At 74.3% G+C, this 115,343-nt stretch carries 85 protein-coding genes and 2 pseudogenes (2 of these 87 only partly in view); 48 read left to right on the top strand and 39 right to left on the bottom strand.

Annotation, left to right across the window (positions count from 1 at the left end):
* Positions 1–441, top strand: partial view of a GntR family transcriptional regulator gene (locus Q5530_RS24250; protein WP_415365048.1) — the 3' portion only. 378 nt of this gene lie to the left of the window's left edge; only the last 441 of its 819 coding nucleotides appear in the window; its start codon lies off the left edge, out of view; it ends in the stop codon at positions 439–441.
* A 59-nt stretch (positions 442–500) separates the two neighbouring features.
* Here the strand turns inward: Q5530_RS24250 and Q5530_RS24245 are convergent, their stop codons facing one another.
* The 3 genes from Q5530_RS24245 to Q5530_RS24235 form a co-directional block, all read right to left on the bottom strand.
* Positions 501–1,070 (bottom strand): hypothetical protein, encoded by a 570-nt coding sequence (locus Q5530_RS24245; protein WP_415365047.1) that lies wholly within the window; start codon positions 1,068–1,070, stop codon positions 501–503.
* A 145-nt stretch (positions 1,071–1,215) separates the two neighbouring features.
* A complete protein-coding gene (locus Q5530_RS24240) occupies positions 1,216–1,530 on the bottom strand; it encodes a helix-turn-helix domain-containing protein (RefSeq protein WP_415365046.1) in 315 nt (104 codons plus the stop codon).
* Positions 1,531–1,698: 168 nt separating this feature from the next.
* Positions 1,699–2,901, bottom strand: coding sequence for a helix-turn-helix domain-containing protein (locus tag Q5530_RS24235; protein ID WP_415365045.1), 1,203 nt, complete (start codon positions 2,899–2,901; stop codon positions 1,699–1,701).
* A gap of 387 nt (positions 2,902–3,288) precedes the next feature.
* Here Q5530_RS24235 and Q5530_RS24230 point away from each other — a divergent pair, with 387 nt between their 5' ends.
* Both Q5530_RS24230 and Q5530_RS24225 read left to right on the top strand, forming a co-directional pair.
* Positions 3,289–3,864, top strand: a complete 576-nt coding sequence (locus tag Q5530_RS24230; protein WP_415365136.1) for an RNA polymerase sigma factor — start codon at positions 3,289–3,291, stop codon at positions 3,862–3,864.
* Complete coding sequence (locus Q5530_RS24225; protein ID WP_415365044.1) at positions 3,861–5,006, top strand: hypothetical protein; 1,146 nt, start codon at positions 3,861–3,863, stop codon at positions 5,004–5,006. The genes Q5530_RS24230 and Q5530_RS24225 overlap by 4 nt, the downstream gene beginning before the upstream one ends.
* 15 nt (positions 5,007–5,021) lie before the next feature.
* Here Q5530_RS24225 and Q5530_RS24220 read toward each other — a convergent pair whose 3' ends face one another.
* Complete coding sequence (locus Q5530_RS24220; RefSeq protein WP_415365043.1) at positions 5,022–6,581, bottom strand: cytochrome P450; 1,560 nt, start codon at positions 6,579–6,581, stop codon at positions 5,022–5,024.
* Positions 6,582–6,815: 234 nt separating this feature from the next.
* Between Q5530_RS24220 and Q5530_RS24215 the strand changes: the two genes are divergently transcribed.
* Positions 6,816–8,834 carry a neutral/alkaline ceramidase gene (locus Q5530_RS24215; RefSeq protein ID WP_415365042.1) on the top strand — a complete coding sequence of 673 codons (2,019 nt, stop codon included), beginning with the start codon at positions 6,816–6,818 and terminating at the stop codon, positions 8,832–8,834.
* Here the strand turns inward: Q5530_RS24215 and Q5530_RS24210 are convergent.
* From Q5530_RS24210 to Q5530_RS24195, 4 genes are all read right to left on the bottom strand, one after another.
* Complete coding sequence (locus tag Q5530_RS24210) at positions 8,821–11,007, bottom strand: hypothetical protein (RefSeq protein WP_415365041.1); 2,187 nt, start codon at positions 11,005–11,007, stop codon at positions 8,821–8,823. The genes Q5530_RS24215 and Q5530_RS24210 overlap by 14 nt on opposite strands.
* A gap of 1 nt (position 11,008) precedes the next feature.
* Positions 11,009–11,995, bottom strand: a complete 987-nt coding sequence (locus Q5530_RS24205; RefSeq protein ID WP_415365040.1) for a DUF6801 domain-containing protein — start codon at positions 11,993–11,995, stop codon at positions 11,009–11,011.
* Positions 11,996–12,180: 185 nt separating this feature from the next.
* A complete protein-coding gene (locus Q5530_RS24200; protein ID WP_415365039.1) occupies positions 12,181–14,415 on the bottom strand; it encodes an alpha-N-acetylglucosaminidase in 2,235 nt (744 codons plus the stop codon).
* Between the two features lie 410 nt (positions 14,416–14,825).
* Complete coding sequence (locus Q5530_RS24195) at positions 14,826–15,263, bottom strand: DUF6098 family protein (protein WP_415365038.1); 438 nt, start codon at positions 15,261–15,263, stop codon at positions 14,826–14,828.
* 59 nt (positions 15,264–15,322) lie between these two features.
* Between Q5530_RS24195 and Q5530_RS24190 the strand changes: the two genes are divergently transcribed.
* The 3 genes from Q5530_RS24190 to Q5530_RS24180 are packed head-to-tail and all read left to right on the top strand — an operon-like array spanning position 15,323 to position 18,909.
* Positions 15,323–16,831 carry an FAD-dependent oxidoreductase gene (locus Q5530_RS24190; RefSeq protein ID WP_415365037.1) on the top strand — a complete coding sequence of 503 codons (1,509 nt, stop codon included), beginning with the start codon at positions 15,323–15,325 and terminating at the stop codon, positions 16,829–16,831.
* Complete coding sequence (locus tag Q5530_RS24185) at positions 16,828–17,901, top strand: carboxylate-amine ligase (RefSeq protein ID WP_415365036.1); 1,074 nt, start codon at positions 16,828–16,830, stop codon at positions 17,899–17,901. Before Q5530_RS24190 ends, Q5530_RS24185 begins: the two co-directional genes overlap by 4 nt.
* Positions 17,902–17,910: 9 nt before the next feature.
* Positions 17,911–18,909, top strand: a complete 999-nt coding sequence (locus Q5530_RS24180) for an iron-containing redox enzyme family protein (protein ID WP_415365035.1) — start codon at positions 17,911–17,913, stop codon at positions 18,907–18,909.
* 15 nt (positions 18,910–18,924) lie between these two features.
* Here the strand turns inward: Q5530_RS24180 and Q5530_RS24175 are convergent, their stop codons facing one another.
* Both Q5530_RS24175 and Q5530_RS24170 read right to left on the bottom strand, forming a co-directional pair.
* Positions 18,925–19,116, bottom strand: coding sequence for a CDGSH iron-sulfur domain-containing protein (locus Q5530_RS24175; RefSeq protein ID WP_380635010.1), 192 nt, complete (start codon positions 19,114–19,116; stop codon positions 18,925–18,927).
* Positions 19,100–19,747, bottom strand: a complete 648-nt coding sequence (locus Q5530_RS24170; protein ID WP_415365034.1) for a HemK2/MTQ2 family protein methyltransferase — start codon at positions 19,745–19,747, stop codon at positions 19,100–19,102. The genes Q5530_RS24175 and Q5530_RS24170 overlap by 17 nt, the downstream gene beginning before the upstream one ends.
* A 105-nt stretch (positions 19,748–19,852) precedes the next feature.
* On the opposite strand from Q5530_RS24170, the gene Q5530_RS24165 reads away from it, so the two are divergent.
* From Q5530_RS24165 to Q5530_RS24155, 3 genes are all read left to right on the top strand, one after another.
* Positions 19,853–20,650: an alpha/beta hydrolase gene (locus Q5530_RS24165; protein WP_415365033.1), complete on the top strand. Its 798-nt coding sequence runs from the start codon at positions 19,853–19,855 to the stop codon at positions 20,648–20,650.
* A gap of 30 nt (positions 20,651–20,680) precedes the next feature.
* On the top strand, positions 20,681–21,889 hold the full coding sequence (locus Q5530_RS24160; protein ID WP_415365032.1) for a hypothetical protein: 1,209 nt from the start codon (positions 20,681–20,683) through the stop codon (positions 21,887–21,889).
* Between the two features lie 69 nt (positions 21,890–21,958).
* The gene (locus tag Q5530_RS24155) at positions 21,959–22,498 is read left to right on the top strand and encodes a hemerythrin domain-containing protein (protein WP_415365031.1); all 540 of its coding nucleotides are present in this window, start codon (positions 21,959–21,961) and stop codon (positions 22,496–22,498) included.
* A 21-nt stretch (positions 22,499–22,519) separates the two neighbouring features.
* On the opposite strand, the gene Q5530_RS24150 is transcribed toward Q5530_RS24155, so the two are convergent.
* The gene (locus Q5530_RS24150; RefSeq protein ID WP_415365030.1) at positions 22,520–22,951 is read right to left on the bottom strand and encodes a PPOX class F420-dependent oxidoreductase; all 432 of its coding nucleotides are present in this window, start codon (positions 22,949–22,951) and stop codon (positions 22,520–22,522) included.
* Entirely contained in the window at positions 22,948–23,817 is an 870-nt protein-coding gene (locus Q5530_RS24145; RefSeq protein ID WP_415365029.1) for an NAD(P)-dependent oxidoreductase, read from the bottom strand. Before Q5530_RS24145 ends, Q5530_RS24150 begins: the two co-directional genes overlap by 4 nt.
* Before the next feature lie 102 nt (positions 23,818–23,919).
* On the opposite strand from Q5530_RS24145, the gene Q5530_RS24140 reads away from it, so the two are divergent.
* The 4 genes and pseudogenes from Q5530_RS24140 to Q5530_RS24125 all read left to right on the top strand — a co-directional run bounded on the left by Q5530_RS24140 (position 23,920) and on the right by Q5530_RS24125 (position 27,138).
* Positions 23,920–24,297, top strand: a complete 378-nt coding sequence (locus Q5530_RS24140) for a MerR family transcriptional regulator (RefSeq protein WP_415365028.1) — start codon at positions 23,920–23,922, stop codon at positions 24,295–24,297.
* Between the two features lie 86 nt (positions 24,298–24,383).
* Positions 24,384–24,830: pseudogene (locus Q5530_RS24135) on the top strand (DUF6359 domain-containing protein); the annotation flags it as partial.
* A gap of 24 nt (positions 24,831–24,854) precedes the next feature.
* Positions 24,855–25,613, top strand: coding sequence for an endonuclease I family protein (locus tag Q5530_RS24130; protein ID WP_415365135.1), 759 nt, complete (start codon positions 24,855–24,857; stop codon positions 25,611–25,613).
* Between the two features lie 271 nt (positions 25,614–25,884).
* Positions 25,885–27,138 carry a serine hydrolase domain-containing protein gene (locus Q5530_RS24125; RefSeq protein WP_415365027.1) on the top strand — a complete coding sequence of 418 codons (1,254 nt, stop codon included), beginning with the start codon at positions 25,885–25,887 and terminating at the stop codon, positions 27,136–27,138.
* Positions 27,139–27,472: 334 nt separating this feature from the next.
* Here the strand turns inward: Q5530_RS24125 and Q5530_RS24120 are convergent, their stop codons facing one another.
* The gene (locus Q5530_RS24120; RefSeq protein ID WP_380635020.1) at positions 27,473–28,510 is read right to left on the bottom strand and encodes a Gfo/Idh/MocA family protein; all 1,038 of its coding nucleotides are present in this window, start codon (positions 28,508–28,510) and stop codon (positions 27,473–27,475) included.
* Positions 28,511–28,877: 367 nt separating this feature from the next.
* Between Q5530_RS24120 and Q5530_RS24115 the strand changes: the two genes are divergently transcribed.
* Both Q5530_RS24115 and Q5530_RS24110 read left to right on the top strand, forming a co-directional pair.
* Positions 28,878–30,431, top strand: a complete 1,554-nt coding sequence (locus Q5530_RS24115; RefSeq protein WP_415365026.1) for a class I adenylate-forming enzyme family protein — start codon at positions 28,878–28,880, stop codon at positions 30,429–30,431.
* Between the two features lie 124 nt (positions 30,432–30,555).
* Positions 30,556–31,971 (top strand): CoA transferase, encoded by a 1,416-nt coding sequence (locus Q5530_RS24110; protein ID WP_415365025.1) that lies wholly within the window; start codon positions 30,556–30,558, stop codon positions 31,969–31,971.
* Positions 31,972–32,053: 82 nt separating this feature from the next.
* Here Q5530_RS24110 and Q5530_RS24105 read toward each other — a convergent pair whose 3' ends face one another.
* Entirely contained in the window at positions 32,054–33,595 is a 1,542-nt protein-coding gene (locus Q5530_RS24105) for a PQQ-binding-like beta-propeller repeat protein (RefSeq protein ID WP_415365024.1), read from the bottom strand.
* 170 nt (positions 33,596–33,765) lie between these two features.
* Between Q5530_RS24105 and Q5530_RS24100 the strand changes: the two genes are divergently transcribed.
* Complete coding sequence (locus Q5530_RS24100; RefSeq protein ID WP_415365023.1) at positions 33,766–34,992, top strand: D-arabinono-1,4-lactone oxidase; 1,227 nt, start codon at positions 33,766–33,768, stop codon at positions 34,990–34,992.
* Between the two features lie 37 nt (positions 34,993–35,029).
* Here Q5530_RS24100 and Q5530_RS24095 read toward each other — a convergent pair whose 3' ends face one another.
* Positions 35,030–36,835, bottom strand: coding sequence for a cyclic nucleotide-binding domain-containing protein (locus Q5530_RS24095; protein ID WP_415365022.1), 1,806 nt, complete (start codon positions 36,833–36,835; stop codon positions 35,030–35,032).
* A 773-nt stretch (positions 36,836–37,608) separates the two neighbouring features.
* Between Q5530_RS24095 and Q5530_RS24090 the strand changes: the two genes are divergently transcribed.
* The 9 genes from Q5530_RS24090 (at position 37,609) to Q5530_RS24050 (ending at position 47,790) form a co-directional block, all read left to right on the top strand.
* The gene (locus Q5530_RS24090) at positions 37,609–38,676 is read left to right on the top strand and encodes an acyl-CoA reductase (protein WP_415365021.1); all 1,068 of its coding nucleotides are present in this window, start codon (positions 37,609–37,611) and stop codon (positions 38,674–38,676) included.
* Entirely contained in the window at positions 38,673–40,049 is a 1,377-nt protein-coding gene (locus Q5530_RS24085; protein WP_415365020.1) for an acyl-CoA reductase, read from the top strand. Before Q5530_RS24090 ends, Q5530_RS24085 begins: the two co-directional genes overlap by 4 nt.
* A 77-nt stretch (positions 40,050–40,126) precedes the next feature.
* Positions 40,127–41,749, top strand: coding sequence for a methyltransferase (locus Q5530_RS24080; protein ID WP_415365019.1), 1,623 nt, complete (start codon positions 40,127–40,129; stop codon positions 41,747–41,749).
* 69 nt (positions 41,750–41,818) lie between these two features.
* A complete protein-coding gene (locus Q5530_RS24075) occupies positions 41,819–42,997 on the top strand; it encodes a sugar efflux transporter (protein WP_380635034.1) in 1,179 nt (392 codons plus the stop codon).
* Between the two features lie 58 nt (positions 42,998–43,055).
* Positions 43,056–43,622, top strand: a complete 567-nt coding sequence (locus Q5530_RS24070) for a hypothetical protein (protein ID WP_415365018.1) — start codon at positions 43,056–43,058, stop codon at positions 43,620–43,622.
* 95 nt (positions 43,623–43,717) lie between these two features.
* Positions 43,718–44,383 (top strand): hypothetical protein, encoded by a 666-nt coding sequence (locus tag Q5530_RS24065; protein ID WP_415365017.1) that lies wholly within the window; start codon positions 43,718–43,720, stop codon positions 44,381–44,383.
* 214 nt (positions 44,384–44,597) lie between these two features.
* Complete coding sequence (locus Q5530_RS24060) at positions 44,598–45,857, top strand: cytochrome P450 (RefSeq protein ID WP_415365016.1); 1,260 nt, start codon at positions 44,598–44,600, stop codon at positions 45,855–45,857.
* A 444-nt stretch (positions 45,858–46,301) separates the two neighbouring features.
* Positions 46,302–47,483 (top strand): S8 family peptidase, encoded by a 1,182-nt coding sequence (locus tag Q5530_RS24055; RefSeq protein WP_415365015.1) that lies wholly within the window; start codon positions 46,302–46,304, stop codon positions 47,481–47,483.
* A 100-nt stretch (positions 47,484–47,583) separates the two neighbouring features.
* A complete protein-coding gene (locus Q5530_RS24050) occupies positions 47,584–47,790 on the top strand; it encodes a hypothetical protein (protein WP_415365014.1) in 207 nt (68 codons plus the stop codon).
* A gap of 33 nt (positions 47,791–47,823) precedes the next feature.
* Here Q5530_RS24050 and Q5530_RS24045 read toward each other — a convergent pair whose 3' ends face one another.
* Positions 47,824–48,627: an exonuclease domain-containing protein gene (locus Q5530_RS24045; protein ID WP_415365013.1), complete on the bottom strand. Its 804-nt coding sequence runs from the start codon at positions 48,625–48,627 to the stop codon at positions 47,824–47,826.
* A 104-nt stretch (positions 48,628–48,731) separates the two neighbouring features.
* On the opposite strand from Q5530_RS24045, the gene Q5530_RS24040 reads away from it, so the two are divergent.
* The gene (locus tag Q5530_RS24040) at positions 48,732–51,083 is read left to right on the top strand and encodes a PEP/pyruvate-binding domain-containing protein (RefSeq protein ID WP_415365012.1); all 2,352 of its coding nucleotides are present in this window, start codon (positions 48,732–48,734) and stop codon (positions 51,081–51,083) included.
* Positions 51,084–51,089: 6 nt separating this feature from the next.
* On the opposite strand, the gene Q5530_RS24035 is transcribed toward Q5530_RS24040, so the two are convergent.
* From Q5530_RS24035 to Q5530_RS24005, 7 genes and pseudogenes are all read right to left on the bottom strand, one after another.
* Complete coding sequence (locus Q5530_RS24035; protein ID WP_415365011.1) at positions 51,090–51,728, bottom strand: hypothetical protein; 639 nt, start codon at positions 51,726–51,728, stop codon at positions 51,090–51,092.
* Positions 51,725–51,970: a transcriptional regulator gene (locus Q5530_RS24030; RefSeq protein WP_415365010.1), complete on the bottom strand. Its 246-nt coding sequence runs from the start codon at positions 51,968–51,970 to the stop codon at positions 51,725–51,727. The genes Q5530_RS24035 and Q5530_RS24030 overlap by 4 nt, the downstream gene beginning before the upstream one ends.
* A gap of 33 nt (positions 51,971–52,003) precedes the next feature.
* The gene (locus tag Q5530_RS24025; protein WP_415365009.1) at positions 52,004–52,855 is read right to left on the bottom strand and encodes a helix-turn-helix domain-containing protein; all 852 of its coding nucleotides are present in this window, start codon (positions 52,853–52,855) and stop codon (positions 52,004–52,006) included.
* A 151-nt stretch (positions 52,856–53,006) separates the two neighbouring features.
* Positions 53,007–53,852, bottom strand: coding sequence for a phosphotransferase (locus tag Q5530_RS24020; RefSeq protein ID WP_415365008.1), 846 nt, complete (start codon positions 53,850–53,852; stop codon positions 53,007–53,009).
* Positions 53,853–54,017: 165 nt separating this feature from the next.
* The gene (locus Q5530_RS24015; RefSeq protein WP_415365140.1) at positions 54,018–55,103 is read right to left on the bottom strand and encodes a hypothetical protein; all 1,086 of its coding nucleotides are present in this window, start codon (positions 55,101–55,103) and stop codon (positions 54,018–54,020) included.
* Positions 55,104–55,289, bottom strand: a pseudogene (locus Q5530_RS24010) (helix-turn-helix domain-containing protein); the annotation flags it as partial.
* A 253-nt stretch (positions 55,290–55,542) separates the two neighbouring features.
* A complete protein-coding gene (locus tag Q5530_RS24005) occupies positions 55,543–56,457 on the bottom strand; it encodes a hypothetical protein (protein ID WP_415365007.1) in 915 nt (304 codons plus the stop codon).
* 515 nt (positions 56,458–56,972) lie between these two features.
* Between Q5530_RS24005 and Q5530_RS24000 the strand changes: the two genes are divergently transcribed.
* Both Q5530_RS24000 and Q5530_RS23995 read left to right on the top strand, forming a co-directional pair.
* Positions 56,973–58,307 carry an NAD(P)/FAD-dependent oxidoreductase gene (locus Q5530_RS24000; protein ID WP_415365006.1) on the top strand — a complete coding sequence of 445 codons (1,335 nt, stop codon included), beginning with the start codon at positions 56,973–56,975 and terminating at the stop codon, positions 58,305–58,307.
* The gene (locus Q5530_RS23995) at positions 58,304–59,905 is read left to right on the top strand and encodes an aminotransferase class I/II-fold pyridoxal phosphate-dependent enzyme (protein WP_415365005.1); all 1,602 of its coding nucleotides are present in this window, start codon (positions 58,304–58,306) and stop codon (positions 59,903–59,905) included. The genes Q5530_RS24000 and Q5530_RS23995 overlap by 4 nt, the downstream gene beginning before the upstream one ends.
* 53 nt (positions 59,906–59,958) lie before the next feature.
* Here Q5530_RS23995 and Q5530_RS23990 read toward each other — a convergent pair whose 3' ends face one another.
* From Q5530_RS23990 to Q5530_RS23980, 3 genes are all read right to left on the bottom strand, one after another.
* Entirely contained in the window at positions 59,959–61,269 is a 1,311-nt protein-coding gene (locus Q5530_RS23990; RefSeq protein ID WP_415365004.1) for a serine hydrolase domain-containing protein, read from the bottom strand.
* Positions 61,270–61,334: 65 nt separating this feature from the next.
* Positions 61,335–62,408, bottom strand: coding sequence for an acyl-CoA dehydrogenase family protein (locus tag Q5530_RS23985; RefSeq protein WP_415365003.1), 1,074 nt, complete (start codon positions 62,406–62,408; stop codon positions 61,335–61,337).
* Between the two features lie 3 nt (positions 62,409–62,411).
* A complete protein-coding gene (locus Q5530_RS23980; protein ID WP_415365002.1) occupies positions 62,412–62,687 on the bottom strand; it encodes an acyl carrier protein in 276 nt (91 codons plus the stop codon).
* A gap of 222 nt (positions 62,688–62,909) precedes the next feature.
* Here Q5530_RS23980 and Q5530_RS23975 point away from each other — a divergent pair, with 222 nt between their 5' ends.
* From Q5530_RS23975 to Q5530_RS23965, 3 genes are read left to right on the top strand one after another with little or no spacing between them, the layout of a single operon-like run.
* On the top strand, positions 62,910–70,610 hold the full coding sequence (locus Q5530_RS23975; RefSeq protein ID WP_415365001.1) for an amino acid adenylation domain-containing protein: 7,701 nt from the start codon (positions 62,910–62,912) through the stop codon (positions 70,608–70,610).
* Positions 70,607–76,027, top strand: coding sequence for a condensation domain-containing protein (locus Q5530_RS23970; protein ID WP_415365000.1), 5,421 nt, complete (start codon positions 70,607–70,609; stop codon positions 76,025–76,027). Before Q5530_RS23975 ends, Q5530_RS23970 begins: the two co-directional genes overlap by 4 nt.
* On the top strand, positions 76,024–77,001 hold the full coding sequence (locus Q5530_RS23965; protein ID WP_415364999.1) for a 3-oxoacyl-ACP synthase: 978 nt from the start codon (positions 76,024–76,026) through the stop codon (positions 76,999–77,001). The genes Q5530_RS23970 and Q5530_RS23965 overlap by 4 nt, the downstream gene beginning before the upstream one ends.
* A 98-nt stretch (positions 77,002–77,099) precedes the next feature.
* On the opposite strand, the gene Q5530_RS23960 is transcribed toward Q5530_RS23965, so the two are convergent.
* From Q5530_RS23960 to Q5530_RS23940, 5 genes are all read right to left on the bottom strand, one after another.
* On the bottom strand, positions 77,100–77,513 hold the full coding sequence (locus tag Q5530_RS23960; RefSeq protein ID WP_415364998.1) for a hypothetical protein: 414 nt from the start codon (positions 77,511–77,513) through the stop codon (positions 77,100–77,102).
* A gap of 195 nt (positions 77,514–77,708) precedes the next feature.
* A complete protein-coding gene (speG, locus tag Q5530_RS23955) occupies positions 77,709–78,224 on the bottom strand; it encodes a spermidine N1-acetyltransferase (protein ID WP_380635071.1) in 516 nt (171 codons plus the stop codon).
* Positions 78,225–78,250: 26 nt separating this feature from the next.
* Entirely contained in the window at positions 78,251–78,376 is a 126-nt protein-coding gene (locus tag Q5530_RS23950) for a hypothetical protein (RefSeq protein ID WP_415364997.1), read from the bottom strand.
* A gap of 26 nt (positions 78,377–78,402) precedes the next feature.
* A complete protein-coding gene (locus Q5530_RS23945) occupies positions 78,403–80,685 on the bottom strand; it encodes an AAA family ATPase (RefSeq protein WP_415364996.1) in 2,283 nt (760 codons plus the stop codon).
* Between the two features lie 49 nt (positions 80,686–80,734).
* Positions 80,735–81,436 carry a hypothetical protein gene (locus Q5530_RS23940; protein WP_415364995.1) on the bottom strand — a complete coding sequence of 234 codons (702 nt, stop codon included), beginning with the start codon at positions 81,434–81,436 and terminating at the stop codon, positions 80,735–80,737.
* 329 nt (positions 81,437–81,765) lie between these two features.
* On the opposite strand from Q5530_RS23940, the gene Q5530_RS23935 reads away from it, so the two are divergent.
* The 3 genes from Q5530_RS23935 (at position 81,766) to Q5530_RS23925 (ending at position 86,586) form a co-directional block, all read left to right on the top strand.
* Positions 81,766–82,920: a cellulose-binding domain-containing protein gene (locus Q5530_RS23935; RefSeq protein ID WP_415364994.1), complete on the top strand. Its 1,155-nt coding sequence runs from the start codon at positions 81,766–81,768 to the stop codon at positions 82,918–82,920.
* A 274-nt stretch (positions 82,921–83,194) separates the two neighbouring features.
* Positions 83,195–85,912: a BTAD domain-containing putative transcriptional regulator gene (locus tag Q5530_RS23930; RefSeq protein WP_415364993.1), complete on the top strand. Its 2,718-nt coding sequence runs from the start codon at positions 83,195–83,197 to the stop codon at positions 85,910–85,912.
* 62 nt (positions 85,913–85,974) lie between these two features.
* The gene (locus Q5530_RS23925; RefSeq protein WP_415364992.1) at positions 85,975–86,586 is read left to right on the top strand and encodes a sigma-70 family RNA polymerase sigma factor; all 612 of its coding nucleotides are present in this window, start codon (positions 85,975–85,977) and stop codon (positions 86,584–86,586) included.
* Here Q5530_RS23925 and Q5530_RS23920 read toward each other — a convergent pair.
* Together Q5530_RS23920 and Q5530_RS23915 are read right to left on the bottom strand one after the other, a co-directional pair.
* Positions 86,538–88,475, bottom strand: a complete 1,938-nt coding sequence (locus tag Q5530_RS23920) for a S8 family peptidase (protein WP_415364991.1) — start codon at positions 88,473–88,475, stop codon at positions 86,538–86,540. The two genes, Q5530_RS23925 and Q5530_RS23920, sit on opposite strands and share 49 nt — an antisense overlap.
* Before the next feature lie 530 nt (positions 88,476–89,005).
* Entirely contained in the window at positions 89,006–91,267 is a 2,262-nt protein-coding gene (locus tag Q5530_RS23915) for an ATP-binding cassette domain-containing protein (protein WP_415364990.1), read from the bottom strand.
* A gap of 89 nt (positions 91,268–91,356) precedes the next feature.
* Here Q5530_RS23915 and Q5530_RS23910 point away from each other — a divergent pair, with 89 nt between their 5' ends.
* From Q5530_RS23910 to Q5530_RS23900, 3 genes are read left to right on the top strand one after another with little or no spacing between them, the layout of a single operon-like run.
* Positions 91,357–92,163 (top strand): TetR/AcrR family transcriptional regulator, encoded by an 807-nt coding sequence (locus Q5530_RS23910; RefSeq protein WP_415364989.1) that lies wholly within the window; start codon positions 91,357–91,359, stop codon positions 92,161–92,163.
* Positions 92,163–93,020, top strand: coding sequence for a putative protein N(5)-glutamine methyltransferase (locus Q5530_RS23905; RefSeq protein WP_415364988.1), 858 nt, complete (start codon positions 92,163–92,165; stop codon positions 93,018–93,020). Before Q5530_RS23910 ends, Q5530_RS23905 begins: the two co-directional genes overlap by 1 nt.
* Positions 93,017–95,251 (top strand): ATP-binding protein, encoded by a 2,235-nt coding sequence (locus Q5530_RS23900; protein WP_415364987.1) that lies wholly within the window; start codon positions 93,017–93,019, stop codon positions 95,249–95,251. The genes Q5530_RS23905 and Q5530_RS23900 overlap by 4 nt, the downstream gene beginning before the upstream one ends.
* Positions 95,252–95,271: 20 nt before the next feature.
* Here Q5530_RS23900 and Q5530_RS23895 read toward each other — a convergent pair whose 3' ends face one another.
* A complete protein-coding gene (locus tag Q5530_RS23895; protein WP_415364986.1) occupies positions 95,272–95,811 on the bottom strand; it encodes a GNAT family N-acetyltransferase in 540 nt (179 codons plus the stop codon).
* 62 nt (positions 95,812–95,873) lie between these two features.
* Between Q5530_RS23895 and Q5530_RS23890 the strand changes: the two genes are divergently transcribed.
* Genes Q5530_RS23890 through Q5530_RS23880 form a run of 3 tightly spaced genes read left to right on the top strand, consistent with a single transcriptional unit; the run spans position 95,874 to position 100,341 of the window.
* Entirely contained in the window at positions 95,874–96,482 is a 609-nt protein-coding gene (locus Q5530_RS23890) for a PadR family transcriptional regulator (protein WP_380635091.1), read from the top strand.
* 8 nt (positions 96,483–96,490) lie between these two features.
* Positions 96,491–99,232: a DEAD/DEAH box helicase gene (locus Q5530_RS23885; RefSeq protein WP_415364985.1), complete on the top strand. Its 2,742-nt coding sequence runs from the start codon at positions 96,491–96,493 to the stop codon at positions 99,230–99,232.
* On the top strand, positions 99,229–100,341 hold the full coding sequence (locus Q5530_RS23880; RefSeq protein ID WP_415364984.1) for an SWIM zinc finger family protein: 1,113 nt from the start codon (positions 99,229–99,231) through the stop codon (positions 100,339–100,341). The genes Q5530_RS23885 and Q5530_RS23880 overlap by 4 nt, the downstream gene beginning before the upstream one ends.
* A 162-nt stretch (positions 100,342–100,503) precedes the next feature.
* On the opposite strand, the gene Q5530_RS23875 is transcribed toward Q5530_RS23880, so the two are convergent.
* Positions 100,504–102,720, bottom strand: a complete 2,217-nt coding sequence (locus Q5530_RS23875; protein ID WP_415364983.1) for an ATP-binding protein — start codon at positions 102,718–102,720, stop codon at positions 100,504–100,506.
* A gap of 609 nt (positions 102,721–103,329) precedes the next feature.
* On the opposite strand from Q5530_RS23875, the gene Q5530_RS23870 reads away from it, so the two are divergent.
* Positions 103,330–104,730, top strand: coding sequence for a TetR/AcrR family transcriptional regulator (locus tag Q5530_RS23870; RefSeq protein ID WP_415364982.1), 1,401 nt, complete (start codon positions 103,330–103,332; stop codon positions 104,728–104,730).
* On the opposite strand, the gene Q5530_RS23865 is transcribed toward Q5530_RS23870, so the two are convergent.
* The 3 genes from Q5530_RS23865 to Q5530_RS23855 all read right to left on the bottom strand — a co-directional run bounded on the left by Q5530_RS23865 (position 104,723) and on the right by Q5530_RS23855 (position 107,066).
* Positions 104,723–104,938 (bottom strand): DUF5703 family protein, encoded by a 216-nt coding sequence (locus Q5530_RS23865; protein ID WP_415365134.1) that lies wholly within the window; start codon positions 104,936–104,938, stop codon positions 104,723–104,725. The genes Q5530_RS23870 and Q5530_RS23865 overlap by 8 nt on opposite strands.
* A complete protein-coding gene (locus Q5530_RS23860) occupies positions 104,938–105,915 on the bottom strand; it encodes a YncE family protein (RefSeq protein ID WP_415364981.1) in 978 nt (325 codons plus the stop codon). The genes Q5530_RS23865 and Q5530_RS23860 overlap by 1 nt, the downstream gene beginning before the upstream one ends.
* Before the next feature lie 185 nt (positions 105,916–106,100).
* Positions 106,101–107,066 (bottom strand): aldo/keto reductase, encoded by a 966-nt coding sequence (locus Q5530_RS23855; protein WP_415364980.1) that lies wholly within the window; start codon positions 107,064–107,066, stop codon positions 106,101–106,103.
* Positions 107,067–107,183: 117 nt separating this feature from the next.
* Between Q5530_RS23855 and Q5530_RS23850 the strand changes: the two genes are divergently transcribed.
* The 4 genes from Q5530_RS23850 to Q5530_RS23835 all read left to right on the top strand — a co-directional run bounded on the left by Q5530_RS23850 (position 107,184) and on the right by Q5530_RS23835 (position 110,608).
* Positions 107,184–108,233: an LLM class F420-dependent oxidoreductase gene (locus Q5530_RS23850; RefSeq protein WP_415364979.1), complete on the top strand. Its 1,050-nt coding sequence runs from the start codon at positions 107,184–107,186 to the stop codon at positions 108,231–108,233.
* Complete coding sequence (locus Q5530_RS23845; protein ID WP_380635107.1) at positions 108,230–109,054, top strand: undecaprenyl-diphosphate phosphatase; 825 nt, start codon at positions 108,230–108,232, stop codon at positions 109,052–109,054. The genes Q5530_RS23850 and Q5530_RS23845 overlap by 4 nt, the downstream gene beginning before the upstream one ends.
* Before the next feature lie 9 nt (positions 109,055–109,063).
* Positions 109,064–109,759, top strand: coding sequence for a histidine phosphatase family protein (locus Q5530_RS23840; RefSeq protein ID WP_415364978.1), 696 nt, complete (start codon positions 109,064–109,066; stop codon positions 109,757–109,759).
* Positions 109,760–110,263: 504 nt separating this feature from the next.
* Positions 110,264–110,608 carry an ArsR/SmtB family transcription factor gene (locus tag Q5530_RS23835; protein WP_415364977.1) on the top strand — a complete coding sequence of 115 codons (345 nt, stop codon included), beginning with the start codon at positions 110,264–110,266 and terminating at the stop codon, positions 110,606–110,608.
* A 33-nt stretch (positions 110,609–110,641) separates the two neighbouring features.
* Here the strand turns inward: Q5530_RS23835 and Q5530_RS23830 are convergent, their stop codons facing one another.
* Positions 110,642–111,616, bottom strand: a complete 975-nt coding sequence (locus Q5530_RS23830) for a hypothetical protein (protein WP_415364976.1) — start codon at positions 111,614–111,616, stop codon at positions 110,642–110,644.
* A gap of 181 nt (positions 111,617–111,797) precedes the next feature.
* Here Q5530_RS23830 and Q5530_RS23825 point away from each other — a divergent pair, with 181 nt between their 5' ends.
* Positions 111,798–112,571 carry an isocitrate lyase/PEP mutase family protein gene (locus Q5530_RS23825; protein ID WP_415365133.1) on the top strand — a complete coding sequence of 258 codons (774 nt, stop codon included), beginning with the start codon at positions 111,798–111,800 and terminating at the stop codon, positions 112,569–112,571.
* A 65-nt stretch (positions 112,572–112,636) separates the two neighbouring features.
* Positions 112,637–115,343, top strand: partial view of an ATP-dependent RNA helicase HrpA gene (gene hrpA, locus Q5530_RS23820; RefSeq protein ID WP_415364975.1) — the 5' portion only. The gene runs 1,196 nt beyond the window's last position; only the first 2,707 of its 3,903 coding nucleotides appear in the window; its start codon is at positions 112,637–112,639; the stop codon falls past the right edge of the window.

Genomic DNA, 115,343 nt, shown 5'->3' with positions numbered 1-115,343 from the left:
CTGCGCCTGGTGGACGGACAGCCGATGGCGATCGAGTACCTGCACGTCCCGGTGGCCGTCGCACCCGACCTCACCCCGGAGGACATGGAGTCGGGCAACTTCTACGACCGCCTGGCCGAGCACGGCGTGCAGGTCCGCGACGCGGTGCAGTCCATCGAGCCCACCGTCACCAACGACGCGGAGTCCGAACTGCTGGGCGTCCCGGTCTTCGCCCCGGCGCTGTTGTTCGAGCGCCTGACCAACGACGTGGCGGGCCGCCCGGTGGAGTACGTGCACTCCCTGTACCGGGGCGACCGGTACCGCATCGTCTCCCGCCTGTCCCTGGCCCCCACCGGCGCCGCCGCGCCCGGCGCGAGGGCGGAGCACCACCCCGGCATCCCGCCGGGTGACCTGTCCTCCACCGGACGGGTCCGCTCGACGACGACCGGGGACGTGCAGTGACGGTCGGGGCGGGTGTCGGGCCGTCCTCGCCACTGGGGTGACTTCGTTGCCGGTCCTCGTCAGAGGTCCGTGATGACCGTGCAGTCGTGGAGCGTCCGCACCAGTTTCGACGCCAGGACCCAGCGGACGGCGGGGTCGTCGAAGGCGACCGGTCCGCTGGTGACGGGGACGGGCGTATGCGGTCCTTCGCGGTAGTGGGTCCCGTCGACGCCGTGGATGGGGTGTTCGCGTGCGCGGATGACGAGGTGTCCTTCCGCGCGCAGGGCGGGGCAGACGCGGGTCGCCAGGTACGCGCAGGGCAGGCAGACCGGGGGCTCGGCGACGGCCATCCCCTCGGGCCAGCCGGACCACTCCCGGGTGCGGTCGGGGATGAGCCACAGGGTGCCGTCGTCGTTGCGGTCGGCCGGTCCGGCGCAGACCTGGCACAGGAGTTTGCGCATGGCGCGGCGTTGCCGGTGGACGTGGATCTTCGCGAACCGGGGCGCGCCCTGACCGGGGTTGACCGTGGCGCGGTCCCACAGGACGCCCCGGCTGTCGCGGTCCCCGAGGATCTCGTCCGCGTAGGCGATGCCCGCGCCGTTGGGGAGCACCACCAGTCGCGGGTCCTCCGCCGTTTCCCCGCTCCACATGGCGATGTAGGGGACGACGAGGGGTGACCTGATCGGTCCTGCGCTCCCGGGATGTCCTGAGGTGTGTGCTGTTCGTGCTGGTGACATCAGTGTTGTCGTCTCAGTCGAGATGAACTTCTTCAGGTAGCGGACAAGGAGGAAGAGATCAGGCGATTCGCCGAGCGCGGCCGACTTCCTCAACGTCCCCTTGCGGCGGCCTGCCGCTGCCGATGCCGGGCACCACCACTTCGGTTTCGCCCCTCACGACCTCGAAGTAGCGGTCGAACCGGGCGAACACAGCGACCACGCCTGCGATGAACGCCGCGCCCGGCTGGAGGTCACCCGCGAGAATCCGCGTGACGGTGGAGCGGTTCACCCCGATCGCTCTGGCCAGGGCGTAGTCGGATCGCAAACCGGCCGCTTTACGGGCCCGGTACAGCTCTTCCTTGCAAAGTCGAATCCTGTACAACGAAGGTTCCACAGCGCTCCTCTTCACCGTTGGGTCAGTAGATCGTGGTGCCCTGTCGGCTCGGCGCATGAGCGCAACCGAAGTTGCCAAAACGCTCATAGCGTCACCTCCGTGCCGGAAGTGACGCTATGAGTGATCGACTTGCGGCCGGTAGGGCAGAGCGTCCTACTTTTCCCCCTGTCAGATGGTGGAGTCCACTCCCAGCCGACGCGCCAGTCCGAAAAGCGACGATGCCTTCACGCGGCGTCGCCGGTTCTCGACCAGCTCGCTGACCACGAGCCGCGGCAACGTCTGGTAACGGATCCAGTCGGGTGCCATCCGCTCCACCGTCAACAGGGTGTCGAGCGCATTCTGGTCGTGGCCGAGCCGCGCGAGTGCGTAGGCGCGGTCGACCAGGTGTCGGGCACTGGGCGCCAGTGGCAGCCGTGCGTCTCGGGGCATCCTCTTGGCGGCGTTCAGGGCGCCGGCGTAGTTCTCCGTCACCAGGTGCACGTCGACGGTCTGCATGATGACCTGGCTTGGGCCGAACGCCGTCTCGTAGTCGTCGCGGTCGTACCCGATCCGGTCGGCCGCATCCCCCGCTGACCGCAGGAAATCCCGTGCTTCGTCCACCCTCTGGGCACGCCCGGCCGCTGTGGCGGCGGTGATCAGCAGGCTGCCGAACGCGGACAGGTGCTCAGGCGGAACGTCGCCGTTCGGCTCGATGCCGGCCGCCGTGGAGGTTGAAACCCGGATCGACTCGTCGTAGCGACCCTGCACGAGGAGCTGCCAGGCAACCGAACCGCGCAGTGTCGCGTCCAACAGCGGGTCATCACCGCCCTGCGAGGCGGTCAGCGCCATCCGGATGGCGAGATACGCCGAATCCGGTTGTCCCATGTGCACCAGCGCGCAGCCCGCGACCCAGTACAACCGGGCCAACAGGTCGTTGGCCTTGATCGACTCCGCTGGACTCACGGCGTGCACCGTGGCGCGCACCCGGGTGAGAGCCGACGGCAGGAGCGATGCCAACAGCTCGTACCTGCCGGCCCAGTAGGCGCCCCAGGCGTAATCCACCGTGCGCTTCGCCTCGTCGAGCGGCAATGCCTCACCCTCGGCGTGTCCGAGAAGATCATCAATCGAGGTGAGTGCATGGCGGATCGCCACAACGCCGGCATTCGGCTCGTCGGAGGGGACCGATGCCCCCTTGGCGAGCAACAACGACGTGTCGATGTCGAGCGCACGCGCGATCTTGTGCAGGGTGCCGATCGACGTGCCCCGGCGGTTCTGCTCGAGTTTGCGGATCACATCGACGCTCACCCCGGCCCTGGTGGCCAGGTCCTGTTGGGTCATCTGCCTGCCACGGAAGCGGCGAATGCGATCTCCGATAGTGGTTTCCGGGCTCATCGGCGGAACCTCCCGTTCACGGACGACACCCACGGTACGCATTACATGGTTCGGCGTGGCCCATGCACCCGGTCCACTAGGAGTAGTGCAGGCTGCGCGACGCCGTTTCCTCTGCGCGGCGTCAGGTGGGGCTTGCCGCAAGCCACCAGTACGGCAGGCCACCGAACCAGCGGGGACGGCCGCGTGCATCGAGACCTTCCATCCCCGAGCACCGCGCACGGGAAGCGCGAAGGTGATGGCGAGGGAGGTGATGCAGGCGATGAAGGGCATCATCCGGCTTCGCGGCCGGCCACCTGGTGGCTGTCCCACCGGCCGCTGCAACACTCCGGCCGCTGCCGGCACCTCATCCACGTGGACGACGATGGCCGGCGGGGATCGGCGGGTGCGGTGGCGGTCGACGGGGTCGACCCACCGGGGGACGCGGAGCTGTGGCGGCGCGGTGATCGGGAGTCCTTCGGCCTGCTGTTCGAACGGCACGTCGAGGCGGTGTGGAACTACTCCTACCGCCTGACCGGGTCCTGGGAGCAGGCCCAGGACATCACCTCGGCGACCTTCCTCACCGCCTGGCGCACCCGCGCGGACACCGCCCTCGTCCGCGAGAGCGCGCTGCCCATCCTCTACACGATGGCGGGCAACCTGGCGCGCACCAGGCACCGCGGCCGGGCCCGCCGCACCCGCCTGCTGCGCAAGCTCGCCGCACCCACCGACGTCCCCGACCACGCCGACGCGGTCGTGCACCGCCTCGACGACCGGGAACGCCTGCGGCGGGTCGTCGAGGAGATCCGGCGGCTGCCCCGGGGGCAGCGCCAGGCCGCCGAGCTGTGCCTGCTGGGCGAGCTGCCCGTCCCGGAGGCCGCCCGCCACCTCGGCGTGTCCGAGGTGACCGTGCGGTCGAACCTGTCACGTGCCCGCGCCCGGTTGCGCGGCTCAGCGGAGGACACCCCAGTGGAGGACGCCCAGTGAAGGACGACGACATCCCGGGGCTGCCCGAGCGGCGCCCGATCCCCCCCGCGGTGCGGGCCCGGCTGCGCGCCGACTTCGACCGGGACACCGCCCGGTCCCGGTGGTCCCGCCCCGCGCCGTCCGCCGCCGTGGTCGCGGCCGCCGCGGCGACCGTGCTCGTGGTGGGGGCGGTGGTCGTGCTCCGGCAGACGACCGACCAGCCGGTTCCGCCCGCCGCCGCGGCCCGTCCGGTGGACGCGGAGGCCGACCGGGTGGCGTTGGACCGCTGCTGGACCGCCGTCCAGCGGCACGGGGCGACCGACCGCTACCCGCACCGCTCCGGCTGGACGCCGCACTTCAGCGCCGGGGGCGGCGCGCTCCGGGTGGTCGCGGCCACGGCCGGTGGGGTGCCGCTGTTCTGCCAGACCACGCCCACCACCGCCACCGTCTCCGACCCGGCCGCCGGCGCCCTGGTCAGCCGGGAGGGCGTGGTCGCCGGGACCACCACCGCACCGGACGGCGCGCTGCCCGTGCGCGGCTCGGGGCCCCACGGCGACTTCACCGTCACCGGCAGGGCCGCCGGTCGGCTGTTCGTCGCGCTGACCGGCACGAACCCGACCGGCACCAGCACCACCGCCGGCGACGCGCCGGTGTCCGGACCGCCCGGCCTGACCACCCGGGACCGCCCCGACGGCCCCGAGCCCGACCGCGCCTCGCCGGCCGGGCGCCTGCTGGGGGAGTGCCTGCGCGACGCCTCGCAGCCCGTGCTCGACCCGGACTCCTACCAGCCCGGCGCGCACGCGGACGGGGTCGTGCTGGGCCGCAGCGCCATCCGGATGGTGTTCTGCCGCCCCGGACCCGAGCCCGGGACGGCGCGGGTCGGGACGCGGGGGCTGACCCACGGGTTCCCGGTCCGCGCCACCTTCGCCGAGCCCGTGCCCGGCGGCCTGGCGCTCGGCGGCCCGGCCCCCGACGCGGCCACCGGGGTGTCGGTCTCGGTGGCCGGCGCCGCCCCGGTCGGGGGCCCGGCCGCGAACGGCACGTTCGTCGTCGTGCTGCCGCCCGGCACCGAGCTCGTGCCGAACCGGACGTGGGTGCGCTTCACCGCCCGCGACGCCGGGGGCGTGGTCCTGTTCGACGAGGAGCTGCCGCACCTGCCCTGACCGCCCCGGCCCACCTCACCCGCGGTGGGTGTCGAAGCGCAGCACGGCCCGGCGCGGGCAGGGGACCGGACCCCTCATGGTGGTGCGCAGGTCGGCACCCGGCGCGAGGGACACCCGCCACCGCCGGGTGATCGCGGCCAGGGTCAGGACGGCCTCGGTGATGGCGTAGGTGTCGCCGATGCAGCGCCGCGCGCCGCCGCCGAACGGCAGGAACGCCCCGGGCGGCGGCGTGGCGCCCCGTGCGGGGTCCCACCGGTCGGGGTCGAACCGCATCGGCCGCGGGTAGTGGTCCTCGTTCAGGTGGACCGCGGTGGGCGAGGTCATGACCGTCGCGCCGCGCGGCAGCCAGGTCCCGGCCAGCTCGACCGGCTCGGTGACGGTGCGGGTGATCAGCACGGTCGGGTGGTGCAGCCGCAGCGTCTCGGTCAGCACCCGCCGCGTGTAGGTCAGGTCGGCGGGGGCGGACGTCCCGACCGCCTCGGCCCGCACCGCGTCCTGGACCTCGGGGTGCCGGGCCAGGCGGGTCAGGCACCAGGTCATGGTGGCGGCGGTCGTCTCGACGGCCGCCACCAGCATGGTCATGACCTGGCTGTGCACCTGGTCGGTGGTCAGCGGCGCGAGCTCGTCCACCAGCCCGCCGGGCGGGCGGGCCGAGGCCAGGCGCTCCACCGCGTGCCGCAGCGACCGCGCGGCCGACCGGTGCGGCTGGTGGACCGCGGTGAGCACCCGCCGCAGGCCGGACGGGACGAGCATCAGCGGCAGGAAGCCCCGCAGGAGCGTTTCCACGCCCTGCTGGACGTCGTGCACGGTCGCGGGCGCGTCGTCGGCGAACAGGGTCCGCACCACGATCCGCCGCGACAGCCGCTGGAGCGCGGGGTGCACGTCGGCGACCTCGCCGGGGTGCCACACCTCGACCGCCGCGCCCACTTCCTCGGCCATGACCCGCGCGTAGCGCCGGAGCCGGTCGGGGTGGAACGCCGGTTGGATCATCCGGCGCTGCGCGCGGTGCTCGGCGTGCCCGCAGGTCGCCAGCCCGTCGCCGATGACGTCGCGGACGCGCTCCACGGCGGGCCCGCCCCGGTCGAAGACGCGGTCGTGCACCAGGACGTGGCGCAGGAGTTCGGGGTGGCAGCACACGTGGGCCGGGCGCGGGCCGAGCCTGATCTCCACCAGGTCGCCCAGGCGGTGCAGCGAGCGCAGGAACTCGACGGGCCTGGTGGCCAGGTGCCAGGCGTGGCCGAGGACGGGCAGCGCGCCGGGGGCGGTGGCGGAGCGGAACCCGGTCGGGCTGGGGCGGGCCGAAGGGGACCGGGTCGAGGCGGATCCGGCCGGGCCCGACCCGGCCGGGGTGGACCGGGTCGCGCCGGCGCCGGGGTGGGCGTGTTCGGCGGTCCGGGGCGCGGTGGGCTGCGGCGCGGCGGGACAGGGGGCGGTGGGGTGGTGCGCGGTGGGGTGGTGCGCGGTGGGGTGGTGCGCGGTGGGGTGGTGCGTCGCCGGGTGGAGTCCGGCCGGGTGAGGTGTGGCCGGGTGGTGCGTTGCCGAGTGGGGTGGGGTCGGACGGGACGCGGTGCTCAAGCGGGACAGCCTCCTGGTTCAGCCGTGGTGTTCGGCGGGAGTCCACCCCGGATCCGCGCACCCGGCACGCCGGCAGACCCGTTCGGCGCAATTACCACCCGTACCGGTGGCCTCGTCACGGTGAGGCGACGGGACCACCCGCCACGCCGACTTCGGGGTGGACTTGCCGGGGGTGGCCCGCGCCACTACCGTCCGAACGAAAGTGAAGAGGTTTCGCGTATTTCGGGAGTGCGCATGAGGGGTTCTCGTCGCTCGCTGCTGCCCACCGCGCTGGTCGCCGCGCTGGTGGTGGTCGGCCTGCCCGCCACCCAGGCCCGATCACAGGACCAGCCCTACCTGATCGGGCGCGGCATCTCCGACGTGACCGGGCCCGCCGCCGAGAACGGCATGATGGGCTACTCCTCGTTCGACCAGAAGACCACCGGCATCCACCAGCGCCAGCGCTCGCGGGCCTACGTCGTGGTCGACCGGGCCACCGGCAAGCGGGTCGCCTACGTCAACGCCGACCTGGCGATGATCTTCCGCGCCGTGCAGGAGGCCGTGCTGGACCGGCTGCGGCCCCGCTACGGCGACCTCTACACGCGCGAGAACGTGCTGCTGTCCGCCACCCACACCCACGCGGGCCCCGGCGGCTACTCGCACAACCTCGCCTACAACCTGTCGGTCCTCGGCCTGCAACCGCAGACCCTGAACGCCATCGCGGACGGCATCGCCGAATCGGTCGTCGAGGCGCACGAGGACCTCGCGCCCGGCGAGCTGTCCCTCGGGCGCGGGCAGCTCGCCAACGCCAGCGTCAACCGCTCGCGCACCGCGTTCGAGCGCAACCCCGCCGCCGACAAGGCCCACTTCCCGAACGCCATCGACCCGACCATGACCGTGCTGCGGTTCCGGCGCGGCGGCGAGGACGTCGGCGCGATCAGCTGGTTCGCCACCCACAACACGTCCATGACCAACCGGAACACGCTGATCAGCCCGGACAACAAGGGGTACGCGTCCTACCAGTGGGAGCACGACGACGAGGGCGTGCGCTACCTGGACGACCGCCCCGGCTTCGTCGCCGCGTTCCCCAACACCAACGCGGGCGACATGTCGCCGAACCTCAACCTGCGTCCCGGTTCCGGCCCGACCGAGGACGAGGTGGAGAACACCCGGATCATCGGTGAGCGCCAGAACCGCAAGGCGCAGGAGGTGTTCGCGGGCCCGCAGCGGGCCGTCACCGGCGGGGTGGACTCCCGGATGCGGTTCGTGGACATGTCCCGGGTCGCGGTCGCGGGCCGCCACACCACCGACGGCCGCCCCGGCACCACCTGCTCGGGCGTGGTCGGGGCGTCCACCATGGCGGGCAGCGTGGAGGACGGGCCGGCGCTGCCCGGCTTCAGCGAGGGGATGCAGAGCCCGCTCAAGGCGCTGTTCGAGCCGCTGAACGTCGAGGTGCCGCAGTGGCTGCGCGACTGCCAGTACCCGAAGGCGTCCCTGGTGCCCACCGGCCTGGTCGGCGCGACGCCGGACGTGCTGCCGCTCCAGGTCGTCCGGATCGGACCGCTGCACCTGGTCGCGGTGCCCGCCGAGGTCACGGTGGTGGCGGGCCTGCGCATCCGGCGCGCGGTCGCCGAGGGCGCGGGCGTGCCGCTGGAGGACGTGCTGGTCCAGGGCTACGCCAACGACTACAGCCAGTACGTGACCACCCCGGAGGAGTACGACCTCCAGCAGTACGAGGGCGGCTCGACGCTGTTCGGGCGCAACACCCTGCCCGCCTACCAGCAGGAGTTCGGCGCGCTCGCCGAGTCCCTGCGCACGGGCGCGCCGCTCGGCCCCGGCCCGACGCCGGGCAGGCCGCCGTTCACCGGGATCAACCTCCAGACCGGCGTGGTGTTCGACGACAAGCCGCTGGGCAGGTCCTTCGGCGACGTGCTGACCGAACCGGCCGCCGCCCACACCCCGGGGCAGACCGCCACGGCCGTGTTCGTCACCGGCCACCCCAAGAACAACCTGCGCCGCAACGGCACCTTCCTGGAGGTCCAGCGCCTGGTGGACGGCCGGTGGACCCGCCACGCCGACGACGGCGACTGGTCCACCCGCTACCACTGGCAGCGCGAGGGCGTGGCCAACTCCACCGCGGTGATCACCTGGACCATCCCGGCCGACACCCCGGCGGGCACGTACCGCATCGTCCACCACGGCGACTGGAAGAGCGGCTGGACCGGCGCGATCACCGGGTTCACCGGGACCAGCAGGTCGTTCACGGTGGGCTGACCGCACCCCCGGTCCCGACGTCCCCGGTCCCGACGTCCCCGGACGGGCCGGCGCGCGTGGTCGGCGCGCCGGTCAGGTGGTCCTGGAGCCGGGCGTGGCGGAACTGGTACACCGCGCCCGCCCGGCGCAGCGCGCCCAACCGGCAGGCGTCGTCCAGGAACGCCACCAGCCGCCAGGGCAACCGGCCGGTCAGGGGCAGCCAGATGCGGGCCAGGGCGGCCCACTGCCCCCAGGCGGTCAGGCAGAGCCCGTAGCCGATCCCGGCCCCGAAGGCGCCCTCCACGCCGAACACCAGCCCGACCTCCAGGCTGCTGGCGATACCGCCGGTGACGCCGTGCACCACCGCGGCCACGGAGCCGAGCACCAGCGCCCACACCAGGAAGTGGGAGACCACGTTGGCGCGGTTGGACCTCAGCAGGTCGGCCGGGCTGACCGCGGCCCGCACGTCGATCGGCGTTTCGAGCCAGGTCATCAACCCCAGCACGAGGCCCGCCGAGAACCCCACCTGGAGCGGGAACAGGACCGCGGCAGCCCGCCCGCCCCCCAGCCCGTCGTCGAGCCCGAGCCGGGGCACCAGGAGCCGGTCGACGAGCAGCAGCGCGAGCGCCACCAGGAGCCCGACCACGGCACCCGACGTGATCCTGGCGGTGAACGGCGCGCCCCGGCGCTGGAGACCGCCGAACACGCGCACCCGGACCGGTGACGGCTTCAGCGCCTCGCTCCCGTCCGCGAACCGGTAGACCAGGCCGAACGCCACCGCGGCCACCGCACCGTGCAGGAGGCCGACCACGATCCCGCGCCGGACCGCGAAGTCGAGCCCGCGGGAGGTGGCGACCAGGTCCACCGGGATGTTCCCGATCCCGGTCACGAGCCCGAAGGACAGACCCGCCAGGAACGCGATCACCAGGGTGCGCGTCGAGCGGCGCACCGAGGCGCCGAGCTCCCACCAGGCCAGGTCGCGCGTGCCGAGCCGGTGCAGGTGCCCGGCGAGGTGGCCCAGCCAGCGCTGGGCGCGGTCCGGGTCCCACCGGTGGGCGGGCCCGGTGCGCGGGTCGCCGGGCCGCAGCCGGTAGACCGACGGGAGGAAGCTGCCCAGCAGGTGCTCCTCCAGGCTCTCCGGGCTGTCGAACAGGGCGGGGTCCAGCAGCGCCGCCGGCCCGTCGTCGCGCCCGTCCCGGTCGCCCTCGCCGTAGACGGTGCGGGCCAGGGAGACCATCAGGGGAGTGGTCAGCACCGCGGCGAGGTTGGCGTTGGCCGGGGCGGCGGGGGCACGGCGCAGCTCGGCCAGCACGTGCCGCCACTCGGGCGTGACGGTCTTGGGGCTGCCGCGCAGCAGGTGGTCTGCCAAATCGTCCAGGGTGAGGTCGGTCAGCTCGACGGCGGCGGCGTGGGTCAGCCCCCTGGTCCGCCCCACCGCGGTGGTGTACTCGTCGGACCGGCTGGTCAGCACCAGCGGCAGGGAGATCGCGGAGAGCTCCCGCAGCGCGACCCGGTGGAGGCCGTCGGCGATCTCGTCGAACCCGTCCAGCACGGGCAGCACCAGCCCCTTGGCGACCAGGGTGGCGGCCAGGGTCTCCCCGGTGGGGCCGACCGTGGCCAGACCGGGCTGGTCACGGCTCAGCCGGCCGCTCAGCCACTCCTTCAGCGGTTCGGCGGTGGGGTCCCACGACCCGATGCCGAACATCTCCGGGACGGGTCCGCCGGGGGCGCGGGCCGCCAGCAGGTCCAGCACGAACCGCAGGCCCAGGACGGTCTTCCCCGACCCGGCCCGGCCCAGCACCACGAGCCGGCCGGAGGGGATCCGCCGGTAGACCTCGGTGATCAGGCCCAGGTGCCCGGCCAGCTCCAGGGGCTCGACCGCCTCCCCGGCCGGTGCCAGGCGGATGTTGGCCCAGTGGTCCATCAGCCCGTCGTCCGCCGTGCCCCACCGCACGGGCAGCGGCACCGGGTCGCGGATCCGCCGCCGTTCCTCCTCCTCCAGCCAGCGGTCCCGGACGGCCTCGGCCAGCTCGTCGGCGGTCCGGGCCAGCTCGTCCCGCTCCACGCGCACCGACGAGCCGGTGATGTGCACGTCGCCGTGGATCACCCCGGCCTGGACGACCGCCCCGTCCACGGTCCCCGCCACCTCGTTGTGCACCGGGGGCCGGCTCCGGGCCGGGGGGACACCGGTCATCTCAGCCGACCTCCGGCCCGTCGCCGCGGCGGCGGCGCGACCACCAGGCGCAACCGCCCGCGACGGCGCCCACGGCCGGGACGACGACCGCCACGAGGAGCAGGCGCGAGAGGTTCGGGTCACCGGTCGGGCGGGTGCCGCCGGCCGAGGCGGTGGAGGGTGCGGTGGCGGACGCGCCGGTGGGCGCGGTGGCGGCCGGGGTGCCCGGGTCGTCGATCCCGGCCGGCACCGCGCCGGGCGTGCCGGGGTCCGGGCCGTCCGGCGCGTCGGGTCCGGTCACCCGCGCGGGAGCCGACCCGCCCGGGGCCGTGGGCGCACCGCCCGGCGCGGTCGGTCCGGGTGCCGCCGTCGGCCGTGGCGGCGCGGTGGTCGGCCGGGTCGCGCTCCCCTCGGCCGGCAGGACCCGGAACGACGCCAGGACGCCGTCCTGCCCGGCATCCAACCGGCACGGCGCGTGGACCTCGCCCATCGCGGTCAGGTCGCCGTCCGCGTTCCTCGGGACCATGCGCAGGGCCAGCCCGCCGAGGGTGATCCGCGCGTTCCCCGGCTGCCGGAAGACCAGGGACCGCGCGGTCCCGTGCGCGGTGAACGTCATCGGCCCGGACGCCGGGACCGGGGTCACGGGCACGGTGAGCGGTGTGGTGACGCCGATGTCGCCCTCCGGCGCGGTCACGACGGCGTCGGCGGCCGCCGAGCCCTCGACGGTCGTCGCGCCGGCGAAGGTGAGCGCCTGCGTGACGAAGGGTGCGATCGTCGCCGAGGCGGTGACGGGGACCGGCGGGGTGGCCTCGCCGACCACGTGCGAGTCGGAGGCGTTCCAGGTGATCGTCGCCGTCATCGGCTGGTCGCGGATCACGGGGAACGAGCAGGTGTACCGCAGCGTGAGGGCGGCCGAGGCCGGGGGTGCGCCCGCGCCTCCGATGAGGAGGACCGCCGCGGCCACCCCGAGGGCGCGGAGCGCGGGCAGTCCTTTCCGAACACCGCTCACCTGCGCACACCCCGTCCCGGATGGGAATTCCCCGAATTCCCCTCGGATTTCTTTTTCCGCACCCCGCGTCGGACCATACGCGGATCTGTGCCGTTCGCTCAACGACCACCGCGTATTCCGCAATTTTGCTCACACGATCGAGTTATTTCAAAATCCCTCCGGGATGTCGGCAAATTGCCAATTGCTCAGAGGGGGTCTTCGACCAGGGCGGCGGCGATCCGGGCGGCCGTGTCGAAGGTGTCGCCGGCCGGTCGCGTCCGGTACCGCTCGCGGCCCCGCGCCCAGGCGTGCCCGCGCTCGGCCCAGTCCTGGAACACGGGCGGCTCACCCGTGTTCGTCAGCACCTCGAAGAACCGCTCCCACCGCGGTCGGTAGTAGCCGCTCAGCAGCCCGTGCCAGTCGCGGTTGGCGTACTCGCGCAGCGCCGGCGCCGCGGGCGCGCTCCACGTGGTGATCAGGGTGCGGGCCTCCCTCTCCAGCGCGTTCGCCTCGGCCCCCGTCGACCCCCAGGACCGCGCCTGCGCCAGCCGGCGCCCCAGCAGCCAGTCCTCGTGCGTGCCCAGGATTTCCTCGCTCAGGTCCAGCGCCCGCAGGAACCGGGCGCTGTGCCGGGCCACGCCCTCGCGGTCCCCGCTCTCGTGCGCGGCCCGCAACCGGTCGAGCAGCAGCCGGGCCCGGTTGGCCAGCACCTGGCGGGTGACGTCGACCAGGTCGTAGCGGTACGGGGCGGAGTCGCGCAGCGGCGGCGCGACGGCCAGCAGGTGGTCCAGGCACGGCGCGAACTCCGACGGGTCGTACCGCCACTGGTCCGGCCCCCACATCGACGCCGAGCCCACGACGAGGGCCGGCTCGGCCGCGAACGGCGTCTCGTGCGGCCCCTCGCCGCTGGTGTGGCCGGTGGCGGAGTGGGCGTACGCGGTGCGCAGCAGGATGTCCCAGGCAGCGGCGGCGCGCGGGTCGTCGGCACCGTACCGGCGGCGCGCGTAGTCCCGGACCCACGCGGCGAGGTCGACCGGCTCCCGGTGCCACGGCATCTCCGCCAGCAGATCGGCCACCACCGGGTTGTGGTGCGTGCCCTCCGGCACCACGGCCATGCCGACGAGGCGTCGGCGGGCCGGGTCGACCCGCACCGCCGGCAGCGTGCGGCCGGGCTCGACCAGGTTGCCGAACATGCCGAGCCGGCCGCCGAAGTTGTTGATGGTGCCCCAGCACCACGGCGTGCCCCAGTACGCCTCGGTGTGCTGCCACTTGCGCGAGTCGTCGGAGTCCATGTCCAGCACCACGACCCGCTCCCGGTCCACCGCGTCCAGCAGCGCCCGGCGCGGGTTGGAGTGCCAGCCCTGGAGCAGCCACCGCGCGCCCGGCACGGCCCGTTCCAGCGAGGTCTGCACGGCCACCCCCGCGCGGGCCAGGTCGGCGCCGTCGAGCAGCGCCGGCAGCTCGTCGTCGCCGACCTCGTGGAACAGGTCGGTGGAGTAGTGCGTGGTGGTGCCGAAGTGCTCGGCCTGCGCTCGGTAGAACCGCTCCGCGACCGCGGGGTAGAGCGGGTCGGTGCAGTCCAGCCAGTACGGCCGCGGGTGGCCCGCGTAGTTCCCCTGCGCGACCACGTGCGCGTCGGGGTTGCGCTCGGCGAACACCCGGTCGGGCACGTGCCCGGCGAAGGCGGGGAACACCGGCGTGATGCCCAGCTCCCGCATCCGGTCGGCGATCCGCCCGCCCAGCTGCGCGCGGCGGCCCAGCAGGGTCCGGCTCACCGGGCCGCAGTGCGCGTTGTCGGCCTCGTCGTAGCCCGTGATCTCGCCGAACCACTGCCACGGCTGGTGCGCGGGCTGCGCGATCCACCGCCGGACCTCCGCCCCGGACAGGCCGAAGTGCTGGAACGCCTCGTACCAGACGATCTCCTGGCCGACCAGGGTGAGCGCCCGGTTGACGCCGCTCATGGCCAGCCGGTCCAGCTCGCGCTCCCACTCCGACCACCCCCAGAACGGGCTGGTGTAGCCGAATGAGGTGAAGTTGTTGGAGTACCGCTCGACCAGTTCGGTGGACCGCCGGACCGACTGCGCCGGCGCGGGCAGGTCGTCGGGCAGCGCGGTGCGGTCGCCGTTGGTGGACAGGTGGCCACCCGCCACGTGCTCCAGCCACCAGCGCAGCCCGGACATCAGGGCGACGCCACCGCTGCCCGCCAGCCGCACCTCGCCCCTCGACCCGCCGATCTCGAACACGTCGGCCTCGCCGGCGGCGGGGGCCAGCTCGTCGAGCACGAACTGCTCGGCGGCGTCGGAGCCGAGCAGCCGCTCGATCGCCTTCCGCACCGCGGCGGAGTCGGCCCCCGACGGCGACGACGGCGTGCGGCCGGCCGCGGCGAGCGAGCCGGCCGCGAGCGAGACGAGCAGGAACGTCCTCCTGGTCACAGCGGTCATGTGTGCTCCTCCTGTGGTGCTGCGGTGCCGGGGACGTCCGCCTGGCTGTCGTCGGCGGTGCGGGTAGACCGTTTGGATCAGCCACATGGTACGGATGCGCTATACATCTGGTTACCGGTCGATTACGTGCAGTAACAGGAAGATCGTTGCTCACCGGAATGGCGCACGGCACGAGGAGGACGGAGCGCACGAGGTGGGACGGGGGACCGCCGCGGCACCGGTGGCGCCGCGTCCGGAAGGCGGTCCGCGGTGCTCTCGGCCGACCGTCACCGGCCCCGTGCATGACTCGACAGGGGGACGACTGCGACCTGTTCGATGACCGATTTCCCGCTTTCAGGTGGCGCCCGGTCTGCTGTGGTCGGACGCCCGGTGGCGCGGTCGGCCCGCGGCGGCCCCGCCGTTAGCCGCGCTCAGCCCTCCCGGTCCAGCGGACCCCACGGCGAGGCGGCGTGCGCGACGACGAGGTCCTCGCACTCCGCGAGCACCTCGTCGGAGATCCAGCCGACCGGTCGACGGCAGCGCACCAGCGGCTCGTTGTCCGGTCCCCGGCCGACCTCGACGCCCTCCAGCACCCACGGCCGGGTGCCCTCCGCGCGCCGCTCGCGCAGGTGCCGGTAGTCGTGCAGCCGGCGGGCCACCCACAGCCGCAGGGGCCGGTTCCCCCACCACGGCTCCACGCCGAGCGAGTTGGCCGACAGACCGGGCAGCGCGCCACCGGTCAACCCGTCGCGGCTGCGCTGCCCGCCGTCCGCCTCCGGGCCCCGCGACCAGCGCACGAACAGCTCGGTCGTGCTCATCCGCGTCTCCACCAGGTCGGTCAGCTCCATCAGGTCGGTGAAGGTGCGCATGGGCCTGGATTACCCGTTGGCACAGGTTCGAACATCCGCCTCGCGGGTATGGGTCAGGCATGACGGAAGCCACCACCACGGCCCGGCACTCGCTGTGGTCCGAGACCATCCCCCACGGGCGCTACCCCGCCCTCTCCGGCGAGACCTCGGTCGACGTCGCGGTCGTGGGCGGCGGTATCACCGGCGTGACCACGGCCCTGCTGCTCAAGCGCGCGGGCCTGAGCGTGGCGCTGGTCGAGGCCGACCGGGTCGGCGGTGGCGTCAGCGGCAACAACACCGCCAAGGTCACCGCCCTCCAGTCCACGGTGTACACCCAACTGGTGAAGAAGCAGGGCGTGGAGGCGGCCTCCGACTACGCCGCCGCGAGCCTGGCCGCGGTCGGGTTCGTCGCCGCGCTGGCCGAGGGGGAGGGCGTCGACTGCGACCTGCGCCGCCGCCCCGCCTACACCTACGCCCTCACCGAGGACGAGCTGCCCGCCGTCGAGGCGGAGGCGGAGGCCGCCCTGCGCGCGGGGCTGCCCGTGGTCCTCGACCGGGGCGAGCTGATGGGCGTGCCGTTCGAGGTCGCGGGCGCGGTGCGGCTGGACGACCAGGTGGTGTTCCACCCCGTCAAGTACGTGCGCGGGCTGGCCGAGCGGGTCGACGGCGACGGGTCCCGCGTCCACGAGGGCAGCCGCGTGCTGCGCATCGAGGAGGGCGACCGGGTCCGCGTGCGCACCGAGGCGGGCACGGTCGTCGCCGACCGCGTCGTGATCGCCACCCACTACCCGATCCTGGACCGCGGCCTCTACTTCGCCCGCCTGGAGGCCACGCGCGCCTACTGCGTCGCGGCCACGCTGCGCTCGGGCGAGCCGCCCACCGGCCTGGCCATCAGCGCGGGCAGCCCGTCGTGGTCCCTGTCCACCGACGGCGAGCGGCTGATCGTGGCCGGGCAGAGCCACACCACCGGCTCCGACGAGGGAGAGCCCTACGACGAGCTGATCAGGTTCACCCGCGAGCGCTGGGACGTCGAGGAGATCACCCACCTGTGGTCCGCCCAAGACGCCGTGCCCTACGACAAGCTGCCCATGATCGGCCCCTACACCCCGGGCGACCGGCGGCTCTACGGCGCGACCGGCTACCAGAAGTGGGGCCTGTCCAGCGGCACGATCGCCGCCATGCTGCTGAGCGACCTGGTCCGCGACCGGGAGAACGCCTGGGCCGAGCGGTTCAGCCCGCACCGGCTGTCGCTGACGTCCACGCCGACCCTGGCCAAGATGAACGCCAAGGTCGCCGCGGACTTCGTCGGCGACCGGCTGCGCGGCGCGGACGTCGACTCGGTGGCGGAGGTGCCGCCCGGCGAGGCCCGCGTGGTGCGCGACGGCAAGGACAAGGTCGGCGTGTTCCGCGACGACCAGGGCGGCGTGCACGCCGTGTCGATGCGCTGCACCCACCTGGGCTGCCTGGTGCGGTTCAACAACGCCGAGCGCAGCTGGGACTGCCCCTGCCACGGCTCGCGGTTCGACGTGGACGGCGCCGTGCTGGAGGGTCCGGCCACCGAACCGCTGCCCCGCCGGGACCCCGCTTGACCACGGTCGGGGTCGAGGAGGAGTTCCTGCTGGTCGACCCCGGGACGCGGCGGCCGGTGGCACGGGCCGAGGAGGTGCTGGCGCACGTCGCGCCGCACGACCTGCCCGCCGGGGCGAAGGTGCACCGCGAGCTGATCGGCACGCAGGTGGAGTTCGCCAGCGGCGTCTGCCGCGACCTGCCGGAGCTGGCCGAGCAGCTGGTGGCGGGCCGCCGGGTGCTGGACCGGGCCGCCCGCGCCGAGGGGCTGCGCCTGGCCGCGACCGGCACGCCCGTGCTGGCCGACCCGGCGCCACCGCTGAGCCGGGGTGAGCGGTTCGAGCTGATCGAGGACCTCTACCGCGGCCAGGTCGCCGACTACCAGTGCTGCGGCTGCCACGTGCACGTCGGCGTGCCCGACCGGGACACCGCCGTGCACGTGGTCAACCACCTGCGGCCGTGGCTGCCCACGCTGCTGGCCCTGGGCGGCAACTCGCCGTTCCACGCGGGCCGCGACACCGGGTACGCGAGCTGGCGGATGCTCGAACAGGCCAAGTTCCCCGGCGCGGGCGTCACGCCCTACTTCAAGACCGCCGCCGAGCACGACGCCGCGGTGGACCGGCTCGTCGACTGCGGCGTGCTGGCGGACGCGGCCCAGACGTTCTGGCTGGCCCGCCCGTCGCCCCGGTACCCGACGGTGGAGGTGCGGGTGGCCGACACCGCCGCCACCGCGGCCCACGCCGTGCTCCAGGCCGGGCTGACCCGGGCGCTGGTGCGCACCGCGCTGGCCGCCGGCTCGCCGCCGCCGGAACCGGACGAGCAGGTGCTGGCGGCGGCCGTGTGGTCGGCGGCCCGCTATGGCCTGACCGGGTCCGGGGTGGACGTCCTGGCCGCGCGCCGGGTGCCCGCGGTGGAGCTGGTGGAGGCGCTGGTGGCGCACGTGTCCGACCACCTGGGCGAGGACCGCGACCAGGTGGGGTCGCTGCTGAGCGACGTGCTGGCCGGCGGCACGGGCGCGCAGCGGCAGCGCGCGGCGGGCGAGGCGGGTCCCGCCGTGGACCTCCTCACGTGGATCGTCACCGAAAGTGGGTAGTCAACGCGCATGACCTCTTTGGACCGGGCCGTCGACTCGGCCGTACTGCCCGCGCCGCGCGGGCCGTTGTCGGCGGCGGTGCTGGACGCCCTGCGCGGCGCCCCGCCCGCCGTCGGACTGCCGGCGGGCGTCACCGCCGACCCGTACGGCGAGGACCTCCAGCTGGCCCTGCACGTCTGCTACGAGCTGCACTACCAGGGCTTCGCGGGCGTGTCGGACGAGTGGGAGTGGGACCCCGAGCTGCTGAGGTTCCGGGCCGCGCTGGAGCGCGTCTTCCTGGACGCGCTGCGCGCCGACGTGCCGGGCGGCTCCGACCTCACGGGCGTGCTCGACGAACTGCTGGTCGAACCGGTCGACGGCACGGGCGTGAGCCACTTCCTCCGGGACCGGGGCGAGTGGTGGCACGTGCGCGAGTACTTCGCGCTGCGCTCCATCTACCACCTCAAGGAGGCCGACCCGCACGCCTGGGTCATCCCGAGGCTGCGCGGCAAGGCCAAGGCCGCGCTGGTGGCGGTGGAGTTCGACGAGTTCGGCGGCGGGCGCGGCGACCGGATGCACTCGCAGCTGTTCGCGAACCTCCTGGACGGCGCCGACCTCGACCACGGCTACCTGCACTACCTGGAGCACGCGCCCGCGGTCATGCTCGCCACGGTGAACCTGATGTCGCTGTGCGGGCTGCACCGGTCGCTGCGCGGCGCGCTGGTCGGGCACTTCGCCGCCGCCGAGATCAGCACCGCGCCCAGCGCCGCCCGGATGGCCAAGGCGCTGGAGCGCCTGGACGCGCACCCGGACTGCGTCGAGTTCTTCACCGAGCACATCGAGGCCGACGCCGTGCACGAGCAGGTGATGCGCCTGGACGTGATCGGCGACCTGCTCGACCGCGAACCGGAGCTGACCGCGTCGGTGGTGTTCGGCGTGCAGGCCACCGAACTGCTGGAGGCCCGGCTGGGGGAGCACCTGCTGGGGGCGTGGGAAAAGGGGCAGACGGCGCTCCGCCTGCCCCTCTAGCCCGGTGTGCCCGCCCTAACGTCGTTTGCGGTGGCTCGTGTCGCACAGCGGGTAGCGCTTGCTGCGGCGGCACGAGCAGACCGCGACCACGAACCGGTCCGAGCTCACCACCGTGCCGTCCTCCATCCGCACCTCGACCGGCCCCTCCACCAGGAGGGGACCGCCGGGCACCACGGTCACCTTGCGCGCGTCACGCGGCGTCGGCACGGATCACCACCAGTTCCTCGTGCTGCTGGCCCTCCTCGATGAGCCCCTGCTCGCGCAGCCACGGCGCGCGGCCGCGCATGACCGGTCCGAAGGGGATGGTCCGGCGCGCCACCACGGCCGCCTTGAGGCCACCGCCGCGCAGCTGGCGCAGCGTCACGTCCGGGTCGCAGAGCTCGGAGTGCACGATCAGCCCCACGCCCTTGGCCGCCAGCAGCAGCGGCAGCACCGCGCACAGCCGGTCGAGCACCGCGCGCCCGCGCGAACCCGCGTCCCAGGCCCGCTCGCGGCCGCGCGCGGGCACGGTCGTGCTGGGCACGTAGGGCGGGTTCGCGGTCACCACGTCGAACTCGCCGGTGCCCACCAGGTCGCCGAAGTCGCCGTGCCGGGCGCGGACGGGCACGCCCCGGAACCTCCCGTTCACCCACGCCGCCGCCACCGCGCGCCGACACCGGTCGACCGCGGTCACCTCGCCCGCACCGGCCCGACCGGCGGTGACCGCCAGGGCCCCGGTACCCGTGCACACGTCCAGCACCCGCGCGCCGCGCGGGATGCCCGCCTCCGCCAGAGCTTCGACCATGAGCCAGGTGTCCTCCTGCGGGCGGTACACACCGGGCGGTCGCCAGAACCACATAGGACAGTGGTTCCCGACGTTCGGATCCGCAAACGAACCGCGATGCGGAGGTTCAACCGCCCTCTGACGGGGGAACCCCCGGTTCCCGGACGTGGAGGTGTTGCCGTGGGTGTAGTAGAAGCGGCACGTGCCGCCGCCAGGGAGCAGGTCGTGGTGGCGATGCTGGACATCCCGCGCCTGATCACGCACCCGGCCTGGCGCGGGGCCGACCCGGACGAGGGCAGGGGCCTCGGCGTCCTGCTCGTGCCGGGTTTCGGCTTCGGCGACCTGAGCCTGCGCCTGACCGGCACGTGGTTGCGCAACCGGGGTTACGTGCCCGCGGGGGCGCACATCGGGCTCAACATCGGGTGCACCACGCAGCTGGTGGACCGGTTGGAGCGGCGCCTCCAGGCGCACGCGGAGGAGACCGGCGGCCCGGTCGTGCTGTTCGGCCAGAGCCGCGGCGGTGGCCTGGCCAGGCTGCTCGCCGTGCGGCGGCCGGAACTGGTGCGCGGCCTGGTGATGGTCGGCAGCCCGGTGCTGGACACCCTGGGCGCGCACCCGAGCGTGGTGCGGGTGGCGCGGATGCTGGCGCGGCTGTCCGCCGCCGGTCTGCCCGGGTTGCTGGACGAGGACTGCTTCGCGGGCTCCTGCTACGAGACCAACTCCGAGGCCATGGCCCGACCGCTGGAGGTGCCTGCCGTCGCGGTGTTCTCGCCCAACGACGTGATCGCGCCGCCGAAGCTGTGCGCCGACCCGTGCGCGGAGTGCGTGGAGGTCAGGAGCACGCACACCGGCATGGCGCTGGACCCGGAGCTGTACGAGCTGCTGGCGCCCCGGTTGGCGGCGTGGGCGCGGGAGGCGGAGCCGGCCACCGAGGTGGAGCGGGCGCCGGAACCGGTGTCGTTGGCGAGCACGGCGTGAGATGATCTCTACGCTGCCTGGATGAGTTGGGTGACCATCCAGCAGTACCGGTGGACCAGCCGGACCGGTCCTGACCACCTTCCCGCGGTCGACGAGATCTTCCCCTTCGGGGAGCGTCGCCGGTTGCCGGTCGACGTGGCGGACATCATCTTGATCAACGCCATGGCTCCCACGGCATCGTTGAAGATCAAGTATGCGACGCGGGAGAATGAGCTGCGCCTGCTGCGGAGCTACCTGCTCGACAGAGCGGACGGAGCTGTTCACCTGCTGCACGACGAGTTCCGCTCCAGCTCCCTCCACGTGCGCCGCTTCGTGAGCGAGTCGTTCGGCCTGGGTATGCTCTCGGCCGCAGTGCAGAGCGCCTACGAGTGGGTGGCCGGTTCCGACGCGCTCTACAACTTCGATGCCCTGCCGGTGGCATTGGCGCGGAAGTACTCGAAATCGCGTATTCGGCCCGACCTCCTTTTCCGCACGCCGGAGTTCTTGCTCGCCGGTGAGGCCAGGGGCCGCTCCTCCCGGCCCTCTGCCTCGACCGTCCAGCAGGAGGAGCGGCTCAACAGGTTGCTGCCCTGGGCGCACGCCCGGAACCAACCCCTGGTCATGACCTGGGCGTACCTGACTGCCGACGGTGTGACCGTCCACCTCTACGCGCCGGCTGAAGAGGGGGATTGGTTGGACGGTGAAGTGGGTGAGCCGCGCCCGCCGTCTCCGCCTTGGCACATGGATGAAGCTGCCCTGACGACCCTCCCCGGAGTGGTCGCACCCGATGCGCTCCCGGCTCCGGTCGAGGGCGACGCCTTCCCGACCCCGCACGGCGCCGAAGCGGACACACCCAGGTGGTCCCCTCCGCCGAGGCGGCCGCGATCGGCCGACCTGGTGTCCGCCGACGCCCTGTTCTCCGCCGGTGAGGACGTGCTGCCCCTGGTGGCCCACCAGCTGTTCGAGTCGGCGCCGGAAACGCCTACGCGGGTGGCGGGCCGGTCGATGAGGGGCAGGTGGATCCCGATCGATCCGGTGGACGTGGGTCGGGGTTCTCTGCTGCTGGGTGTCCTCGACGAACCCCTGTCGCCGCAGGAGGGTTGGGCGTTGGTCCGCGACCTGCGGGCCAGGCACCGGGCAGGAGGTCCCGACGCGGACCGGTTCGCCGGTGGCGACCTGGCCGTTGCCGCTCGGGGGAGGTTCCTGGTCGCCGTCGCACCACGGCGACAGGGCCAACCGTGGGACGTGCTCGCCGATTGAACCGGGATCGCGGTGGCGGACTGCCGAGGCGCGGCGCAAGACCGGTGTCGCCGGCGAGCACCGCGTGAGATGATCTCCCCCCGGTACGAGGGGGACCACATCGACGACCCGTCAGCGCGCCTCGTGGCGTTCGGCAACCAGCTGGTGCAGGTGCACATCGCGCTGCGCGAACGGCTGGAGGAGCTGGGCGACCACCTGGAGGAGCACCTGGCCGGCGAACGCGGCCGGCCGATCGACCTGCGGACGCACTGCCTGTCGTTCTGCGCGGCCGTGACCACGCACCACACCGCCGAGGACGACGGCGCGTTCCCCGTGCTGGCGCGGGAGCACCCCGAGCTGCGCCCGGTGCTCGACGAGCTGGGCCGGGACCACCGCATCGTCACCGACGCGCTGCGGGAGCTGGCCGAGCTGGTCGAGCGCGCGGGGGAGGGCGGCGTGTCCGCGCTCGCCCTGCGCACCGAGCTGGACAGCGTGGCCGCGTTGCTGGAGACCCACTTCACCTACGAGGAGCGCCGGCTCGCGGACGCGTTGTCGGGGTTGACCGGCAGGCTCGGCGCGGTTGACGCCGACCTGGTGGCCCGCGCGGTGCAGGTGCCCCGCGACCCGTGACCGCGCCCCCCGCCGGAGTGGTCAGCCGATGTCGGCGCCGTACACGTGGTCGACCGCCATCGTCATGAGCACCCGGCGGTCGGCCACCATCACCGACCGGTACTCCTCCCAGTCCGGGTGCTCGCCCGCGGCCAGGCGGTAGTACTCCACCAGCGCCTCGACCTCGGGGCCGCCGGGGTCGGTGCCCGGCCCGGTCAGCGTCACCGAGCCCTCGGCGGTGGCCCACGACCGGCCGTTGGCGCTGGTGACCTCCAGCGCGGCCCTCGGATCGCGGCGCAGGTTCGCCGTCTTGGCCCGGCCCTCGGTCATGGACACGTAGAGGACCTCGTGCTCCCGGTCGTAGTACGGCATGACGGGGGAGAGCTGGGGGCGGCCGTCCGCCTTGATGGTGGCGAGCACGCCGAGCCTGCTCCGCGCGAGCAGCGCGCGGGGGTCGAACGGGTCCTCGGTCACGGCCGCACCTCCGAGGGGTCGCGGAACTGCTCGACCACCGCAGCGTAGCTGCTGCCGCCGTGCCCGGCGGCCACCGCCCGGTCGGCCAGGGCCCGGAACAACCGCGGCAGTTCGGCGTTCACGCCGAGCGATTCGCTCTCCCGGACGAGGTGCTCGATCGCGGCCAGCTGGGTGTCGAGGGTGGCGTCGAAGGGCGGGTAGGCGCCGTCGTCGACCTGCCGTGCGTAGGTGGGCAACCAGTCGGCCGCGGTCGCCAGCAGCGTGCCGGCGAACGGGGTGAACGCGGCGGCGTCGACGCCCGCGGTGCCGAGCAGGGCGCTGCCCTGGAGGAAACCGTTGACCACGCTCCACATCAGGCCCAGCAGGGCCGCGTCGTGCAGCGAGGACAGGCCGTGGTCCTCGCCGAGGTAGGTCGTGCCCGCGCCGAGAACGCGCAGGACCGGCTCGTGCGCCTCGAAGGCCCACCGCGGTCCGCTGTGGAGGACGACGGCGTCCGCCGTGCCGATGGCCCGGGGCACGGCCATGACCGCGCCGTCGAGGTAGGCGCCGCCGCGCCGCGCCACCCGCTCGGCGGTCTCCCGGGCCTGGTCCGACGTGCCGGAGGTCAGGTTGACCAGGACCCGGTCGTGGAGGAGGTCGCCCAGCAGGTCGAGCAGTCCACGCACGGCCGCGTAGTCCGAGACGCAGACGACCACGAGGGGACTGGCCGCGACGGCGCCGCGGAGCGAGTGGGCGGGCTCCGCGCCCTGCGCGACAAGTGGTCCGGCCTTCGCCGGGGTGCGGTTCCACACGGTCGTGGGGTGCCCGTCGCGCAGGAACGCCGCGGCCAGCGCCCGCCCCATCAGGCCCAGACCGACGACGGTCACGGGGGTGCGGTGGTCCGGCATCACGCGCTCCGGGGGAGTTGTTCGGTGTTCATGGCAGGATCATCGACCTTCACACCGATATGAAGGTCAAGGGGAGCGGACGTGCTGATCGGGGAGCTGAGCCGGCGGACCGGGGTCCACGCGCACCAGTTGCGCTACTACGAGGCGCAGGGCCTGCTGGTGCCCGGCCGCGGCGCCAACGGCTACCGCGAGTACGGCGACGACGCCGTGGTGGCGGTGGTCCAGATCAGGAGGCTGCTCGACGCCGGGCTGTCGACGCGGGAGATCAGGTTCGTGCTGCCGTGCGCGTCCGGGGCGGTGCCCGAACTCGAACCCTGCCCCGAACTCGTGGGCGGCCTGCGCGACCGCCTGCGCGAGGTGGACGAGCGCATCGACACCCTCACCCGCTCGCGCCGAACCCTCCACGAGTACCTGACCGCCGCCGAACGGCGTACCCCGTCGTCCTCCCGCGGCTGTTGACGTCGGTGTCGCCCTGTGAATTTTCGTCCCCGAAGATTCGGCACTGATTCACTCTGAGGTGTTATTCCCCGTGCGATCCTGCCGAAGTGCGGCCACCCTGCGACGCCGCACCGGGGAGGAGACACGCGATCGTGAGGAATCGGTCCCTGCTTCATCCGATTGCTTTCGTGGTGACCGCCGTCGCGGTGGCGGCGGCCCTGGTGGTTCCGGCGGCGTCGGGCGCCGCGCCGGTCACGGTGGCCTCGGCCACCGGGCAGCAGAACGGCGCGACCGCGACCGTGCGGGGCTACGTGGTGGGTCAGCCGACCGCCACGAACACCGTGGTGCGGTCGGGCTTCCCGTCGGACTACGCGCTGGCGCTGGCCGACTCGCCCACCCAGACCGGCACCGGTCAGATGCTCTACGTCCAGGTCACGTCGTCGTTCCGGGCGCAGTGGGGGTTGCGCGCCAACCCCGGCCTGCTGGGCAGGCAGGTCGACGTGACGGGGGTGCTGGGCGCGTACTTCTCGCACCCCGGCCTCACCTCGACCACGGCGTTCGCCTTCGCGGGCGGCGCCGTGCCCACGACGACCGGCCCGACCACGACGACCAGGTCCACCACGGCGCCCACGACCACCGCGCCCGGTGGCGTGGACGACTACTACCGCACCGCGCTGGGCAAGTCCGGGGCGACGCTGAAGACGGCGCTGCACGGCATCATCCGCAACCAGACCCGGTTGTCCTACGACCAGGTGTGGGAGGCGCTGAAGGTCACCGACGAGGACCCGGCCAACCCGAACAACGTGGTGCTGCTGTACTCGGGGCGGTCGCAGTCGAAGTCGGCCAACGGCGGGAACGCCGACGACTGGAACCGCGAGCACGTCTGGGCGAAGTCGCACGGCGACTTCGGCACCGCGACCGGGCCGGGCACCGACGTGCACCACCTGCGGCCGGAGGACGTGTCGGTGAACGCCAACCGGGGCAACAAGGACTTCGACAGCGGCGGTTCGGTGGCGGCCGAGGCGCCGGGCAACTACACCGACGGCGACTCCTGGGAGCCGCGCAACGCGGTGAAGGGCGACGTGGCGCGGATGCTGTTCTACATGGCGGTGCGCTACGAGGGCGGCGACGGGTTCGCGAACCTGGAGCTGAACGACCGCGTCGCCAACGGGACGGCGCCGTACCACGGGCGGTCGTCGGTGCTGCTGCGGTGGCACGCGCAGGACCCGCCGGACGCGTTCGAGAAGCGCCGCAACCAGGTGATCCACGACCGGTTCCAGGGCAACCGGAACCCGTTCGTCGACCACCCGGAGTGGGCGGCGTCGATCTGGGGCTGACCCGGCCGGCACTGCCCTTCGCACGCGACCAGGACGGCGGCGTGGACCCGGTCCACGCCGCCGTCCTTCGTGCGCCGGTTGCCGAACGCGGCGCTTGGCGCGTGTTGTCCGTTGTGGACGGTCAGAGGTGTATGGCGGGCATATCGCGGGCATATCGAGAACCGCATACGCCACCGCAACGGTCCCGGGTCTTCGGTGGAGGGGTGGACCGCGGCGCACCCGCACAGGGGTGGCGCAGGCGCGGTTCCTCGACCGAGGGAGGACCGTGATCGTGGAGCCTGGTTCCGCGGGTGGTGTCGACCGGCGGCGGTTGCTCGGGTGGGGCGGGTTGGCGGCGGCCGGCGTGGCGGCCGGTGCGCCGCCGGCGGGCGCCGCGCCCGGCCACGCCGCGCCCGAGCCGTCCGGGCACGACCGGATCCCGCCGGACACCCGACCCGGTGGGGCTTATGACCGTCATGTCGCGGAGCTGGCCGCGCGGGACGGGTTCTCCGGTGTGGTGCTGCTGTCGCACCGGGGCCGGACCGTGCTGTCGCGCGCCTACGGCATGGCGGACCGGGAGAGGGGGATCCGCAACCACGAGGACGTCGCGTTCAACCTCGCCTCGGCGAGCGGGCCGTTCCTGGCGGTGGCCGTCCTCCGGCTGGTGCAGCGGGGCAGGGTCGCGCTGTCGGACGCGGTGGGCGCCCACCTGGACGGCCTCGCCGCGGACATCGCCGGGCAGGTGACCATCCACCACCTGCTCACCGGCACCTCCGGGCTGGACGCGCCGATGCCGGACTGGCAGCGCGTCTTCCACAGCGAGGAGGAGGTGCGCGAGCACCACCGGTGGTGGACCCGGCAGGCGACGCTGGTGGGCGTCCCCGGCGCGGGGTCCAACGGCCACCTCCCCGGCGCCGGCGCCGGCATGGCCATGGCCGCGCAGGTCGTGGAGGCCGTGACCGGCACGACGTACTGGGACCACGTGCACGAGCACGTCCTCGGACGCTCCGGCACGACCCGCTCGGGGTACTTCACCAGGACGCGGTGGCTCACCGACGAGCGCATCGCGCACCCGTACATGCGGCAGCCCGACGGCAGCCGGGTGGACGCGGTCCGCAACCTGGACCGGGGCAGCCTGAACCCGCGGGCGCCGGGCCGCAACCCGGGCCGCGGCTTCATCGGCTACGCCTCGGGCGACGGCTTCGCCACCGCGCCGGACCTGGTCCGGTTCGCGCGGGCGCTGGGCGACGGCACGGTGCTGGACCGGCCCTACGCGGACCTGCTGACCGGGGCCAAGCTCCCGGGGAGCACGCCCACGTCGTTCCGGGCGTACTCGGGTCCGCTCCACCTCGTCGACGGCCGCCAGTGGGTGTTCGGGCGCGGTGGAGGCGGGGGCGGCATCTCCGTCAACTGGAACGTCTACCCGGACACCGGTTGGGTCGGCGTCGTCCTCGCCAACTACGACGACATCCCGCTGGGGGGAATCCTGCGGCGGGAGGAGCAGGCCGTCACCGGTCGGCCGGTCGACCCGCCGGGTGGTGACTGATCTCCGGGTGGCGACTGACGCGCGACCACGGCCGGCCCGGCACCGGGCCGGCCTCCCACCCCGGCGGCCTCCGTCACGATCCGGTCGCCGGGACCCCGCAGCCGTCCCACCTCACCCGACCCGGTCCCGCTCACCGGTGCCCATTTCCGCTCGGTTCGCCCTACCGCGCCGCGCAACCGCCGTCACCTCGCCCGTTGTTTCGACCGGATGACCGCCAGGAATATTTTCGCGTGCCGCATTCCGGGGAAATCGCACCCCGCCCCGGTTCCGCCGCTGCTTTTCCGGTACTCCCGTGCGCGGCAGCACCGCGCCGGCAATCACCGCCGGCACCGGTTCAGCGGACGTGCGCCGCCGCCACCCGGCCCGGCGACTCCGACCGGGCCGCGGGCACCACGGGCTCCGCGCAGATGTTCTTGGCCACCGACAGCAGCTGCACCACGTCGGTGGCGAAGGCGAACCCCCGCGCGTGCTGGTCCCCGGCGGCGTGGAACAACCGGTAGGCCCGGATGATCCACTCGGTCATCGAGTCGTCCCGCAGCACCTCGTGCTCGCGGTGCCCGTTCACCGTCACCGTCAGCTGCGAGTGGTCGTCGTCGTCGCTGACCGCGAAGTGGCCCACCGCGACGCCCCGCTCGAACTCCACGGTGATCCGCCGCTCCCGCACCGGCGAGGTCAGGTCCGAGCTGATCTCGGTGCGCACCCCGTTGTTGTGCCGCAGCCCCACCCGCGCGCCACCCATCCTGGGCACCACCACATCGCCCACCACCAGGTCGAACCCCGCTGCGTGGGTCACCCGCGCGCTGCCCGCGAGCCGCAGCGCGAGCCCCACGCCGTGCGGCAGCTCCACGTCGAACGCGGTCGGGTGGCTCGGCCTGGTCAGCGACCTGCGGAAGCGCGGCCTGTCCTGCACGACCGAGATCGCCCTCGGTTCGCCCAGCGACCCGCCGCGCACCAGCCCGACCAGCCGTTCGGCGAGCGTGCTGGTCAGCCACGGCTCGACCACCGCGACCCGCAGGCCGTGCTTGCGCCGCAGCCGGGTGATCCGGGCCAGGTCGTCGGTGTCCGCGGCCAGCGGCTTCTCGACGATCACGTTGCGGAACCCGCGCTCGGCCAGCTGCGCGATCACCTCGGCGCGCGCCGCCGGCGGCGTGCACACGTGCGCCACCGTCTCGGCCGGGTCCAGCAACGTGGCGGCCTCGGCCAGGCTGCCCACCATCGCCAGCCCCGGGCGTTCCGCGGGCAGCCGGCGCGGGTCGCACGCCACCACCGGTCGGTCGTCGAACAACTGCCGGACCGAGGCCCGAGCCCTGGCCAGCACCGGCAGGTGCAGGTCGGCCCCGGCCCGCCCCAACCCAACGACGAGTGTTCGCACCAGAGAGCCCCGCCCGTCCCGTGTGATCGCGGAAGACATCGAGAAATAACGATCGGAATTACCTGCCGATGACGTTAGTCGGGGATGTGCCGACGTTGTCAACTCCGCGTCCGCGAGTTGACCAGGAAGAGTGAACTGGCCGGTGACCCAAGGCTCTCCCGGCCGCCTGACATACGCTCGCAGTCGGAGCGACGACAGCGGAGGTGAGCGCGTTGACCGGGCCATTCTTCACGCGATCGACGGCATTTTGTGATTTGTGGCAGATGGCCCCGCGGAATGTTGTCGGAGTGGTCGGGAACGGCGAGTTCCCGCGCGGGTCCGAAGTGCTCGAATTCGAATCGCGGGCCGTGCCGAGGGGATGGCACGCGTGAAACCCCACGACCTGGGCACGCTGTTCGACGAGGTCGCCTCGCGCCGGCCGCACACCACCGTGCACCTGGACCGGCCCTTCGACATCGCGCCCGGCGACGGTCCCGGCGCCGTCGAGCACACCGTGCCGGAGCTGGCCTGGCTGGTGCGCGAGGCCGCCGGGTGGCTGCACGCCGCGGGACTGCGCCGCGGCGAGCGCGTCGCCGTGGTCAAGCGCAACCACTACGACTACGCCCTGCTGGCGTGCGCGGCGATCCGGCTCGGCGCGGTGCCCGCGCTGATCTCCGGTCGCCTGCCCGACGACGTGCTGGAGGTCCTGCTCAAGCGCCTGGAGCCGGCCCTGCTGGTGACCGACCGCCGCCCGCCCGCCGACGCCGCCCGCCGCGTGCTGTCGCTGGACCCGGCGGTGGAGGGCGCGCTGACCCTGGACGACGTGCGCGGCCAGGGCGTGCCCGCGCCCCGGCGCAGGCACGACGACGAACCGCTGGTGATCCACCACACCTCCGGCACCACCGGCGTGCCCAAGCTCGTCGTGCACACCACCCGCACCCTGGCGCACCGGCCGTCCCGCGTCGGGGTGGCGCGGTGGCCGGTCATCGGGGCGCGCCGGGACGACGTGGTCGCCAACGGCGCCTCCTACGCCCACGTCCGGGCGTTCCGCTGGACCGCGGGCGTGTTCCGCCGGGCTCCGCGCGAGGTCGTGCTGCTCAGCGAGGCCGGCTCCGCCGAGCGGGTGTTCACGCAGCACCCGCCGACCACCCTGGAGGCGCTGCCCGCCGCCTACGCGCGGTGGCGTCCCCTGGCCGCCCGGCCCGACAACCCGTTCCACGACGTGCGGCTGTTCGTCAGCGCCTACGACGCGGTGCACCCGCCCGTCGTCCGGACCATGCTGCACGCGTCCCGCCGCCGGTGGCCGGTGTGGGTGCAGGGCTGGGGCCAGAGCGAGACCGGTCCGCTGACCTCCCGGTTCCTCACCCGCCGCGCGGTCAACCGCCCCTTCGACGCGCGCGACCTGGGCCGCCCGGTGCCGGGCCGCACCCGGCTGCGCGTGGTCGACCCGGACACCCTCGAACCCGTGCCGCGCGGCCGGGCCGGGCTGCTGCTGGCCCGCACCGCCGCCCGCTGCCCGGGGTACGTCGGCGAGCAGGACCGCTGGCTGGCCAAGACCAGCGGGGCCTGGTGGCACACCGGCGACCTCGGCGTGCTCACCCGCGGCGGCGCGGTGCGGCTGCTGGACCGCGAGGTGGACGCCGTGCCCGGCCTGAGCTGCCTGGAGGTGGAGGACCTGCTGGAGGACCGGCTCCCCGAGGTGGTGGAGTGCGTGGTGCTGGGCGCCCCCGGCGGCCCGCCGGTCCCGGTGCTGGTGCTCGACGGCCCGCTGGACCCGCCCGCCTGGCGGCGCGCCGTGGCCGACCTGCCGCCCCTGGCCGCCCCGCACGTGCTGGCCTGGGACGAGGTGCCGCGCACCGTCACCGGCAAGGTCCGCCGCCTCGACCTGCTCATCCGGCTGACCGGCGCCGCCGAGATCCACGGCAGTGGGCGGTGGACGTGACCACCCGCGTCCCGGAACGCGCGCGGGTCGCCGAGCGGCACCGTCTCCTGTCCGCCGCCCACGACTCGCCCACCCCCGGCCGGTTGGAGCGGATCTGCGTCCATCCCCACCGACTGGAACCGGCATGACCACCTCCACGCTGACGGCCGTGCCCTGGTCCGGCCCGGTGGACCTGGCGCTCGCCGGCGAGCTGGACGTGCAGGCCGCGTGCGGGCTCATGCACGTCCACGGCCGCCGCTTCGGGCGGCCCACCCCACTGGGCCTGGACTACGCCTCGACCCTGGCCGGCGAGCTGGCCGCGCTCGGCGCCGCGGCGCTGGAGTTGGCCCGGCTGCGCGGCGCGGCCGTGCGCTCGGTGACCACCTCCGTCGCCCAGGCCGCCCTGCTGGCGGTGTCGCAGTACCTGGCCGCGGCCACCACCGCCGCGGACGACGACGCCCCGGTGGTGCCCTTCGGCGTGGGCGGACCGCCGTTCGTGTCCGGTGACGGGGTGGCCTTCGAGCTGGAGGCGCCGGACGCCGAGGTGTGGCGGCGCTTCTGGACGGCCCTGCGCGCCGACCCCCGGGCGGTGGCCGGCTCGTGGCGGACCTTCGCCGACCGCTTCGCCACCGCCACCTGCCCGCTGCCTCCCGAGCTGACCGGGGTGACCGCGCGGTTGCCGCTCCAGGTGCTGGAACGCGCGGCGGCCGCCACCGGGACGAGCCTGGTGCGGGTGGCCAACCGGGTCCTGGACCACCTGCCCGCCTACCGGATCGCGGAGCTGCCCGGCGCGGCCGGTCCGCGGGTCCCCGCGCCGCGCGGCGCGCTGCCGCTGTCCGGCCTGGTCGTGCTGGAGTCGTGCCGCCGGGTCCAGGGCCCGTTGGCCGGGCACCTGCTGCGGCTGCTCGGTGCGGTCGTGGTGCGCGCCGAACCGCCCGGCGGCGACCCGGCCCGCGGCGTGCCGCCGGTGGCCGACTGCCGGTCCGGCCCGGTGTCGGCCCGCTTCCACGCGCTCAACCGGGGCAAGCGGGTGGTCGAGGTCGACCTGGCCACCGTGGCGGGGCGGCACGAGCTGCTGGAGCTGGCCGCCGACGCCGACGTGTTCCTGCACGACTGGGCGCCCGGCAGGGCGGAGCGGTGGGCGCTGCGGGCCCGCGACGTGGCCAGGGCGCGGCCGGGCGTCGTCTACGCGCACGCCTCGGGGTGGGGTGACGAGCTGGGGGACCGGCCGCCGCCGGCCACCGACTTCGTGGTGCAGGCGCACGCCGGCGTGCCGCCGTCGCTGATGACGGTGCTCGACGTGTTCGGCGGCGTGGTGTGCGCGCGGGGCGTGGTGGACGCGCTGGTGCGGCGCGTCCGCTCCGGCGCGGGCCGGGAGGTGCGCTCCTCGCTGCTGTCCGCGGCGTCCCGGCTCAACGCCCGCGCCACCCGGCGCTGCACCGCGCGGCTGACCGCACCGGTGTGCACCGACCTGGCCCGGCTGGCCGCCGACCCCCGGTTCGCGCGGGTGCTGGTTCGGGACGGCTGCGTGGTGCCGACCTCGCCGTGGGAGTTCTCGTGACGCGCGACCTCACGCCCGCCGAGCCGAACCGCGCCCGGGTGCGCCCGTCGAGCCCTGGCCGGCCCGGTACCCGACGGCCGGATCACCCCACCCCGTCCCCGACCTCGCCCGAACCAACCCCGGCGTCGCGCGGCACCAGCCCCACCACCGGCGACGGCGTGCCGCCGTAGGTCTCGCGGGCCACCACCACGGCGCCCGGCGCGGCGACCAGGTGCAGGTCGGACCGGGAACCGGAGCCGTCCAGCCGCACCGGGGTCGTGGCCGGCGGCGACCCGTCCAGCGGCTGGGTCACCACGGTCAGCTCCCGGCCGGTGTCCCGGCAGGCCCGCAGGTAGGTCGTTGCCGTCGTGGTGTCCGCGACCCGCCCGGGACACGCCTCGACCGACAGCGGCGTGGTGCCGCCGGTCCTCGGGTCAAGCGCCGAGGTCCGCCCGTCCGCCTGCTCCAGCAGCGGCGTGGCGCCCACCTCCACCCGAGCCGTCCACGGCGCCTCCGGCCGGGCCAGCGGCGTCCCGGTCTCCGCGTCGAACAGCCCACCGCCCGCCATCCGGGCCGACCACACCGACCCGTCCGGCGCACCCACCAGGACCACGTCGAACACCTCGCCGTTCAACGGCCCGGGGCGCACCTCGTGCCGCCAGCGCTCCCGCCCGCTCACCTCGTCCAGCGCCACGAGGGCCACCACGTCCCCGCACTCCACCACCACCGGCACCGTCGTGCGGCCCCGGGCCGGCAGCGTGTACCGCGACCCGCACCCCGCCGGCGCGGTCCACGTCCACCGCACCTCGCCGCTGTCCAGGTCGTAGCCGGTGACCACGTCCCGGTCCCGCACCGCCAGCGTCCGCGTCCCGGGCACGAGCTCGCCCACCTCCACCAGCACCGACCGCAGGACCACCTGCCAGCGCACCCGCCCGGTGCCCGCGTCCAGCACCACGACCAGCTGGGCCCGCGTGTCCCTCGTCGACCCGAACGCCACCACCACGGCCCGCCGGTCCATCGACGCGGCCACCGCGCCCACCCGCGCCCCGGGCCGCGCGTACCGCCACTCCTCCCGACCGTCGGGGCCGTTCAACCCCACCACGGCCCCCTCGCGCAGGCCCACCGCCACCCCGTGCCCGGCCGCCACCACCCCCACCACGTCGGACGAGGGCTGCCACGCCCACTGGCGGTCCCCGGGGCGTTCCGCCACCGGTTCCGGCGCGGAGTTCCGCGCGTCCCGCGCCTCCGACCGCACGACCAGGACTTCGGCCCCCGCCGGCGCCCCTGCCGCCACCACCGCCACCACCAGCGCCAACCCGGCGCCCACGGGCCGCACCCGCCAGTCCCGGCTCCGGAACACCCCGACCGCCACCGCCACCGCGCCCACCGCCAGCACGGGCAGGTCCACCCCGGTCAACCCGGTGCCCAGGTCCCGTCCCAGCAGCACGAGCGCCGCCACCGCCGCCCCGGCGCCCAGCACCGCCCCGGCCGGCCGCGCCCGGCCGAGGCCCAGCACCGCCGCCACGACCACCCCGACGGCCAACCCGATCGACCAGGCGTCCGGCCCGGGACGCGGGACGCCACCGGGCAGGAACGGCGCGCACGCGGCGCACAGGGCGCCGACGAGCGTCAGGTAGCGCAGCACGTTCCTGGGACGGGGAGTGCGGGAGATCCGTTCCGGTTCGGGCCCGGCTCCCGGCCCGGAGTCCGGTCACGCGCCGGGCGGGGTCCAGGCGCCGGAGCGACGACGGCCGGCCGACGGGGCGGGACGCCGACCGGGGGAGGCACCGCCGGTCCTGGGGCAGAATCGATCCGGTGAGCACCAACTGGGCAGGCAACGTCACCTTCTCCGCCGCGAGCACCGGGCACCCCCGCTCCCTCGACGACCTCCGGCAGCTGGTCGCCCGAGCGGAGACCGCCCACGTCGTCGGCACCGGGCACTCCTTCAGCACCGTCGCCGACACCACCGGCACGCTGATCAGCCTGGACGGCGTGCCCGAGGTGTTCGAACCCGGCGAGCACGAGGTCAGGACCAGCGCCGGCACCAGGCTGGCCCGCCTCGCCGACCTCCTCCAGGCCCGGGGCCTGGCCCTGCCCGCCATGCCCTCGCTCCCGCACATCACCGTCGCGGGCACCTGCGCCACCGCCACCCACGGCTCCGGCAACGACGTCCCGTCCCTCGCGAGCCTGGTCCGCGAGGTCGAGCTGGTCACCGCCGACGGCTCCCTCACCACCCTCACCCGCGGCCGGGACGCCGACTTCGACGGCGCGGTGGTCTCGCTCGGCGCGCTGGGCGTCGTCACCACCATGACCCTCGACGTCGTGCCCACGTTCGACGTGGAGCAGCGGGTCTTCGACGACATGCCCTTCGACGCCCTGGTCGAGCACGTCGACGAGGTCTTCTCCAGCGCCTACAGCGTCAGCGCCTTCACCACCTGGCAGGGCGTCGCCCGGGTGTTCACCAAGCGCCGCACCGGCGACGACCGGCCCGACCTGACCTGGACCGGCGCCACCGAGGCCGACGGGCCACGCCACCCGGTGCCCGGTCAGCCCGCCCTCAACTGCACCGCGCAGCTCGGCGAGCCCGGACCGTGGCACGAGCGGCTCCCGCACTTCCGGGCCGACTTCACCCCGAGCGTCGGCGCGGAGCTCCAGTCGGAGTACTTCATCGCCCGCGAGCACGCCGCCGACGCGCTGCGGGCCCTCAACGCCCTCGAGGAGCACTTCGCCCCGGTCCTGCTGACCTCCGAGATCCGCACGGTGGCCGCCGACACCCAGTGGCTGAGCACGGTCCACGGGCGCGACAGCGTGGCGCTCCACTTCACCTGGCGGCCCGACGAGCAGGGGGTCCGCCGGGTGCTGCGCCGGATCGAGGACGCCCTGGGCCCCTGGGACCCGCGCCCGCACTGGGGCAAGCTGACCGAGCTGACCGACCTCGGCGCCCGCTACCCGCACGTGGACCGGTTCGTCGAGCTCCGCGACCGCCTCGACCCCGCCGGCAAGTTCGGCAACCCGTTCCTCGACCGCCTGCTGGGCCGCTGACCCGGTGGGGTGGGGTCCACCCACCCCACCGGGGCGTTCACATCCGCGCGAACCGCCGCAGCAGGTCCAGGTCGGGCACCACCACGTCGCGCCGCAGGTGGCTGACCACCACGCCGGCCTTGCGCAGGTCCGCGAACGCCTTCTCGGCCGTGCGCGGCTTCATGCCCGCGATCGAGGCCAGCTCGACCTTGGTCAGCGGGATGCCCAGCACCCAGCCGCCGAGTTCCTGCCTGCCGTGCGCGCCGACCAGCTCGGCCAGCACCCGCGCCACCCGCTCGGCCGCGCTGTGGGAGAGGAAGTCGCGGCGGCGGCGGTTGGCCCACCGCAGCTGGTCGTCGATCACGCCGATCAGCTCGACGAACCCGTCGTTGCGGCGGTGCAGGAAGCTGTGCAGCTCGGCGCTGGTGATCAGCTTCGCCACCACGTCGCCGCAGGTCACGATGGTCGCGGACCGGGGCTTGTGGTCCATCGCGGCCATCTCGCCCACCAGGTCGCCCGCCACCCGCACGGTCAGCACGGCGCTGTCACCGGCCTCGTCGGTGACCAGCACCTTGACCACGCCGTCGAGCAGCAGGAACGCGTGCGTGTCGGTGGCGTCCTGCACGATGATCTCGCGGTCGGCGGCGTAGCGGACGGTGGTGCCGAGGTTCATCAGCTCCTGGCGGCTGGTCTCCCGCAGCCGGTTCAGCAGGGTGCCCGCCGGCCACTCCGCCGTGGTCGGCGAGTGCTGCCGCGCCGCCGGCGTGCCGGGCTTGGCGGTGGCCAGCGAACGGCCCGCGTCGGCGAACGAGGCGTACCCGCGCTCGAACGACGGGTCGGGCCCGGCGCCGGACACCAGCGCCTCGCACGCCCGCCGCTGCTCGTCCAGCTCCTGCACGGCCGGGTGGTCGGCGCCCAGCGCGGCGCTCGCCCGCCCGGACGCGTCGCGCACCAGGTCCAGCAGGCGCTGCGCCTGCGGCCGGGTGCCCTCCACGTGCGCCAGCTCCAGCTCGGCGGCGGCCAGGTTCGCCGCGGCGATCAACGCGTGCGGGTGGTCCGAGCCCAGCCTCATACCCGTCCGGTCGACGGCCGAGCGCAGGGCGGGCAGCGCGAGCCGCGCCCGCTCGGCGGACCGCCGCGTCCGGGCCAGCTCGAACTCGGCCGACGCCAGGTTGGCCTGCGCCACCAGCGACCGCGGGTGGTGGGAGCCCAGCGAGGCCAGCGCCCGGTCGGTGGCCTCGCGCAGGTCGCCCAGCGCCTCGGCCACCTCGTCCGCGTCGCCCTGCTCGCGGGCGATCCGGAACCGCGCGCACATCAGGTTCAACCGCACCGCGGCCGTCTGCGGGTGGTTCGAGCCGAGCACCGCCGCGTTGCGCTGGAGCGCCAGCTCCAGCGCGCCGGTCTCGCCGGGGTGGGCCGCCTCGACCGCCACGGCCACCGAGCCGACCGCGATCCGGTCGGCGGCGGGCGCGGGGTCGAGGAAGTCACCGACCACCTGGCGCAGCGGGGCGCCCCGGCCGAACGCGGCGCCGGGCACGCGCCGCCGCACCTGGCGCGGCGCGACCGCCCCGGGTTCGCGGCGACCGCGCGCGACCGCCACCAGCGCCTGCTGGTCGCGCACCCGCGCGGCCTCCGGCGAGGTGGGGTCGATCAGCGCCAGCATCGACACCAGCAGCACGTCCGCGGCGTCGGCCGAGCCGATCCGGGTCAGCGCGGCGGCGCAGCGCAGCAGCCGGTCCGCGTCCCGGCGCGCGCCGAGCGCGTCCAGCGAGCGCGCGAGCTCCACCGCGAGGCGCCGCGCCGCGAGCCGATCGGGGGCGGAGCGGGACAGGACTGCTTCGAGTTCGACCATTCGGCTGTTCATCCGGCACCCCAGGTGGTTGCTCGGTCCGCGACTGCGCGGTTCCTGCGGGTCACGCGTTCGGACGCCCTGTTCCGGCGTTCGGGCGCGTCTACTCGTACCGCCGGAGTGGAATCGTCGTCCATAGCGGCGATATCGGTTGCTCAGGGCAATCGTTAGCCCGCCCGCTGACATCGTTACGGTATGAATGTTCGGACGTCCGTCTAGGCCGCAATAATGCGGAGAACCCCGCAGGTCCTGCGTCCATCGGTGGAGCGTCGGAACAGAGCGTTACCGAACGGCCGTCGGTTTCCCTCGACAGGATATGAGGTTCACTCGATAAGGGAAGGTTGACGGCGGCCTGACGCTTCCCGGAGGGCCGTCCGGGCGGGGTCGGACACGTGGAGCACGGTCCGCGCGCCGGTTCGAGGCCGCTTCCGGCACCATGCCGTCTCGTTTGGTTCCTCCCGTTCCCGGTGGTTCTCGTTCGGTGGTATGGCGGTGCGCCCCACCACCCCCGGCAACCCCACCAACCTCACGGCCCGCACCCGCGAATCGGACCATCAGTGCTGGTCAGGGGCTGGATCGGGCAATTCCCATCGGCGTTCCGCCCTGGTTCACGCCGTTCCGGGTCCCGTAGCGGAACACGTTCATTCGTTTTCACCGGCTCTGCTTTCAGTCATCCTATGGCCCTCCCGAACCACCCGGTTGGCGGTACCCCGTTCCGGGGGTCGATCTTGCGCCCCCCGATCAACCACTGCTGACTGTCCGGGTTGCCCTCACCGCAGGAGGAGTCGATGACCATCGCCCACGACGACCCCCACGTCGCGCGGCTCTTCGAACACCTCGTCAGGCTGGTCGCAGAGGAGGACGGCGACCCGCTCGACGCGCAGGACCAGCTCGTCGAACTGGCCCGGACCAACTCGCCCGAGGTCGCCAGGTACTGGAAGCAGGTCGGCACCGGCGTCGGCGTCCCGGACACCGCCTACAAGGGCGGCGGCCCCCACCTGTTCCCCGACGCGCCCGTGGTCCGCGAGTTCCGCACCAGCGGCACCACCGGCAGCACCCGGGGCAGCGTCCGGTACTCCCCGCTCGGCCTGGAGCTCAAGCGCGTCGCGGTCACCGCGCGGGCCCGCCGGGAGATCGACTTCGCCGACGTCAGGCCCGTGGTGCTGCCGTTCGTCCCCTCCGAGCGCGCCGCACCGCACATGGCCATCGCGTTCGACATGGCCCGCATCGCGGAGGCGGTCGGCGACCCCCGGCTCAGCACCGCCGTCGTGCGGGAGGCGGGCGTGGACTTCGAGCTGCTGGCGCAGCGGCTCGACGCCGCCGTGGCCGAGGGGCTGCCGGTCGTGCTGGTCGGCGCGACCTTCGCCTTCGTCAACATCTGCGACGCCCTGGAGGCGCAGGGCCGCCGCTGGCGGTTACCGCCGGGCTCCCGCATGTACGACGGCGGCGGCTTCAAGGGCCGCTCGCGCGTCATGGCCGTGGACGACCTGCACGACGCGGTCGGGCGGGTCTTCGGCATCGAGCGGTTCGGCAACATCTTCGGCATGACCGAGATCGCCAACCCGCTCTACGACTCGGCCGACACCCCGGTGGGCCCGCTGGGCGAACGGCCCAAGGCGGGTGGCCCGGCGGGCGGTCCGCGGGTCCGCGACCCGCGCACCCGCGAGTACCGCGAGACGGGCCCCGGTCTGCTGGAGATCACCGACTACGCCCTGCTCGACCGGCCGTACGTGCTGCTCACCGGTGACCTCGGCATCGCCGGCCCGGAGGGCGTGGCCATCGCCGGGCGCATTGCCGGCAGCACCAGCCGGGGCTGCTCGCTGTCGCTGGACGAGATCACCGGAGGTGCCGCGTGACCGTGTCGTGGATGCCCGACTGGGTGACCCACCCGGGCACGTCGTTCACCCTCCGCTCCGGCGCGCACGAGTGGCGCGGCGAGCGGCCCGCCGACTGGGACGGGATCGGCGCCGGGCTCCGGGCCGCGCACGAACGGCTGCGCGAGCTGCCGGTGCGCCACGTCGTGGCCGCCTTCGACGAGGTGGCCGACCGCTGGGCCAAGCGCGACTTCGCCCCGCGCCGCGCCGTGGTGCGGGACGCCTCGCTGGTGACCGGCATGTCGGAGGAGACCGTCGACCGCGCGCTGGACGCCGAGGTGGGCAACCTGCGCGCCGAGTCGCTGCTGGCCGCGCTGACCCGCGAGCTGGGCGACCCCGAGGTGCTCGACGGCTTCCGCGGCGGCACCACCGCGGTCGGGCCGGGCACCACGCTCGCGGTGTTCTCCGGCAACGTGCCCGGTCTCCCGGCGCGGTCCCTGGTCCGCGCGCTGCTGGTCAAGTCGAGCCTGATCGCGAAGGTCCCGGCCAAGGAGCCGCACTTCACCGCCGCGTTCCTGCGCACCCTGCACGAGGTGGAGCCGGTGCTGGCCGACGCCGTGGTGGCCACCTACTGGGACCGCGACGACGAGGCCGCGCTGACCGCCGCCCTCGCGCACGCCGACGCCGTGGTGGTCTACGGCGGCGACGAGGCGTGCGCGGCCGTCCGGGCGCGGGTCCAACCGCACCAGCTCTACGAGGAGCACGCGCACAAGTTCTCGTTCGGCCTGGTCAGCGCCGAGTACGCGACGCGGCACGGCCCCGCCGAGGTGGCCCGCCGCATCGCCGCGGACTGCAGCGACTTCGACCAGCACGCCTGCCTGTCGCCGCAGGTCTACCTGGTGCAGGCCGCGCACGCCCGCGCGGTGGCCCGGCACCTGGCCGACGCGATGCGCCGCGCCGCCGTCGACTGTCCACCCGGGACGGTCGAGGCGCACGACGCCATCGCGCTCCAGCACCGCAGGCTGGTCGCGGAGTGGCGGTCCGCCACCAGCGACACCAGCGAGGTGTGGGCACCGGACGGTCTGGAGTGGACGGTCTTGCTGGACGACTCGCTGCTCCCGCTCACCGGCGCGGGCGACCGGGTCGCGCGCATCGTGCCGGTGCCCGACCTCGCGGCGGCGGTCGACCTGGTGCGGCCCTACGCCCGGCACCTCCAGAACGTCGGCCTCGGCGCGGTCGGCGAGGAGCTCCGGCGCGTCGGGCGCGAGCTGGCGGTGCTGGGCGCGAGTCGGATCTGCGCGCCGGGCGCGATGACCAAGCCGAGCATGTCCTGGCGGCACGACGGACAACCGCGCATCGCCGGGCTGGTGCGCTGGGCGGATGTGGAGCTTCACCCCGAGCTGGAAGCCGAATAGTCTTCACACGGGGTCACGAGATCACCGTGCCCTGTCCCGAGGGGCAGGGCACGGCCGTTCGCTGGGGAGGACCTGGCATGGCCCTGACGGAGACCGGCGACCACGAGGCGCTGGACGAACCGGAGTACCGCCGACTGGCCGAGGCGGTGCGCTCTACCCGGTCCACGAGCACCGAGCAGGCGTTGGCGGCCGCGCTCGACGTACCGGGGGGACCGGCCGCGCACCTGGAGTTCACGCACACCGCCGTGCTGGTCGCGGCGCGGAGCGTGGACGACGTGGTGGCCGCGCTGGTCGAACTGGGCGTTCGCCCGGAGGAGCAGGTGCCGGACGAGCCGACACGGGACCGGTTGGCCCGCCTCACCGGGCACGACCTCGGCGCGGACGTGCGGCTCGTGCGCTGCGCGCTGCCGGGCTGCCCGCGCGGGCTGGAGGTGTCCGTCCTGGGCGGTCCCGCCGGTCCGGACCGCTCCGGTCCGGACCGTTTCGGGTGGGCGCACCCGGTGTTCCGCGTCGCCGGGGACGAGGTGGTGTCGAGGGGCGTCTACGAGGCGTTGAGGGACGCCGGCCTCGTGCCCGACGGCGGCGGCCACGACCCGCGCGGGAACGCGACCGCGCTGCACCTGCGCGGCCGCACCGGGGTGGAGCTGCGGCTGCCCGGCCACCGGACCGACCTGCTGCGCCGCCACCTCGGCCGGCCCGACGAGGCCCGGCGGGCGATGTTCGAGCTGGTGACCGGGGCCTGGCGCACCCGCGCCGTGGCGGCGGTCGCCGAGCTGGGCGTGGCCGACCTGCTCGCCGGCGGACCGCGCACCACCGCCGACCTGGCGGAGCGCACCGGCACGCGGCCGCGCGAGCTGCACCGCGTGCTGGCCTTCCTGGGCGCGCTCGACGTGCTCCACCGGGACGGCGACGCGTGGTCGCTCACCGAGGCCGGCGCGCTGCTGCGCGCCGACGCCGACGGCTCGCTGCGCGACCTCGCCCGCCTCTACGGCGGCCTGTTCTACCTGTCGTTCACCGCCCTGGAGCAGACCCTGCGCGTCGGCGGCAGCGCGTTCGAGCACTTCTACGGCGTGCTGCCGTTCGAGCACTTCGCCGTGCACCCCGCCGACGCGCGGCTGTTCGAGGGTGCGATGGCGGCGGGCACGAGCTTCCTGAACCTGGTGCCCGGCCTGCTCGACCTGCCCGAGACCGGCACCGTGGTCGACGTGGCGGGCGGCGACGGCAGGCTGCTCGGCCTCGTGCTGGCCGCCGCGCCCGGCCTGCGCGGCGTGCTGTTCGACCGCCCGCACGTGGCCGGTGCGGCCCGGGAGGTGCTGGCCCGCTCGGGCTGCGCGGACCGGGCCGAGGTGGTCGCGGGCGACTTCTTCACCGACCCGGTGCCCGCCGGCGGCGACGTCTACCTGCTCTCGCGCGTGCTGCACGACTGGGACGACGAGCGCTGCTCGACCATCCTGCGCAACGTCCGCTCGGCGATGCCCGACGGCGCGCTGCTCGCCGTGGTGGAGCGGCCGATCCGCGACGACCGGTCGGTGCTGCCGCTGTCGTTCAACGTCCACATGATGGTCAACACCGCGCTGGGCGGGGAGCGCACCGCCGACCGGCACCGGGAGTTGTTGGCCGAACACGGTTTCACCCTGGAGGACATCCGCGAACTGCCCCTCGACATGGCCGTCCTGGTGGCTCGGGCGACGCCTGTGTGACCGCTCTCATGGACCAGGTGGTGGAAATCCACTTCCTCACCGCCCGACCGGGCGGTGAGGATCGGCGGTGTGGATGTGCTGAGCGGTACCAGGGTCCCCGCCCCTGCCAAGCCCTTCGTGCCGCTGATCTCGGTGAGCCTGCTGACCGGCACCGGGTACGCGCTGGTGGGGCCGTTGCTGTCGGTGTTCCTGATCAAGGAGATGAACGCGGGGCCGTTCGCGGTCGGCGCCTTCCTGCTGACCAGCGCGCTGAGCTCGATCGCGGTCAGCACCGCGATCGGCCGGCTGTCCGACTCCCGGGCGATCCGCCGCCTGCTGCTGCTGGCCGCGAGCGCGGCGGGCGCGGCGGCGTGGCTGCTGTTCGCGTTCGTCCGGGAGTACTGGGTCCTGCTGGTGGTGTCGGTGTCGCTGGCGGCGGTCGCTGGTTCCCAGATGCCGCAGATGTTCGCCTACGCCCGGCAGGCGCTCGACCGCAGCGGCTCGACCAGGGTCCCGCTGGTGATGAGCGGCCTGCGCACGCTGGTGTCGGTCTCGTGGGTGGCCGGGCCGCCGCTGGGCGCGCTGCTGATGTCCGGCGCCGGGTTCACCGGCCTGTTCGTCACGACCGCGGCGTGCTACGCGCTGTCCGCGCTGGTGATCGTGCGGTGGCTGCCGGAGCTGGGCCGCTCGGAGCCCGCGTCGCCCGAGGTGGTCGCGGACCGCTCGGGCCGGCGCCGGGAGATCGTGCTCGCGGGCCTGGCGTTCGTCCTGCTCCAGGGCGCGACGTCGGTCGGCGTGGCGGCCATGCCGCTGTTCGTCACCGAGGACCTCGGCGGCACGCTCGCGGACTCGGGCCTGGTGCTGGGCCTGTGCGCGGCGCTGGAGATCCCGCTGATGCTGGGCTTCGGCGCGCTGGCGGTCCGGCGCGGCCAGCGGGTGCTGGTGCTGTCGGGCGGGGTGGTGGCGCTGGCCTACTACGGGGTCGTGCTGGTGTCCCAGGAGACCTGGCAGGTGATGGCCGCGCAGGTGCTGCACGCCGTGGTGATCTCGGCGGTGATGGGCCTGGGCATCTCCTACTTCCAGGACCTAGCCCCGGACCGCCCCGGCTACGCCACCACGCTCTACACCAACACGTACAAGATCAGCTCGATGCTGTCCGGGCCGCTGCTGGGCGCGGCGCAGCACTTCGGCTACCGCTCCGCCTACGGCATGGGCCTGGTCATGTCGGTGCTGGGCCTGGTGCTGCTGCTGGCCGCCAAGCGGCGCTGACCGGCCGCGCTGACCGGCGGCGGCCGGTGGTCCCCGGGCGCTCCGGGATACTCGGTCGGTGATCGAAGAACTGCTGCGCCGGCAGGACGAGCTGCGCGCCGAGGCCGACCGGGTCGTGGCGGACCTCGACCTGGACCGGCTGCTGTCGGCGCTGGGCGAGCCGGTGCGCACGGGCAGCTCGGCGCTGGGCCTGATGGCGGTGCCCGACATCGACGTCACCGTGGTGTGCCCGGCGCTGGACACCGCGGCCGTGCTGCGGGTCGGCGCGGAGCTGGGCGCGCACGAGCGGGTGGGCGCGGTCCGGTTCCGCAAGGACCTCGGACCGTGGAACGCCGAGCCGGAGCTCTACCCCGACGGCCTGTACCTGGGCGTGGCGTTCCGCACGGCCGCCGGGCGGCACTGGAACCTGGACCTCTGGTTCGTCGACGAGCCCGACCGCCAGCCCGACCTGGGGCACGTGCGCACGCTGCCCGCGCGGCTCACGCCCGAGGTGCGGGCGGCGGTGCTGCTGATCAAGCACGCGCGGCCGGACTACCGCAGCTTCGAGCTGTACCGGGCGGTGCTGGACTCCGGGGTGCGCACCCCGGAGGACTACGACCGGTGGCGCGCCGGTGACGCACGGTGAACCGACCGTTCGGTTTGCGCTGATCGAGCGGTTCTCCGCGAAAATCGGGTCACTTCGCCCCGGGCATTGCTAAACCTTGCTCGGGGGAGGTCGCCGTGCCGGGAGGTTTCTACACCGACGCCAGGGGCCGCGTGCGCCCGACCGGGAGCCGGGGTCGCCGGGGTGGTCGGGCCAAGCCGGTGCTGCTGGCGGGGCTGGTCGCGTTCAGCGCGGTGGCCTACGGGGGAGCGGTCGGGCTGAGCGCGGGCGGGCCCGGCGGCGCCGGTCCGGCCCTGACCGCGCGCAAGGCCGCGAGCGAGGACCGGGCGCGGGACGGCGACGTCGAGGGCGCGTGGCGGGAGCTGGGGCTGCACGAGGTCGAGCGGACCGACCGGCGGCCGGCCGACTGCGCCGCGGCGTCGTTCGGCGGGGTGCGGGACTTCCTGCGGGACACCGGGTGCGTGTCGATGGACCGGGCGCTGTTCGCGGTGGGTGACGACGCGGGCAACACCGCCGTCATCGCGGTGGCCTGGGTGGAGTTCGCCTCGCGCGAGGACGCCCGCCGGTTCCAGGACCTCGTCGACGAGCCGGGGTCCGGTGACGTCGAGCCGCTGGGCGCGGACGCGCTCGGCCTGCCGGGGGTCGCGTTCTCCGGCGCGAACTACGGCTCCGGGCGCGACCGGGGCACGGTCGCGGTGGCCGGGGCGGAACTGGCGTCGGGGTACCTCACCCCGGAGGTGCTGGACGCGCTGGCGGAGGTGGCGGCGCTGCTGCCCCGGTAGGGGACGGTTCACCGGGCGGTTCACCGGGCGGTTCGACGGGCAGGGCGCGGGCGGACCCGGACGGCCGTGACCCCGGGCTCCGGCCCGTTTCACGCGCGATCGCAGATCGTCTTCCACGGATCATGCCCTGTCAATCAGCCTGTGGCGCGATGCTGGTCACCGGGCGGTGGGGCTACCGTTCCGTCGATTCGACCTGGGGAACGAGGGGTGTGGAATGGCGACTCTGGCGTCTGTGCGCGAAGGCTTGGTGGAGTGGGTCGCGCGGCGGGCGGCCACGCGGTGGATCATGGGGAAGATCGGTTCACGCGCGTTGTCGCTGCTCCCGGACCGGGCGCTGGTCCCGCTGAAGCGGGACGGGGTGGATCCGGTCGAGGAGCTGATGAGGATGGGCGAGTCGAGCGCGGTGCACCGGGTGCCCGTGCCGTTCGGCATCCGCGTGTGGTTGGTCACGGGGGAGACCGAGGCCAAAAAAGTGCTTTCCGACACAGGAGCGTTCAGCAACGACTACACCCGCCTCGGCGCGGCGGTGGGGCGACTGGAGCAGTCGCCCGGCGGGCTCGGGTTCGCCGACGCGCCGGACCACACCCGGCTGCGCCGGATGCTGACGCCGGAGTTCACCATGCGGCGGCTGTCGCGGCTGGTGCCGCGCATCGACGAGATCGTGACCCAGCGGCTGGACGCGATGGAGGCCGCGCCGGGTCCGGTGGACCTGGTCAAGGAGTTCGCGCTGCCGATCCCGTCGCTGACCATCTGCGAGCTGCTGGGCGTGCCCTACGCCGACCGCGACCGGTTCCAGCAGCTGGCCGCGGCCCGCTTCGACCTGTTCGGCGGCGCGGGCCAGGCGCTGGGCGCGATCTCCGAGTCGCTGGAGTACATGCGGGAGATCGTGGAGCGGGAGCGCCGCTCGCCCGGTGACGGCCTGATCGGCACGCTCATCCGCCAGCACGGCGACGCGGTCGACGACGCCGAGCTGGCCGGCCTGGCCGACGGCGTGCTGACCGGCGGCTTCGACACCACGGCGAGCATGTTGGCGCTGGGCGCGTACGTGCTGCTCCGGGACGACGAGGCGCGCGCGTCGATGCGCGACGACGACGCGGCGGTGGGCCCGCTGGTCGAGGAGCTGCTGCGGCACCTGAGCGTGGTGCAGGTGGCGTTCCCCCGGTTCGCGCGGCACCCCCTCACCGTGGGGGACCAGCGGATCGAGGAGGGCGACGCGGTGGTGGTCTCCCTGTCGGCGGCCAACCGCGAGAGCACGCCCCACTTCGACCACGCCCGCAAGTCGTCGGCGCACCTGGCGTTCGGCTACGGCGCGCACCGCTGCGTCGGCGCGGAGCTGGGGCGGATGGAGCTGCGCGCGGCCTACCCGGCGCTGCTGCGCCGGTTCCCGAACCTGCGCCTGGCCGAGGACCGGCAGGCGTTCCGCGCCGCCTCCATCGTCCACGGCGTCGACCGGCTGCTGGTCCACACCCGCTGACCCGGGTCGGGGCCCTCGACGAGGCGGGCTCCGACCTCCGACAACGCTCGACACGACCTGACGAGGTCGCACTCCTCCTCCGCGCCCCGAGCCGGTGCCGGCCCCGCTCGACGACCCGCGCGACCGCCCGCGCGACCGCCGCGCGACCGCCCGCGCGACCGCCGCGCGACCGCCCGCGTGGTCGTCCGGGACGCCGGTGGTGCCCGTCGACGTCGCGCTGACCCGGTTGGTGGTGGCCAAGAGGCCGCCCGAGCGATGTGGTCCTTACCAGTTGTCGGTTATGTCCACCGAGCGTGACCGCGCCGGCGGCCGTTCGGCCGACCCTGGTTGACCATGGCATAACCCCTGGTCAGGCTGCTGGGATGAACCCGGACGAGTGACCGTCAGCCTCGTCAACCCTGCGTCGGGGCGCGCTGGTCCGGGCTCACCCGAAGGAGCCGACCCGTGCGTCCTTTCACCAGAGTGCTCACCCTGCTGTCCGTCTCGGCCACCGCCGTCGGGCTCACCACCGGAGCCGCGCTCGCCGCACCGGCCCACCAGGCCGACATCGTCATGGCGACGGCCTCCGCGACGGTCCACCCGATCAAGGACACCTACATCGTCAGCCTCGGCGCCACCGCCCGCGGCGGCCTGGGCGTCGCCTCCGCCGCGGGCGTCACGCCCACCCACGTGTGGGACGCGGCGTTCCACGGCTTCTCCGCCAAGCTCACCCCGGCGCAGCTGCGCAAGCTCAGCCGCGACCCGTCGGTGACCGCCATCGAGCAGGACGTGCTGGTCACCGACGCGCTCGACGCCACCCAGGCCAACCCGCCGTCGTGGGGCATCGACCGCGTCGACCAGCGCACCCTGCCGCTGTCGAACTCCTTCACCTACAACTACACGGGCGCGGGCGTCCACGCCTACATCATCGACACCGGCATCACCCCGGGCCACGCCGACTACGGCGGCCGGGCCACGTTCGACTACAACGCCGTCGACACCAACAACACCGACTGCCACGGCCACGGCACGCACGTGGCGGGCACCATCGGGTCCAACACCTACGGCATCGCCAAGGGCGTGCGCCTGCACGGCGTGAAGATGATGAACTGCTCGGGCAGCGCCACCACCACCGCCGCGCTCAACGCGATCAACTGGGTCACCCGGAACCACACCAAGCCCGCCGTGGCGAACACCTCGTGGAACTTCACCGCCTCGGCCAGCCTGGAGTCCGCGATCCGCAGCATGATCGCCGCGGGTGTCTTCCTGGCCACCTCGGCGGGCAACACCGGCGGCAACTCCTGCGACCGCCTGCCCCGCAAGGTGGAGACGGCCAGCGTCGTGGCGTCCTCGCAGAACAACGACGCCCGCTCCTCGTTCTCCAGCACCGGCACCTGCGTCGACCTGTACGCGCCGGGCAGCGCCATCGTCTCCACCCTCCGCACCGGCGGCTCGGGCGCGATGAACGGCACCTCGATGGCGACCCCGCACGTGGCGGGCGTGGCCGCGCTGTACAAGCAGCGGTTCGGCGACCAGTCGTCGGCAACCGTGCACGACTGGCTCAACTCCTCCGCGACCCCGAACGTGGTCAGCGGCGGCGCCACCGGCAGCACGCCCAACCGCCTGCTGTTCACCAACGGCCTGTGAGGACGTCCCGGCGCGCGGGGCCTCTCCACCCCGCGCGCCGGGACACCCCCGGCCCGCCGGTGGGCAGCACGACGTCCAGCCCGCAGCCCGAAGGAGACCCATGCGCACCGCTGTCGCCGGTCTTGCCGCCGTGGTCCTGACCCTGCTCGCCCCCGCCGCCGCCCAGGCCACCAACTGGGTCACGGTGGGGCCCTACCCGTCCGAGGCGTCGTGCCTGCCGGACAAGGAGCGCTACCACCAGCTCTACCCGGCCTGGGGCTGCTACCAGCAGAACGGCGGCTGGTACTTCCAGTACAACAGGGTCTGATCCCGCTGGGTCTGATCCCGTGTCCGGCCCGGGTCACCCGACCCGGGCCGGACCCGTCAGCAGCGGCCACGCCCCGGCCCGCGCCCGCACCCCCGCGATGCGGTCGCGCGTCCGGGCGGTGTACTCGTCCTCGCCGCCCCGGGCGATCCGCTGCTCCAGCTGCCGCTCCAGCCGCGCGGCGAAGTCGTGCTCCTGCTCCAGGTACCAGCCGACCTGCCGGTCGTGCAGCTCCCGGGGGTCGAGCAGGCCGACCTCGTCGGGGTGGCGCTTGGCCAGGGTCCACGCCAGGCGCGCCGCCGCGATCGCGTCGCCGGCGCTGGTGTGGGCGTTGTCCAGCCGCGCCCCGTAGTGGGCGCACACGGCGGTGAGGGTGCGCCTGTCGTCCCAGCCCCGGACCGGGCGCAGGTGGCGGTCGAGGCACAGCGGGTCGACCACCGGCCCGCCCAGCGGCAGGCCGCGGCCGTGGTGGCGGCGCAGTTCGGCGTCGAGCATGGTCAGGTCGAACGCGGCGTTGAACGCGCACAGCGGCGTGGTGGGCCCCCACACCCCCGCCAGGTGCTCGGCCACCTCGGCGACGACCTCCGAGGCCGGGCGGCCCTCGCGGCGGGCCTGGTCGGTGCTGATGCCGTGGATCGCGGTGGCCTCGGCCGGGATCTCGACCCCGGGGTCGGCCAGCCAGGTGCGCGTGTCGACCTCGGGTGGTCCGCCGGGATGCCGGGGCGTGATCGCGACCACGGAGGCGGTCACGACGCGGTCCCGGTGGGGATCGACGTCGGTGGTCTCCAGGTCCAGCGCGATCATCGGACCGTGCGCCCACGACGGTGCGGGATTGCCCATGGCCGCACCGTAGCCGTCGAGTCCGACAGCGCTGCGCCGGCCGGTGGGTCGTCGATGTGCTGATAGCCGCAACACGGGCATCGGCGCGGTGGCACGATCGGCCCATGGGAACCGCCCCGCTGGTGCTGCCGCTGGCCGATCCCGCCGCCGACCTGGGGACGGTCGGCGGCAAGGGCGCCTCGCTGGCGCGGCTCGCCGCCGCCGGGCTGCCGGTGCCCGACGGCTTCCACCTGACCACCCACGCCTACCGCCGGTTCGCCGCCGACCTGGACGTGCCGGGGATGCTGCGGGGCGAGGACCCGGCCGCCGCGATCGCCGCCGCCTTCGCCGCGCACGAGGTGCCCGCGGACATCGCCGCCGCCGTCCGCGCCGCCCTGCCGCCCGGACCGCTGGCCGTGCGCTCCTCCTCGACGGCCGAGGACCTGCCCGACCTGTCGTTCGCCGGGCAGCACGACACGTTCCTGGACGTGGCCGGCGAGGACGTGCTGGACGCGGTCCGGCGCTGCTGGGCGTCGCTGTGGACCGCGCGGGCCGTCGAGTACCGGTCCCGCAACGGCATCCCCGACGCGGCCTTGGCCGTCGTGGTGCAGCGGATGGTGCCGGCCGAGGTCTCCGGCGTGCTGTTCACCGCCGACCCGGTGACCGGCTCGCGCGCCGAGACGGTGGTCAACGCCGCGCCCGGCCTCGGCGAAGCGCTGGTCGGCGGCTCCGTCACGCCCGAGCAGCACGTGGTGGTCGGCGGCGAGGTGCGGCTCGGGGGCGACCTGCTGCCCGAGGCGCGGGTGCGCGAGCTGGCCGCGCTGGGCGAGCGGATCCAGGACCTGCACGGCGTGCCGGTGGACGTGGAGTGGGCCCTGTGCGACGGCCGGATCGCCGTGCTCCAGGCCCGCCCGATCACAGCCCTGCCGGAGGTGTGGAACGACAGCCTGCGCGGCGACCACCTGTGGACGTGCGCGAACCTGCGCGAGGCCGTGCCCGGCGTGATGACGCCCGCCACCTGGTCGTTGGCCCAGGCCCTCGCGCAGCCGCCCATCGACGGGCACCCCACCTCGGGCAACATCGGCGGCCGGTTCTACCTCAACCTCGGCGTCACCCTGGGCGTCGCCTCCGCGCTGGGCCTGGGCCGTGTGGCGCTGCGGATGGCCGAGCAGGTCTTCGGCCGCGTCCCGCCGGGCGTCGAGGTCCCGCCGCTGCCCCTGTCCCGCCTCGCGGTGCTGCGCGCCGGACTGGCCTTCCTCAGGCAGGGCCGCGACTTCCGGGCGCGCGTGGACGACCTGCTCGCCGCCGCGCCCGCCACCGCCGAACGCCTGACCGCCGCCTGCCGCGCGGCCCGCACGCCCGGCGAGCTGCGGGCGCTGTGGAACTCCGACGTGGACGAACTGCTGCACGTCCACGCGAGGGTCTACGACGCGGGAGCCCGCAACGGCCCCGGGTCCGGCACGAAGGTCCGCCGGAAGCTGGTCGCGCTGGTGGGGGAGGACGACGCCACGACACTGCTGACCGGCGCGCACGGAGCCGCCGGTGAACTGGCCGGCCTCGGTCCGGTCCTTGGTTTGGCGCGGCTGCGGCGCGGCGAGATCTCCCGCGAGGACTACGCGCGGGAGCACGGCCACCGGTTCGCCGACGAGTTCGAGGTGTCCGCGCCGCGCCCGGCCGAGGACCCGACCTGGCTGGACCGGCAGTTGGCGGGTCCGGACATCGACCCCGAGCAGCTGTTGGCCGGCCAGGCGTCGGCACGCGGGGCCGCGTGGTCCCGACTGCGCTCGGCCCACCCGCGCCGGGCAGCGCGCCTGCGCCGTGAGATCGACCGCCTGGCCGAGCGGGCCCGCGAACGCGAACGGGCCCGCTCGGAGTTCGCGCGCGCGTTCGCCGTGCTGCGGGCGTTCCTGGTGCGGGCGGGCGAGGTCACCGGCCACGGCGACGACGTGTTCTTCCTGCCGATCGAGGAGACCCTGCGCGTGCTGGACGGCGACACCGCGCCGTTGGCGAGGGTGCCCGCCCGCCGCGCCGCCTACGAGCGCTACCGCGCGCTGCCGCCCTACCCGACCGTGATCCGGGGCCCGTTCGACCCGGAGGCGTGGGCGGCCGACCCGAACCGCCGCCTCGACGTGCACGACGCCTCGGCCGAGCCCCCGGCCTCCGGCGTGTCGGGCTTCCCCGGCGCGGCGGGCGTGGTGGAGGGCGTGGCCAGGGTGATCCTCGACGTGGCCGACAGCGGGCGGCTGGAGCCGGGGGAGGTGCTGGTGACCACGGTGACCAACATCGGCTGGACCCCGCTGTTCCCCCGCGCGGCGGCCGTGGTGACCGACGTCGGCGCGCCCCTGTCGCACGCGGCGATCGTGGCGCGGGAGCTGGGCGTCCCGGCCGTGGTGGGGTGCGGCAACGCCACGGTCCGGATCAGGACGGGGGACCGGGTGCGGGTCGACGGGGGGCGCGGCACGGTGACGGTGCTCTGACCTGGTTCAGGGGGTCGGTGGTGGGAGTTGTCGGGTGCCGGCGGCGAGTTCACGCACGTGGTGGGCGGTGTTGGTGCTCCGGGCGGTGGCCAGGGCTCGGTTGAGGTGTTGGTCTGCGGTGTGGTGGTCGCCGGACATGCGACACGCCCGGCTCAGCAGCGCCTGGTGTTCGGCGAGCCGGTGAGGGGCGGGTGACGTGTTGGCGGCGCGGGTCAGGTACCTGATCGCGGCGTCGGGACGCTGGACCTCGATCATGAGGGTTCCGAGGTAGGCCAGGGTGTGGGTGAAGCCGTCGGTGTGGTGGTGGCGTCCGTAGGTTTCCAGGATCTGGTCGGCGCAGTCGATGACTTTGTGCGGGCGGCGTTGGGCGCGGTAGGTGAGGGAGAGGTCGAGCAGGGCCGAGGCGGTGGCGTCGGGGTTGTCGTCGCGTCGCCGGTGCACGGCCAGTTCGTGCCTGCCGCACAGGACGGCTGAGGGCAGGTGGTCGTGGTCGCGCAGGACTCCGGCCGCTCGGCGGAAAGCCTGGGCGGTGGCCGGCGAGGTCGGTGGTCGTACGGTCACTTCGGCGGCGTATCTCCGCAGCAAGCGCAGGGTGCCTTCGTCGATCTGGATGCGGTCGAGCAGTTCGGTGAGTGCCGGGGTCATCGTCGTGGGGCTTTTGGGTCGGTGTGGATGATGTGGAACAGGTCGGTGAAGGTCATGGGTGTGAGGGCGGTGAGGGCGCCGGCGATGAAGGCGGGTCCGGGGTTGAGTTGGCCGGTGAGGACTCGGGTGACGGTGGAGCGGTTGAGGCCCATGGCACGGGCCAGGGCGTAGTCGGAGCGGAAGCCTGCGAGTCTCATGGCTTTGGTGAAGAGTTCGGCGCGCAGTCTGATGGTGTGGGGCACGGCCGTCTCCTGGTGTTCGGCCCTGTGACGGGGTCAGGCGGCTTTGCGGTCGTAGAGGTCGGTCCACCGGGACAGCTTCCGGCGGGTCTGCTCGGTGTCCAGGGCCGCGGCGTCGAGGTGGCACATCTTCTGCTGGTAGGCGGCGACCGCCTCGGGTGCGTCGTGGAACGCCACGGCGACGTCGGTCTCGGTGTAGGCCAGAGGTTTGTCGGGTGCTTCGAAGGCCAGCAGCGTGCAGGGGTGCCGCAGATGTGTGTGGAACCCGGCGGCCAGCGGGACGACGCGCACGGTGGTGCGGGGCCATTCGCACATCAGCAGCAGGTGCAGCAGCTGGTCGCGCATCACCGCCGGACCACCCACGGCCATGCGCAACGCCATCTCGTGGACGTAGACGGTTACGTGTGGGTCGGGGTGGCGTTGCAGGAGTCGTTGACGTTCCGCGAGGGCGGTGGCGAAGTCGAGGTCGCCGGTGAGGGCCAGGGTGTAGTCCTCGGTCCGGGCCAGGTCGGGAACGGTGACGGGGTCGTAGACGGTGATCGTCTCCGCGATCTCCTCGTGCACCGACACGGCGACCAGCCTGTCGGAACGCTGGTGGTGCAGGCGCAGGAAACTGCCGGTGTCCGGCTCGGCGGCGATGCCCAGGACGCGCTCACGGGCGGCCTTGGCGGCCCCGCAGTGCCCGAGCAGGGCGGCGATGTCGACCGTGCTGGTGCCCCGCGTGCCCTTCTCCAGCTTGGAGAGCTTGCCCACGGACCAGCCCAACGCCTCGGCGACCTTCGGCGCCGACCTACCGCTGTTCTGACGGGTCCTGCGGATTTCCCCGCCCAGCTCCCGGCTGTGCGCACTGCCCGGGCGCACAGGTGGTGCATTTTCCTCGGTGTCCATGATTTCCCTCAGGGTGCTGTTGTGTGCTTGCGTCCCAGCTAAACGCATTCATGCAGCAGGCACCACGGAAGTTGGTCACAGCCGTTCCGCAATTTTCCCAGAACCTGAACGCAATGTTGCGGTTCTGCTCTACCGGTCGTGTGGTGATGGCTCAGATGATGTTCCAGGGTGCGGTGATGTCCTCATCGAGGCCGTGGATGCGGTGGATGACCTCGGTCGCCTGGGGGCTGCCTGGCGAGGACTTCCTCGCATTGGTGGCGATCATGCGCAGCTCTCGCAAGGTGCGTAGTGGCGGATAACCTTCCCACTCGCGGATGTCACGTCCATATACCTTGGCGAAAGCGTCGTGGTCCACGTGGCCGAATCGGCGGCAGTGAACCTCGATGGTGACGAGGTCCCACTCGACCGGGCCGAGTGCCACGCCGTCCAGGTCGCACAGCACAGCCGGTGTCGACGCGCGGTTCAGGGCTGCTTCTTCATTCCCGGGTGCGGAGCGCCACAGGGTGTTGCGGTGCTGCGGATCGGTGTGGATGAGGCACTGCGGCACGGACCCGGACAGGCGGGTCCAGAACGGCGTCAACTCCTCCAACCTGGTCATCACGGCGGTTCTGTGGTCGTCGTCGAGGATGCGACTGGCGGCGGTGGAGCGTGCGATCGCGGTGATCGGGTCGAGTGCGGGCAGCGGGAACGGCGGTTGTGGTGCCTGGTGCAGCGCCAGCAGCGGAGCGGCGATGGCTTCGGTCGACACCGGGTGTTGCTGGGGCAGGTGACGCCAGAACGTGACCACGTGACCGTTGACGACCACCGGCTGTTCGATGCCCTGGAGCAGGGGGGTGATGGGCGCTCGGTGCCGGATCAGCCAGGCGATGAGGGACACCAGTCCACGCGCGTTGCGCAGATCCCGTTGATGGTCGACTCCCGGCCTGCCGATCTTGACCACCACGGCGTCCGGGACCTGTCCGACGAGGTAGACGGCGTTGGTGTGGTGACGCAGCACCTGCGCGTCCCGTGCGTCCAGGCCGACTGCTCCACATGCCTGCCGGAGCAGGGGGCGGGTGTTGTCGACGGTGAAGTCGTGCCCGATCGCGGACGGCCGTGAGGTCACCGGTCCAGTCTGGGGCCGCGTGGTCGATGTGAGCGACCGCGATGTGCTTCGTCCCGCTCAACGGTGCGCGACGGGTGTCGTGAGAGATCGCAGTTCTCGCACGGTGTCCGGGACCCGTCCTCCGGGATGGGGGAGGCCCTCGGTCGCGGTGACCACGTCGTGGGCGCGGGTCAGCACAACCCCTGTGCGGTGCGTAGGGGGCAACTCCGCGAGCACGGCCAAGGCCAGCGTGGTCGCACCGACGACGTCACCGCGGTGTGCTTCGGTCACCGCCTGGTCCAGGCGGACGAGGGCGGGGTCGATGACCACGCGTTCGTCACCGGCGTAGGCTCGCAGAGCCGCGTCCTGGGCGACGCGTGCACGTGCCGCATCTCCCAGGTTCGCCCACGCGCCGGAGGCGTACAGGTGCAGCCGACCCGGGCCGAAGCGGAAGGCGGCGTACTGGTCCTCCTGCCCGTCTCGCCGGGCGGCCAGCTTCTCGGTCAAGCGGCCGGCGAGCTCCAGTGCTTCCCGCACACCGCGGACATCTCCCAGCTTGCCCAGGGCACGTGCCTCGGCGGCGACGGCGAGTGCCGCCGCGTCGCAGACGTGGTCAGCGACGAAGGCTCGTGCGCGACGTGCCAGCGCAACTGCGCTCTGGGCGGGTTCGTAGTAGTAGGCCAGCATGGTCTGCTGCGCCAGCACGAGCGCGATCAACGCCGAATCATCGGCGTCCCGTGCGGCGAGCAACGCGGTGCCGTACCACCGACGCGCACCGGTGACGCGCTGCAACTTCATGTACGCGTCGGCGATCAGCAACGTCAACATGGTCGTGGCCGTGGAGAGCCGGCGGTGCACGAACACCGGCTGGCGACGCGCGGCCAACGCCTGCACGTCGGCCAGATCGGGCAGCAACGAATCCAGCGCGCGGTCCGGTCCGATCCGCGTGTGCTCACCGAGGTGGTGCGCCACCTGTTGTTCAACCAACTCCATGCGCGCAGGAGAAGCGGACTCGCTCAAGGACGACTCCAGTCGGATGCGAATCTGCTCGGCGTCATCGCGAACGAGTTGATCTCTGCCGAGCAGGTCGTTGTCCGATGGCGCGTTGCTCAAAGACAACGTATTCACGCCTGAGGAGTCGAGCAGAACGGCGAGCTCGCTCACGCTGATCTGAAGTTGTTCGGCGAGTGGCCGCCGGTGATGGGCCAGCGGACTCGACCGGCCGGTCTCCCAATTGCCCACCGTCGTGGGGTGCACCCCAAGGGTCTCCGCAAGGCTCTCCTGGCTGAAACCAATCGCCTCGCGCGCCCGTGCCAGAGCCTCACGTGGCACCCTGTGCTGTGACCCCATCGCCTGACCTCCTGTGCCGGGATTCATCACGGTAGCCCGATACCGTGATGGCCAGTGGTCCACAACATGCTTGACGGCGCAGCCTTCAGGAAGGATGCGGGGGAAGTTGTGGATGGATTACAGGCAGGTGCTGTACTGCGCCGAAGCCCGACAAGGGTTCAATGCGTACCGATGCCACGATGCCTCTGCCTGGTCGTTTCCACCGCCTCGCCTGTGTTGGCCATCGCCGGAAGAACGAATCAACCCCGTCGGCTCACGTGGGCGGAGGTAGCGCGGTCAGGCGGCGCAGCTGCAAGGCGAGCCCATCGGGCGAGGGTGCGTGCAAGGCGGCGTTCACGTCGTCCAGGACGTCCCAGTAGACCCACTTCTCGGGCCAGTCCAGCGGAATGGTGGCGACCCGCACCACGCAGGCGCGAACAGCCAGCCTGATGCGCAGGACCCCGTGCTCGCCCTCGTACGCCGGTGGTTGCCACAGCGTGCCTGCGATCGCCAGCTCGGTCAGCAACGCCTCGTGGGCATCGCGAGCGGTGACGCGCCGGGCGTCCTCCGCACGTCGCGACCGCACCTGCTCGGCACCCAGTTGCAGGGCTGCCGCGACCAGCGCCACGACCGCGGTCTTCACCACCTCCTTGACCACCGACTCGTCGACGGCGAGCGCACCCGACGCCGCCGAGGCCAGCGCCACCACGCCCAGCAGCACGAACCGCGAGACGAACGCCAGCAGCCGGTCCAGCAGCGAGTGGTCCCTGGTCACGACCACCTGGTGCAGCGCGTCCCGCAGGACCTGGACCTGGAGCAGGCCCCGGGCGCGCACGTCCGGGTCGAGGGAACCCCGCTGGGCCAGGTCCGCGAGGACGTCCTGCACCCGGTGGGGCGGCAGGCCGAAGAACTCGGCCACGTCGTCCAGCGGCAGCGCGGACATCGCCGCCAGTTGCGGCGCCACCCGGCGGACCTGCGCCCGCGACAGACCTCGCCCGGCGCGGCGCAGGTGGTTCTCGGTGGAGTCGAGCAGGGTGTCCAGGTCGCGGACGACGTTGACCAGCGCGCTGTCGGCCAGCGCCGAGTTGCCCGCGGCACGCGCGCTGGCGCGTTCCTCCTCGTGGTGGAGCAGCAGGTCCAGCACCGGCGGCGCGGCGGCCGAGGTCTGGTCGCCGTCCTGCTCGGGCACGGCCGGGGTGGCCGGCAGCGGGGGGGCAGAACGGGGAGGTCCGCCGCGGCTTCGCGGGCCGCGGCGATGATCTGCTCCCACGTCCGCCGTTCCCGCTCGGGACGATCGTCGCGGCGGAACGGGCGGGAACGGGTGGGAGTGGGTCATCGCGGTCCTCTTGACGTGGATGGACACGGTGTTCACCCCCTCGTGTCGGCGCGCGTCAGCGGGTGGGAGCACTGGCCGCGCCATCGCACCGCCGCCCGCGCCACCGCACCGCACCGCACCGCACCGCACCGCACAACTGTGGACAACGCCGCCGCACGGCACATCGCCGCGCGGTGGAACCCGTCAGCCGCGGGCCGCGTGGGAAACGGCTTCCCGTATTGCTCCAACGGTCCGATCAGAGGGCCTGTCGAACATTCGACTGATTCGGTCGTCCGATTTTCCTCGCGAATGGCCGGTGTCGCGCAATCGGCGGGGTGATAGACCGTTCGGGTCTGTACAGGGTATGGGCGTGCTGTTGGGATGACCGCATGTACAACGCAATTGTCATAGGTGGTCGGTGTGCCGGGGCGGCGGTCGGCACGCACCTGGCCCGGCGAGGGCTCCGGGTGTTGGTGGTGGACCGGTCGCGGTTTCCCAGTGATGTGCTGTCCACGCATTTCATCTGGCCGCACGGGGCTTCCCACCTGAACCGGTTGGGGGTGTTGGACCAGGTCAGGGCCGTAACGCCCACCCACACCCGGGTCACCGTGGTCAACGACGGGATCGCCCTGCGCGGCAGCATTCCCGAGGAGCTGCTGCGCAACCAGTTCCGGTTGCTGCACGGCGACGACAGCGGGATCACCACGGAGTACTTCTCGGTTCGCCGGCACGTGCTGGACCAGATCCTGGTCGACAACGCGGTGCGGGCCGGTGTCGAGTTCCGCGAGGGATACACCGTCGCGGAACTCTTGCAAGACGACGACGGGACCGTCATCGGCATCAAAGGGCGGGACGGAACGGTCGAGCGCGCGCAGGTGGTGATCGGGGCCGACGGGCGAAACTCTTTCGTGGCCCGCGCGCTCGGACTGGAGAAGTTCGACGAGCGGCCGCGGTGCACCTTCGCCTACTGGAGCTATTTCGGCGGCATCCCCGACGCCGAGGCGCAGATCCACCGGCGGGGCAGGCTCGGGATGGCGATGGCCTCGACCAACTCCGGGCAGACCATGGTGCTGACGTGGGGGCCGAGCGAGTGGGCCGCGGGGTTCCGGGCCGACGTCGAGGGCAACTTCCACCGGGCGCTCGGGCTGATCAGCGAGGAGGCGGCGGGCACCGTGGCGCGGGCGCGGCGGGAGGAGCGCTTCTACGGGACGCTCGACCAGGCCGCGTACCTGAGGCGGCTGCACGGGCCCGGCTGGGTGCTGGTGGGCGACGCCGGGTCGTTCAAGGACCAGTGCACGGCGCTCGGCATCACCCACGCCCTGCGCGACGCCGAGCTGGCCGCGGAGGCGGTCGGCCGGTGGCTCGGCGGCGAGACCGACCGGGACACCGCCATGGCCGGGTACGCCGCCAAGCGCCGCAGCCAGACCGCCGCGGCCTACTACGACTACGTGTGCACGCTCGCGGAGATGAAGCCGCTGCGGCACGACGAGCTCCAGCTGTTCGCGGTCCTGCGCGGCAACCAGGCCGAGATCGACCGCTTCCTCGCCACCCACGTCGACGTGGCGCCGGTCTCGGAGTTCTTCGACCCGTCCAACGTGTTCCTGCTCAACGACACGGCCAAGGAGTCCTCGCGCGACCACGGCGCGTTCGCCGACTTCGAGGCGACCTACCGCGAGCACCAGCGGAACCCGTTCGCGCTCGTGGCGGCGGAGGCGACCCGATGAGCGGCACCGCGGCGCACCAGCGCGAGGACGGCGAGGTCGTCGCCGAGCTCATCGCCGCGGGCGACGCGGCCGGCGCCGACCCGCTCGCCGCGGCCAAGGCGGTCGCCGTCGCCGCGCGCGAGGTGTCGGACATGATGCGGAACTGGGCGAGCCACATCCCGTGGGAGGACCTGGAGGAGCTGGACACCCTCCCGGCGGACGAGGCGGTCCGCTTCTTCGACGAGGACTACCCGGCGGTCCGGGCCGACCTGGAACCGATGTGGGAACCGGCGACGACGGCCGCGCCCGCGATCGACCCCGACGAGGACTACGCGCTCGACAAGAACGCCTACGACTTCTTCCGCCCGGTCGGGGCCGACCTGCTCGCCCGCACCGAGGAGTTCCACGGCTGGGTGGAGGCGCGCAGGCGCACCGAGACCTGGCAGTACTCCCGGGTCCTGGAGGCGGCGCCCGGCGGGGTCGCGACCATCACCAACGACCTGAGCAAACCCGCCCGGGGCATCAACTTCAACTCCCAGGACTACCTGTCGTTCAACGCCCACCCCGAGATCCGGGAGGCCGCGGTCAGGGCGATGCGCGACTTCGGCCCGCACAGCGCCGGGTCGCCGATGGTGCTGGGCAACACCCGCATCTCCGACGAGCTGGAGGCCGCCCTCGGCGAGCTGGTCGGCCTGGAGCACGTGACGCTGTTCTCGAACGGGTGGTCGGCGGGGTTCGGCACCGTCACCGGCCTGGTCCGGCAGGAGGACCACGTCCTCATCGACCGCCTCGCCCACTCGTGCCTCCAGACGGGAGCGCGCGCGGCGACCAGGAACATCACCCGCTACACCCACCTCGACGTCGAGGCCGTGCGCGCCCACCTGGCCCGCATCCGCGCCACCGACACCCACAACGGCATCATGGTCATCACCGACGGGCTGTTCTCGGTGGACGCCGACTGGCCGGACCTCGCCGCCCTCCAGGCGGTCTGCCGCGCCCACGACGCGACCCTGCTGGTCGACGTCGCCCACGACCTCGGCTCGATGGGACCCGGCGGCACCGGGGTCCTGGGGATGCAGGGCGTGGTGGGCGAGATCGACCTGGTCATGGGCGCGTTCTCCAAGACCTTCGCCTCCAACGGCGGCTTCGTCGCGGCCAGGTCGCCCGCGGTGAAGCAGTACATCAAGATGTTCGCCGGGTCCCACTTCTTCTCCAACGCCCTGTCGCCCATGCAGACCGCGGTGGTGCTCAAGGCGGCCGAGATCATCCGGACCGACGAGGGCGACGCCCTGCGCGGGCGGCTGTTCTCGGCCGTCCACGCCCTGCGCGACGAGTTGACGACGCGCGGGTTGACCTGCATGGGCTCGCCGAGCCCGATCGTGCCGGTCCTGATCGGGAACGAGAAGCTGGCCCGGACGGTCAACCGCCTGCTGTTCGACCGCGGGGTGCTCGCGTTCATGGTCGAGTTCCCGGTCACCCCGACCGGCGCCTCGCGCTTCCGGTTGCAGGTGCAGGCCGCGCACGAGCCGGAGCAGGCGAGGGAGGCGGCCCGCATCATCGACGGGGCGCTGCGCGACGCCAAGGAGTACCTGTCCAGCGCGTTCGGCAACTCGTTCTAGCGGGGACGGGGGGCGCTCGCGGTGGACCCGGGCGCCCCCCGTGCCGGTGACGGTCAGGCGATCCGGTAGGCGGCGGCGCCGTTGTGCAGGAAGCGGGCGCGGCCGTGGTCGTCGGAGCCGACCAGGGACAGGACCTGGTGGCCGTCGGCCTTCGGTCGGGCGGTGATGACCGAGTCGTCGTTGAGGCGGACGACCTCCACGCGGTTCTCGGGTCCGCCGAGGAAGGACTCGGCGATCTCGTTGCGCGCGCGGTAGGTGAGGAACGCGCGGTCGTGCTCGCCGGCGAGGGTGATGTCGTACAGGGTGGAGCGGTAGGTGCCGCACATGCGGTCCGCGTCGATCCGGGTCGGGTTCGGGGGCGGCACGGGCAGCGGCGCCGTCTCGACGCCGGCGAGTTCGCCGAGGGCCGTGCCGAGGATCTCGTGGGCCAGTGGCTCGCCACCGGTGCTGTTGGTCAGCACGACCACCGCCACCCCCTGCGACGGGGCCATGCGGAGGAACGCCTTCTGGCCCTTGGCGACCCCGGTGTGGCCGACGACGCCGTCCCGGTAGAGCATCCAGCCGAGGCCCCAGCCGACGACGCCGCCGCCGAAGTCCGGGACGGGGTCGACCTGGGGTTCGCGCAGCGCGGCCAGCGCGGGGTCGGTGAGGTGGAAGCGGACGAACCCCATGAGGTCGCGCGCGCTGATCGCGAGGTGCGAGCCGCTGGGCGCGGCGTAGTAGGACACCGCCCACTCCGTCACCGGGACGACCTCCCCGCCGGCCCGGACGTGGCCGACCGCGGCGCGGTGCAGGATCGCCTCGTAGGGGTCGGTGGCGGCGGTGCGCAGGCCCAGCGGTGCCACCAGGCGTTCGCGGAGCACGTCGTGGAAGGGCTTGCCGCGCAACACCTCCACCAGCCTGCCGAGCACCACGTACCCGCTGTTGGAGTAGGAGAAGGCGGTGCCGGGCGGGAGGAGCTGCTCCGCCTCGGCGAGGGTGGCGACGAACCTCCCGATCGCGTCGTCGTTGCGGCCGGTGTCGGTGAAGTGGTTGCCGTCGATCCCGCCGGTGTGGGTGAGCAGCTGGCGGGTGGTCAGGGCGCCCGCGGCGGCCGGGTCGCTCAGCCGGAAGCCGGGCAGGTGGTCGCGGACGGGGCGGTCGAGGTCCAGCAGACCGTCGTCGACCAGTTGCCGGACCAGCGTGGCCGTCCAGACCTTGGTGATCGAGCCGATCTTGAAGATCGAGTCCGTCATGACCTCGACCCCCGTGCGCAGGCTCAGCACACCGGCGGCCTCGTCCCGGATCTCCCCGCCGGCCAGCACGGCGACCTGCGCGCCGGGCACGCCGTACTTCGCGAGCAGCTCGGCCAGGTCCCACCCCACCGGGTCAGGCTAGTGGCACCGAGTACGGCACCGCGCCCCACCGCCGTGACTCGATCGGCGGCCCGTCACGCCCCACCCCGCAGCGCGTACCGGCCGAGGTGCTGCTCGGCCACCTCGTCGGAACCCTCGATGATCCGCATGACCGCGGCGTCGCGGTGGAACCGGCCCACCGCGCTGTCCGCGTCGACGCCCGCCGCGCCGTGCAGGCGCACCGCGTGCTCCCCGACGACCGAGGCGGCCCGCGCCGCGCCGTACTTGGCCAGCACGGTCTCGTGCAGCGCCGCCGGGTCGCCGCGCTCGCGCAGCGCCGCCGCGTGGGCGCACAGCCGCTGCGCGGCCCGCACCTCCACCAGGCACCGGCCGAGCACCGCGCGCACCGCCTGGTGCTCGGACAGGGGAGTGCCTGCCTGGGTCCTGGTCGCGACGTGCCCGGCGGTGAGGTCCAGGCAGGCCCGCGCCATCCCGGCGCACCCCCAGGCCACGGTGAACCGCCCGTGGTCCAGCGCCGTGCCGACCACGTGCGACAGGCCGAACCCCGGCGGCGCGAGCACCTCGGCCACCGGCGCGTCGTCGAAGCGCACGTGCGCGATCCGGGCCGCGCGCATCCCCAGCTGCCCGGTCACCGGCTCCACCACCACCCCCGGCCCGGCCTCCACCAGCACGGCCACCGGCCGCCCGTCCCGCGTGGCCAGCACCAGGAACACGTCGGCCAGCGCGCCGAAGGTGACCCACCGCTTGTGGCCGCGCAGCCGACCGGAGTCCAGGGACGCGCCCACCGCCGCCAGGTCGCTGCCCGCGCCCGCCTCGGTCGCGGCGAACCCGGCCAGCCGGTCGCCGGAGGTCAGCGCGGGCAGCCAGCGGGCGCGCTGGTCCGCGTTCCCCCAGCGCAGCACCGCGGCGGCCACCATGCCCTGCACGGTGACCAGGGCCCGCAACGCGCTGCACGTCCCGCCGAGGTCCGCGCACAGCCGCCCCACCTCGGTGGGCGAGAAGTCCCGGCCGCCGTACCGGGCGGGCACGTCGGCGGCCAGGAACCCGGCCCGCGCGACCTCGCGCACGACCTCGACGGGCACGCCGCCGTGCCGGTCCCAGCCGGCCGCGTCCGCGCGCACCGAGTCGGCGAACGCCGCCGGGTCCACGGCTCACCGCGCCGCGGCGAGCTTGCCGCGCACGAACGCGGCTATTCGGTTCAGGGTGCGGAAGTTGTCCAGGTCGAGATCCTCGACCTCCACCCGGATGGCGAACTTCTTTTCCACGTGCGTCACCAGTTCGAGGGCGATCAAAGAGTTCACCAAGCCGAGGGCAAAATAGTCTTGATCCGGTTCCAGGTGGGTTTTCGGCAGTGCCGACGTGAAGAAGGCCCGCACCTGCTCGACGATCGGGTCCGGACCGTCCTCGGTACCGAAGTCGCTGGCCAAGTGACCTCCTCCGGTGAAGTGCGGGGCAACGTAACACGGTCGGGCGGGTCGGGAGAAGTTCGGTTCGGGAATTCGAAGTTGGGTCGGAAAATTTTTCGCGTTCACCTGGACTAATGTGGTGCGGCCGATCGGCGGTTGCTCCGGGTGGGTGCCGCTGGAAACGTCGTTGACCCGGTGCACGCATTCAGTGGCAATATCCGTATTCGACTGGCGGAACCGCGCATGGATGTCGATCTTTCAGGAGCGGGGGGCGTCCACGACCTCTTCGCGGCCAGGGCGCGCGCCGACCCCGACCTGACCGCCGTGGTGTGCGGTCCGCAGCGGCTGACCTTCCGGGAACTGGCCGACCGGGTCGACCGCCTGGCCGGGGCCCTGCTGGCGCGCGGCGCGCGGCCGGAGGACCCGGTGGGCCTGCTCCTCGAACGCGGCGCGGACGCGGTCGTGGCGCTGCTGGCCGTCCTGGCGGCGGGCGGCGCGGTCGTGCCCCTGTCCACCGACCTGCCCGACGCCCGCGTGGCCGAGCTGCTCGCCGACTCCGGCGCCGCGCTCGTGCTGACCCGGCGCGGCCTGGCGCACCGGCTGCCGGACGCCCGCGCCGTCCCGGTGGAGCTCGTCCCGGTCGAGGACGACCACCCGCCGCGCACCGCGCCCCTGCCCCGCGTCGCGCCCGACCACCTCGCCTACGTCCTGCACACCTCCGGCTCCACCGGCCGCCCCAACGGCGTCCTGGCCACCCACCGCGGCCTGCTCGCGCTGCACGCCCACCACACCGGGGACCTGTTCGCCTCGCCCGCGCGGCTCCGGGTCGCCCACACCGCCGGGCTGGGCTTCGACGCGATGTGGCTGCCGCTGCTGTGGATGCTGGCCGGGCACGAGCTGCACGTGGTCGACGACGACGCGCTGGCCGACCCGCGGACCCTGGTCTACCACCTCGCGACCGCCGGGGTCGACGTGCTGGACGAGACCCCGTCGCGGCTGCGCGAACTGCTGCGCGCCGGCCTGCTCGCGGGCGACCGCCGGCCCCGGGTCGTGGTCACCGGGGGAGAGCCGGTGGACCCGGACCTGTGCGCGAGCCTGGTCGCCGCGGGCGTCGCGGCGCACAACGCCTACGGCACGACCGAGGTCGCGGTGGAGAGCCTGCTGTGCCCGGTCACCGAGACCGACCGCGCGGTGCTGGGCCGCCCGATCGCCGGGGCCCGCGCGCACGTGCTGGACGCCGACCTGCGCCCGGCCGACGAGGGCGAGCTGTACCTGGCCGGTCCCGGGGTGGCCCGCGGCTACCTCGGCAGGCCCGGCGCGACCGCCGCGTCGTTCGTGGCCGACCCGCACGGCCCGCCGGGCAGCCGCATGTACCGCACCGGCGACCTGGTGCGCCGCCGCCCGGACGGCCTGCTCGACCACCTCGGCCGGGCCGGCGGTCACGTCAAGGTGCGCGGCGCCCGCGTCGACCCGGGCGAGGTCGAGGCCACCCTGCTGCGGCACCCCGGCGTGACCGCGGCGGCCGTGGTGCTCCGCGGCGCCCGGCTCGTCGCCTACGCGGTGACCGACCACCCGCCCGAGGAGCTGCGCGCGTTCCTGGCCGGCCTGCTGCCGGCCCAGTCGGTGCCGTCGCTGGTGGCGCCGCTGCCCTCGCTGCCCCTGACCCCCAACGGCAAGCTCGACCGCCGCCGCCTCCCGGAGCCCCGGCCCGCCGGACCGGTGGTCGCGCCGCGCACCCCGGCCGAGGAGCGGGTGGCCGCGGTGTGGCGGGACGTGCTGGGCGTCGAGCGCGTCGGCGTGCTGGACGACTTCGTGGCGCTGGGCGGCGACTCCGTGCTGGCCATGCGGGTCGCCGCGGCGCTGGACCGGGACCTGCCCGCGCGGCGCGTGCTCGCGCTCGGCACCGTCGAGGCGCTGGCCGCGCGGCTGCCCGACACCCCCGCCCACGTCCCCGCCGCGACCCCGACCGACGACACCCCCACCGCCGGCACCCCCACCGCGCCGCTGTCCTTCGCCCAGGAGCGCCTGTGGTTCCTGGACGAGTTCTCACCCGGCGGCACCGAGTACACCACCACGGCGGGCTACCGGCTGCGCGGCGAACCCGACCCGGCCGCGCTGGGCGTCGCGCTGACCCGCCTAGTCGCCCGGCACGACCAGCTGCGCACCACCTTCCACACCGTCGACGGCCGGGGCGCGCAGGTGGTCGGCCCGCCGTACGAGGTCCGGCTGGAGACGGGGGACGAGAGCGCGCTCGCCGGGTTCGTCGCCCGGCCGTTCGACCTGCGCACCGGCCCGCTGCTGCGCGCGGCCCTGCTGTCGACGGTCGACGAGCGGGAGCACCTGCTGGTGCTGTGCCTGCACCACATCGTCACCGACGGCTGGTCGATGGGCGTGCTGGCCGAGGAGCTGGGCGCGTGCTACTCCGCCGCCGTGCGCGGGCGGGAGGCCGACCTCCCGCCGCTGCCGCTGCGCTACACCGACTTCGCCGCCCGCCAACGCGCCCGGCTGACCGGGGCGGTGCTGGACGCGCAGCTCGCGCACTGGGAGCGGCGGCTGGCCGGCACGGCGGCGCTGGACCTGCCCGCCGACCGGCCGCGCCCGGCGGTGCGGACCGCGGCGGGCGCGACCCACCGCCGCACCGTGCCCGCCGCCGTCGCGTCGGGCCTGGCCGAGCTGGGCCGGTCCCGGGGCGCGACGCTGTTCACCGCGCTCGTCGCGGTCACCCAGGCGTTCCTGGCCCGCACCACCGGGCAGCGCGACATTGCCGTGGGCACCGTCACCTCCGGCCGCGACCAGCCCGACCTGGCCGGTCTCGTCGGCTTCTTCGTCAACACCGTGGTGGTCCGCTCGCACGTCGACCCGGAACTGCCCTTCACCGACCTCCTCGACCGGGTCAAGGACTCGGTCCGCGACGCGCTCGACCACGACGAGGTGCCGTTCCACCGCCTGGTGGAGCTGCTGCGGCCCGAGCGCGACGCGGGTCGCCCACCGCTGGTGCAGGTGGTCGTCGCCCTCCAGAACGCGCCGTCCCGGCCGCCCGCGCTGGCCGGCCTGGAGGTGACCGCGTTCGACCCGCCCCGCGACGCCGCCGCGTTCGACCTGGTGCTGGAGTTCACCCGGGACGACGAGGGCCTGCACCTGGCCGTCGAGCACAGCACCGACCTGTTCGACGGGAGCACCGTCGCCCGGCTCGTCGACCGCCTGCTGGTGCTGCTGGCCGGCGTCGTCGCCGACCCGGACCTGCCGCCGGCCCGGCTGCCGCTGCTCCCGCCGGACGAGCGGCGCAGCGTGCTGCTCGACTGGACCGCCGGGGCGACGAGCCCCGACCGCACGGTCACCGGCAGGTTCGTCGAGCGCGTCGCGCGGCGGCCGGACGCGGTCGCGGTGACCTGCGACGGGCTGTCGCTGACCTACCGGGAGCTGGACGCCGCGGCGAACCGGCTGGCCCACGGCCTGCTGGCGCGCGGCGTGCGGCCGGAGGACCGGGTCGGCGTGTGCGCGCCGCGCGGCGTGCCCGCGATCGTCGCGCTGCTGGGCGTGCTCAAGGCCGGGGCCGCGTTCGTGCCGCTGGACCCCGGCTACCCGCCCGCCAGGGTGGCCGACATGATCGCCGACTCCGGGGCCGCGCTGGTGCTCGCGCCCGCCGACCTGCGCGACCGGGTGCCCGCCGGGGTGGAGGTGGTGGACCTGCGCGTCGGGTCCCCGGACGGGCCCGCGCACGCACCCGCCGTCGCGGTCTCGCCGCGCAACGCCGCCTACGTCATGTTCACCTCCGGCTCCACCGGCCGCCCCAAGGGCGTGCTGGTCGAGCACCGGTCGATCGCGCGGCTCGCCGAGGGCGACCCGTTCCCGATCGGCCCGGACGACGTCGTGGCCCAGTGCTCCACGCTGTCGTTCGACGCCTCCACCTTCGAGATCTGGTCGGCCCTGCTGTCCGGGGCCGGGCTGGCGGTGTGCCCGCGGGCGCTGCTGTCGCCGGAGGACCTGCGCGGGTTCACCGCCGCGCACGGGGTCACCGTGCTGTGGCTGACCGCGGGCCTGTTCCACGAGATCGCCGCCGCCGACCCCGGCGCGTTCACCGGGCTGCGCCAGCTCGGCTGCGGCGGCGACGTGATCTCGCCCGAGCACTGCGCCGCCGTGCTGCGGGAGGTGCCGGACCTGCGGATCGTGGACGGCTACGGCCCCACCGAGGGCACCACCTTCGCCTCCGCGCACGCGGTGCGCCCGGCGGACCTGGCGGCGGCGTCGCTGCCGATCGGGCGGCCGGTCACCGGCACCCGCTGCTACGTGCTGGACGACGATCTGCACCCGGTACCGGTCGGCACGCCCGGCCAGCTGCACATCGGCGGCACCGGCCTGGCCCGCGGCTACCTCGGCCACCCCGGTCTGACCGCGCGGCGCTTCGTGGCCGACCCGTTCGGGCGGGGCACCCGGCTGTACCGGACCGGTGACCTGGTGCGCTGGACCCCCGACGGGCTGCTGGAGTTCCTGGGCCGCGCCGACGACCAGGTCAAGATCCGCGGCTTCCGGGTCGAACCGGCCGAGGTCGAGGCCGCGCTGCGCCGCCACCCGGACGTCGCCGAGGCCGTCGTGGTGCCGCACGAGCACGTGCCCGGCCACAAGCAGCTCGTCGCCTACGTCGTCACCGGCGCGGGCGCCGACGAGCTGCGCGCGTTCCTGTCCGACACCCTGCCCGCGCACCTCGTGCCCGGCGTGTTCGTGCCCCTGCCCGCGCTGCCGCTCATGGTCAGCGGCAAGGTCGACCGCAGGGCCCTGCCACCGCCCCGGGCGCGGTCCACCCGGGCCCACGTGGCGCCGAGCGGAGCGCGCGAGGAGGTGCTGGCGCGGGTCTGGGCGGAGGTGCTGGGCGTCGAGCGGGTGGGCGCGGACGACAACTTCTTCGCCCTGGGCGGCGATTCGATCCTGAGCATCCAGGTGGTGTCCCGGGCCCGCGAGCTGGGCGTGTCGGTGACGCCCAAGGACGTGTTCCTGCACCAGACGGTCGCCGGGGTCGCCGCGCACGCCACCGAGGGGCGCGCGGTCCCCGCCGCGCGGGAACCGGCGACGGGGGAGGTGCCGCTCACCCCGGTGCAGCAGTGGTTCCTGGCCGGGTCCGCGACGCCGGAGCACTGCGCCCAGTGGGTGGAGGTCGACCTCGGCCCGGACGTGGACGTCGACGCGCTGCGCGTCGCGGTCGAGGCGCTGCCCGCGCACCACGACCTGCTGCGCGCCCGGTTCTCGCTCGTCGACGGGCGGTGGCGCCAGCACGTCCCCGAGGAGGTGGGCGAGGTCTTCGCCACCAGCGCCGAGCCCGTCGAGCGGTGCGTGGCCGGGACGCGCACGCCGCTGGACCGCGGCCCGCTGTTCCGGGCCGTCCTGTCGACGGCGGGCCCGCGGCCGGCGCTGGTGCTGCTGGCGCACCACCTGGTCGTGGACGGCGTGTCGTGGCGAATCCTGCTGGACGACCTGGTCACCGGCTACGACCGGGCCAGGGCGGGCCGCGCGGTGGACCCGGGCCCGAGGACCACCTCGTTCCGCGAGTGGGCGCGGCGGCTGCGCGAGCACGCCGGTGCGGGCGGCTTCACCGGGCACCTGCCCTACTGGGAGGGCGCGGTGGCCCCCGGCGGGTTCGAGGGGCCGGAGCTGCCCGAGCGCGTGGTGACCGCCCGGCTGTCCGGGGAGGACACCGCGGCGCTGCTGCGCGGCGCGGCCTCCGCCTACCGCGCCGGGGCCGAGGACGTGGTGGTGGCGGCGGTGGCCCGGGTGCTGTCGCGGTGGCGCGGCGCGGAGCGGGTGCCGCTGGAGCTGGAGGGGCACGGCCGCGAAGACCTGTTCGACGGGGTGGACCTGTCCCGCACGGTCGGCTGGTTCACCACCCTGTTCCCGTTCACCGCCGACCTGACCGGCGCGGACGGCTGGGGCGCGGTGGTCAAGGCGGTCAAGGAGCAGCTGCGCCTGGCCCACCGCCACGGCCTGAGCCACGGCGCCCTGCGGTGGCTGACCGACACCCACCCGGCCGGGCACCGGCCGCTGGCGCGGGTGAACTACCTGGGCCGGTTCGACGCCGCGTTCGACCGCGCGCCCGGTGGCATCCGGCTCGCCAAACCGCCGACGACCCCGCCGCACCTGGACGTCACGGCCGCCGTCACCGCGGCGGGCGAGCTGGAGTTCGAGTGGGCGCACGCGCCGCCGGCGCACCCGACCCCCGTGGTGGCGCGGCTCGCCGAGGACGTGGTGGGCGCGCTGCGCGAGATCGCCGCGCACTGCGCCGGACCTGGGGCGGGCGGCGCCACGCCGTCGGACTTCCCGCTGGCCCGGTTGAGCCAGGCGGAGCTGGACCTGGTCGCGGGCGACGGCCGGTCGGTGGAGGACGTGTACCCGCTGACCCCGGTGCAGGCCGGGATGCTGTTCCACGGCCTGTCCCGACCCGGCGCGTACGTGGAGCAGCTGCACCTGACCCTGGCCGACGCCGACCCGGACGGCCTGGAGCGGGCGTGGCGGCGGGTGGTCGACGCGATCCCGGCGCTGCGCACGGGCGTGGTCTGGGAGGGGGTGCGCGAGCCGGTGCAGGTCGTGCGCCGGTCCGTGCCGACGTCGATCACCCACCACGACTGGCGCGGCGCGGCGGACGAGGAGCGGTGGCGGCGGCTGCTGGCTGAGGACCGCGCGGCGGGGGTCGACCTGGCCGGGGAGTTGCTGAGCCGGCTGGCGCTGGTGCGCACCGGGGAGCGGGAGGTCCGCCTCCTGTGGACGTTCCACCACCTGCTGCTCGACGGCTGGAGCGCGTTCCAGGTGCTCTCGGAGGTCCTGGGCGAACCCCGGGCGCGGCGGCCGTTCCGCGACCACGTGGCCCGGGTGCTGGCCCTGGACCCGGGCGAGGAGCGCTGGCGGGCCGCGCTCGCCGGGTTCCCCGGCCCGACGCCGCTGCCGTGCGACCGGCCGCCGGACCGCGCGCACCTGGCCTGCTCGTCGGCCGTGCGCGAGGTCGGGCTGAGCGCCGCCGACTCCGCGCGCGTGCGGGGGTTCGCCCGGCGCAACCGGCTGACGCTGGGCACGGTCGTGCAGGGCGCGTGGGCGCTGCTGCTGGCCCGGCACGCCGGCACCCGGGACGTGTGCTTCGGCCTGGTGGTGTCCGGGCGCACCCCGGACCTGCCCGGCGCGGACACCGTCGTGGGAATGCTGGTCAACACCGTGCCGGTGCGGCTGGAGGTCGACCCCGGGGACGTGCCGGGGTGGCTGGCCAGGGTGCAGGCCGGGGGCCGACCGCCCGAGCACGCGGCGCTGACCGACATCCGGAGGTGGGCGGGGCTGCCCGCCGGGGCGCCGCTGTTCGACACCGTCGTGGCCGTGGAGAACTACCCTCTGGACCACGACGCGCCGGTCCTGGTCGAGGCGGTGGAGAACACCAACTACCCGCTGCACCTGGTGGTGCGCGACACCGAGCCCCTGTCGCTCCAGCTGGGGTACGACCCGGACCTGTTCGACGCGGCCACCGCCGCCGCGCTGGCCGAGGAGTTCGCGGCGCTGCTGGTGGACCCCGCGAACGGGGGCGAGCCGCCGGACGACGGGGAGCCGCCGTTCGGGTCCCGTGCGGCCGCTCCGCCGCCCGGCGTCGCGCGTCCGCCGCGGTCGGCACCGCCGGAGTTCGTCTCCCCTGAGTTCGCCCCCTCGGAGTTCGTCCCCCCGGCAACCCCCGGCGAACTGGCCGTGGCCGGGGCGTGGGGCGAGGTGCTGCCCGTCGACCGGATCGGCCGCGCCGACGACTTCTTCGTCCTGGGCGGTGATTCCCTGCTCGCCCTTCGGGTCGCGGCCCGGCTCGGGCCGGTGTTCGGCCGTGCCGTGCCGCCCCGGGTCCTGTTCGACCACCCCACGGTCGGCGCGCTGGCCGCCGCGCTCGGACCCACCGCCGCCGAGGACGCCGAGGCGCGGGACTACCAGCTGTGACGACGGAGGCCGCCGTGCGGGACGAGGACATCGCCATCACCGGGGTCGCCGCCCTGCTGCCCGGCCCGGAAGACCCGGGTGACCTGGACGGCCTGCACCGGCTGCTGGCCGAGGGCACCGACCTGGTCGGACCGCCGTCGTCCACGCGCGTCCGGCACACCGGCGGCCGGGCCGGGGCCCACCACCTGCCCATGGCCTACCTGGACCGGATCGACCTGTTCGACCACCGGTTCTTCGGCATCCCGCTGCGCGAGGCGGAGATGATGGACCCGCACCAGCGGCTGCTGCTCCAGCTCGCGCACCGGGCGATCGAGGACGCCTGCCTCGCGCCGGGATCGCTGCGGGGGTCGCGCACCGCGGTCGTGCTCGGCCACTCGCAGTCCGACTACGAGACCCTCTACCAGGGCGAGGACCCGCACCAGACGCTCGGCGCGCTGTCCGCGTCCTCGGCGGCGCGGATCGCCTACCACCTCGACCTCACCGGACCCGCCTACGTCGTCGACACCGCGTGCAGCAGCGCCCTGGCCGCGCTCGCGGGCGCGGTGGACGAGCTGCGCAAGGGCACCGCGGACCTGGCGCTGGCGGGCGGGGTCAGCGTGCGGCCGGTGCTGTTCACCCGGCAGGACCACACGCCCGTGCGCGGCGTGGAGTCCACCGACGGCCGGTGCCGCCCGTTCGACCAGCGGGCCACCGGTGCGGTGGCGGGCGAGGGCGGCGCGGTGGTGCTGCTGCGCAGGCTGCGCGACGCGGTCGAGGCCGGTGACCGGGTCCTCGCGGTGGTCAAGGGCATCGCGGTCAACCACAACGGCAACCGGGCGGTCGGGTTGAGCGCGCCCAGCCGGGCCGCGCAGACCGAGGTGGTGGTCCAGGCGTGGCGCGACGCCGGGGTGGACCCGGGGACCGTGGCCTACGTCGAGTGCCACGGCTCGGCGACCCCGCTGGGCGACGTGATCGAGGTGGACGCGCTGCGGCAGGCGTTCGCCGGTGCGGGGGTGGCCGCGCCGGGCTGCGCCATCGGCTCGATCAAGGGCAACCTCGGCCACCTCGACGGCGCCGCCGGGATGGCCGGGCTGCTCAAGGCGCTGCTGTCGGTGCGCAACGGCGAGCTGTACCCGACGGCGCACTTCGAGTCGCCCAACCCGATGCTGGACCTGTCCGGTCCGGTGCACGTCAACCCCGGTCGCCGGGCGTGGCCCGAGCGCGACGGCGCGCCGCGCCGGGCGGGGGTGAGCGCGCTGGGCATGACCGGCACCAACGTGCACGCGGTGCTGGAGCAGCCGCCCGCGCCCACGGCGGAACCGGCGTCCGGGGTCGAGCTGGTGACCGTGTCGGCCAGGTCCGCCGCCGCGTTCCGGGCGTACTGCGACCGGCTCGCCGACTTCGCCGAGCGCACCGGGCACGGCCTGCGGACCGTGGCGCACGCGATGAACCGCGGGCGCGACGACCACCCGTTCCGCGGCGCGTTCGCCGTGGACGGCGCCGAGGAGCTGGTGGAGGCGCTGCGGTCGGCCGCCCCGCCGGACCGCGCCGCGCCCGACGACCGGCCGGTGGTGCTGCTGCTCTCCGGTGACGGCGTGCCCGGCGAGCGGGAGTGGGCGGAGCTGGTCGACGGGTTCCCCGGCCTGAAGGACGTGGTGCTGCCCGGGACGCCCGCGGCCCGGCTGGTCGTGGCGCAGACCGCGCTGCTCGGCCTGGCGCGGTCGCTGGGCGTGCGGGAGGCGCACCTGGTCGGCTCGGGGCCGGGGAACCTCGCGGTGCGCGTGGCCCGAGGTCAGCTGTCCGTCGAGGACGCCGTGGCCGCCGCCGGGGACGCCGGGCTGAGCGCCGAGGTGGACCGCGACCGGCTGGCGCGGGTGGTGGAGCGGTTCGCCGAGGACGGGGCCGTGCTGGTCGACCTGGGCGGCACCGGGGTGCTCACCCGGGAGGCCCGCCGCCTGCGGCCGGACCTGCCGTGCGTGGAGCTGTTCGCGGTGCCGGGGCGGCGGGGCGTGCTGCGGCAGCTCGGGGCGCTGTACCGGCTCGGCGCGCGGGTCGACTGGGACGCGCACTACGCCGGGGCCGACATCCCGCGCATCGGCGCGCCGACCTACCCGTTCGAGCCGGTGCGCTGCTGGTGCCGGCCGCTCGGCGAGGTCGAGGACGCCCGGCTGCGGCCGGTCCTGGAGCGCCCGCGCGCCGCCGCCGGCGCCGAGGTCGGGGCGCGGGTGGTCCAGGTGTGGCGGGAGGTCCTGGGCGAGGAGGGGGTGACGCCGGATTCGGACTACTTCGCGCTCGGCGGCACGTCCATCGCCGGGATCAGCGTGCTCCGCGCGCTGGAGCGGGACTTCGACGTGCGGCTGTCGTTCGCCGACCTCTACGCCCACCCGACCGCGCGCGGCCTGGCCGAGCGGGTAGCCGAGCTGCGGGGGGCCGGGGGTGCGACCGCGCCTGGGACGGTGTCGCCGGTGCCGCGCGGCGGCGCGCTGCCGGTCTCGTTCGGGCAGGAGCAGCTGTGGTACCTCGACCGGCTCGACCCCGGCACGCCGCTCTACAACATCCCGCACGACCTGCGCCTGACCGGACCGCTCGACGAGACCGCCCTGCTCGCCGCGGTGCGCGGGGTGCTGGAGCGGCACGAGGTGCTGCGCACCCGCATCGAGGCCGACGACGACGGCGTGCCGCGGGCGTACGTGCGGGACGGGGAGCCGGAGATCACCGTGCACGACCTGCGCGCGCTGCCGGGGCCCGAGCGGCACCGCGAGGCGCGGCGGCTGGTCGACGAGGCGGCGGTGCGGCCGTTCGACCTGGCGACCGGGCCGCTGGTGCGGACCGCGCTGCTGCGCCTGGCCGACGACGACCACGTGCTGCTGTGGACCTACCACCACATCGTCTTCGACGGCTGGTCGCCCACGGTGTTCTTCCGCGACTTCACCGAGCTGTACGAGGCGGCGCTGACCGGGCGGGCGCCGGGGCTGCCCGAGCTGCCCGGCCAGTACGCCGACTTCGCCGACCTCCAGCGCCGCCGGTTCGCCGACGGCGCGCTGGAGGAGGGGTTGCGGTTCTGGCGGTCGGAGCTGGCGGGCCTGCGGTCGCCGGAGCTGCCGCTGGACCGGCCCCGGCCCGCCGTGCGCGGGAACGACGGCGGGATGGTGGAGTTCGAGGTGGGGGAGGCCGACGCGGAGGCGGTGCGGGCGCTGGGCCGCCGGCTGGGCGTCACCACGTTCGTCGCCATGCTCGCGGTGGTCGACGCCCTGCTGCACCGCTGGGGGCGGCTCACCGACGTGGTGGTGGGCGTGGCCACGTCCGGGCGCGTCGACCCGGCCACCCACGACCTGATCGGCTACTTCAACAACGTGCTGCCCTTCCGCACGCCGGTGCGCGGCGACGTGCGGTTCGCCGACCTGGTCCGGCGGTGCGCGCGCACCGTCGCCGACGTGCTCGACCACGAGGAGGTGCCGCTGGAGAAGGTCGTCGCCGAGGTGCTGGGCCACCGCGAGCCGGGGCGGCACCCGCTGTTCGACGTGGTCTACACCTACCAGAACGTGCCGCAGGCGACCGCCGAGCTGGCCGGCCTGCCGTGCTCGCGCTTCCTGGACGGCGCGATCGCGGGCATCGCGCCGGGCACCGCGAAGTTCGACCTGACCTTCGGGGTGGTGGACCAGGGCTCGGGGCCGATGAGCGGTTACGTGGAGTACGCCGGGGCCCTGTACGACCGGGAGACCGCGCGGCGGCTCGCGTCGTGGTTGCCGGCCGTGGTGGCGCGCGTGGTGGCCGATCCCGACGTGCGGTTGGACGACCTCGGCGGTGGTGCGCCACCCGAGCGGGAGAACGGGGTGGTGGGCGTGGCGAACGGGGTGCCGGGGCGGGCCGTGGAGGTGCTGACCGCGATCTGCGCCGACCTGCTCGGGGCGGGGTCGGTGTCGCCGGGGGACAACTTCTTCGCGCTGGGCGGTGATTCGGTGCTCGGTGTGCGGGTGGCGGCGCGGGCCGCGAAGGCGGGTGTGCACATCACGCCCCAGCAGGTGTTGCAGTACCCGACCGTGGGGGAGTTGGCGGCGGCGGCCGTGGTGGACGGGGTGCCGGTGCCTGCTGTCGCTGCACCTGCTGTCGCCGCGCCTGTTGTGGCCGAGCCTGCTGTCGCCGCACCGGTCCTCGCACCGGTCGTCGCCGCGCCGGTCGCTGCGGCGCGGGACGGGCGCCCGATCCCGTTGACGCCGATCATGCGCGCCTTCCTGGAGCACGTGCCCGACCGGCGCGGCGACTTCGTGGAGGTGCACGCGATGGAGCTGACGTCCCCCGACCTCACCGCCGACGTGGTCCGCACCGCCGTGCGGCGCCTGGTCGACCGGCACGAGCCGCTGCGCTACCGGTTCCGGCGCAACGCGGTGGGGACGCGGGCCGAGTGCGGCCCGGGAGGATGGGTGCCGTTCGACGTGGTGTTCCTCCCCCCGGGTGACGAACGGGAGGTCGTCGAGGCCGACTGCCGGGAGCTGAAGGACGACCTGGACCTGGAGCGCGGCCCGCTGGTCAGGGCTCGGTACTACGAGCGCGGCCACCAGCGGGGCGGGCTGCTGGTGCTGCTGGTTCACCACTTCGTGTTCGACAACATGTCCACCGTGGTGCTGATGGACGACCTGGACGCGCTGCTCGGCGAGGCGGCGGCGGGGCGCGCCGCGACGTCCGGGCCCGCGCCGGCCGGGTGGCGGGAGTGGGCGTGGCACCTGCACGACCTGGCGGACTCCGACGAGGTGGCCTCGGAACTGGCGTACTGGACGGCGGTCCTGCGCGAGGGCGCCGCCTTCGGGACACCGGAGGGCTCCGGCGGGGGAGGGCTGGTCACCCGCTCGGTGGAGGCGGTCGCGGCGCCCCCGGCGTCGGGGCGGGAGGTCGCGCTGTGCGCGGTGGCGCTGGGGCTGGCCAGGTGGTCCGGCGCGGGGGGCGCCTACCTCACCGTGGAGGGCGAGGCGACGCCGAACGCGTACCGGCAGGCCGGGCGGGGACCGTCGATCGGGTGGTTCACCAGCCTGCACCCGGTCGCGCTGCCCGTGGCGGGCGACGCGCGCGCGACGCTGCCGCTGGTGGTCGACCGCGCCAGGTCCGTGCCGAACGACGGCGTCGGGTACGGCGTGCTGCGGCACCTGTCGCCGCACGGGCCCGCCGTGGCGCGGTTGCGCGCGGCGCCGGAGCCCCGGGTGCTGCTGGTGCACGTGCCCGGGGACGTGGCGGCCTTCGACTCCGGCGTGGGCCTGCTGCGCACGCGCTGGGACCTGTCGGTGAACCTGAAGCGCGCCATGACGTCGTGGTTCCCGCTGATCATCGCCGTGTCGGAGCGGGCGGGCGAGGTGAGCCTGGAGGTCAACAGCCTGGCCGACTTCGGGCGGTCCGACCTGGGGTCCCTGGCCGACGGGATCGCCGCGGCCCACGACGAGCTGCGGTGATCGCGCTCGCGGGCTCGGGCTGGTGCCCGGGGGAGCCGGTCCCGGTGGAGCGGCTGCCGGAGTGGGCCGAGCTGGGCGACGACGAGCGGTCCACCTGCTCGGCGCTGGGCATCGCGAGCGTCGCGGTGAGCGGGTCCGGGGCCACCGACCTCGCCGCCGCCGCGGCCCGCCGCGCCCTGGACCGGGCCTCGCTGTCGGCGACCGACGTCGACGTGGTGATCACCGTGGAGCCGAGGGCGCCGGAGGCGCTGGTCAGCTCCGACGCGACCCGGCTCCAGGCGGCCTTGGGCGCGCACCGGGCCCTGGCGTTCTCGGTGGGCGGCCTGGGCTGCGCGTCGCTGGCACCGGCCCTGCTGACCGCGTCCGGGCTGCTGCGCACGCCGGACGTGCGGACCGTGCTCGTGGCGCACGGGAGCAAACCCGCCACCCCCCGCCGTTACCGCCACCCGGTGACCGTGAACGGTGACGGCGGTGGCGCGCTGGTGCTGACGAGGAGCGGTGACGTGCGCATCCGCGACGTGCTGCTGGAGACCAACGGCGATTACGCGGACCTGTTCCGGGTGTCCTACCGCGACCGCCCGTTCGCCGAGTGGCGCGAGGAGTGCACCGACCCGGTGACCTACTCGTTCCGCCTGGCCGTGGAGACCCGCAACCGCCTGCGCGACCTGACCGACCGCCTCCTGTCCCGCAACGGCCTGACCGCCGGGGAGGTGACGTGCTACCTCGGGCAGAACCTGTCGCTGCCGTCGCACCGGAACTACGCCGAGGTGCTGGGCGCCCCGCTGGACCCGGCGTGCGCGGCGAACCTGGCGCGCTTCGGGCACCTGGGGCCCAACGACACGTTCTTCAACCTCCACACCGCCGACCCACCGCCCGGCAGCCGCGTGGTCCTGCTGGACGCCAGCCCCACCGCGGCGTGGAGCGCGGTGCTGGTGGAGATCGGGGCGGGGGAGGACGGGACGCACCTGCTGTAGCGCCGGGTTCGGCGACCGCCCGCCTGCCGACGGGGGGAGGGCGCGGCGGGGGAGCGCGGCGCGGCCGACCCCGGCGGGCCTGCCGCGCCGCGCCCGGGTCACACGCAGGAGTGCCCGATGACCTGCGGCTGCTCGAACGGGTCGGTCGGGTCCACGTAGGAGACCAGGTGGACGCAGAGGTGGTCGATCGCCGGGGTGGTCTGCGGGTAGGTGTTGAGGTCCTGCCAGGTGTCGCCGGCGTCGACCCACCTGGCTTCCTGCGGGTTGCTGTGCGCCACGCCGCCCGCGAACACGGTGATGTCGGCGAACACGTAGCGGCGGTCGGCGCAGTCGACCGTCCAGCCGACCTCCCGGGCGCCGGGGTCGAGGTGGATGTCCGTGGTGACGCAGCCGGCGGCCGCGGAGGTGCTGGGGGACGCGGACGCCGGGCCCGCCGCGGCGGTGAGCGCGCCGAGGGCCGCGGCGACGGCGGCGAGGGTCCGGAAGGTGCGTTCGCGGTGGGAACTCCGCACGGTGACTCCACTTCAGGATTGGTCTGGACCTCTGAAGTCTGTCGAGCGGGCGCTGGGGTGCCTACCGCCGTCCGGGCGCGTCCGCCGTCACAGCTCGGCGGGGTTGCCAACCGCCGACCCGTGTGGCAGGGGGTGGTTCTTGTCCACAGTGGACTCGGCGGTCACCTCGGTTGGTGACGCTTCCGGGTGGTGCTCTCACTCTTCCGAGTAGCCCAGGTGCTCCCGCTGGAGGATGCCCATGCGCAGCGCGTTGCGGTAGCGGCCCGCGGCGAAGAACTCCTCGCGCAGGGTGCCCTCGTCCCTGAACCCCGTCTTCCGGTACACGTGAACGGCTTTCTCGTTCGCGATGTCCACGATCAGGTACACCTTGTGCAGGTTGAGCACGGCGAAGGCGTAGTCGAGCGCCTTCGTGGTCGCGACGGTCGCCAGGCCGCGCCCCTGGTGGTGGGGCGCGATGATGATCTGGAACTCGGCGTTGCGGTGGACGCTGGTGATGTTGACCAGCTCGACCAGCCCGGCCGGCTCGCCGTCGACCTCGACGATGAACCGGCGCTCGCGGTCGTCGTGGATGTGGCGGTCGTAGATGTCGCGCAGCTCCACCAGGGCCTCGAACGGCTCGTCGAACCAGTACGACATGATCTGGGCGTCGTTGGTCAGGTGGTGCACGAAAGGCAGGTCTTCGCGTTCGAGCGCGCGCAACCGGGTGTCCATCTGGCCATGATGTCGCCGCCGAGGGGTCAGGGCATTCCCGGGTAGTAGACCTTGCCGTAGCCCCGGGCCGCCACCCCGGGCGTGGACGGTTCGAAGAGGAACCGGTCCGCGAACGCCGGGCCGACTGCGGCCCGACCCGGATCGGCTGACACGGGTCCACCCGGCTGCGGCCCTCCGACTACCCGACCCGGGTCATGACGCTCATCCCGCAGGACACGCACGTCCTGATCTCCGCTTCCTCGGGTGGCATCGTCACCGTCCACCAGGCGGTGTCCGGGCTCGGCCCCGCCGTGATGGTCGCCGTGTTGTACCCGATGATCGGACCGCAGGGGCCGCCCGCGCTGTCGCGGGTCCGAGCCGGCATCTCGCCGGTGGCCTCGGTGTCGTCGCCCGTCAGCGTGATGTCGTCGCCGCAGGTCGTGGAGAAGGAGTACGCGCCGGGACCGGATTCCTCGATCGTGAAGCTCTTCTGGTCGAACTCCCACGTGCCCACGATCCCGGACCCGGCCGCACCGCTCGCCGTCGGGATTTCCTCGTTCTCGTTGTACGCGGTGACGGCGACGACGCCGACGACCACGAGCCCGACGAGGAGCGTGGCGAGCGCGGAACCGCCCTGCGCGGCGGCCGCCGCTCCCGTGGCCGCCGTCGCCCCGGTGGTCGCGGCACCGACGGGGATCGCGGAGGTCGCGGCGGCGGTGGTCGCGGTACTGGTGGCGGTGGTCGCGCCGACATCACCGCCGCCCGGTGAGCCGTGGTAGGTCTGCGTCGGGCCCGGACCGGCCGGCACCCCGAAATCGGTCACCTCGGCGCCGGAGTACCCCGAGCCGACCTCGCCGGAGGTGGGTGGCGACCCCGGCACGCCGCGGTCGAGGTCGGCCATGTGGTCGGCCACCGCTTGGGAGGTGTCGCCCTCGGCGGGGGCGGGTTGCTCCGGTGCGGTGACCCGACCGGGCGACTGGAGTTCCCGCGGCAGGAACTGGTGGGCCTCGGACGCGGCGGTCGTGCCCCGGCCGTCGCCGAGGACGTGCCACAGCAGAGCCGCCTGCGCCAGCAGCGCCGCCGCCGCGGCGAGCCGACCCGTGACCAGGCAGCGAACGCCCTCCTCGTGGGTGAAGTACGCCTCGGCCTCCCGGTCCCCCGCGCGCCGGGCGCCGGTCCAGCCCCGACCCAGGGCCCGGCCCCAGGCGTCGAACCGCAGCGAGTGCGCCAGTTTCGGCGACGCCGCGCGGCCGAGCGCCACGGTGAGCTCGGGCATCCCGGCGGCCGTCGCGAGGCCCGCGACCCGCTCGATCGCCCTGCTGTGCTCGGCGACCCGGGCCGGTGTCGTGGCGGGATCGCCCGCCCACCGGGTGAAGTACCGGCACAATCCCTCGACCGGGTGGGCCGCGGTGTCGCGGCGGACGGCCGGCACCACGCCCGGTGCGCACCGGTAGCCGTGTTCACCCGGTGTCACGAGCCCGAGGCCCGCGAGGCGCTCGCACAGCGCGGCCGGGTCCGGTTCGCCCGTCAGGGCGCCGATGTGCTCGGGAGCGAGTTCGGCGTCCTCCAGCACCGCGAGGAGGTTCACCGCGCTCATCGCGGACCCGCCGAGCCGGTCGAGCCGGTCGAGCAACCGCGGCAGCAGGTCCTCCACGGCACCCGGCGCCGGCAGCGCCGACCGGCCGGAGCCCGCCACCCCGGCCACGCGCAGCAGGAGCAGCGGGTTCCCGCCGGACACCTGCCACAGGGAGGCCGCCGTGGCGTGTTCCGCGTCGTGCAGCGGCCGGCCCAGGGCCCGGGTCAGCAGCAGCGCCGCGGCGTCCTGGCCGAGGCCGTCCAGGTGGTGCACGGGCCCGTCGCCGAGCGGCGTGCTGTCCCGGCGGGCCAGGACGAAGGTGGCGTCGGGAACCAGGTCGGTGAACTCGCGCAGCTGGTCGGCCGTCAGGTCGGCGTCGTCCACGTACACCGTGATCCGCAGACCGGCCAGCAGGGCGCGCAGGTCCGTCCGGGACGGCGCGTAGCCCCAGGTCCGGTAGCAGGACTCGAACACCTGCTGGGCGAGGTCGGAGACCTGCCGGTGCGCGGCGCTGACGAACACCACGCCGTCGGGCCCGTTCCCGGCCGTGCGCGCCAGGTGGCGCAGCAGGGCGCTCTTGCCGATCCCCGCCGGCCCGCACAGCTGCACCACACCGCCCGCGGCGATGGCGGCGGACAACGTCGCCGCGTCCGCTTCCCGCCCGACCGGTTCGCGCGTGCGCCGGGGCACCACCGCGATCCGGTCCCGGCGAACCGGCGCGGGCCGCTGCCGCTCCAGCCCCACGGTGACCGACGAGCCGTGCCGCGCGTCGACGACCAGGTTGTAGCTGCCCGCGACCACCGGTCCGTCGGTCCCCCCACCGACCTCGACGTGGTAGCTGACGCCCCCGTGGCCCGGCTCGGGAGCCGGACCCTCCCACCCGGGGTCTTCGTGCGTTCGGCTCATGACCACTCCCGCCCTGACGACGTGGGACTTCCGGCACTGGACGACGTGGTCACAGCAACCGCCACCAGCCGTCGCACGAGGTCTCCTTGACGACCACCCCGACGTGCCGGTAACCGGCCGGACCGACCCGGCAGTAGCCCTCGTCCACCACCTGCTTCACCGGCGCCGACACCACCAGCGCCAGGCACGCGTCGCCGTCCTCACCGAGGGCGTCCTTCACCCCGGGCGCGTCCACCAGGCGCGCCGCGTGCACCAACGGCGTCCCCGACCACTCACCGCCCACCCGATCGACGTGGCCAACGTGCACGGCGGCGCGCAGGTCGACCCGGTAGGCGTCACCGGACACCAGGTTGTGCTCCCGCAGCGCCTTGGCGACCGCCTCGACGAAGGTGTCGAGGACGTCGACCAACCTGACCGCCTCCGGCATCACCACCTGGAGCCCGTCACCGCGGTCGGACACCTCGAGGACGTCCGCTGCCACGCCCAGCGCCGCCGCACCCGCCAGGACGCACCCCTCCACGGCGCGGCGCATGTGCCGCTGCCCGGCGTTGTTGCGCGAACTGGACCTCTGCACGTCCGTGGTCACCACGACCCGGTGCGCCGCCAGCAGGTCGGCAGGCGGACCCTGGTCGGGCGCGGGCATCGGCGTCGAAGCGCTCACGTGGGTGACGTTGCCGTCGCCCGCCACCACCGGCCCGTGGGCGTCCCGGCCGATCTTCACCCGTACATCGCGCTGTGGCAGTCCCTGCATCACGACTCCTCATCGACCGACCCGCACCGGGTCCGGCCACCCGCGGCAGTCGCTCACCTCGTGGGGCACCCGGTGGAGTGCAGTCGTACCGATCAGCGGGAGGTGTGTTCTGCGTCGTTTGACGCACAAGCCGGCCGGTTCACCCGATCGGTGGTAGACCGCGCCGCCCGGTGTCGGCGGTGGCCGGCGAGAGATCGTCGGCGGCCCACCGGCTCGGGACGCCTCCGCAGGAGCGGCCGTTGCGTCAAGCGGAGTATTCCGTTGCGGTGACGGGATCGTTACAGTCAGCTTCTGGGAACGCTCCCAGAAACGACAACGAAGGGGTTGTTGTGCGAAATCTGCTGGCGGCGGTCGCCGCTGTCGTCTCCGTAGCCGGGTTGGTGGTGATCGGCGGGAACAGCTCCGCGGGAGCGGCCCCCGTCTGCGCCGTGGACTACAAGCTCAACCAGTGGTCCACCGGTTTCACCGCCAACGTGACCGTGACCAACCAGTCCGCTCCGGTCACCTCGTGGCAGCTCACCTGGACCTTCGCGGGCAACCAGGCCGTCACCTCCGGGTGGAGCGCCGACGTGAAGCAGTCCGGCAACAAGGTCACCGTCGCCAACATGCCGTGGAACGGGTCGCTGGCCACGGGCGCGAGCGCCCAGTTCGGCTTCCAGGCCACCTACAGCGGCACCAACCAGGCGCCCACCGACTTCTCGTTCAACGGCGTCTCGTGCAGCGGCGACGGGCCCACGACGACGTCCACCACCACGACCACCACGACGACGAACACCACCACCACGACCACCGACCAGCAGAACCCGGGCGGCTGCGGCACGGCCACCCTGTGCGACGGCTTCGAGGAGCAGACCGGCTCCAGCCCGTCGGGCCGGTGGACCGTGGGCGCGGCCAACTGCACCGGCCAGGGTCGGGTCAGCATCGACACCGCCACGGCCCGCAGCGGCTCCAAGTCGGTGCGCGTGGACGGCGCGTCCGGCTACTGCAACCACATCTTCTTCGGCACCCCGCTGACCGGCTCCGGCACCGTGCACGGCCGGTTCTACGTCCGCCACACCACGAACCTGCCGATGGCGCACGTGACGTTCATGGCGATGAAGGACACCGCCGACAACGGCAAGGACCTGCGCATGGGCGGCCAGAACTCGGCGCTCCAGTGGAACCGCGAGTCCGACGACGCCACCCTGCCCGCGCAGAGCCCGCAGGGCGTGGCGCAGAGCAAGCCGCTGCCCACCGGCCAGTGGAACTGCGTCCAGTTCACCGTCGACCCGGCCGGCCGGCTGTCGACCTCGCTCAACGGCTCGTCCGTCGTGGGTCTCCAGGTGGACGGCACGCCGACGCCCGACATCGACGACCAGTGGCTCAGGAAGGCGTGGCGGCCCGCCGTCACGGACCTGCGGCTGGGCTGGGAGAGCTACGGCGACGGTGCGGACACCCTCTGGTACGACGACGTCGCCATCGGCTCCTCGCCGATCGCCTGCTGATCACGGGGTGGATCTCCCCTCGGTCGAGACCCGTCGAGACCCGTCGAGACCCGTCGACGGGGCGTCGAGACCCGTCGACGGGGCGTCGACCGGAGGAGATCCACCCCCGCCCGGCCGCCTCGGTACGATGAGGGGTCCACCGGAGTCGGTCCGGACGCCCCGTCGCCGCGCCGCGACCGGGGCTCCACCCACCTGATCGAGGGATGTCCTGATCGGCAAGGATCTCCGCCTGTCCCTCCTGGGACCGCCGCGCGCGTGGGTCGACGGCCGCGAGGTGCCGCTCGGTCCGCCCCAGCAGCAGGCGGTGTTGGCGCTGCTGCTCGTGGGCGCCGGTCGGGTCGTGACGATGGCCGACATCGTCGACGCCCTGTGGCCGACCAACCCGCCGCCCAGCGCGGCCAACGTCGTGCACCGGTACGTCGGCGCGCTGCGCCGGGTCATCGAACCGGACCTGCCGCGCCGCGCCACCGGGAGCTGGCTGCTGCCCGCGCCGGGCGGCTACCAGCCCGTGGTCGACGCCGACAGCCTGGACCTGCTGCGCTTCCGCGACCTGGTGCGCCGGGCGGGGGAGCAGGACGCGCGCGACGGGCTCGCCTCGCTGCTCGACGCCCTGGGGCTGTGGCAGGGGCCGGTGGCCGCCGGGGTGGTGGAGGAGATCCGGTCCGACGCCCGGTTCGTGGCGGTCGAGCACGAGCGCGTGGCCGCGGTCCGGCTGGCCGTGCGGCTCGCGGTCGAGTGCGAGGAGCCGGGGGCCGTGCTGCCCGCGCTGAGGCTCGTCGCGCACGGCCACCCGCTCGACGAGGCGCTGCACGCGGACCTGGTGCGGCTGCTGGCCGCCACCGGGGCGCAGGCCGAGGCGATCGACGTCTACGAGTCGGTGCGCGCCAGGCTCGCGGAGGAGCTGGGGCTCGACCCCGGCGAGGCGCTGCGGTCGGCGCACCGGGCGGTGCTGGCCGACGCGCCACCCACCGGACCCGCGGTGCGACCGGCCCAGCTGCCGCGCCCGCTCGACGCGTTCGTCGGCCGGGAGGACGAGCTGGAGGCGCTGTTGGAGGCCGCCGCCGAGGGCGCCGGGCTGCTCGCGGTCACCGGCATGGCCGGCATCGGCAAGACCACCCTGGCCGTGCACCTGGCCCACCAGCTCGCCCCGCACCACCCCGACGGCCTGCTCTACGCCGACCTGCGGGGCTTCCACCCGGCCGAACCAGCGGTGCGGCCGGCCGACCAGCTGCACGACTTCCTGCACGCGCTGGGCGTGCGGCCCGCGGACGTCCCGGACGGCGAGCAGGCCCGGTCGGCGCTGTTCCGCAGCCTGCTGCACGGCCGCCGGGTGCTGGTGCTGCTGGACAACGCCAGGGACGCCGAGCAGGTCCGGCCGCTGCTGCCGGGGGAGGGCTCGCTGGCCGTCGTCACCAGCCGGGACGACCTGGTGGGCCTGGTCGCCTCGCACCACGCCCACGCCGTGCGGCTGGACGTGCTGGACGACGACGCGGCCCGGGAGGTGCTGGTCCGCCGGCTCGGCAAGCGGCGGGTCGGGGCCGAGATCCACGTGGTGGACGCGATCCTGACCGCCTGCGCGCGGTTACCGCTGGCGCTGGCCGTGGTCGCGGCCCGCGCCGCCACCCGCCCCACCTTTCCGCTCGCCGCGCTGGCGGAGGACCTGGTCGACGCCCGCGCCGGCCTGGACGCGCTGTCCACCGGCGACACCGCGCTGGACGTGCGGGCCGTGTTCTCCTGGTCCTACGACGCGCTCACCCCCGCCGCGGCCGGACTGTTCCGGCGGCTCGCGCTGACCCCCGGCAACGACGTCGGCGCCGCGGCCGTGGCCGCCCTGCACGGCGAACCCCCGGCGAGCACCCGCCGCGCGCTGGCCGAGCTGTGCGGCGCGCACCTGCTCACCGAGCACGCGCCCGGCCGCTACTCCCTGCACGACCTGCTGCGCCTGTACGCCGTCGAGCTGGCCCACGAGCACGACACCCCGCAGGACCGGGACGCCGCCGTCGGCGCGGTGCTCGCGCACTACCTGCACACCGCGTGCGCGGCGGCCCTGGCGCTCTCTCCGGACCGGGTGCCGATCCCGCTGGACCCGCCCCCGGAGCGGGCGCGGCCGCTGCGGTTCGCCGACGGCGAGCGGGCGCTGACCTGGTTCGCCACCGAGCACCGGGTGCTGCTGTCGGCCCAGGCCCAGGCCGCCGCGACCGGGCGGGACGACGTCGCCTGGCGGTTGGGCTGGGCGCTGGCGCACCACCTGGACCGCGCCGGCCACTGGCACGACCTGCTGGCCACCAGCGAGGCGGCCGTGGCGGCGGCGCGGCGCGCCGGGGACCGGCTCGGCGAGGGCAACGGGCTGCTGGGCCTGTCCCGGGCGGAGGCCGACCTGGGCCGCGTCGAGGTGGCCTGCGTGCACGGCGAGCAGGCGTTGGCCGTGCTCGACGGCGTCGCCGCACCGCGGATGCTGGCCGAGCTGCGCCGGTTCACCAGCTGGCTGTACGAGTCCGTGGGCGACCACCGCGCCGCGCTCGCCCACGCCCAGGAGGCCCTGCGCCTGCAACGGCTCGGCGCGGACGACACCCTGCTCGCCCGCGCGCTCAACGCCGTGGGCTGGTGCCTGGGGCTGCTCGGCCGGCACGAGGAGGCCCTGGCCCACTGCCTGGAGGGGCTGGCGCTGACCCGGGCCGACGACGACTACGGCGTGGCGGACCTGCGGGACAGCATCGCGAACGCGCTGTTCCACCTCGGCCGGCTCGACGAGGCGGCCGAGCAGTACCGCCTGGCCCTGGCCGGCTTCGAGAAGTTGGGCATCCGCTTCGCGGTGGCCGACACGGGGGAGCGGCTGGGCGACGTCGAGGCGGCGGCCGGTCGCACCGGGCGGGCCGCCGGGCACTGGCGGGCGTCGCTGGCCGGGTTCGAGGAGCTGGGACTGCCCCGGACCGACCGGCTCCGGGCCAAGCTGGTGGGGCTCCCGGGCGGTAGTGACAACCTCCCGCGTTGACGTTCACATGTCGTGCACTTCGTCCTCCTAGCTTGGCGGCAACCGGGCTGGAGGAGAACGCGATGACGACGGACGTGGCGGCGGACCAGTTCACCCGGTCGGTGTTCCTGGAGCACGGGGAGGTGGTGCTCGCCTACGCCAAGCGGCTGACCGGCGACCACCACGCCGCGGAGGACGTCGTGCAGGAGGCGATGATCCGGACGTGGCGGCACGCGGACAAGCTGATCGCGGAGGGCGGCTCGGTGCGCCGGTGGCTGATGACCGTGGCGCGCAACATCGTCTACGACCAGTCCCGGGCCCGGCAGGGGCGGCCGGTGGAGGTGGACGACGCCCGCTCGACCGCCGCCGTGACGGGCGACCACGCCGACCGGGTGGTCACCGACCTCGTGGTGGGGGAGGCGCTGCGGGGGCTGCCGGACGACCTGCGCCGCGTGCTGGAGCGGCTGTACCTGTGGGGCGACTCGATCGCCGAGGCCGCGTCGGAGCTGGACATCCCGCCCGGCACGGTCAAGTCCCGCACCCACCGCGCGATGGGCGTGCTGCGGCGCAGGCTGCCGCAGCACGGCGTCCTGACCTGTCCCCGGGGCCGGTGGTCGCGGAGGACCACCGGCCCCGGGGAGCGGGATCAGGCCGCGTTCACCGAGACGTCGTCCAGCACGAACGAGGTCTGGTAGGACCAGTCCTCCGCGCCGGTGAAGCTCAGCGCGACGCTCTGGCCCGCGTACGCGCCCAGGTTGAAGGTGCGCACCGCGTAGCCGGAGGGCGTCAGGTTGGTGTAGGTGGCCAGCGTGGTGCCGTTGGCCTGCACGGTGAAGGTGTCGAACACCGCGGGCTCGTACTCCGAGGTGCTGATCTTCAGCCACAGCGACAGCGTGGTGTTGGCGCAGCCGGCCGGGACGGTGACGGTCTGGGACAGGGTCTCGGTCTGGGCGTAGCCGTAGCCGCTGACCCACGACGAGCGCGAGCCGGAGCGCGGCGCGCCCTCACCGGTCCACGCGCCGATCGTCCAGGTGGCGTTGGACCAGCCGGTGGTGCCGCTCTCGAAGCCGCCGTTGGTGACCTTCTCACCGGGCGCGGAGCACGAGCCGCCCGGGGGGTTGATCGTCCAGGTGAACGTCACCGACGCCGCCTTGGCCGCCGAGTCGGTCGCCGTCGCGGTGACGGTGTAGGTGCCGGCGGTGGTCGGCGTGCCCGAGATCAGCCCGGTGGCCGCGTTGAGGGACAGGCCGGGCGGCAGGCCGGTGGCCGACCACGTGTACGGCGGCGTGCCGCCGGTGGCCTTCAGCTGGAGGCTGGTGGCGGTGCCGACGCTGCCGGTCTGGTTGCCCGGCGGGGTGACCGCCGGGTCACCCGGGCCGGGGCCGCCGCCGGTGTTGACGAACAGCAGCCGGTTGGGCGAGCCGGTGCCCGGCGAGGTGATCTTGTTCGCGGTGGAGTTGGTGATCATCGCGCTCTGGACCTGGGCGGGCGTGAGCCCCGGCGTGGCGCCGAGCAGCAGCGCCGCGCCACCCGCGACGTGCGGTGAGGCCATGGACGTGCCGCTGATGGTGTTGGTGGCGGTGTCGTTGGTGTGCCAGGCCGAGGTGATGTTCTGGCCGGGCGCGAAGATGTCCGTGCACGTGCCCCAGTTGGAGAACGAGGCGCGCGCGTCGGTGTTGGTCGACGCGTTCACCGTGATCGCCTCGGCCACCCGCGCGGGGGTGAAGTTGCACGCGTCGGAGTTGGAGTTGCCCGACGCGAGGGCGTAGGTGACGCCGTCGGCGATGGAGTTGCGCACCGCGTTCTCGGTGGCGGCGTCGCTGCCCTGGGCGCCGAGGCTCATGTTCGCCACGGCGGGGCCGGAGGTGTGGTGACCGGTGACCCAGTCGATACCCGCGGCGACCCCCGCGAACGAGCCGGAGCCCGCGCAGTTGAGCACCTTGACCGCGATCAGGGTGACGCCCTTGGCCACGCCGTGGGCGTTGCCGCCGACCGTGCCGGCGACGTGCGTGCCGTGGCCGTTGCAGTCGGTGTTGTTGCCGTCCCCGGTGGTGTTGGTGCCCCACGACGCCTGGCCGCCGAAGTCCTGGTGGGACGTCCGGATGCCGGTGTCGATGATGTAGGCGGTGACGCCGGCGCCGTCGTTGGGGTAGGTGTAGCCGGAGTCCAGCGGCAGGTCGCGCTGGTCGATGCGGTCCAACCCCCACGACGGCGGGTTGGGCTGGGTGGCCACGGCCTGGACCGTGCCGTTCTGCTGGACGTAGGCCACGCCCGGCTCGGCGGCCAGTCGGCGCGCGGCCCGCTCGGACAGCGTGCCCGCGAAGCCCTTGAGGGCGTGCTGGTAGGTGAACTCGACCTTCGCGTCGTACTTGGCGCTGAGGTCGGAGGTGAGCGCCTCGGCGCTCTGGGTGGACAGCTCGTCGTAGACCACGATGTAGCTGTCCTGGATGGCGGTCGGGTTGGCGGCGCCGAGGATCTGGCCCTCGGCGGCGGCCTGACCGGCCGTGGTGGTCAGCGCCAGCGCGGTGGCGCCGACGGTGCATAAGGCGAGCAGGGCTCGCTTGGGTGCGCGAACGTCTCCCATCGCAGGGTTCTCCCTCGTGCAGGGTTCCCGACGAACCCGATGCGGCTCGGGCCGGCCGGGGGAGCGGAGTTTCCCGGACACGTACGCGCGGACGTGGTCGGCAACGTTAGAGGACCGCTCGGTAGCTCGACAATCGACCGGCAGAGCTAATGACCTGCGGAAATCCGAATCAGGGGAAAATGCTGATCGTTGTCCTCCATGGCTTCAGTGTTGCTTGAACGCAACAGCTAGCCTGGGTGGCGCGGCGCGTGGGGCGGGGGAGCGCGGGGCGGGAAGCCGGCAATGAGACGTGCGGGCACGCAGGTCGGGCGTCGGGCAACGATCGTCCGCCCGACGCCCGACGCCCGACGCCCGACGAGCGGTCAGTGGAACCTGCCTGCCGCCACGCCATTGCAACTCAAGAACAAACAACAGTCTTGATAACTTCAGTGTTAACCAAAAGAAAACCCAGGAAGTGGGTACGTAAGACGACAAGGGCAAAAACAGCAGGGACGGGGCTCACCCGCCAGCGGATCGGCCCCGTCCCGTGCTCACCGCCCGACGTACTGGCGCAGGTGCTGGGCGGTGAGGGTGTCGGCGCTGTCGACGAGCTGGGTGGGGGTGCCGGTGAACACGACGCGGCCGCCGTCGTGGCCGGCGCCGGGGCCGAGGTCGATGATCCAGTCGGCGTGGGCCATGACGGCCTGGTGGTGCTCGATGACGATGACGGTGTTGCCCGCGTCGACGAGGCGGTCGAGCAGGGCGAGGAGCTTGTCCACGTCGGCGAGGTGGAGGCCGGTGGTGGGTTCGTCGAGGACGTAGGTGGACGCCTTCTCGGCCATGTGGATGGCGAGCTTGAGGCGTTGGCGTTCGCCGCCGGAGAGGGTGGTCAGGGGTTGGCCGAGGGCGAGGTAGCCCAGGCCGACGTCGACGAGGCGGTCGAGGACGGCCCTGGCCGGTTTTTCGGTGAAGAAGTCGTGGGCTTCGGCGATGGACATGGCGAGGACGTCGCTGATGTTGTGGCCGCGGAGCTGGTAGGTGAGGACCTGGGGGGTGTAGCGCTTGCCCTCGCACTGCTCGCAGGTGGTGGCGACGCCGGCCATCATGGCGAGGTCGGTGTAGACGAGGCCGATGCCCTTGCAGTGGGGGCAGGCGCCGTCGGAGTTGGCGCTGAAGAGGGCGGGTTTGACGCCGTTGGCCTTGGCGAAGGCGGTGCGGATGGGGTCGAGCAGGCCGGTGTAGGTGGCGGGGTTGGAGCGTCGTGAGCCGCGGATGGGGGATTGGTCGACGGTGACGACGTCGGCGCGGGTGGCGAGGGAGCCGTGGATGAGGGAGCTCTTGCCGGAGCCGGCGACGCCGGTGACGACGGTGAGGATGCCGAGTGGGATGTCGACGTCGACGTTGTGGAGGTTGTGGAGGTCGGCGCCGGTGATGGGGAGGTGGCCGGTGGGGGTGCGGAGGTGGTGGCGGAGTCGGGCGCGGTGGTCGAGGTGGCGTCCGGTGGGGGTGTCGGAGTTGCGGAGGTCGGTGACGGAGCCGGTGAAGGTGATGTGGCCGCCGTGGGTGCCGGCGCCGGGGCCGAGGTCGATGACGTGGTCGGCGATGTGGATGGTTTCGGGTTTGTGCTCGACGACGAGGACGGTGTTGCCCTTGTCGCGGAGTCGGAGGAGGAGGTCGTTCATGCGTTGGATGTCGTGGGGGTGGAGGCCGGTGGTGGGTTCGTCGAAGACGTAGGTGGCGTCGGTGAGGGCGCTGCCGAGGTGGCGGACCATTTTGACGCGTTGGGCTTCGCCGCCGGAGAGGGTGGCGGCGGGGCGGTCGAGGCTGAGGTAGCCGAGGCCGATCTCGACGAGGGAGTCGAGGAGTTCGCGCAGGGTGGTGAGGACGGGGCCGACGGTGGTGTCGGTGATGTGGCGGGTCCAGTCGGCGAGGTCGCTGATCTGCATGGCGGAGCAGTCGGCGATGGTGGTGTTGTTGATCTTGCAGGCGAGGGCGGCCTGGTTGAGGCGGGCGCCGTGGCAGTCGGGGCAGGTGGTGTAGGTGACGGCGCGGTCGACGAATTTGCGGACGTGGGGTTGCATGGATTCGCGGTCCTTGGACAGGTAGAGCCGTTGGACCTTGACCAGCAGTCCCTCGTAGGTGACGTTTGTCTTGCCGATCTTGACCTTGGTGGTGTCGCGGTGGAGGAGGGCGTCCCACTCCTGGTCGGTGAAGTCGGTGAGGGGTTTGTCGGGGTCGTAGAAGCCGGAGTGGATGTAGGTCTGGACGTACCAGTTGTCGGTGGTGAAGCCGGGGACGGTGATGGCGCCCTGGTTGAGGCTCTTGGTGCGGTCGAGGAGTTGGTCGACGTCGGTGGTGGTGGTGCGGCCGAGTCCTTCGCAGCGGGGGCACATGCCTTCGGGGAGGTTGAAGCTGAAGGCGCCGGAGGTGCCGACGTGGGGTTGGCCGAGGCGGCTGAAGAGGATGCGGAGCAGGGTGTGGGCGTCGGTGGCGGTGCCGACGGTGGAGCGGGAGTTGGCGCCCATGCGTTCCTGGTCGACGATGATGGCGGCGCTGAGGTTGCGCAGGTGGTCGACGTCGGGGCGGCCGAGGTTGGGCATGAAGGACTGGATGAACGCGGTGTAGGTCTCGTTGATGAGGCGTTGGGATTCGGCGGCGATGGTGCCGAAGACCAGGGAGGACTTGCCGGAGCCGGAGACGCCGGTGAAGACGGTGAGGCGGCGTTTGGGGATGTCGACGGAGATGTTCTTGAGGTTGTTCTCGCGGGCGCCGCGTACTTGGATGACGTCGTGGCTGTCGGCGAGCGTGCCCATGCCTGTTTCCCCCTGGTTTGTTTATGACGTAAAGTGATGGCGTCGCGACGTGACTGGGGCAAGGTACTTTACGCCGTAAGGAGTGGCAAGTGGCGGTGTTCGCGGGGCAGGGTGACGCCCGCCGGTCGATGCGGCTGCTGTGGCGGGACCGGGCCCCGGGGCCGGACGCCGGGGGAGCGGGGTCGGGGCGTCGGCCGGGGTTGGACGTGGACGCGGTGGTGGACGCGGCGATCGCGCTGGCCGACCGGGACGGCATGGCGGCGGTGTCGATGCGGGCGGTGGGGCAACGGTTGGGCCGTTCCGCGATGGCGCTCTACACCTACGTGGCGGACAAGGCCGAGCTGGTGGACCTGATGTGCGACAAGGTGCTGGGGGAGCTGCCGGCCGACTACCCGCTGGAGGAGGGGTGGCGGGTGGCGTTGACGGCGTGGGCGCGGGACAACCGGGAGTTCTACCTGCGCCACCCGTGGGTGTTGCAGGTGTCGCAGGCGCGGCCGGTGCTGGGGCCCAACGAGTTCACCGGGGTGGAGACGCTGGTCCGGGTGCTGCGGGCGACGGGCCTGGAGGCGTCGGTGCTGCGCGGGGTGCTGGGGGCGCTGGTGCAGTTCGTGCGGGGTGCGGCGGCGGTGATCGCGGACGCCCGGAGCGCGGCGCGCGAGACCGGGCTGGGCGACGACGAGTGGTGGTACTCGCGGTCGTCGCTGCTGGAGGAGGTGTCGCCGGACTTCGCCGAGCGGTTCCCGCTGTCGACGTGGTTCGGGCAGGAGCCGCCGCCGCCCGTGCCGGACAACGAGTGCGCGCCCTACCTGGAGCGCGACGCGGTGCGCAACTTCGAGGTGGGCCTGGCGGTGCTGCTCGACGGCGTCGAGGCCACGGTGGCCAGGGGGAGAGCCTGATGGGGTACGTCACGATGCTGGAGGAGATCGCCGGGCGGCTGCGCGCGGCGGGCTGTGTGTTCGCCGAGGACGAGGCCAGGTTGCTGATCGGTTCCTCGCGCACGCCCGCCCACCTGGAGTCCATGATCGGGCAACGGGTCGGCGGGCTGCCGCTGGAGCAGGTGCTGGGGTGGGCGGAGTTCTGCGGGCTGCGCATCGCCGTCGAGCCCGGCGTGTTCGTGCCGCGCCGCCGCACCGGGCACCTGGTGGACCTGGCGGTGGCGGGCCTGGGGCCGGGCGCGGTGGTGGTCGACCTGTGCTGCGGGACGGGCGCGGTCGGCGCGGTCGTGGCCCGTCGGGTGCCGGGGGTGGAGGTGCACGCGGCCGACGTGGACCCGGCGGCCGCGCGCTGCGCCGCCCGCAACCTGCCCGGGGATCGCGTGTACTGCGGCGACCTCTACGCGGCGCTGCCGCGGCGGTTGCGCGGCCGGGCGGACGTGCTGGTCTGCAACGCCCCGTACGTGCCCACCGGCGAGATCGCGCACATGCCGCCCGAGGCGCGCGACCACGAGAACCGCGTCGCCCTCGACGGTGGGGCGGACGGGTTGGACGTGCAGCGCCGCGTCGTGGCCGGGGCGGGGGAGTGGCTGGCGCCCGGCGGGAGGCTGCTGATCGAGACCGGCGCCCACCAGGCCGCCGCCACGGCCGCCGCGTTCCGGGCCGCCGGGTTGAGCGCCGGCGTGAGCGCCGACGAGGAGTTGGCGGCCACCGTCGTGAGCGGGACGTGGCCGGGCCCGCCCGCCGCCCCGGCGGGCGGAACACCGGCCGCGAGCCGGGGTGCCCGCAGCCGCGCGCACCCGGTAGAACGGGGGGAGTGAACAGCTTCGAGGGCACGGCGTGGGGGCCGCTGGTCCAGGCGGGTCACATCGACCGGGTCGTCCAGCACACCGACGCGCCGCCCCCGGTGGCGCTCGCCGGCCTGCCGCCGGTCGAGGCCGCGTTCACCGGCCGCGCCGCCGAGCTGGCGGACCTGGCGGACTTCCTGCGCCCGGACGCCGGCCCGCCCGCGCCCGTCTGCGTGCTGGCCGGCCCGCCGGGCATCGGCAAGACGACCCTGGCGCTGCGCGCCGCGCACGACGCGGTGGCGGCCGGGTGGTTCCCCGGCGGTGTGCTGTTCCAGGACCTGCGGGGCTTCGCCCGCGCCCGCCGGGTGGAGCCGGAGGCGGCGCTGGAGGTGCACCTGCGCGCGCTGGGCGTGGTCGGGCAGCACCTGCCGCCCGACCTCGCGGGCCGTGAGGCCCTGCACCGCTCGCTGCTGGCCGAACGCCCCGGCCGGGTGCTGCTGGTGCTGGACAACGCCGAACTGGCCGCCCAGGTGGTCCCGCTGCTGCCCGGTGACGGGCGGCACCGCGTGCTGGTGACCAGCCGCAACGCGCTCGGCGACCTCGCCCCGGCCCGGCGGCGGGAACTCGGCGTGCTCAGCGGGGACGAGTCGGTCGCCCTCGTCGCCCGGCTGCTGGACGCCGCCCACGACGGTGACGAACGGGTCGGCGAAGCCGGGGAGGTGGCGGGCGAACTGGCCGCGCTGTGCGGGTACCTGCCGCAGGCGCTGGCCATCGCGGGCGGCCTGCTCGCCTCCGACCCCGACCAGCCGGTGGCCGAGCTGGTGGACGCGCTGACCGACCGCGGGGAGCGGTTGGCCGAGCTGGAGACCGGAGAGCGGTCGGTCCGTGCCGCGCTCGACCTGTCCTACGAGCGATTACCGGCGCCGGCCGCCCACCTGTTCCGGCTGCTCGCGGCCAACCCGGGCCCCACGGTCTCCGTCGACGCGGCCGCCGCGCTGGCCGGGCTCCCCGAGCGGGCGGCCCGGCGCTGCCTGACCGTCCTGCGGCGGGCGCACCTGGTGGGGCCGGCCGGACCCAGGGGGTGGTTCCGCCTCCACGAGCTGGTCCGCCTCTACGCCGAGGAGCGGCTGCGCGGCCGACCCGACCCCGACGCGTTCCGGCGGCTGCCGGCCCACCACAACCGGATGCTGCTCGCCCTCACCGTCCGCACCTTCCCGGACAAGCTGATCACGGTGGAACCGGGCCCTTCCCCCGGGAAGCTCCTGTCCCACGCCGAGCTGCTCGCGTGGTTCGACGCCGAGCGCCCCAACCTGGTGGCCGTCTTCGACGCGGCGGCCCGGGAGGGCCACCACGCGCAGGTGGTCCACAGCGCCACCATGCTCGCCGTCCAGCTCCAGCTGCGCGGCAGCTGGGACGAGGCGCTGACCGCCCACCTGCTGGCGGTCGACGCGGCACGCGAGGTCGACGACCTCGCCGCGACCGGGTACGCCGCGACCTACCTGGGCAAGGCGTACTCGGCCATGCGCGACTTCGGCCGCGCCGAGCACCACCTGCGCCGGGGGATCGAGGCGTACCGGCGGCTCGGCGACCGGGAGGGGATCGACTGGGTCTCGACCGAGCTGGAGGGCAACCGGATCCAGGCGCGGCGGTCCGACCCGTCCCGGTGGGCCGATCCGGGCACACCCCCGCCCGAGCGGAGGACCGTGCCGTCCGGGCAGGCCGGTGTGGGGACCGTCCTCAACGCCCTGGACGCACTGAGCAACGACGGGACCGCGCTGTTCGACCGGGGCCGCTTCGACGAGGCGCTCACGCGGTTCGAGCGGGTGCTCGCCGGCTGCCGGGAGACGGGCTACCGCACGGGTGAGGCGTCGACGCTGAGCAACATCGGCAACTGCCACTTCAGCATGGGCTCCCACGACCAGGCCATCGCGTACTACACCGCATCGGCGGCGGCCGCCCGTGAAGTGGGCAACCGGCACGGCGAGGCGCTCACGCGCTCCGTCCTCGGCGTTGCCTACGAAACCGTCGGCCGGATCGAGGACGCCGTCACCGAGTACGAACGGGCCGGGGAGACCTTCCGCGCCCTGGGCGACCGGCACGGCGAGGGGATCACCCTCTACTACCTCGGCCGGACCGCCGCGGAGCAGGGCGACCACGACCGTGCCCGGCGCCACCTGCACCGCTGCCTGCAACTGCTGGACCAGCGGCTCGACGACGGCGCCGAAGCCTGGGCGCGCGAGCTGCTGGCCACCCTGGAGGGGTGACCCGCCGGCCTCGGGGCCGGTCACCCCGTCGCCGTCGCGGGGAGGTCCGGGTCGGCGGGCAGGAGCTGGGCGGGGTCGGTCGCCGGTTCGGTGTTGGTCGGCGGTTCGGCGGGCACCGCGATCCGCGCCGACACCTCCCCGCCCACGACCTCCAGTTCCGCCCCGAGCGCGGTCAGCACCCGCACCGCGGCGACGTTGCCGGTGGTCGTGGTGGCCACGACGGTCCGCACCCCGCGTCCGGGCGCCTCCTCCAGCAGCCGCCGCACCACCGCCCGGCCCGTCCCGCGACCCCGGGCGGCGCGGGCCAGCCACAGGCCGGCCTCGCCCTCGGTGGTCAGCCGCGCCATGCCGGCCGTGCGGCCGCCGTCCACGACCTCGTAGGCGTCGCGCAGGAAACCCCGGTAGAACCGGCGGAACTCGTCGTGCCGGTCGACCGCCCAGCCCGGCGGCATCACGTCGGCCGGGTCGGCGTCGGCGACCGCCAGGGCCAGCAGCCGCTCCAACCCCTCCTCGTCCAGCCGCCGCAGTCGGACCCCCGGCACAACCCCTTCGCGCGTCACGTGCCCATCCTGGCGATCTACGCTGACCCGCGAAACCGAAAAAAGGGACCCGGACAAGGATCATGTCGGCGACACGGCTGCTGGTGCTCGGCGTGGTGCGCGGACACGGACGCGCCCACGGCTACCTGATCGGCACGGACCTGCTGTCCTGGGGCGCGGGGGAGTGGGCCCACGTCAAGTGGGGCTCGATCTACCACGCGCTCAAGCAGCTCACCAAGGACGGCTGCCTCACCGACCACACCAGCCCGCCCGGCCGCACCGAGTACGAGATCACCGCGCGGGGCGAGGCCGAGTACCGCAGACTGCTGCGCGACGCGCTGCGCCGCCCCGAGACCCGGCCCGACACCCTCGCCGCGGGCCTGGCCATGCTGCCCTCCCTCACCCGCGACGACGCCCTCGCGCTGCTCGGCGAACGCCTCGCCGCCCTGGAGGGCCACCGCGACACCGCCCGCGAGCAGGCCGACCGCTGGCGCGACCCGCCGCACGTGCGCGAGCTGTACGGGCTGTGGGAGCACACCGCCGCGGGCGGCGCGGAGTGGACCCGGGGCCTGGTGGAGCGCCTGCGCGCCGGCGCCTACCCCCTGGCGGGTGAGCCGAACTCGCCCGGCGAACCCGGCAGCTGGGCTAGGCTCAAACTTGAACAACCCGGCGGGCACGAGGGGGAACGCTGAACAACGGGGTGGAGCGGTACCCGGCGGTCTTCGAACCGGCCGACCCGCCACGCGCGTCCACGATCGCCTTCTACGCCCCACCCGACCAGCGGCAGGCGCAGGACCGGCCCGGCACCGACCGGCTCGCCGTCGCCGCCCCCGACGGCGGCCGCCGCACCGTGCCCGCCCTGCGCCTGCCGCTGACCGAGGCGATCCCGCTGCTCACCCGCGCCCGCCGGGCCGCCGCCGGCCCCGGGGTCCACCCGGCCGCCGCCTTCTGGGGCGCCGCCGTGGTCCTGGCCCTCCAGCTCGTCGCCCGCGGCCGGGTGCGGCCCGCCGTCACCGACGCCGACTTCGACGCCTGGCAGCTCACGCCCCTGGACCCCGCCGACCACACCCGCGTCCGCGACCTGGCCGCCGCCATGCCCCCGCACGCCCGCGCCGTCCCGCTGTCCGGACGCGACCCCCTGGAACTGCCCGACGCCGAACCCCTCCTGCGGGCCTTCCTCGACGCCGTCGCCGACACCATGCCCCGCGGCGCCGCCGCCGCGACCGCCGCCGGTGCCCCCGCCTTCGCCGCCACCGCCCCGCAACACGTCCCCCACCTGCGGGAATGGGCCCACCAAGGCGTGCGGGTGTCGCTGCGCGTCGAAGGGCCCGACCCCTTCCACGCCGTCCTCCAGGTCCACAACCTCGCCGACCCCACCCTGGTCCTCGACGCCGCCGAGCTGTGGCCGGGCGCGGGCCGCACCACCCGCGCCGACGCCACCGTGGCCCTGCGCCGCGCCGCCCGCGCCTGGCCGACCCTGGAGCGGCTGCTCGACCAGCCCGTCCCCGACCGCGTCCTCCTCGCCGACGCCGACGTCGCCCACCTGCTCACCACCGGCGCCGTCCGCCTCGCCTCCGCCGGCGTGGACGTGCACTGGCCCACCGACCTCGTGCGCGACCTCACCGCCGGGGTCGTCCTGGGCGGGGACACCGGCGACCGGCCCACCTTCTTCGGCCCCGACCAGCTCACCGCCGTCAACTGGCAGCTCGCCCTCGGCGGGGACCCGCTGACCCCCGACGAACTCGACCGGCTCGCCGAGGCCACCCGCCCGGTGGTGCGGCTGCGCGACCGCTGGACCCTCGTCGACCCCGAGCTGGCCCGCCGCGCCCGCGAACGCGCCCTCAAGCCCCTCACCGCCGTCCAGGCCCTCGGCGCGGCCCTCACCGGCACCGCCGAGATCGACGGCGCGGAGGTCGAGGTCACCGCCACCGGTCCCCTCGACGAGCTGCGGCAACGCCTCGCCCTGCCGGACGCCGAACCCGCCGAGCCGCCCCCGGGCCTGCACGCCGAACTGCGGGACTACCAGCTGCGCGGCCTGCGCTGGCTGGACCGCATGACCTCGCTCGGCCTGGGCGCGTGCCTGGCAGACGACATGGGCCTGGGCAAGACCATCACCCTCATCGCCCTGCACCTGCACCGCAACGCCACCCCGAACCCGAACCCTGACCCGGACACCACCGGCCCGGACACCGCCGGCCCCACCCTCGTGGTCTGCCCGGCGTCCCTGCTGGGCAACTGGCAGCGCGAGGTCGAGCGCTTCGCCCCCGGCACCCCCGTGCACCGCTACCACGGCCCCGGCCGCACCCTGCCCACCGCCACCGCCGGGTTCGTGCTCACCACCTACGGCACCATGCGCCTGGACGCCGACCGGCTCGCCGAAGCCGACTGGGGACTGGTCGTCGCCGACGAGGCCCAGCACGTCAAGAACCCCGCCTCCGACACCGCCAGGGCCCTGCGCCGCATCCCCGCCCGCGCCCGCGTCGCCCTCACCGGCACCCCGGTGGAGAACACCCTGTCCGAGCTGTGGGCGATCCTCGACTGGACCACCCCCGGCCTGCTCGGCACCCTGACCCGGTTCCGGGCCCGCTGGGCCAAACCCGTCGAGGTCGACCGCGACCCGGTCGTCGCCGAGCGCTTCGCCCGCCTCGTGCGGCCCTTCCTGCTGCGCCGCCGCAAGTCCGACCCCGGCATCGCGCCCGAACTGCCCGCCAAGACCGAGACCGACCGGCCCGTCGCCCTCACCCGCGAACAGGCCGCCCTCTACGAGGCCGTCGTGCGCGAGCTGATGGACGAGGTCCGCCACGCCGACGGCATCGCCCGCCGCGGCCGCGTCGTCAAGCTCCTCACCGCCCTCAAGCAGGTCTGCAACCACCCCGCCCAGTACCTCAAGGAAGCGAAACCGGTGCTCGCCGGCCGCTCCGGCAAGCTCGAACTGCTCGACGAGCTGCTGGACACCATCCTCGCCGAGGACGGCGCCGTGCTCGTGTTCACCCAGTACGTCGCCATGGCCCGCCTGCTGCGCCGCCACCTCGCCGACCGGGGGACCACCACCGCCCTCCTGCACGGCGGCACCCCCGTGCCCGCGCGGGAAGACCTGGTCCGCCGCTTCCAGGACGGCCGGATCCCGGTGTTCCTGCTCTCGCTCAAAGCCGCCGGCACCGGCCTGAACCTCACCCGCGCCGACCACGTCGTGCACTACGACCGCTGGTGGAACCCCGCCGTGGAGGACCAGGCCACCGACCGCGCCCACCGCATCGGCCAGACCCGGCCCGTGCAGGTCCACCGGCTCATCGCGGAGGGCACCGTCGAGGACCGCATCGCCGCCATGCTGCGCGCCAAGCGCGACCTCGCCGACGCCGTGCTCGCCCGCGGCGACGCCGCCCTCACCGAACTGGGCGACGACGAACTGGCCGGCCTGGTCGAACTCCGGAGCGGCACGTGACCGACCGCGTCAAGGGCTTCCCCGCCTTCCCGAAGGGCGCCCACCGCACCCGCACCTGGTGGGGCCGCGCCTGGCTCCAGGCCCTGGAGGACACCTCGCTCGACTCCGGGCCGCTGCGCCAGGGCCGCCGGTACGCCCAGGCCGGGCTCGTCGGCACCATCACCGCCAGCCCCGGCCGCCTGCACGCCACCGTCCACGACGGCGACGAGGCCCACCACACCGCCGTGCTGCTCACCCCGCTCACCGACCCCGAGTGGGACCGCTTCCTCGCCCACCTCTCCCGCAAGGCCGGGCACCTCGCCGCCCTGCTCGACCACGAGATGCCCCGCGAACTCGTCGACGCCGCCGCCGACGCGGGCGTGCCCCTGCTGCCCGGCATCGGCGACCTCGACCCCGACTGCACCTGCGACGGCTGGGAACTGCCCTGCCGCCACGCCGCCGCCCTGTGCCACCAGGCCGCCTGGCTGCTCGACGCCGACCCCTGGGTGCTGCTCCTGCTGCGCGGCCGGGACCAGGACGAGGTCGTCACCGGCGCCCGCCCCACCACGGGCACACCCGCCGCCACCGCCTACACCCGGCCCGTGCCCGACCTGCCCGACGACCCCCCGCCCGCCGCCCTCGACCCGCTGCCGGAGTTCGACCCGGTCGCGGGCCTCGACGTCGCCGTGCTGCGGCTGCTGGTCGCCGACGCCGCCGCCAAGGCCCGCGCCCTGCTCGCCACCGGCGACTGGCCCGCCGCCGACGACCGCGAGGACCACCTGCGCCTCGCCGCCGCCCACCCCGGGCTCGACGACCGCCTCCACGTCGACCCCCGCGCCGTGCGCGCCTGGCGGCAGGGCGGCCGCACCGCCCTGCGCGTCCTCGACCAGCCCTGGACCCCGCCCGAGGCCGACACCAACCGCGCCCGCGCCGGCTGGCGCGGCGGCGAACTGCCCGAACCGGTCGTGCGGCGCAACCGCTGGACCGTGCGCGACCGCCAACTCCGCTACGGCCCCGACGGCCGCTGGTACCCCTACCGACGCCACCCCGACGGCCGCTGGTGGCCCACCGGCGCACCCCACCACGACCCCGCCACCGCCCTGGGCGACACCTTGGGAGACACCGACTGACCGGGGCCCCGACGACCTGGGCGCACAACCGCGGCCACGCCACCGAAGCGGCCCGCGCGGTGCTCGACGCCGCCACCACGACCGGCCGGGACCCGGCCGCGGTCCACCGTGGACTCCCGCCGCGCGCGTGCCTGACGAGCCCGGCCGCCACCGCGTCACCGCCTACGCGGGCGGCGAACCGGTGTGGCCGACGCGCCCACTGCCTTGGTCGACCCCACCACCGACCGCGCGGTCCAGCGCGTCGAGCCGACCCCGCACCCGCTCCGCGTCGACGTCGCGCCCCTGGCCTCGGTACAGCTCCAGGGCCTCCCGCCACGCCGCGGCCGCCGGCCCGGACTGCTCCAGCGCGGCCCGCGCGTCCCCGAGGTGCTCCAGCACGACCGCGGTGGTGTAGATGTCGCCGTGCTCCCGGTACAGGGCCAGGGACCGCAGGTAGTGGCCCACCGCCTCCTCGTGGCAACCGCCCAGGTGGGCGACGTACCCCAGGCTGTCCAGGGTGCCCGCCTCCCCGGCCGGGTAGTGGTGGCGGCGGTACACCGCCAGCGCCGCCCGGCAGTGCTCCCGGGCGGTGCCGTAGTCGCCCAACCGGGCCGAGTACCAGCCCACCGCGTTCAGCTCGGCGGCCTCCCACACCGGCAGGTCCAGAACGCGGAACAGGCCCAGGGCGCGCCGGGCGTGCTCCAGCGCCCTCCGGTCGTCGCCCCGCTCGCCCCACGCCTGCCCCAGCAGCCGCAGCGTGTACGCCTGCTCGTCGGTGTCGCCGTCGCGCTCGGCCAGCTCCAGCGCCCGGTGCAGGTGCTCCACCGCCTCCTCGTGCCGCCCCAGCCGGGCACAGGCGTGCCCGAGCAGCTTGTGCGCCCTGGCCCGCGCCTCGGGCACGTGCGCGGACGCGCCCAGCGCGGCCCGCCACACCGCCAGCGCGTCGTGGCGGTGCCCCCGCCGCAGGTGGAACGACTCCAGCACCCACGCGAAGTGCCCGACGTGCTCGTGCCACCCCAGGTCGGCCGCCGCCCTCGCGGCGGCCAGCAGGGCGGCGTGCTCGACGTCCAGCCACGCCAGCGCCGCCGGCACGTCCGGCAGCGACAGGGCCACCACCCCCGCCGCCGGCGGGCCCACCCCCGGCGGGGGTCGGTAGGGCTCCAGCAGGCGGTCGGCGGCGCGGGCGGTGTGCAGGTAGAAGTCCAGCACCCGCCGCAGCGCCGCCTCCCGCACCGCCGCCGGCAGGTGCCGGTGGGCGGTGCCGGCGGCGTAGCTGTGGATCAGGTCGTGCATCGCGTACCGGTCGTGCGCGTCCCGCTCCAGCAGCGACACCTCCCGCAGTCCGCGCAGCACCCGGGCCGCCCGCGCCGCCGACAGCCCGGTCAGGCTCACCGCGGCGGCCAGGCCCGTGCCCGGACCGGGCGCGATGCCCAGCAACCCGAACACCACCCGCTGCTCGGCGGTCAGCGCCCGGTAGGAGGTGGCCAGCACGGCGGGCAGGCTGACCGTGGGGTCGTCGTCGTCCAGCGCCTCCACGCCGAACTCCCGCAGGTCCGCGACCAGCTGCGCCAGGGGCAGCCCGGGATCGGTGCGCGCCCGGCCGGCCAGGATGCCCAGCGCCAGCGGGAAACCCCGGCACAGCGCCAGCAGCTCGGCCACCGCGCCCGGCTCGGCGGCCGGTCGCACCGCCCCGAGCCGGCGCTCCAGCAGGGCCCGCGCCTCCGCCTCGGTCAGCACGTCCAGGTCCACGTGGCGGGCGTCGTGCCGGGCGATCAACCCGGTCAGCTTCCGGCGGCTGGTCACCAGCACCGCGCACGAGCGCCCACCGGGCAGCAGCGGCGCCACCTGGTCGGCGTCGGCCGCGTTGTCCAGCACCACCAGCACCCGCTTGTCCGCCACCAGGGTCCGGTACAGCGCGGCCTGCGCGTCCAGGTCGGCGGGCAGGCGGCCGGGGTCCACGCCCAGCGCGTCCAGGAACCCCCGCACCGCCGCGCCCGGCGGCACCGGCGCCCCGGTCGGGCTGAACCCGCGCAGGTCCACGAACAGCTGCCCGTCGGGGAACCGCTCCGCCAGCCGGTGCGCCCAGCGCAGCGCCAGCCACGTCTTGCCGATGCCGCCCGCGCCGCCGATCGCCGAGATCACCACCGCCGCGGACCCGCCCGACCGGGCCGCCGGATCACCCGAACCCGGATCACCCAGGGCCCGGTCCAGCTCGGCCAGCTGCCGCGCCCGCCCGGTGAACGAGTGCGGCGCGGCCGGCAGCTGCCGGGGCACCGCGGGCGACGGTCGCGGGTGGACGTGCACCCCGCCGTGCACCACACCGACCTGCGCCACCGCGCCCACCGAGGTCGCCGTCACCGCGTTGTCCACCCGGTCCGCGGTGTCCGGGGGTCGCTCCACCTCGGGCCTCCCGGGTCCGCCGCTGGTGCGCCCAGCGTGGCAGCCGGACCAGCCGACCCCGGCCGCGACCGGAGGAAATCACCCGTCCGTGCGAGCCGGGGGAGTGGTGTTCGGGGGTCGGCCGGGGAACGCTGTCCAGGAGGGTGGCGCCGGCGGGCCACGCCCGGAACCGACCCGAACCACCACAGCTGTGGTACCACACCTGTGGTGCCCGGCCGCCCGCACGACCTCGACGGCACTGGGGGTTGCCGCGTTCGTCGTGCGGGCGGGGAGGGCGCGCGGGTCGGCCGAGGTTCCGAGTCAACGGCCGAAGCGCGCCCCGGCCGCACGGCAAGAGGCGCCGAAGCCGTGCGGTGGACGAGGTTCCGAGCCCCGCCACGGGGTGTCCAGTCCCTCCCGGTGGATCGACCCCGCGTGACACCAGGGAGTCTCTCGGCAGCGGCGGTGAGGGGTCAACATCCACTGCGGCCCGACACCGCACACCGAGGTGAGCGAACGCACCCCGGAGAGGTGAGGATCCAATACCGTGGTGCGCCCGCGGCGGGTATGCGCCCGTGCGGGCGGGGTGGGGACGCCAGGGGGCGTGAAGACAGGGGGGCCATGGTTCCGGTGCGTGAAAGACTCCTCGACGCCGGCGTCGAGCTGCTGTTCGAGGACGGCGCCAAGGTCCTGGGCCGCGGCCTCAACGTCGCCGAGATCGCCGCCCGCGCCGAGGTCAGCGAGAAGACCTTCTTCGCCACCTTCGGCGACAAGGGCCGCTACGTCGAGGCGCTGCTGCTGCGGTTCACCCACGACTCCCGCTACGCCACCCGCGACCTGGCCGAAGTCATCGACCAGGCCCTGCTGGACGCCCACGGCGACCCCCGCCGGATGCTGCGCGTGGTCTGCGACCGCGACTTCCTGGTGGTCCGCGACGACCCCGCCACGCTCATGCGGCTGGCCTCCCTCGTGCTCGCCGGCGGCCAACCCGCCGTGGTCAAGCGCCTGCGCCAGGTCTACGAGGGCCACGACCAGGCCGGGGTCCGCGCCGGCCAGCCCGTGCTGACCCGCTGGAACGCCTCGCTGCGCGCCCCCTTCACCCCCGAGCACCTCGCCACCGCCTTCACCGCCCTGGTGGAGGGCCTGGTGCTGCGCCACCGCGCCGACCCCGGCGCCGTGCCCGTGACCCTGTTCGGCGACGTCGTCGTGGCCCTGTTCGGCGCTCTGCTCGACCCCGAGCAGGGCCACGGGCACGTCGACGACGTCATGGCGCCCCTGGCCGACGAACTGGTCCGCGCCCACCGCGCCGACCACCTCGACGACCTGCCCGAACACCCCCGCAACGCGGTCGTCACCGCCGCCCGCCACGAGTTCGCCGGCCGCGGCTACTACGCCACCACGCCCGCCCACATCGCCTCGCGCGCCGGGGTGTCGCCGACCGTGCTCGCCCAGCTGTTCCCGGTCAAGGCCGGCATCGTCGCCGGCGCGCTGCGCGGCCCCTACGCCGAACTGCGGTCCCTGGTCGACGACGACCTGGCCCTGGGCGTGCCGCCCACCACCATGCTGCGCCGCCACCTCGAACAGCTCGCCGCGTTCACCCTGCGCCACCGCGAGTTCGCCGAGGCCCTGCTCATGGCCGCCGCCCACGTCCCCGCGCACGCCGACGCCGACCCCGTCCGCGAGATCGACCTGCCCGCGCTGCTGACCCCCGCGCTGCGCGCCGGGATCGCCGCCGGCGACTTCCGCGGCGACCGCGACCCCCGCGAACTCGCCGAAACCCTCGCCCACACCCTGCTGCTGCGCTGCCTGACCCACCCCGGCGGCACCGCCGCCGACCACGCCGCCGCCGTCGGGGAGCTGGTCCTGCACGGCCTGCTCACCCGCCCCCCGAAAGCCGCGGGACCGGACCCGACCGGGACGACCGGGGCGACGGGTACGACCGGGGTCGGGAGGGCGGCGCGGGGCTCCACGCGACCGCCCGAGGGGGCGCGTGGGGGAGCGGGGACCCGGACCTCCGACCGGGCTAGGTGATCACACCCGGCAGCGCCGCCGCGGTGCGCCTGCGGCGCAACCAGATCTTGCGCGACCCGTCGCCGAACACCAGCGTCCGCGACAGCTCCCAGCCCGAGAACTCCGCGTGGATCGCCAACTGCGTGGTCGCGGTGCGACGCGAGACCCCGGCCGGCAGCCGCAGCGGCCGGTACTCCCAGTCCCCGTCGACCACCCCTTCGTCCACCATCACCCGATCACCTGCAATCCCTGTCCGTCCCCGGACGCCACGAACACGCGCCCGCTGCCCGGATCGACCGCCACCGAGTCCGGCTGGCGGACCGTGGCGTGCCGGTGCCGCTCCACCGGCTCCGCGCCCGACACGTCGAAGCCCGCGACCTCGTTGCGCTCGGTCAGCGTCACCCACAGCAGGTCCCGGTCGGCGTCGTAGGCCATCCCGTACGGCGCGCCCGGCAGCGGGTAGCGCAGCCGCATCAGCACCGGGTCCGCGGAGAACGCCATCAGCTCGCCGCCCCGGGTGTCCACCACGAAGACCCGCCCGAACCGGTCGGACACCGCGTTGGTCGCGCCGTCGCCGGCGCGCAGGCCCGCGCCGGGCCGGTCGGCCGAGGGGTCCAGGTCGAACACCGCGCTGCGCGGCCGGTCCAGCACCACCACCCGGTCACCCGCCGCCACCAGCCGGTCCGGGCTGGAGATGCCGGTCACCGCGTGGTCGCCCACCGCGACCCGCCTGGCCTCCCGCTGCGCCACCAGGGTCCGCCCGCCCACCGAGAGCACGTCCACCGGGCCGCCGGTCACCTCCCGCGAGGACGACGAGCCGTCCGGGCGGACGGTCACCACCGCGCCCGCCGGCACCACCGCCTCCACCGCGTCGCCCGCGACCACCAGCCGCTCGGCCGGTCCCGGCAGCGCCACGGTCACCGGCGGCGAGGACGAGGGCGCGTCCAGGGGGAAGAGGACCACCGACGGCGGGTCGGTCACCGCGACCGCCACCCGGCCCCCGGCGACCGCCACCGACGAGGCCCGCCCCACCGGCGCCACCGCGCCGGGCACCTCCCCGGACCGGGCGGGCGAGACCGCCGGGCGCGCCGGTTCCAACGTCGCCGCCACCTGCAACGGGTCGCCCGGACTCTCCTCCGTCGCGCACCCGGACACCACCGCCCCGGTGAGCACCCCGGTGAGCACCACTGCGGCCAGTCGGCGCAACGTCGACCTCCAAGCTGTAACCCGTTCGCCCAAAGCCCTCCCAGCATCCATCACCCGACCACCATCCTCACGCCGGGGGGCGGGTGTTGTCGTTGGTCCGGGAAGGTGATAGTCGGCCGCCACCCGTACGCGCCGGGGACGGGGTCCCGGCGTGACCGGCTGGCGCGACCCCGTCCGTCGGCGCGTCAGCCCATCGGGCGCTCGGGGTAGCCGAACTCGACCACGCTCACGTCGTCGAGCGCCGACCGGATCGCCGGCGGCAGCGTCAGCTCCTCCGCCGCCAACGACCCCAGCAGCTGACCGGTGTCCCGCGCGCCCACCACCGGCGCCACCACGCCCGGCCGGTCCCGCACCCACGCCAGCGCCACGGAGAGCGCGCTCGTGCCCAACCCGTCCGCCGCCGTGACCACCGCCTGCACGATCCGCGCCGCCCGCTCCGTGCGGTGCTGCTCCACGTACCCGGCGAAGTGCGCCGAGGCGCCCCGGGAGTCCGCTGGCGTGCCGTTGCGGTACTTGGCCGTCAGCACGCCCCGCCCCAGCGGCGCCCACGGCAGCAGCCCGATCCCGTGGTGCAGCGCCGCCGGCACCACCTCCCGCTCCACGCCCCGCTCCAGCAGCGAGTACTCGACCTGCGTGGACACCAGCGGGGTGTGACCCGGCAGCGCCGCGGCCGTGCCCAGCTGCCAGCCCGAGTAGTTCGACACCCCGGCGTAGCGCACCTTGCCCGAGGACACCGCCGCGTCCAGCGCCGACAGCGTCTCCTCCAGCGGCACGTTCGCGTCCCAGGCGTGCAGCTGCCACAGGTCCAGGTGCTCCACCCGGAGCCGGCGCAGCGACCCGTCCAGCGCGTGCAGCAGCGCGCCCCGCGACGCGCCGCCGCCGAACGGGCCGTCGTTGCGCCGGGCCACTGCCTTGGTCGCGATCACCAGCTCGTCCCTCGGCACCACCTCGCCCAGCAGGCCGCCCAGGATGCGCTCGCTCTCGCCCTCCACGTACACGTCCGCGGTGTCCACCAGCGTGCCGCCCGCCTCGGTGAACGCCAGCAGCTGCGTCGCCGCCTCGTCCGCGTCGGTGTCCCGGCCCCAGGTCATCGTGCCCAGGGCCATCCGGGAAACCCGCAGACCGCTGCGGCCGAGGTATCGCTGTTCCACGCGGGGGAGCCTAAAGGGTGATCCACTTCACCGGTGGGCGCGGCACGCGGCCTGTCAAGGGGTATTCCCACCGGGTCCGCCCTGGCGGCTCGGGTTACCGGCCGGTACGGTCCGCGTGTGCGACTGGGACTGAACCTCGGGTACTGGGGCGCGGGCAACGACGCCGCGAACCTCGAACTGGCCAGGGAAGCCGACCGACTGGGCTACTCGGTGGTGTGGGCCGCCGAAGCCTACGGCTCCGACGTGCCCACCGTGCTGGCCTGGGTGGCCGCGCAGACGAACCGCATCGACGTCGGCAGCGCCGTCATGCAGATCCCCGCGCGCACCCCCGCCATGGCCGCGATGACCGCCGCCACCCTCGACACCCTCTCCGGCGGCCGCTTCCGCCTGGGCCTGGGCGTGTCCGGGCCGCAGGTCTCCGAGGGCTGGCACGGGGTGCGCTTCGACAAGCCGCTGGCGCGCACCCGCGAGTACGTCGACATCGTGCGGGCCGCCCTGCGCCGCGAGCGCCTGCGCTACGACGGCGAGCACTACCGGCTGCCCCTGCCCGACGGCCCCGGCAAGGCGCTGACCCTCACCGTGCACCCCGTGCGCGAGCACATCCCCGTCTACCTCGCCGCCATCGGCCCGAAGAACGTCGAGCTGGCCGGCGAGATCGCCGACGGCTGGCTGGCCATCTTCTTCTCCCCGGAGCACTCCGCCGACTCCCTCGCCGCGCTGCGGGCGGGCCGGGAGAAGGCAGGCAAGACCCTCGACGGGTTCGACGTCGTGCCCACCGCGCCGCTGTTCATCGGCGAGGACTGGCGCGCCTGCGCCGACCACGTCCGCCCCTACGCCGCCCTCTACGTCGGCGGCATGGGCAGCCGCCAGAAGAACTTCTACAACGACCTCGCCGCGCGCATGGGTTTCGCCGCCGAGGCCGCCGAGGTGCAGGACAGGTACCTCGCCCGCGACTACGAGGGCGCCATGGCCGCGCTCCCGGTGGACTTCCTCGACGCCGTCTCGCTGCTGGGCCCCAAGGAGCGCATAGCAGACCGCATGAGGGCCTACGCGCAGGCGGGGGTCACCACGCTCACACTTTCGCCCATGCTGCAAGATCTTGAGCAGGGGATCGCCGCACTGCGGACGGCGTCCGAAGCTCTGGATCTGGCAGGAGTGGGTAGTTGAGCTGGCTGCAGGCCATCGTTCTGGGACTCGTCCAGGGTCTTACCGAGTTCCTCCCCATCTCCTCCTCGGGTCACATCAGGATCGTCTCCACGCTGTTCTTCGGCAACGACGCCGGCGCGTCGTTCACCGCGGTCATCCAGCTGGGCACGGAACTGGCCGTGCTGATCTACTTCGCCAGGGACATCGGCAACTTCATCGGCGCCTGGTTCCGCGGCCTGTTCAGCAAGGCCGCCCGCGCCACCGAGGACTACCGGATGGCCTGGTACGTCATCATCGGGTCGATCCCGATCAGCGTGCTGGGCTTCCTGTTCAAGGACGAGATCCGGTCCTCGCTGCGCAACCTGTGGATCACCGCGACCATGCTGATCGTGTTCGGCCTGCTGCTCGGCCTGGCCGACCACTTCGCCCAGCACATCCGCACGAAGCTCCAGCTCAAGGACGCCGTCGGCATGGGCCTGGCGCAGGCGCTGGCCCTGGTCCCCGGCGTGTCCCGCTCCGGCGGCACGCTCACCGCCGGCCTGTTCCTCGGCCTGGACCGGGCCTCCGCCGCCCGCTACTCGTTCCTGCTGGCCCTGCCCGCGGTGTTCGGCGCGGGCATCTTCAGCATCCCCGACGTGCTCGAACGCGCCGAGCCCAACGCCGCCAGCGTGCCGCAGATGATCGTGGCCACGATCGTGTCGTTCGTCGTCGGCTACGCCACCATCGCCTGGCTGCTGCGCTACGTCTCCAAGCACAGCTACTCGGTGTTCGTGTGGTACCGGCTGCTGCTGGGCATGGTCCTGATGGGCCTGCTGTCGATGGGGCTCATCAACGCGACATAAGGTGGCCGGGTGGCTACCGTGATCTTGCTGCGACACGCCCGGTCCACCGCCAACGGGGCGGGCGTGCTCGCGGGGCGCCAACCCGGCGTGGCGCTGTCCGAGGAGGGCGAGCGCCAGGCCGCCGGGCTCGTCGACCGCCTGGCGGCCCTGCCCGTGGACGCGGTGGTCAGCTCACCGCTGGAGCGCTGCCGGCAGACCCTCGCGCCCCTGCTCGCCGCCCGCGGCCTCGACCCCGCGGTCGAACCGGCGCTGGCCGAGGTCGACTACGGCGACTGGACCGGCCGCCCCCTCAAGGACCTCTACGGCGAACCCCTGTGGGCGGTCGTGCAGCAGCACCCGTCCGCCGCGGTGTTCCCCGGCGGCGAGGGCCTGGCGGGCGTGCAGGCGCGCGCCGTGGCGGCGATCAGGGCCCACGACGCCCGCGTCACCGCCGAGCACGGCCCCCGCGCGGTGTGGGTGGCGTGCAGCCACGGCGACGTCATCAAGGCGGTGCTGGCCGACGCCCTGGGCGTGCACCTGGACGGGTTCCAGCGCATCGTCGTCGACCCCGCCTCGGTGTCGGTGGTCCAGTACACCGCGACCCGGCCGTTCGTGCTGCGCGTCAACGACAACGGCGGCGACCTGAGCGGCCTCGTGCCGCCGGCGGAGGAGAAGGGGGAGGCGCCGTCCTCCGACGCGGTGGTGGGCGGCGGCACCGGCCCGTAGCGGCGGTTCCCGGCAAGGGTTCCCGGCAGGGGTTCTCCCGGTGGAGGTCCCCGGAGCGGTGCGTGGCCCCGGACGGTGCAGGGTGGTCCGGGGCCACGGTGCGCTCGGCCGGGCGGCGAGCGGCCTCGTGGTGTCGATCGTATTGGCGTTAATGCCCGGGTAAATGCCCTCTTCTCGGGTGACCCGGCGGCAGCGGGGGAGGGCCGGCGCAGGTCAGCTCCCTGCCGCGGCCCGGAAAACCGGCCAAAACCGCAGCTCAAAGCACGTGGAAACGCCGTGGAAACAAATCGTGGCAAGCCGACGGGCAGCGTAGTGCGCTGATCCGGGTGGTCCACGCCGGAAGAACCGCCCCTGTTTACAGTTAACAGCGCACCGTGCGCTTTCGGTCACAATCCGACGCCACCCCGCCTGTCCCCTGATCGAGGGCGAAGTTCACTCTATCGAGTGTAGAGACTTCAGTGTTGACTAAAAAAACCTTGACAGCGGGAACTACGATGCTCACCCGTGCGCGCCCTACAACACCCGGACGTGGCGAACATCCCGCTGTCGACCGTGCTCAGCGCACTCGCGGACCCGGTCCGGCTGCGGATAGTGGCCGAGCTCGCCCGCTCGGGCGGGATCGTGTGCGGGCAGTTCGACGTGCCGGTCGGCATGTCGACGCTCTCGCACCACCTGAAGGTGCTCCGCGAGGCCGGTGTGCTGCGCGTGACGCCGCAGGGCAGCTACCGCACGCACGAGCTGCGGCACGAGGAGATGGAGCGCCGGTTCCCCGGCGTGCTGGAGTCGATCACGCGCGCGGTGGTGCCCGGCCGGCCGCGTGAGGACGACCGGGGTCGGCCCTCCCCGTAGCGGCAGCGGCGGCACGGGTGCCCGGGTCGGGCGTCAGGGGGCGGTGTGGCGCAGGACGTGGACGCCGACCGCGGTCTTGAGGTAGGCCCAGGTGGTGGCGCCGGTGGTGGTGAGGCCGACGTGGGAGGCGGAGGTGCCGGCGAGGTCGTCGGGCAGCGGCACGGGTGCCCAGTCGGCGCCGGTCCAGCGGTGGAAGGCGGGGCGGGTGTCGAAGCTGCGGTGGCCGGCGCGGACGCCCCAGGTCCAGCCGGCGGCGACGCCGTGCAGGCTGAGGCGGTCGGGGGCGTCGGGGGAGGGGACCTCGTGCCAGGCCGAGCCGGTCCAGCGGTGCAGGCGCAGTTCGTGGGTGTCGCGGGCGTGGGCCAGCCAGACGTCGTCGGGCGCGGCGGCGGCCAGGCGGGCGACGTGGCCGCGTTCGAGGTGGGGTCCCGGCAGGTCGTGCCAGGTGTGGCCGTCCCAGCGGACGAGGACGGGGTACTCGTAGCGGGCGGCGCCGACGCCGGCGAGGCCGCCGCCTCCCGCCCAGAGCCGGCCGTCGCCGGTGGGGGTGAGGGTCTGGAGGTTCTCGCGGGCGGAGGACAGGACGGTGCGCGCGTGCCAGGTGGTGCCGTTCCAGTGGAGCCCGTCGCGGCCGGCGCCGACCACGTGGACGTCGTCGGGGCCGACGGCGGCGATCGTCTTGGCCCAGGTCATGGGTGGTGTGTCCAGGGTGCGCCAGGTGGTGCCGTCGTAGTGCAGGACCAGGGGGCGGCCGCCGCTGTTGCCCACGGCCCACACGTCGTCGGGCGCGGTGGCGGTGACGCCGGCGAGGCTGGCGGGCGCGGGCAGGTCGGGGAGCGGTTCCTCGTGCCAGGTGTCGCCGGTCCAGCGCAGGACCAGCGGGGTGGAGGGTCGGCTGGTGAACACGCCGGTGGTGCCGACCAGCCAGGCGTGGTCCTCGCCCGCGGTCGCCAGGTCGGCCAGTGCGGTGCTGGGCGGCAGCACGGGCACCGGCTCCGGTCGGAACAAACCAACTCCCCCGTCGATGGGTCCCCCGACTCATCGCGTGGTCCAGCAGATCGGGAGGTGCGCCGGTGCGCCATCCGCCGAACGGCGGTTTGTGGTCGTGGCGGGCGCGTGGGTTCGGGGTTGGCGCGCTCGCCGGGCCGTGCCGGTCGCGGTGCCGGATGATCGGGTGGTGATCGAAACGATGACCGGCGCCCGGCTGCTGCGCGGGCTGCACGTGCCAGGGGACCCCTTGGTGCTGCCCAACGTGTGGGACGCCGCCTCGGCGCGGGTCCTGGTCGGGGCGGGTTTTCCCGCCGTGGCGACCGCCAGTGCCGCGGTGTCGGCCGCCCTGGGCTACCCCGACGGCCACGGCGTGCCCGCGGACGAGGCGTTCGCGGCGATCCGCCGGGTGGCCGCGGCGGTGGGGGTGCCGGTGACGGCCGACGTCGAGCGCGGTTACGGGCTGCCGCCGGAGGTGATCGCGGAGCGGTTGGCGGAGGCGGGCGCGGTCGGCTGCAACCTGGAGGACTCGGACCCGGAGACGGGGCGGCTGGTGGACGTGGCCGAGCAGGTCGAGTTCCTGGCGGCGGTGCGCGCGGCGGACCCCGAGCTGGTGATCAACGCGCGGGTCGACGTGTTCGCCCTGGACCCGGGGACCGCCGGGCCCGGGGTTCCCGGCGACGGGACCGGCGCGGCGTTCGAGGAGGCCGTGCGGCGCGCCAGGGCGTACCTGGGCGCCGGCGCGGACTGCGTCTACCCCATCACCATGCCCGCCGGGCACCTCGCGGCGTTCGTGCGGGAGGTCGGCGGACCGGTCAACCACCTGCACGTGCCCGGCTCGCCGACCCCGGTCGAGGCCGCCGGGCTGGGTGTGGCGCGGGTCAGCCTCGGCCCCGGGCTGCACCGGCTGCTGATGGCCCGGCTGGGCGAGCTGGCCGCCGACCTGCGTGCCGGTCGGAGCCCCTACCCGGGGTGAGCGGCGGGGGGCCGGCGGTTAATCCGTCGGCCCCTGTCCCGCCTGCCGGATATCCTTGACGCCAAATGAGTACCACCTCGCACGCTGACCTGCGTAAACGACTGCCCGACCTGATGACGCGGGACCAGCGGCGGCTGGGGCGCCGCCTGGACGGTGCCCGCAAGGTCCGCGACGACCGGGCGCGGGCGGCCGTCCACGCCGAGATCGAGGCCGAGATCGAGGCCGCCGAGCTGAAGGTGGCGCTGCGCCGCGAGGCGGTGCCCAAGATCACCTACCCGGCCGAGCTGCCGGTCAGCGCCCGCAAGGACGACATCGCCGCGCTCATCCGCGACCACCAGGTGGTGATCGTGGCCGGCGAGACCGGTTCGGGCAAGACGACCCAGCTGCCCAAGATCTGCCTGGAGCTGGGTCGCGGCGTGCTGGGTCAGATCGGCCACACCCAGCCGCGCCGGCTGGCCGCGCGCACTGTGGCCGAGCGGGTCGCCCAGGAGCTGGACACGCAGTTGGGCAGCGCGGTGGGCTACAAGGTCCGGTTCACCGACCAGTCCGGCGACGACACGCTGGTCAAGCTCATGACCGACGGCATCCTGCTCGCCGAGCTCCAGGGCGACCGGATGCTGTCGCGCTACGACACGATCATCATCGACGAGGCCCACGAGCGCAGCCTCAACGTCGACTTCCTGCTGGGCTACCTCAAGCAGCTGCTGCCCCGCCGCCCGGACCTCAAGGTCGTCATCACCTCGGCCACCATCGACCCCGAGCGGTTCTCCCGCCACTTCGGCGACGCCCCGATCATCGAGGTCTCGGGCCGCACCTACCCCGTCGAGGTCCGCTACCGCCCGGTCGTCGACCCCGACGACCCGGACGCCGACCCCGACCGCGACCAGGCCGGGGCCATCTGCGACGCCGTGCGCGAGCTCCAGGCCGAGGGGCCCGGCGACGTGCTGGTGTTCCTGTCCGGCGAGCGCGAGATCCGCGACACCGCCGACGCCCTCGCCGCGCTGGACCTGCGCGACACCGAGGTGCTGCCGCTGTACGCGCGGTTGTCCTTCGGCGAGCAGCACCGGGTGTTCCAGGCCCACTCCGGGCGTCGCGTGGTGCTGGCCACCAACGTCGCCGAGACCTCGCTGACCGTGCCGGGCATCAAGTACGTCGTCGATCCCGGCACCGCCCGCATCTCCCGCTACAGCCACCGCCTGAAGGTGCAGCGGCTGCCGATCGAGCCGATCTCGCAGGCGTCGGCCAACCAGCGCAAGGGCCGCTGTGGTCGCGTCTCGGAGGGCATCTGCGTCCGCCTCTACGCCGAGGACGACTTCGACGCGCGGCCGGAGTTCACCGATCCGGAGATCCTGCGCACGAACCTCGCCTCGGTCATCCTCCAGATGACCTCGATCGGGCTGGGCGACATCGCCGCGTTCCCGTTCATCGACCCGCCCGAGTCGCGCAACATCGCCGACGGCGTGCAGCTGCTCCAGGAGCTGGGCGCGATGGTGCCCGCCGAGCAGAAGCTCACCCCGCTGGGCCGCAAGCTCGCCCAGCTGCCCGTCGACCCGAGGCTGGCGCGCATGGTCGTCGAGGCCGACGCCAACGGCTGCGTCCGCGAGGTGATGGTCATCGCCGCCGCGCTGTCCATCCAGGACCCGCGGGAGCGGCCCAGCGACAAGCAGCAGGCCGCCGACGAGCAGCACGGCCGGTTCAAGGACCCCGGGTCGGACTTCGTGGCCTACCTCAACCTGTGGCAGTACGTGCGGGAGCGGCAGAAGGAGCTGTCGAGCAACCAGTTCCGCAGGCTGTGCCGCGCCGAGTTCCTCAACTACCTGCGCGTGCGCGAGTGGCAGGACGTCTACCAGCAGCTGCGGCAGGTCGCCAAGACCCTCGGGGTGCACGTCAACGACCAGCCCGCCGACCCGCGCAACGTCCACCTGTCGCTGCTGTCGGGCCTGCTGTCGCACATCGGGCTCAAGGACGTGCCCAAGCGCGAGCCGGGCAAGCGGGCCGCCACCGAGTACCTCGGCGCCCGCAACGCCAAGTTCGCGATCTTCCCCGGTTCGGCGCTGTTCCGCACCCCGCCGCAGTGGGTCATGGCCGCCGAGCTGGTGGAGACCTCCCGGCTGTGGGGCCGGATCGTGGCGAAGATCGAGCCCGAGTGGGCCGAGAAGCTGGGCGGGCACCTGGTCAAGCGCACCTACAGCGAGCCCCACTGGGAGGCCCGGCGCGGCGCGGTGGTGGCGCTGGAGAGGGTGACCCTCTACGGGGTGCCGATCGTGACCTCCCGCAAGGTCGACTACGGGCGCATCGACCCCGGGCTGTCGCGCGAGCTGTTCCTGCGCCACGCCCTGGTGCAGGGGGAGTGGACCACCCACCACGAGTTCGTCCGCCGCAACCGGGAGCTGCTGGCCGAGGTCGAGGAGCTGGAGAACCGGGCCCGCCGCCGCGACATCGCGGTGGACGAGGAGGTCGTCTACGACTTCTACGACCAGCGCGTGCCCGCCGACGTCGTCTCGGTCCGCCACTTCGACACGTGGTGGAAGAAGACCCGTCGCGAGCAGCCGGACCTGCTCACCTTCGACCGGGCGATGCTGGTCAACGAGCGCGCCGGCATCATCCCGGAGGCGTACCCCGACGAGCTGCGACGCGGTGGGCTGAGCCTGCCGCTGACCTACCGGTTCGAGCCCGGCGCGCCGGTCGACGGCATCACGGTCGCCCTGCCGCTGCCGGCGCTGACCGCCCTGCCCGACGACGCGCTGTCCTGGCAGGTGCCCGGGATGCGCA

It is taken from the genome of Saccharothrix sp. BKS2 (assembly GCF_047689505.1).
In the GTDB taxonomy this organism is placed as follows: domain Bacteria; phylum Actinomycetota; class Actinomycetes; order Mycobacteriales; family Pseudonocardiaceae; genus Actinosynnema; species Actinosynnema lopnurensis.
Note: the sequence above shows the minus strand (reverse complement) of the source record. Positions and strands in the feature narration are given on the sequence as shown.

Coding starts and splice junctions, on each gene's coding strand:
- Q5530_RS24245 (WP_415365047.1), bottom strand. CDS start 1,070: ATGTGGAGCGGGGAAACGGCGGAGGACCCGCGACTGGTGGTGCTCCCC.
- Q5530_RS24235 (WP_415365045.1), bottom strand. CDS start 2,901: ATGAGCCCGGAAACCACTATCGGAGATCGCATTCGCCGCTTCCGTGGC.
- Q5530_RS24215 (WP_415365042.1), top strand. CDS start 6,816: ATGAGGGGTTCTCGTCGCTCGCTGCTGCCCACCGCGCTGGTCGCCGCG.
- Q5530_RS24210 (WP_415365041.1), bottom strand. CDS start 11,007: ATGACCGGTGTCCCCCCGGCCCGGAGCCGGCCCCCGGTGCACAACGAG.
- Q5530_RS24200 (WP_415365039.1), bottom strand. CDS start 14,415: ATGACCGCTGTGACCAGGAGGACGTTCCTGCTCGTCTCGCTCGCGGCC.
- Q5530_RS24195 (WP_415365038.1), bottom strand. CDS start 15,263: ATGCGCACCTTCACCGACCTGATGGAGCTGACCGACCTGGTGGAGACG.
- Q5530_RS24190 (WP_415365037.1), top strand. CDS start 15,323: ATGACGGAAGCCACCACCACGGCCCGGCACTCGCTGTGGTCCGAGACC.
- Q5530_RS24180 (WP_415365035.1), top strand. CDS start 17,911: ATGACCTCTTTGGACCGGGCCGTCGACTCGGCCGTACTGCCCGCGCCG.
- Q5530_RS24170 (WP_415365034.1), bottom strand. CDS start 19,747: ATGTGGTTCTGGCGACCGCCCGGTGTGTACCGCCCGCAGGAGGACACC.
- Q5530_RS24155 (WP_415365031.1), top strand. CDS start 21,959: ATGATCTCCCCCCGGTACGAGGGGGACCACATCGACGACCCGTCAGCG.
- Q5530_RS24110 (WP_415365025.1), top strand. CDS start 30,556: ATGACCACCTCCACGCTGACGGCCGTGCCCTGGTCCGGCCCGGTGGAC.
- Q5530_RS24095 (WP_415365022.1), bottom strand. CDS start 36,835: ATGAACAGCCGAATGGTCGAACTCGAAGCAGTCCTGTCCCGCTCCGCC.
- Q5530_RS24090 (WP_415365021.1), top strand. CDS start 37,609: ATGACCATCGCCCACGACGACCCCCACGTCGCGCGGCTCTTCGAACAC.
- Q5530_RS24080 (WP_415365019.1), top strand. CDS start 40,127: ATGGCCCTGACGGAGACCGGCGACCACGAGGCGCTGGACGAACCGGAG.
- Q5530_RS24060 (WP_415365016.1), top strand. CDS start 44,598: ATGGCGACTCTGGCGTCTGTGCGCGAAGGCTTGGTGGAGTGGGTCGCG.
- Q5530_RS24050 (WP_415365014.1), top strand. CDS start 47,584: ATGCGCACCGCTGTCGCCGGTCTTGCCGCCGTGGTCCTGACCCTGCTC.
- Q5530_RS24045 (WP_415365013.1), bottom strand. CDS start 48,627: ATGGGCAATCCCGCACCGTCGTGGGCGCACGGTCCGATGATCGCGCTG.
- Q5530_RS24040 (WP_415365012.1), top strand. CDS start 48,732: ATGGGAACCGCCCCGCTGGTGCTGCCGCTGGCCGATCCCGCCGCCGAC.
- Q5530_RS24035 (WP_415365011.1), bottom strand. CDS start 51,728: ATGACCCCGGCACTCACCGAACTGCTCGACCGCATCCAGATCGACGAA.
- Q5530_RS24025 (WP_415365009.1), bottom strand. CDS start 52,855: ATGGACACCGAGGAAAATGCACCACCTGTGCGCCCGGGCAGTGCGCAC.
- Q5530_RS24000 (WP_415365006.1), top strand. CDS start 56,973: ATGTACAACGCAATTGTCATAGGTGGTCGGTGTGCCGGGGCGGCGGTC.
- Q5530_RS23995 (WP_415365005.1), top strand. CDS start 58,304: ATGAGCGGCACCGCGGCGCACCAGCGCGAGGACGGCGAGGTCGTCGCC.
- Q5530_RS23975 (WP_415365001.1), top strand. CDS start 62,910: ATGGATGTCGATCTTTCAGGAGCGGGGGGCGTCCACGACCTCTTCGCG.
- speG (WP_380635071.1), bottom strand. CDS start 78,224: ATGGACACCCGGTTGCGCGCGCTCGAACGCGAAGACCTGCCTTTCGTG.
- Q5530_RS23945 (WP_415364996.1), bottom strand. CDS start 80,685: ATGAGCCGAACGCACGAAGACCCCGGGTGGGAGGGTCCGGCTCCCGAG.
- Q5530_RS23940 (WP_415364995.1), bottom strand. CDS start 81,436: ATGCAGGGACTGCCACAGCGCGATGTACGGGTGAAGATCGGCCGGGAC.
- Q5530_RS23925 (WP_415364992.1), top strand. CDS start 85,975: ATGACGACGGACGTGGCGGCGGACCAGTTCACCCGGTCGGTGTTCCTG.
- Q5530_RS23920 (WP_415364991.1), bottom strand. CDS start 88,475: ATGGGAGACGTTCGCGCACCCAAGCGAGCCCTGCTCGCCTTATGCACC.
- Q5530_RS23915 (WP_415364990.1), bottom strand. CDS start 91,267: ATGGGCACGCTCGCCGACAGCCACGACGTCATCCAAGTACGCGGCGCC.
- Q5530_RS23905 (WP_415364988.1), top strand. CDS start 92,163: ATGGGGTACGTCACGATGCTGGAGGAGATCGCCGGGCGGCTGCGCGCG.
- Q5530_RS23890 (WP_380635091.1), top strand. CDS start 95,874: ATGTCGGCGACACGGCTGCTGGTGCTCGGCGTGGTGCGCGGACACGGA.
- Q5530_RS23865 (WP_415365134.1), bottom strand. CDS start 104,938: ATGGTGGACGAAGGGGTGGTCGACGGGGACTGGGAGTACCGGCCGCTG.
- Q5530_RS23825 (WP_415365133.1), top strand. CDS start 111,798: ATGACCGGCGCCCGGCTGCTGCGCGGGCTGCACGTGCCAGGGGACCCC.